We start from the raw sequence: 115,343 nt of genomic DNA on the forward strand, positions 1-115,343 counted from the left end.
AACATTTAGTATATAAAATGACACAATTATAACACAACGTAACACAACATTTAGAAAAAAATAAGATATACACAAAGTTGAAAATCTATTTTAAAGTGTGATTATTACTTGCTTTAAGTATTTAAAAAAATATAAATAAATATGAAAAAATAATAGACCGCAGAATTGGACAATGGGAAGTAAAGAAACACTTATAGAAGTCTGTAAAAAATATAATATAAGTAGTACAGACAAGATAATAGTAACAGCTTGGAATCAAATGGCTTCCTTTAGGGTGGCTGCAATACTTCTTTACATAGGAGTAAAAGATGTACGAGTTTTAAATGGGGGACTTTCTTATTATAGCGCTTTAGATTTTCCACTTTCTACAGAAAAGACAAATGTAATGCATAATAATAATATTAATATAGGCATATTCAACCCAAAAGGAATGATTGTATCTACTAATAAACTAAAAAGATTGTTAAAAAGAAAGAACTTTACTTTAGTTGATAACAGGACTTGGCTTGAGCATATAGGAAAAGTTTCTGGCTATAGTTATCATAAGAAAAGAGCGAGAATTCCAGGAGCTGTTTATGGGTATGCAGGATATTCTGGGTCACAAAGTTTAGATTATTATAGAAATGTGGATGGAACGATGAAGAGCAAGGCTTCAATTAAAGCTTTATGGAAGCAAAGTAATATAAAAATGACAAATAATCTTGCATTTATGTGTGGAAGTGGTTGGCGTGCTTCAGAAGTTTATTTCTATGCCAAGGTATTTGGTTATAAAAATATTTCTGTATATAGTGATGGTTTTATAACATGGAGTAAGGATCCAAGTAATCCTACTGTTACAGGAATACCTAAATAAAATAAAGGTGCTGATTTGATACAGCACCTTTATTTACATTACTTTTATTATCGGACGAGATAGCTATATAGGTACAAAATGCTGTGACCATTGAACTAGTACTAGAAGCTCTTTATTTTTGAACAATAGTTTCGTAAAAAAATTTCCATTGTTTGAACAAAGTGAGTTTGGAAATTTTAGAAACTATTGTAGAAAAAATATTAGAGCTTCTTTACGTAAGTGAGTGGTCACAAATGATGAACCTATATAGCTAGATAAAAGGCAAAGAGAATGTATCAAATTACAGATACATCCTCTTATTATTTAAGCTTTAACTCTATTAACTTTAGGTGGTTTTATAAATACCATTATTAATATTGATAATATAGCAACTAAAAGCATTAACCAGAATGTTGGTTTAAATCCGCCCATAACATTAGCTACAACTCCACCAAGAAGACCACCTATACCAAATCCTTGATATATTACACCATAGTTTTTACTATGATTAGTAAGTCCAAAATATTCACTTACTATAGCAGGGAAGATTGTTAAATTTCCTCCAAATGCAAATGCGATTAAAGCTATAGATACTGTGAATGTTGTCATAGATAAAGGTACAAATAAAAGAATTATTATTCCTATAAACATTAATAAAAATGCGAAAGCTGAAACTTTAGTTCTTGGTAATCTATCTGAAAGGCTACCAAGTATTAATCGTCCTAAAGTATTAAATATAGCTACAAGAGCAACTGCACTTCCTGCCATTGCTGGTGAAAGGTGAGCAAATAAAATACCTATATTTTTTGCAGTACCTATTAAGTATAAACCACTTAAACATGATGAGAAGAAAGCTATAAATAATAGATAAGCTGATGGCTCTTTAAATAACTCAGGCCAATTAAATTCTTTCACAACTGAACTCACTGAAGAAGAAACAGTTTTAGGTGCATCTTTTAAGAATAAAGCCCCTATAAATACAAGAATAAAGGCCATTAATCCCCAGTACATAAAAGCATGTACAATTCCAGTATTTTTAATAAGATCAGCATTAATATATTTGAATATTAAACTTCCTAAACCATAACATCCAATAGATACACTAGATATAACTCCTTTATGGTCAGGGAACCATTTTAAGCAATTTGATAATGTAAGTATATAAGCTATCCCATTAACTAGTCCAACTATTACACCTGCTGAAATATATAATTCAATTAAGTTGTCGAATTTTGGTGCAAAAGCAAGTCCAAGTCCTAATATGATAGCACAAGCAGCAACGACAATTCTTATACCGAAAGTTTCTTGAAGCTTACCTGCAAATAAAGTACCTATAGCTAAGCAAAAACTTGTTATAGAAAAGCTAAGAACAACTTGTTCTAAACTCCAACCATGTAGGTGAGATAAAGGTGCATTAAATAAACTCCAAGTATATAAAGTACCTAAACCTAATTGAGCCAACATAGTTCCTATAAGAATAAGAATTCTATTTGTTTTTTTCTCCATTTTCTTTTCTCCTTTGTTAATTTTTAGACACTCATTGTTTATATATACTTATGTGTTAGCCATTAATAGTTATATTTTACTTAATATTAATATATTATAGATTAAAATAAGTTCTATTATAATTTAATAAAAGGTATTTTCGATAAATAACCTCAATTAAATTAAAAATTTTTTTATATACAATTATGGATATTCATAATAATTATATATTTCTTATGAGAATATAATAGCAAAAGACATGTTATAATAAAAAACAAGTGTATCTGTATTATACAAGAATTTTTATTTGTGTAAATCTATATTAGATTAAATTAATTTAAAGAAAAATATATATATTTATGAAAATATTCATAAAAAACACTAAAAAATTAAATAAATATATAAAAAAATATAAAGAAATTAAAAAAAAATAAAATAAGATTAATTCGCTTAAAATTATTAAAAACAAAGGTGAAATTAATTATTAAATAAGTATTTATTATTAAAATAAATAAAATATTAAAAAATTCAAATAAAAGAGGGAAAAATTACAAAAAATATTGACTGTATTTAAAATACAATATATACTATATTTAACAGTTAAATAGACAAAGAATGTTTCTTATCAAGAGAGGTGGAGGGACTGGCCCTATGAAACCCAGCAACCAAACTTAAGGTTAGGTATCTAATCTAAGAAGTGGTGCTAATTCCAGCCGTATTTTACGGAGAGATAGGAGAATAAATTAATGGGTAGTATATCTTTACGCATTAGAGTTTATTCTCTAATGCGTTTTTTCTTTTAGAAACATCTTTAATATTTAATATTTAATTTAAAATCTTTCAGTGCTATGGTTATAAGTACTCTATTGGGGGGAATAATTTGATTGAAATTAAGGACTTAACAAAAAGCTTTGGTGATGGAGAGGTCATCAAAGGGATTAATTTGAATATAAAGGAGGGAGAAATATATGGTCTTATAGGTCAAAGCGGGGCAGGAAAGTCAACTTTACTCAGGTGTATAAATGGTCTTGAAAGTTATGACAAAGGTTCTCTAAGAGTTATGAGAAGAGAAATTAGTGAACTTAATGAAAAAGAACTTAGAACATTTAGAAAAAGTTTGGGAATGATTTTTCAAGGCTTTAATCTTTTGAATAGAAAAACTGTTTTTCAAAATATAGCACTTCCTATGGAGGTTTGGGGTTACTCAAAGGAAGCTATTAACAAGAAAGTTAAAGAGCTTATAAAACTTGTAGGTCTTGAAGGAAGAGAAAATGCAAAACCTAGAGAGCTTAGTGGAGGTCAGAAGCAAAGAGTAGCTATTGCAAGAGCTTTATCTTTAGAGCCCAAAATATTATTATCAGATGAAGCAACTTCAGCTTTAGATCCAAAAATAACAAAGGATATATTAGAACTTTTATTAAAAATAAATAAAGAACTAAATATAACAATTGTTGTTGTTACTCATCAAATGGAAGTAGTGAAGGAAATCTGTGAAAAGGTGGCACTCATAGAAAACGGAGTTATAGTAGCTGAAGGAGAAGTAGAAGAGTTATTTTTAAGTCAAGGGAGAGAGCTTAAGAGATTTTTAGGAAATAATGAAGAATTGCTTCCTAAAGACGGTATAAATATAAGAATATTTTTTCCTAGTGACTCTTCAGAAAATGCCTTAATAACTAAAATGGCTAGAGAATTAAATGTTGATTTTTCAATAGTATGGGGCAAGCTTGAAAAATTTAAAAGTGGAGTATTAGGAAGTTTAGTTATAAATATAAATAAGGAAGATGAAAATAAAATAATTAAATATTTGAAAAGTAAAGAAATTAGGTGGGAGGTAATTGAATAATGGTAGATATTTTGGGGCAAGCATTAATAGAAACCTTTCAAATGGTTGTATTTTCAACCTTATTTTCATTAGCAATAGGCTTTATCTTAGCAATAGCATTAATAGTAACCTCAGCAGAAGGGGGCTTTAGACCAAATAAGGTCATATATAAAACATTAGATACTGTTATAAATATATTAAGAAGTTTTCCGTTTATAATTTTAATAGTATTTTTAATACCATTTACTAAGTTAATAATGGGAACATTTATAGGACCAACAGCAGTGATAGTACCCCTAACAATTGGAGCATCTCCTTTTGTGGCAAGAATTATAGAGGGGGCTTTAAAGGAAGTTGAGCCAGGGGTAATAGAAGCAGCTAAGTCTTTTGGGGCATCAAATATACAAATAATATTTAAAGTAATGTTAAAAGAAGCAGTGCCATCAATAATTTCAGGAATAACTTTAACTATTATAACTATAATAGGATATTCAGCTATGGCTGGAACTGTAGGTGGTGGGGGGCTTGGAGATGCAGCAATAAGATATGGATTTCATAGATTTCAAACAGATGTAATGGTTGTTACTGTTTTAATACTGGTAATAGTAGTACAAGTATTTCAAAGTTTGGGAAATTACTTTTATAAAAAGTTACGTTAATTAATTTTTTTAGTGGAACATTGTTAGAAGTATAAAAATAAGAAAATGGGGGTATATTTATGAGAAAAAATTCAATTTTATCAATAGTTTTAATGGGGATTTTAGGATTTTCAATTATAGGATGTGGAAGTTCAAAAAATGAAAGTGTGCAGAGTTCAAAGGAAAATGATAAAACTATAACCATAGGAGTTTCACCAGTTCCTCATAAAGGTATTGTAGATGCAGCTATTCCAGAGCTTGAGGGAAAAGGATATAAGGTTGTTGTTAAGGAATTTATTGATTATGTTATACCAAATACAGCTTTAGATAGTGGGGATTTAGATGCAAACTTTTTTCAACATACTCCATATTTAAATAACTTTAATGAAAAAAATGGAACTAAAATAAAATCCTTAGGAGCTATACATCTAGAACCACTTGGAGCATATTCAAAAAAAATTAAGGATATAAAAGAGCTTAAGGATGGTGCTACTATAGCAATTCCAAATGATCCATCAAATGAAGCAAGAGCTTTAAGGTTATTAGAGGCAAATGGTTTAATAAAACTAGATGCTGGTGATACAGTAACTCCAAAGGATATTAAAGAAAATAAAAAGAATTTAAAATTTAAGGAATTAGAGGCAGCTTTACTACCAACAGTGGTTGATGAAGTTGAAGTTGCTGTAATTAATGGGAACTATGCCTTAGAACTTTTTAATCCATCTAAAGATGCTTTATTAATAGAGAATAAAGATAGTGAAGCTTCAAAACCATATGGAAATGTATTAGCAGTTAGAGAAGGAACAGAGAATAGTGAAAAGATTAAAGATTTAAAAGCAGCATTAACATCAGAAACAATTAAAAAATATATAAGTGATACCTATAAGGATGGTAGTGTAATTTCTGTTTTTTAAAGTAATGAATATATATAAATTCTTTCTTTGAGAAAAGTTAATTTAAGGATTCTATATAATGGTTATTTGTTCATAGCCATTACATAGAATCTATTTTTTATCAACTAACTAGTGTCTGTGAGATTCTAATATTTTATAAGTTAAAGATAAATGTAGATATTATATTTTAGATGATTTTTAGGATAAAATTTAGTAAAATTTGCACCTAAGTAATAGCTAGACATAGAAGAAAGAGAGTATAATAGAATTGGAAAGGTGTGAGTAGAGATTATGAATGAAAAATTTAAAGTGTTAAATAATGACGTAAAAATACCTTCTATAGGTTTTGGAACATATAAGTCAGGAAATGATGATGAAACAGCTAAAATAGTGAAATATGCATTAGAAGTAGGCTATAGACAAATTGATACTGCTTCCTTTTATGGCAATGAGGTTGGAGTAGGTAGAGGAATAAAAGAAAGTTCAGTGAAAAGAGAAGATATATTTTTGGTGACTAAACTTTGGAATAGTGATCATGGTTATGAAAATACTATTAAGGCTTTTAATAGGTCATTAGAAAATTTACAGGTGGAGTATATAGATTTATATCTTATTCATTGGCCAAATAAGTTAAATTTAGAAACTTGGAGAGCTTTTGAAGACCTTTATAATGCTGGTAAAGTGAGAGCTATTGGAGTATGTAATTTTAAAATAGGTCATTTAGAAGAATTAAAGAAAGAGGCTAAAATAATGCCTATGGTAAATCAAATAGAAATACATCCTTTGAGTTCTAAGGAAAATATGCTTAAATATTGCAATGAAAATAATATTCAATTAGTAGCTTGGAGTCCTATAATGAGGGGAAAACTATCTTCTAATGAATTAATAAATGATTTAGCAAAGAAGTATAAAAAGACTATAGTAGAAATAGTTTTAAGATGGCATATTCAAAGAGGTGTTGTTCCTATACCAAAGTCATCAAATGAAGAAAGGATAAAAGAAAATTTCAATATTTTTGATTTTAATCTTTCTGAGGATGATATGGAAGCTATAAATTCATTAAATGAAGGTGATAGTGTATCTGTAACGGGAGTTCCAGAGAATACAACTTATATGGATTTTAAGTAAATAATTCAAGTATCTATTTTATTATTAGTTATAGGAGTAGCTCAATTTCTAATAAGTAGTTTTGTGCCTTATGGAATTAGTTCTATTTATAATTTTATCATTAATATTTTGTTATAGTTCTTGGAAACTTTCTTTTGCAAAGTAACTAGCATCATAATGTTAAATTCACTAAAAGAAATGTTAGTTTATTAATAAAAAACTATATTAGGTAAATAATATAGGTGACACAAGAATAAAAGCAAAGGATGGTAAAAGAAATGGAAAAGAATTTAACTAAACATGATTATTCTGTAGGAATTGAAGAATTAAAAGATGAGAATGTAAAGGAACTTATTTATAAACTAGATACTTATGACAATGAGCTAGTAGAAGGAGTAGAAAATGTAAAAATAATAACTGGAGATAATAAGCTTATACAATATCTTGAGGAAAATGATATTAGTCATGAAACTACTTCAGATAATGGTACAAAAGTTCAATATACATTAGTTCTCAAGTTGGAAAAGGGAGATAATGACGTGAATTTTGTAGATAATGAAGGAACTAGCAATAAAATAAATGACATAATTGATGAAATATCAGGTATCATAAAAAGTTTTGATTCCTCTAATAAATAATTTAGGACTTAGAAAGTGAAAAATTATTATATTCTTTTTATAAATATATTAGTAAAAAGAATATTTTAACTTAATGAATTTTGTGATATGATATATTCTTGTAATACAATAAAAGACAGCTAGAATTGCAGTTCTAGCTGTCTTAATGAATATTGTATTTTGCATTTTAGATAAGTCAATTCATTTTATACTAATTAGATTTAACATAATCTTTACTTGCATAAGTATTAGCTCTAACGAAAATTGCAGTTTTCTTAGTTCTATATACATGTCTGTAGAATTTAGTATAAGTATGAATTGATTTATTTTTATAATTTTTTATAGCAAGAACATTATAAAATTTATCAATTTTTACGGTAGGAACCATATCTTTGCTATTAGAATTATTTAATATAACTAATATGGAGCCAGCTAATATTACAAGTGTATATATTACTTTATTTATTGTTATGTTAGAGTGAAGTAATAATATACTAAATACTAATGACCATACTACATAAGTCATATTTAAAATCATAGATTTTACTGGACCTATATCTTTAATACAGGAATAATAAGAAGATAGTGATATAACACCCATTAATGACGCAGTTAAGCATAAAATTAGTGTATAATGATTGGTAGTAATTAAGCTACCAATTAGATTATAACCATGTATGAATGGTAGTACAAAAATTCCAAAAGTTACTCCAGATGTGATAAACCTTATTTGTAACATTTGAAGAGGCGTTATTTCATTATCCTTCATTGCTATTGAACATAGAACACTTTCAGAACCCCAACCGATTATAGGTAATAATGAGAATAGTATTCCTATTATATTCATATGTCCATTATTTCCATTAACACTTAAAAGTGTTACGCCTGTTATACCAAGAATTAATCCTAACCAAGATTTTTTATTTAATTTTTCTTTTAAGAAAATTGCTGCTAGTATGGCACCCATAATTGGATAAGCGCAGGACATTGCTGCTGCATATGAAGAACCTATATACTTAATAGATAAGTAGTATCCACCCATACCTATTGGTCCTCCACATAAACCAACTAAAATAGCATATTTGGCACTTTTACTTTTAAATGCCTTAAAGAAATCAAAAAGTTCTCCTTTTATAATAAAGTATGAAATTAGCCATATAGATCCAATAAAATCGTGTAAAAATACTGCCACTAAGGGTGTAAATATAAGACTATATTTCATATTTGAAAAAGGTGAAAGTGAGAGTACTATACCTGAAATCAGTGTTGTAATTGCCCATGTGATAGCAGAAAATACTCCTTTACTAATACCTTTAAAATTATCCATCAAATTCCTCCTTGTAATTTTAAATATGTAACACACATTGAACCAGTATTAGTAAAATATATTTAAATTCATTTTTATTGAAAACGTATTCAGAAGATGGTAGACATAATAAATTTAATATTATCTATCAATGAATAGGGAAATCCCTATAAAGAATTTAAAGTGAAAATTATATTGAAATTATAACTAGCACAATGTGTGCTGTAATAGTATTGTAACATAGAAATGAATAATTGACAAATTTCATTCATTTTATTAAAAAAATGAATTGATTTAATGCAATAAAACTTAAGAATTGTTAAGGATAATTTTAAGGGATAATTTAATACATATTATCTTAATATAGACTTCTTTGTTTAAGGTGGTATATCAGTAACTTCAATAGATTTCTAGGTGAATTTTAGAATGCAGGTGATAAGTGAATTATGGATAAGATATGGGGAAAAAGATGTAGGCAAAGTAAGAAAATTGTGAAGATAGTAATTAGGTGTTAAGAGTGAAGGGAATTATGTTATTATATATTTGATTTAGATAGAAAATATATAAGTTGTGGGAGTGAATGAATTAATGAATTTTGTTGCTATAGATTTTGAAACAGCTAATGAGAAGAGGAGCAGTCCTTGTTCTATTGGAATGGTAGTAGTTAGAGATGGAAGAGTAATAGATAAAATATATCATTTAATAAAACCAAAGGAAATGAGATTTTTGCCTATTAACATAGGAATTCATGGAATAAGACCAAGAATGGTTGAAAATGCATTAGAGTTTGATAAAGTATGGGAAGAAATAAAAGAATATTTTAATAATAGTTTAATTATAGCCCATAATGCATCATTTGATATATCTGTTTTAAGAAGGACTTTGGAATTATATGAAATAGAAGCACCTTCATTTAACTATATATGTATAATGAAACTTGCTAAAAATTTTTATAGAGGTTTAGAAAACGCAAGACTTAATACTGTTAATGATTTTTTAGGTTTTGAATTTAATCATCACAATGCTTTAGCTGATGCAGAGGCATGTAGTAACATTTTACTTAATATATCAGAAGAATTAGGAGTTTTAGATATTAATGAAATATCTGAAAGTCTAGGCATATCAATTGGAACTGTAGATAGAAATAAATATAAAGCATCTAGTGTAAAAGGACGAGCTTTAATAAGTTCTAAAAAGGTAGCTGTTAACAATAAAAAAATGCTTTGTGAAGGGTTACATGGAGATATTTTTAAGGATGAAGTTGTTGTATTTACAGGAAGACTTTCAACGATGACTAGGGGAGAAGCTATGTCAGTAATAAGAAGACTTGGTGGAACTACTGGAAGTTCAGTTACAAAGAAAACAACTTGTCTTATAACTAATTCAAAGGATTTAGATGATTTAATGTTTGGTGAAATGAGTACCAAGTTTAGAAGAGCAGTTTATCTAAAAGAACAAGGGCAAAATATTAAAATTTTAAATGAAAATGAATTTTTAAACATAATAAAAAATGAATAGATTTAAGGCAAATATAAGGGTGAAAAAAGAATTAAATACATTTAAAGAAATATAAACATAATTATGTAAATAAAAGACAAATAAAAATACAAACAGATTTGTAAATAAAATAACAAATAAAAGTACAAATAAAAATACAAGCAAAAATAATAATAAAATTTAGGAATTAAGAATCAGTTTGTTAAATTGATATTACTCTATGAAATCTACCTTAAATTCTTTAAATAAAATAAAATAATAAAATAAACATAGATAAATATCTATATTTATGATATTATTAGTTTAAAAAGCAAGGGGGAATTATGAGTGAAATAGATTTAACAAAAGGAAATGTTTTTAATGTACTAACAAGATTATCAATACCCATAATGGGAAGTTCATTATTACAATTTGCGTATGGATTAATAGATATGCTATGGGTAGGGAATCTTGGAAGTAATGCAATAACTGTTGTAGGATCATCTAGCTTTTTTATAGGTTTAGGATACTCAATTAATGCTATTGTAGTTATAGGAACAGGAATAAAGGTTGCACATTCTATAGGTGAAAGAAATGAGACAAATACAAAAGAATATATAAATATGGGACTTATATTAAATTTAGTAATTGGAATAATATACATGCTAATTTTATTTGCTTTTGGAAAGAGTTTCATAGGTTTTCTTGGATTGGGGAATGAAAGTGTTATAAAGGATTCTTATATATATCTTGCTATAAGTGCTCCTATGTTATTTTTTTCATTTTTCAATACTTTGTATATAAGGATATTAAATAGTTTTGGGGATAATAAAACTTCTTTGAAAATAAGTGCTATAGGTATTTTGTTAAATATAATCTTAGACCCTATCTTAATATACTCATTAAAATTTGGAGTATTAGGGGCTTCTGTAGCAACCTTAATATCTAATTTTATAATATTTTTATTATTTAATATTAAAGCTTGGAATATAGTTAAATTTAATTATGAAAATGGAATCAAATATAAAAAGGGGGTTGAAATAATTAAATTAGGATTTCCTATGGCTCTTCAAAGAATAATATTTACTTTAGTGAATATAACCATTGCAAAGATTATTGCTATTTTTGGAGATAATGCCATTGCAGCACAAAAAATAGGATTGCAAATAGAGTCAATAACTTACATGGTTATTGGAGGATTAAATGGTGCAATATCTAGCTTTACAGGGCAAAATTTTGGAGCTAAAAAATATAAACGTGTTAATGAAGGGTATATAACTGCATTGAAAATAGGTGTTATATATTCATTTATGACAACAATGTTATTTATTCTATTCTCTAGTTTTTTAGCAGAGATATTTGTGAAAAATACTGAAACAGTAAATATGGCGAGTAATTATTTAAAAATACTTGGTGTGTCTCAAGTATTCAGTATGATAGAAATGGTATCTAATGGCGTATTTACTGGTATAGGAAGGCCAAGTATTCCATCTATAATAAGTATAGTTTTTACTATATTAAGGATTCCTATAGCAATGATATTAATAAAGCCCTTTGGATTAAATGGAATATGGATGAGTTTTACAATAAGCAGTATTTTGAAAGGGATTACGGCTTCATTGATTTATAAATATAAAACATATAAAAGCTTAAAAATGCTAGAAATTAGATGTGTATAAACTAAATTTTAGTGCTTCTTATTTAGAGTTATATGTTTGTTTACCTTAGACTTATAGAAGGGAGGAGTATTACAGCCTCTAGTTATGAGATAAAAAAGAAGTACTTCAAAGAAGAAGAAAATCTACTTTGAAGTACTCTTATTATTAAGCCTCTTGAGGGGCTTTTTTTAATATTCCAATTAATATTCCTGAAGTTATAGATCCAGCAATTATTGCAAGGATATATAATAAAGGGTTTCCCATTACAACAGGTATTACAAAAAGTCCACCATGAGGTGCTGGTAATTGAATATTTGCAAGCATTGTAAGAGCTCCAGTTAGGGCAGCACCAATTGCGCAAGATGGGATTATTCTTAATGGGTCAGCTGCAGCAAATGGAATAGCTCCTTCTGTTATAAAGCAAGCACCCATTATATAGTTTGTGAAACCAGCTTTTCTTTCATCAGCTGTAAATTTATTTTTAAAGAATGTAGTTGCTATGGCAGTTCCTAATGGAGGAACCATTCCACCAGCCATTATAGCAGCCATAGGATAGTAATTTCCAGTACTTACAAGAGCTATTCCAAAGGCATAAGCAGCTTTATTTAAAGGACCACCCATATCTATAGACATCATTGCTCCTAAAACTAGACCAAGTAAAACTTTATTTCCAGTTCCTAAAGCATTAAGCCAGTGAGCCATTCCATTATTTAAAGCACCTACAGGTCCAACTACAACTAAATACATTACAACACCAGTTATTAAGATACCGAACAAAGGATAAAGTAATACTGGTTTGATTCCATCTAAAGCTTCTGGTAAGATTGCAAATAATTTTTTTAATAAAATAACGCTATATCCACCAAGGAAACCAGCTATTAATCCACCAAGGAAACCAGCACCACTATTAGCAGCAATAAAACCACCTACCATAGCAGGAGCAAAACCAGGTCTATCAGCAATACTCATTCCAATAAATCCAGCAAGAACAGGTATCATTAATTCAAATGCATTTTTACCACCAATTGTATTTAGTAAAGCAGCAAATTGATTATATTGTGAACTAGATGGGTCAGCAGAATGAATACCAAACATAAATGATATAGCTATTAAAATTCCACCACCTACTACAAAAGGAAGCATGTTTGAAACACCACTCATTAAGTGCTTATAAAAACCAGTTCTTTCACTTTTCCCGGAAGGAGTAGAAGAAGTATTTTTATTTGAATATACTGGAGCTTTTCCAGAAAGACTTTCTTCTATTAGTTCCTTTGGTCTTTTCATAGCTTGTACAACTGGAACAATAACAACTCTTTTGCCATCAAATCTAGCCATTTCAACTTGTTTATCAGCAGCTACTATAATACCATCAGCATTTTGATGTCTTCATCTGTAAGTTTATTTTTTACCCCTGTTGAACCATTGGTTTCAACTTTTATATCATAGTTGAGTTCTTTAGCAGTTTTCTTTAAGCTGTCGGCAGCCATATAGGTATGTGCAATACCAGTTGGGCAAGCTGTAACAGCTAAAATATATTTTCTGTTATCATTAGGAGTAGTTTCTTCTTCCTCTTCATCATCTTCAAATTTATCAATTAAGTCTAGAACTTCTGATGGAGTTTTAACTGACAAAAGGCCATTTTTAAACTCAGGATTCATAAGAAGTACTGAAAGCTTAGATAGAGTTTCTAAATGATCAGCATTGGCACTTTCACCAGCAGCTATCATAAACACTATATGCACAGGTTCTCCATCTAGAGAATCATAATCAACACCATTTTTTACAATGCCAAGAGCTAGAGAAGGTTCCTTAACAGCAGAAGTTTTACCGTGAGGAATAGCAATCCCTTCACCAATACCGGTGGAGCTAAGACTTTCTCTTCTTAAAATTTCTTTTTTATATTCTTCCTTATTATTTAATTTACCCGCAAAGTCTAAAAGCTCAACTAGTTGGTCTATGACATCATTTTTATTTTCAACTTTTAAATCTAAGTTTATTGTTGCCTTACATAATAAATTTGATATTTTCATTATTTAGCCCCCCTTAAATTTCTTTTATAGTTATTTCAGAAAGAAGATTTATAGCATCATTTTTGGTACATAAATCTGTTGAAAATGCACTAGCACTTCCTGTTGCAATACCCATTTTAAAGGCATTTACTATGTTTTTATCTTTTATATATTCTGAGAGGAAACCAGCAACTAAAGAATCACCAGCACCTACTGAGTTTTTAACAATACCTTTAGGTGCATTACCTTTAAAAACTTTATTTTCTGTAATTAAAACAGCTCCATTACCTCCTAAGGATATAATTACATTTTCAGCACCCATATGAACTAATTTCTTACCATAATATATTAATTCATCACTATTAGAAATTTCTACATTGAATATTTCTTCGATTTCATGATTATTTGGTTTAATTAAAAATGGTTTTAGTTTTATTGCATCTAGTAAAGGTTTACCTGAGGTATCAACTATAACTTTAACTCCTTTTAGCTTTAATTGTTTTTGTATTTTAAGATATAAATCACTAGGAAGAGAATTTTGAATACTTCCAGCTAAAACTAAAATATCTTCTGAATTTAGATCATCTAATTTGTCAAAAAGCTTATTTAAATCATCATTACTTACTTCAGGCCCAGAACCATTTAATTCTGTTTCTTTTGAAGATTTTATTTTTACATTTATTCTACTATCTCCAGAAACTTTAATAAAATCTGTTTTTACCCCTGTAGATTTTAAAAAGTTATCTATAAATTCCCCAGTAAATCCACCAATAAAACCAAGACATATGCTATCTTTATGAAAATTTTTTAATACTCGAGAGACATTTATTCCTTTCCCTCCAGGAAACTTATTGTCTGAGATTCCTCTATTGACTTTTCCAAGTGTAAAATCATCTACATTTACTAAATAATCTATAGATGGATTTAATGTTAATGTGTATATCATAGCTAATCTACCACCTTTACATCAGTTAAATTCTTAAATTTATTTATTTTTTCATTTGAGGTACTTACTAAAGTGCATTGGTTTATATCAGCAAATTTTACAAAAGATATAGTATCGATTTTGGTACTATCGCATAGAATGAAAGATTCTTTAGATAGTTTTATAGCAGTTTCTTTTATAGAAGCTTCTTCTATATCTGGAGTAGTGAATCCAAGTTCAGGGTGCACACCATTAGTACCTAAAAAAGCTTTATCAAATCTAAATTTATTTAAAAACTTTATAGCTTCTGACCCTAAAACTACTCTAGTAGATTGCTTTAAATTACCCCCAACCATAAAACACTTTATATTATTATCAAGAAGAGCATTTATATGATGTATTCCATTAGTAACAACTAATATATCTTTTTTTGTACTTAAAAATTCTATAAGACTATAAGTTGTTGTTCCGCCATCTAAATAGATACAATCTCCATCTTCAATTAAATTACTAGCAAAAAGTGCTATGGATTTCTTTTCATTTATATTTAAAGAAGATTTTTCATTATAAGATGCTTCAATAGAATTACGTGAAAGTGATTTTGCACCTCCATGAACTCTTTTAAGTTTATTTTCTATTTCTAAGGACTTTAAATCTCTTCTAATAGTAGATTCGGAACTATTAGTAGATTCTAATATTTCTTTTAAACTAACAAAACTTTTTTTATTTAACAAAGATAAGATTATTTCATGTCTTTTTTCTGTGAGCATAATATTATCTCCTATTCAAAATATTTATAATGTTTAAAATTTACCTTTGAATCAAGTAAAAGTTCAAAAGTAATTGTTTACAATACTATTATAAAATAAATAAATATAAAAATCAACCAAAAACTTTCAAAAACAATCAAAATAAATCAAAATCGTTCAGGATGTTTTTTTAAACTAAGAAAAAACCTAAAATTAAGATTTCCATTCACTAGAAACTCATTAATTTTAGGTTTTTATTTGTATTAACTTTCTATTTTATAATCAATTTGTTTATTATCTATGTTTATGTATAGATCTCCTGATTTTATAGGTCCTTCGGTTTCAAAAACAATAGGAATTGAATAATTTACATTTGGTTTAAGAACACCACCTTTGGAAAATGCATCTAAGTAATCAGTTAAATTTGCTTCAGATATTTCCATTGTAGTAGGGTCATCAACATTATATGTTTTCCCATTAGAAGATAATGTAAATGTATTTTTTTCTAAATCTAAGGATGGGATATTTTCTTTAGATGTATTTTTTGCTGATATATATGCAACAAAGAAATTATTATCTGTGCTAGTTTTACTTAAGGTAGTTTTACCCAAAGTTTGAGTGTTTTTAATCTTCTTTACAGTAATATTATAGGATCCAATGGTTGCAGAATCACCTACTGTAGACGTATTGTCAATAGTGGCAGTAGAATGTTTAACAAAATAGTATGATACTGCTCCTATAATAATTATAGCTATAATTATTATAGCACCTATGAGCTTACCTTTTTTTATGGATCTTTTTTCATTAAGTTCTGTCATTATTTTTCCTCCGTTTGTGAAATGAAAGTTTTAGTATCATTGAATTGTTTATGGTATTATCTAAAAGCATACTAATATGTTTTTAAGTTTATTTACTTTTTAGATAAATGTTATATAATTCTTTTGCATAAAAATTATATCACAGCATTAAGCGAATTTTAAGACCATATAGGCTTAAAAAGAGAAAAATAATATTAAAAAAGAAAAGATAATATAGTAAAGTATAAAATAGTAATAAAGAATCATTAAAAATAATTAATAAAGGTGGATAAAAATGAAAAATTTTAAAATAGAAGTACAATATGATGGATCAAGGTATAAGGGATGGCAAATTCAAAAAGGAAATACATCTACTATACAAGGAAAGATAACAGATGTGTTATGTAAAATGGAAAACGAAGAAATAAAGTTAATTGGTTGTGGAAGAACAGATGCTGGTGTACATGCAGAAAGTTATATAGCTAACTTTAATAGTAATACAAGGAAAACTCCAGAACAAATATTAGAATATTTAGAAGACTATTTACCAGAAGATATTGTTATAAAATCAATAAAAGAAGCTAGTGAGAGATTTCATGCTAGATATAATATAGTTTCAAAAACTTATATTTATAGAATAGATAATAATAAATATAGAAATGTTTTTGCAAGAAGGTATGCAACTTATATTAAAGAGGATTTAGATTTAGATGCTATGAAGGAAGCAGCTAAAATTTTAGTTGGTACACACGATTTTAAGAGTTTTACTACAATGAAAAGTAAGGATAAATCTACGGTAAGAACTATAAATTACATAAATATAAGTAAAAAAGATGGAATTATAGAAGTAGAATTCAATGGTAATGGCTTCCTTCAAAATATGGTTAGAATAATAATGGGAACTTTAATAGAAGTAGCCATAGGAGAAAGAAAGGCAGTTGATGTAGAAAAAATTCTTGAAGCAAAAGAAAGAGCAAAAGCTGGTCATACTGCCTATGCCCATGGCTTAACAATGAAGGGGGTGCAATATTAATATTGTAATTCGCAAAAAATAGGGGTTATTTTAAAGTGAAGTTTTTGCTTTAGTTTAAGATAATCCTTATTTATGTTTAAGAATTTCCTTTATTTTAATAAATAAGTTTAATTTTATTTTTAAGTAATGGTTATAGAGTTTTATTATTAGAATAAATATAAGATATAGCAATTTATATTGGTGAAATATGAATTTTGAAGAATTTTTTAATTTCTATGCTGGAAATTTTATTAATAATAATAGAACTAATACAGATAATAGTGATAATAGTTATGACGGTGTAGGGGGATTTGGATGTAATGATATGCCAGGAGGATTTCAAGATTTAGACCCTAATTTTTTTGTAACACTAAGTTCCTTAGTTGGTCTTATATCAGCTCAAAATTTACCTTTTAACCTTCAAAATGCAATAGGAAATTGGTTTGAATTACTCGGTCAAGTTATGTTGACTTATAATGCTCAACAACAATATTTTCAAAATGGTCCAGGGCATTATTATGATGTTAGAAATAAAAACATAGGTAATGCTACTTGTCCAAGCACTTCAGGGCAATCAAGTACCTCTGGGCAATCAAGTACTTCAAATACTTGCAATTGTGAGAAGGAAATAGAAAAGTTAAAAAAAGAAATAAAAAGGTTATCTGAGAAAATAGATAGGCTACAAAAATAAAAAGATATATTTATCATGTAAAATATAAAAAACTAGAAGGAATAGCTATTAAATTGAAGAATAAATATAAAGTGAAGTAATTTTATGTGAGGATTCTATGAGTTTTGAAGAATTTTTCAATACCTATTGTGGTAATTCTAATATTGACTTTAATGGTTTTGGATGTGAAGATATACCAAATGGATTTCAGGATTTAGACCCTAATATGTTTATAACATTAGCAACCTTAGTAGCTAATATATCTGCAAGAGATCTTCCATTTAATCTTCAATATGCTATAGGAAACTGGTTACAAGTAGTAGGTCAAGCTATGGTAGCTTATAATGCTCAACAGCAGTACTTTCAAAATGGACCAGGACTTTATTATGATATTAGAAATAAGAACATAGGCAATGATTCGTGTAAAAGTTCATCTGAGTCAACAGTAAAAAATGATTGTAATTATCAGCAGGAGTTAGTTGAACTTAAGGAACATATAAAAATATTATATAAGGAAATAAGTAGGCTTAAAAAAGAGAATGATTAATTATTGATTATAAAAAAGTAATAAGTTGATTTAATTAAGATAATGACTTATTAATAAAGTACTATTGTTTGAAATGATTTTGTATTAAATTTACAGATTATTTATAATAAAATATTGTAAATAATTTCTTTAATAGTATAATATAAATATAATATGAAAAGGAATACATTAGGTCACATAATGGTGTTAGAGAATTAGAGTTTAAACACAAAGAAGGGGACTTTCTTTTGGTTTGGCTCTTTTTTTATTTAAATATTTAGGAGGGGTAAAATGGGAAGTAAGTTTATTGCAGAAGTTATGGGGACATTCATATTAATTTTATTAGGAGATGGTGTTGTAGCTAATGTAGTTCTCAAAAAAAATAAAGGGGAAGGTTCTGGTTGGATTGTTATTACAGCAGGTTGGGCCTTAGCAGTTACTATTCCAGTATTTATTTTTGCTAATGTAAGTGGAGCACAATTTAATCCAGCAGTTACTATTGCTTTAGCAGCTACTGGCTCAATGTCATGGGCAGAAGTTCCTATATTTATAGGTGGACAACTTATAGGTGCATTTTTAGGAGCTGTAGCAGTGTTTTTTAATTATTACAAACAATTTGAAGCAACAGAAGATCCTGATTCAAAACTTGGAGTATTTGCAACTATACCAGCTATAAGAAATTATAAGTGGAATTTTGTAACAGAGTTTATAGGTTCATTTATTCTTATGTTTGGAATTTTAGGTCTTGGAGCTGTACAAATGGCTGATGGGCTTTCTGCTATATCTATAGGGTTACTAATTTTTGTAATTGGATTATCACTTGGTGGACCAACAGGATATGCTATAAATCCAGCTAGGGATTTAGGACCAAGAATTGCACATTTTTTATTACCTATAAGAGGTAAGGGGAGTTCTGATTGGTCTTATGCATGGATTCCAGTAGTAGCACCAATTTGTGGAGCATTGGTAGGTGCTATATTATATACTTCAGTATTTATGTAAAATACAATTTAAATATAAGATATGAGAGGAGCAATTATGTTAAACTTTAGAAGGATTTTAGAAGACAATCCAATTGTGGCAGCGGTTAAAGATGAAGAACAGTTAAAGGAAGTGTTAAGAACAGAAGTAAACGTTATTTTCGTGCTTTTTGGAAATATACTTAATATAGGACAGATTAGTGAAAGTATAGATAAGGCAGGAAAAGTTGGAATAATTCATATAGATTTAGTAGAAGGACTTACTAACAAGGAGGTATCGCTTAGATATTTAAAAGAGAACACAAAATTTAAAGGTATAATAAGTACAAAACCACAAAGTATAAAGGTTGCTAAAAAGTTAGGTTTTTATGCTGTACAAAGATTTTTTATAATTGATAGTATGTCACTTAAAAGCACTAAATTACATTTAGTAGAAGAATGTGATGCTATAGAAATATTACCAGGTTTATTATTTAAAGTTATAAGGGATTTATCAACAGAAATTAAAAAACCATTAATAGTTGGAGGATTAATTTCAGATAAGGAAGATGTTATAGAAGCACTTAATGCTGGTGCAACTTGTATATCCACAACTAGAGAGGAAATATGGGAAATGTAATTTTTAAAAGTTTTGGCGTAGAAAGTAACTATAAGTAAATTTAAAATGGTAGTTTTTAGTTTGTGATTATTAGTAATAATAAGTAAAATTAGTTCATGGATAGTAATTAAATTTTAATTGATTTTAATTATAGGATTTGTTTGTTATTAAATAAAGGAAAAATTTAGATGATTATAAAATTTAATCTAAATATTATTTCTGAGGGGGATGTATTATGGAAAAGTATATAGTATCTTTAGATCAAGGAACTACTAGTTCAAGAGCAATTATTTTTGATAAAGAGCAAAATATCTTAAATGTGAGTCAAAAAGAATTTACTCAAATTTACCCTAAGGAAGGTTGGGTAGAACATGACCCGATGGAAATTTGGGCAACTCAGTATGGAGTTTTACAAGAGGTATTAGCAAAGAGCAATATAACTCAAGAAAATATAGCTGCAATAGGAATAACCAACCAAAGAGAGACAACGGTAGTTTGGGATAAAAATACTGGAGTTCCTATATATAATGCTATTGTATGGCAATGTAGAAGAACAGCTGAGTTTTGTGATGAATTAAAGGAGAGAGGTCTTGAAGAATATATAAGAGAAAATACTGGTTTAGTTATAGATGCATATTTTTCAGCAACTAAAATAAAGTGGATTTTAGATAATGTTGAAGGTGCTAGGGAGAAGGCTGAAAACGGTGAACTTTTATTTGGTACCATAGATACATGGCTTGTTTGGAAGCTTACTAATGGAAAAGTTCATGTAACTGATTATACAAATGCTTCTAGAACTATGCTTTATAATATAAAAGAATTAAAGTGGGATGAGAGATTATTAAAGGAGTTAAATATTCCTAAGTCGATGCTTCCAGAGGTTAAAAATTCTTCTGAGATTTATGGATATGCAAATTTAGGAACAAAAGGTGGAGTTAGAGTTCCTATAGCTGGTATAGCAGGAGATCAACAAGCAGCATTATTTGGTCAAGCTGCTTTTAATAAAGGTGATGTTAAGAATACTTATGGTACAGGTTGTTTTTTATTAATGAATACTGGAGAGGAACTTGTAAAAAGTAAAAGTGGATTATTGACTACTATTGCTATAGGAATAGATGGTAAAATTCAATATGCTTTAGAGGGCTCAGTGTTTGTTGGTGGTGCTGTAGTTCAATGGGTTAGAGATGAATTAAGACTAATAACAGATGCAGTGGACACAGAATATTTTGCAACAAAAGTAAAGGATAATGGAGGAGTATATATAGTTCCTGCTTTTGTAGGATTAGGTGCTCCATATTGGGATATGTATGCAAGAGGTGCTATTTTAGGTTTAACTAGAGGTGCTAATAGAAATCATATAATAAGGGCTGCTATAGAATCCATAGCGTATCAAACAAGAGACGTACTTGAAGCCATGAAAGAGGATGTTGGATATGATATAAATTGTATTAAGGTTGATGGGGGAGCAAGTAAGAATAGCTTTCTTCTTCAGTTCCAATCAGATATAGTTGGTAAAAAGGTAATAAGACCAATTATAACAGAAACCACTGCTCTTGGAGCTGCATATCTTGCTGGACTCGCTGTTGGATACTGGAAGGATAAAGAGGAAATAGGTAAGTTCTGGTTTGTAAGTGAAGAGTTTGAACCAAAATTAGAAGAAGAAAAGAAAGAAGCTTATTATAAGAAGTGGAAAAAGGCAGTTTCACGAGTAAGAGATTGGGAGCTTGATGATTAATTTTAAAATATATTTTTAAAATAAGGATCTGCTTTAAATCACTATTAATAATTGAGTATATAAAAGGGGCTACCTCATTTTGAGATAGTCCCTTTGCTTATGAATAAGTAATTTGTTAAGATTGTTCATTTGATATGACTTATAAATTATTCTTTACTCTTTAGAAATGTTGGTTTTAATAAAAATTGACTTAATACTATGCAAGTGCACATAGTTATAGCCAATGGCAATAGTTTAGGTAAATTTATAAATACCGGCTCCATTAATAAAATAATCCCAAGTAATGCTATGCTAAAGCTTATATAAGAAAGGTAGCCATATCTTTTAATGTACATTCCAGCTTTATAGCCTTTAACAAGACTATAAAGTCCTAAAATAAATAGTAAAGTTCCAACAAAAACCATAATCCATAATAACATGACTAAATACCTCCCATTGCATATTATATTTATGGTTTACAAAATATAATTGTTCAATACCTTATATTCTTAGATTGTAGAAAAAATATTAGAGTTTCTTTACGTAGGTGAGTGGTCACAAATGATGAATCGATATAGCTAGATAAAAGGAAAAGAGGATGTATCTGTAATTTGATACATCCTCTTTTCTTGTGTAGGTAATAGAAATTACTAAAGAGTTGAGTAGTTGAGTATTATTTTAAATTAGTAGATGTAGTTTTATTAAAGTCAGTATGTGAAGGGGTAATATTGTTTGTTCTTACTGTAGCAAAGCCTTGGTTTATAGTTGATAAGTATATATGACTTTTGTTGAAGTTTTCTGGATTATTAAAGTAATCTAGATGTCCCCAAGTTCTATAATTAGTTGTTGTATATATAGTATTTCCTACTTGTTTTGTTGTTACACTTGTAACTGCTTTTGTTATTGTGTTTGGATTTAGTATATAGCTTGTGTTGCTTTTAGACATGCCTGCTCCACCTTTTGAAATTGGTGTATATGCGCTTGATGCAAATGTACAATCTACATTAACCCATCCTGTAGAAGTTCCTAATGAAGGTAGGTATACTTGATTCCATGCATGTCCACCCCAGTTTTCTCCACTTCCACCATTAGATAGACCACTTATTACTCTAACTTGAAGTCCTTCAGCTCTACACATATCAGCATATAGTTGAGCATATCCTTCGCATATTCCTGTTCTATGATTAAAAGTATAAGTAGCTGTTGATTCATTAGGAGTAGCTGTATTATTGTTTATTGCATTTTCTATGCTTGTACTGTAAGAGATGTTTTGAGCAATCCAAACATAAATAGCTTTTGCTTTTTCTACATTAGTAGTAGCATTAGCACAGATTTTATTAGCTATATTTACTATAGCTGGTGAAGTTTCGTTTAATTGGTTTACTGACTCACCGTTATACATGATGTTTTGATTATCATATGTAACCTTACCATTAAAGTTATTTCCAGCAGTTTCTGATAAGTATTGATAGCTTATATAACCTACAGTTCCTTTGTAAGATACTTTATAAAAATTATTACTCATTCCTAAAACGTTTACTTTAGTGCCTTCTGGTAATACTGCTAAAGTTGTAGAATTACTATTTGCTTCTTTAGTGAAATTAGCAGATTGGCAATTAACGATTTGTGCTGTAAATAAAGTAGCATCATTACTGTTATTAGTAAGGGTACTGTAATTATTTTTATAAGGTATTTTTTGAATCATAGCTGTAGGATTAATATTATTTGTTGTTAACATTGAAACACGTCCTTTATCTTTAGTCTGTAATTTGGAATTACTTTATTGCGAAAAATTTAAAGTATTTAAATAGTATGTTATTAATATAGTGCTATTTTAGTTTTGTTTCAAGAATATGTATTTAATAGTTTTTATTATTTTAATTAAGTAAAATTAACTATTAAAAATAAAATTAACTTTAAAATAATAAATTAATATTTTAATATTAATTTTAATTTAATTAATATAAAAATTAAAATAATTTTAAATGGCTGAAAAGAGCTGTTTTAAGGGAGAACAATGCATAGAAAAATGAATATATTAAATATAGTATTATTGTTAAAGGTGAGCAAAGATTAGTACGTAAAAGAATTTTCTTTAATATTATATTTATGGTATAAATTTAAAATGAACAAATATATATTATTAAGAAGAAAAAAATAGTATATTTAATTTTAATTGAACTTTTAACTAATATTGTAGCTATGGAAAGTTTACCTAGCGATGTTGAATACACTAATAAAAATGTTAATTTTTTACTATATAAGGAAGGAATTAGTAGTGATTATTTTGTCATTCCCTATAGTAGTACACATTATTTAACTGAAAGTGATTTAAGAGGATTAAATGCTGAGGAACTTGAGATTGCAAAACATAGTTATATATTTGTTATTGACCAGTGAAGGGCTTTTTTGGTATACTTCTGTAGATTATTCTATATCTTTGAATAGTATAGAGGAATATAATGTAGGTAAAATAGTTGCTGAAGTGGCTAGAAGATAATTTTAGTTTATTTAATAAAGATAATGGAATTTTCTAATAGTTTATTGGATTAAAAGTGAAATGTTAACAATAGATTAAAAATAGATTTAGTATTAGATTTTCTTATTTTATTATGCTATAATAAAAATAAGAAAACGATTAAATTAAATAAATTTTAAAGTAATTAACTTGTGTAAAGAGAGATGAGAGCTAAACACAAAAGTGGTATTTTTATGCCCTTTTGGTTTAGCTCTTTTTATTTTATTAAATGGGTGATAAGGAGAGATTTTCATGTATGATGTAGCAATAATCGGTTCAGGTATAGTAGGAGCTTCTATTTTTAGAGAACTTACAAAATATGATTTAAATGTAGTAGTGATTGAGAAAGATAATGATGTTTCTATGGGTTCAACAAAGGCTAATTCAGCTATTGTTCATTCAGGATATGACCCAGAGCCAGGAACTCTTATGGCTAAGTATAATGTTGAAGGAAATAAGATGTTTGATAAATTATGTTCTGATCTTTCAGTTCCTTTTAAGAGAAATGGTTCTCTTATTATAGCTTTTAATGATAATGATTTAAAAGTCATTGATGAATTATATAAAAGAGGTATTGAAAATAAGGTTGATGGAATAAGAATCTTAAGTAGAGATGAAGTATTTGAAATAGAACCGAGTTTGAATGAAGAAGTTATAGGTGCTTTATATGCACCAACAGGAGGAATTGTTGGTATCTATGAATTAACAATAGCATTAATGGAGAATGGTATAGATAATGGTGGTGAACTTAGATTAAATTCAAAGGTTGTAGCTATAAATAAAAATGAAGATAAGTTTACTATAAATATAGATAATGGGGATGTTATAGAAAGTAAATATGTTATAAATGCAGCTGGTGTTTATGCTGATGAAATTCACAATATGATTGCAAAGGAAAATTTCAAGATAACTCCAAGAAGGGGAGAATATTTTTTATTTGATAAAAGTCAAGGTTCACTTATTAAGCAAACTATATTCCAATGTCCTAATGAACTTGGAAAAGGAATATTAGTAACTCCAACTGTTCATGGAAATCTTTTAGTAGGACCAGATGCTACTGATATTATAGATAAAGATGATGTTAAAACTGAGGGAGAACATTTAGAATTTATAAAAGAAACTTCTTTTAGGACAACTAAAAAAGTTAATTTTAGAGAAAGCGTTAGAAATTTTGCAGGGCTTAGGGCAGTAGCAGACAGAGGTGATTTTATTGTTGAAGAAACTAAGGATATTAAAGGTTTTATAGATGTTGCGGGTATAAAGTCTCCAGGGTTAACTTCAGCACCAGCTATAGCTGTAGATGTTGTTAAAATCTTAGAAGGTAGTGGCCTAACTTTAGAAAGTAAGGAAGATTTTAAAGCAACTAGAGAACAAATCCACTTTATGAATCTTTCACAGGAAGAAAAAGCAGCCCTTATTAAGAAAGATAGTAGATATGGAAGAATTATTTGTAGGTGTGAAAATATTACTGAAGGTGAAATTGTAGATAGTATAAATAGAACTTTAGGAGCAACCACTATAGATGGAGTAAAAAGAAGATGTAGGCCAGGATGTGGAAGATGTCAAGGAGGATTCTGTGGACCAAGGGTTCAAGAAATAATAGCAAGGGAAAAAGGTATTGCAATAAAGGATATAGATTTAGATAGAAAGAATTCATATATTTTAACAGGTAGAACAAAGTAGGAGGATGGAGTTATGAAATATGATTTAGTTGTTATTGGTGGAGGCCCTGCAGGACTTGCAGCAGCATATGAAGCCTATGAAAATGGAGTAAGAGATATATTAATAATAGAAAGAGATAAGGAATTAGGAGGAATATTAAATCAATGTATTCATAACGGATTTGGTCTTCATACTTTCAAGGAGGAGTTAACAGGACCGGAGTATGCTGAAAGATTTATAGACCTTGTTAATGAAAGAGAAATTGAAGTCAAATTAGATACTATGGTTTTAGATATAGATGAAAATAAGAATGTCCATACTATAAATACAGAAGAGGGATATTTAGTTATAGAAGCTAAAGCAATTGTTTTAGCAATGGGTTGTAGGGAAAGGACTAGAGGAGCTATAAATATGCCAGGAGATAGACCGTCTGGAATATTTACAGCAGGAGCAGCTCAAAGATATATTAACATGGAAGGATATATGGTAGGAAAAAAGGTTCTTATATTAGGATCAGGTGATATTGGACTTATAATGGCAAGAAGAATGTCTTTAGAGGGAGCTGAGGTTAAGGCTGTGGTCGAACTTATGCCATACTCTAACGGATTAACAAGGAATATAGTGCAATGCTTAGATGATTATAATATACCTTTATATTTATCACATACTGTAGTGGATGTTAGAGGAAAAGAAAGATTAAAAAAGGTTATTATAGCTAAGGTTGATGAAAATAGAAAGCCAATTAAAGGAACTGAAATTGAATTTGATGTGGATACACTTTTACTATCAGTAGGTTTAATTCCAGAAAATGAACTATCTAAAAATGCTGGGATTACATTAGATAATAGAACAAATGGATTAGTTGTATCAGAAAGTATGGAAACATCTATTGAAGGAATATTTGCTTGTGGAAATGTAGTTCATGTACATGACCTAGTAGACTTTGTTACAGAGGAGTCAAAAAATGCAGGTAGGAATGCAGCTAAATATATAATGGGTAAAAAAAGAGGAGAAAGCTTTGTTGAACTTAAAAATGGAGCTAATATAAATTATACTGTTCCTCAAAAAGTTGATATTGATGCTTTAGAAGGAAATCTTACAGTGTTTATGAGAGTAAGAGATGTATTTAAAAATAAGGCTATAGTTGTGAGAGATAAGGATAATAATATTGTACAAAGCTTTAAGAAGCAACACTTAGCTCCAGCTGAAATGGAACGAATAACTATTCTTAAGGATAGATTAAACTATAATCAAGGAACTTTAACAATTTCATTAGAGGAGGTAAAGTAGGATTATGAGAGAGTTAATTTGTATAGTATGTCCAAAAGGATGTCACCTATCAGTAGATACAGAAAATTCAACAGTTACAGGGAATACTTGTAAAAGAGGGGAAGTATATGGATTAAATGAAGTTAAAAATCCAACAAGAATAGTTACTTCAACAGTTAGAATAAAAAATGGTGCTGTAATACCATGTAAAACAGAAAATCCAATACCAAAGGCAATGATATTTGATGTAATGAAGGAAATAAATAGTATACAGGTAGAACTACCAGTTAAAGTTGGAGAAATATTAATAGAAGATGTTTTAAAGACAGGAATAAATATCATAGCTACTAAAACAGTTAAAAATGAAGAGGGCAGTAAGATAGAAGAAATAAAAGAAGAAATCTTATTATCAGTATAAAAAATAAATAAAGTGTATTTAAAATATATACTCCTTTTATAGTATACAGTTAGAACAATAAAAACTGTTACTGTGGAAGGGAGTATATTTTTTGTTATTTGCTTATTTAACACTGATTTATAAAGGATTTTGTATTATAGATATTAGATAACAGATAAATTGATACTTTTATGGTATAATTATGTAAATGATGGAGAGTAGGGGAGTTTAGATGGTTTATGAGAACTAAAAATAAGGGAATTAAATATGGTATAATTATAGGAATTATAGTTATAATTTTAGGTGGATTTTTTTATTGGCAAAATAATGGAATAGTTGTAACTAAAATGTTATTTGAAAATAGTAAAATCCCAAAAGAGTTTGAGGGTTTTAAAATTGTACATCTTTCAGATTTACATAATAAAGAGTTTGGAGAAGGACAAAAGAAATTAATGAAAAAAATTCAAGAGTCTAATCCAGATTTAATAGTATTCACAGGAGATTTAATAGATCATAGTAAGAGTGAAAAAGGTGATGAAAGTTTTATAAATTCAATAAAGGATATAGCACCTGTGTTTTATGTATCAGGCAATCATGAAGCATGGTCAGGGGAATATGATAGTTTACTTAATAAATTGAAAGATGCAGGCATAACAGTATTAGATAATGAAAGAACTAAGATTGAAAAAGATGGGAAGTATATTGAAATTATAGGAATTCAAGACCCTGCTTTTTTTAATAATGATAATAAGAAATCCTTTGAGGAAGAGTTGAAAAAATTGGTAAAAGAAGAGGGTAATAATTTTAAAGTTCTTCTTTCCCATAGACCAGAATTAATGGATTTATATGTTCATAATGATTTAGATTTAGTATTTTCAGGACATGTTCATGGTGGACAGTTTAGAATACCATTTGTAGGAGGAGTATTAGCACCAAATAGAAGTTTATTTCCAAAGTATACTAGTGGGATGCATAGTATTAATAATACGTCTATGATTATTAGTAGAGGGCTTGGAAATAGTATTATTCCTATAAGGATTTTTAATAGACCTGAAATTATTGAAGTAACCTTAAAAGTAAAGTGAAGTGTGGTAAGTGTGAATGTAAGGCTTATATGAAACTGGAGAATTAATAAAAGGAATAATTTGATAATTACCTATAGAAGTTTAATAAAAAAAAGATTGTTTTCTTGGATAAAACAATCCTTTTACTTTTATATATAAGTATTTTAAAATTATAAGAAAGTAAAAAAATTCCTTTTAGTGCTTAATTATTTTTAGGGAAGTAATTTTAAACTAATAAAAATACAGAAAAAACCAGCTAAGGATAAGGGGATAATTCCTAGGGCAGTTTTAATTTTTCTTAGAATAATAGTTTTCTTTTCTAGGTTCTTTTCTTCTAGAGCAATATTAGATAAATAGTCATAATCGTTGTTTTCAAAAGTTGTAGAGGAGAGGCCTAAAATTCCAGAAAGTATAGCAAAGAATATATACATTGCACCTTCCACAAATAATATATTTTTCATATTGTTTGTAGTTAGGGTTTTAAATAATATACTTGAGATTAATAAGATTATTGTCCAAAGAAGCCCATAAAGGGGATAGAAAGAGATTTCTTTTAATTTTTTTTTATTCATTTAGAACACACCTTAATAATTATATCTAAAATCATTATATGTGAGTTAGAATACTAGTATTAATTAAGTGATAATGTTATAACTCTTATATAATCTTTTATTTTTTTCTTTATTAAATGTTAATAAATTTTGAATGAAAAATATGTAATGATTGTATGTAAATAGTTATACAAATAGAAGGATAAGTTAAAATAGCTATTTTAAAGTTATCAATAATGAGATATAATCATAATTGCAATTGTAAATAAAATTTAGTTCAGAGTGTATTTTATATAGAAAAAATTAATTCTGATAAATTTAAGAGGCAGAATTGTATATATCTTACTTATAAGGAAAATAAGATAATTCAATAAAAGGCTAGTAGATAAATTTTAATAATTTGTAAATGTAGGAGGAGCAAATGGAGGATAAGTTAAGAAGCACAATAGAAGAGATTGAAGAAAAAGCAGAGCAAGCAGTAGAAGGAATGATGGAAGCTCTTGAGAAAATGGCCAAAGAAAGAAAAAGTAAGGCCCAAAAAAGAAAGATAACTAATGATTTAGAAACAATCTTGAAAGCTTGTACAAGAGATGAATTAAAGGATATATTAAGCACTTTAGGTATTAAATTTAAAGCTTCAGATAAAAAGGACAACTTAATAAATACAGTAATTGAAAATTATAAAAGTGCTGTAACAGAAATATTTAAAAAGATAGATAGTACTGTATATGAAGAGTTACAAATTCTTTTAATGAATAATGGGGTTTTAGATAAGAAAATTGATAAAACTTTTAAGGATAATTCTTATTTAGAGAAATTAGGAATGTTATTTTTAGCTTCAGATGAAGAAAAAAATATATATTTAATTGCACCAACAGAAGTATTAGAAGCTATAAAAGAAATAAATAAAAAAGATTTAGAGAAAAATGATAGAATTGTGAATTTATTCAGGGGAATGACATATTATTATGGACTTATTTCTTTAGATGAATTTATAGCTAATATACCAGCAGAGGAAAATTTAAATGAAGAAGATGTAAGACTTTTATTTATGATGTTAGAAGATATAAATAAAGATGGATTATATGTAGATAATAAGTGGAAGAGTGAGTATTTAGAGTACTCTGTAGATTTTGAAAACTTATTAGAGAGTGAAAACTTACAAAATGAAGAATTTAAAAAATTAACATCTAATGAGCTTTTAAAAGCATCAGAGAAGTTTTATGTAGGTAATAAAAAAATATACATGCCTTTAATAAATGTAGTAAAGGAATATTATGAAGCTCCAGAAGAAGCTTTAGAACAAATGAAACAAGAAATATATATGTATTCTCAAATGCATAGTGAAGAGGAATTAAAAACATTTATACTTTCAAAAATAAAACCACAAGCTGAAATAAAAATGAAATTTAGTGATGCCTTACATAAGGTATATACTAGAATACCTTTATGGAAATATAGAGGATTTACAGAATTAGAGAAGTTTAGTCCAGAGATAAGAGTTGTTAAGGTTGGAAGAAATGATCCTTGTCCTTGTGGAAGTGGGAAAAAATACAAGAAATGTTGTGGAAAATAATTAAATAAAATTTAAAAGCAATTATTTTCAACTAGAACAAGATAAATATCGGATACTAAGTGCAAGAGAACACTTAGTATTCGATATTTTGTTTTATTTAAATTTATTATAATTTTTCTTCTTTACATCTATTATAGAAATCAGTAAAGAATTTTAAGCGGCGACCAGAAGTAAAATCTGAAAGTGAACTATCCTTTAGATTTGCTAATTTAACTTGGCGTACAATTATATCATTTAAAGGAACATCATTATAATTTTTCATTATATCATACAGAATCATAAAAGTAGTAGTTCGCCCTATTCCCTCTTTACAGTGAAAGTGTAAATATGAGTTATCAGGTAAATTTTGAACAAAGCTTATAAAATCATTAAGTATATTTATACTTGGAAGTTGACCATCTGTAACTGGCATTCTAATATAGGATAAGTCATTGTTAGTGCATAATGTATATTCAGTATAAGCTCTTTTTACAAGGATAGAACCATTATTATATAATGTGATGTAATCATTTATTTTTAAGTCATTTATCTTTTGAGATTCATCATTTAATATTTCTTCTCTAGATAGTCCTTTGTTGGCATTATTTGAACTATTTTTCCAACTTACTGGGAAATCGTTTACAAAACCATGTGATTCTTCTCTTAAATCAACTATTGTAATTTTATTATCTGTATTAATCTCCTTTTTTATTAATGACAAACCAGGTTCAGAAAATTGAGCACTACCAGAAATATTTAATTCACTTAAGCCAGTATAATTTATATTATCTGATATTTTATCTGAACTTTTTCGAAAATGTTTAGGTAAACCCATATTCTTATTGTCACGAACAAGATTTACAGCTGAGTTATTATCACCAATAACATTTACATCTGAAGTATTATTAACAACAACATTTATATCAGAAGCGAAAGCTGGAATAGTAAAAGCAAAATTATTAAATAATGAAAGTGATATTAATAATATAGCAAGTAAATGTTTAAGTTTATTTTTTAAAAGTCTCATATAAATAGCTTCCTTTCAGCAATTAGTATTTTTTATTATTGTTCTTAAAAAGCTTCTATTTGTAATAAAGGTTACTTTTAAAAATTAGTATTTTTCTTGTTACAGACAATTATTCATAGAATAATTAATATTTTATATAATTCTATAAATTAACATAAAATTTAAAAAAGACTATTAGTATTAGAGTTATTAAATGATAAAATAATTATATATAATTTGATGAGAATATTTTGTATTTATGGGAGTTATTTATGAGTATTAATAAATCGAGGAATAGAATTGTATATATTGTACTTTTTATGTTGGTTATATGTTTAGGTATAGGTTCTAGGAAGTTTTCTATGTATTTACCAAAGTTTATAGCAGATTATTCAGGGGATACTCTTTGGGCTATGATGGTTTACTTAGGTTTTGCTTTTATATTTAACGAATTAGAAGGTAAAAAAGTGCTGATTTTAGCATTAGTATTTTCATATTTCATAGAGTTCTCACAACTTTATCAAGGTCAATTAATAAATAGCATAAGAAGTACAACTATTGGGGGATTAGTTCTAGGGCATGGATTTTTATTTTCAGATTTAATTTGTTATTCAGTTGGTATACTATTAATATTTTATTTGGAAAAAGTATTTTTAAGGATTAAAAGGTGAAGGAGAAGGATTATGAGTAATATTATATTTAGAGAAAGTAAAGAAAGTGAATTAAATGAAATTATAAGCAATATAAAAGAATTTGCAACATATATAAATGGATATGATGTGACTAACATAGATATAGAATCCTTGAGAGAAGCTATTTTTATTACAAAAAAAGTTGAGTATAGATTTATTGAAGTAGATGATGAAATAGTGGGGTATATTATGTATTTCAATATATTTTCTACATTTAAAGGAAAATTGGGAATTTATTTAGAAGACTTATATGTAAAAGAAAAATATCGATCAAAAGGAATTGGAAGTAAAGTTTTTGATTACTTAAAAGTAATAGCAAAAGAAAATAATTATTGTATGTTAGAATGGAATTGTCTAAAGAGCAATATACCAGCAATGGAGTTTTATAAAGAAAAAATAAAAGCTAAAGAGATGGATGCTTTAACATTTTTTAATATGGATATGTAAAGGATAAAGAGAGTAAATGGCTGTATCAAAAATGATATAGCTTTCTTTTTGTATGTTGACACAGCCTTTTTTAGAAATTAAGAATGTATGAATTTATAATTTGGTAAAAAGTTATCTTTTATAATTAAGGATTTAAAGATAGCATCAACTATTAATTCTTTATTATAACGTTTACATTCCCAGCGGTTAGTGATGAAGAAACACTTAATGAGCAAAGATGGACAATTCATTTCCTTTATTAAAGGAACGGTAGAATTTTGTATTATACCTCTACTACTATAGCCTAGAGTCTTAAATCTATTTTGAATTTTTTTTGAGAGTTCGTAGCTTATATCTGCTTTAGAATTAATCAATATTTCATTTCCATGTTTAGCTGGATTTGAAAAAGCGTTTAGAGTTATTGAAAGAAATAAATCTAAGTTTGAATTATTTCCTATGTCTAAAGTAGAATTTATCATGTCATTTGGACTTTTACTTTCCACAGGAGAACAATTAACGACCTCAAAACCTTGGTGCTCTAGTTTTTCTATTAGAAGTTCACCAATTTCCTTTAAAATAATTTCTGGTTTAAGAAATATTTGACAGGAAGGTATATTGTGGATATCTTTATCATAATAAGCATAATCAATTCCTATTTTCATACAAATCTCTCCTTTTTAGAAGTGTATAATTAATTTTAAATATTGAAATTAAAACATTCATATAAGGATTAATAATTTAAATATCTTAATAAAAAATAGATTCTAAGTAATAGTTTTTTAGAGATTCATCTTATTAATGTATTATATGAAATAATTAGTTTGTAAGATATAACTATTATTTGTAATTTATATAGAAAATATGTAAAAAATAAAAATTAATTTGTAAATAAAAGTATTGAGGGGAAACTTTATCTGATGACTAGTTATAAGGGAAGAGTTAATATAAGTTAAAGGGGCTATCTTATAATGAGATTATCTTGCATATATAAGAAGGAGATAGAGAATTTTAAAGGATATTACGCTGTTTAAAGACAAAGGGATTATCTCTAAATAGAAATTTCATTCCACTTTGAGATAATTCCCTTATTTTTATTATTTACATAATAGGTGAGAGAAGTCTAAAAATAGCTTCAAGGAATTTGATTTTTTTAGATCGACCTGAAAATTCTTTTAAGGTAAGTTTTTTACAGTCTTTTAAATCCTCACGAAATTTTTCTTCTAAATGAAGAGCTATTTTACTACTATACATTACAGCATTAGTTTCGAAATTTAAGGCAAAACTTCTTATATCCATATTAGCAGTTCCAATAGTTGAGATGCTTGAATCAGCTACAATTGTTTTAGCATGTAAAAATCCTCTTTCGTATAAATAAACATTAACTCCGTAATCTAAGAGTATTTCTATATAGGGATTTGCAACCCAAGGAATAAAAACTTTATCAGGAATTCCTGGTAGCATTAGATTTACTTCAACTCCAGATAATGCTGCAAGTTTTAATGAATCCATAATTGCTAGGTCAGGAACAAAATAAGGGCTTTGTATACAAAGGGTTTTTTTAGCATTATTCATTATTTTCATATATGTATTCTTTATATGTTCTGCTTCGTGGTCAGGACCAGAGGAGATTATTTGCATTGGTACTTTATGTCCTAGTTCAGTATCTTTATGTTCTTTGAAATATTCAGCAATTGAAGGGCCTATATCTTCTTTTGTGCAGTATGTCCAATCTAGAATAAATCTTTCTTCAATTTCGTTTAAAGCTTCTCCAGTAATTTTCATATGAGTATCTCTCCAATAACCTAGAGGTCCCTCTCCTTTATATTCTTTTCCTACATTGAATCCACCTAAATAACCATAATGTCCATCTATTAGAACAAATTTTCTATGATTTCTATAGTTAATTCTTATATTAAATATTCCAAAAACATTTGGAAAGAATTTTTCAAATTTTACTCCAGCAGCAGCTAATTTTTTCTCATAACTCTTTGAAATTTTATTTCCCATAGCATCTACAAGAAGTCTAACTTGGACTCCTTCTTTAGCTTTTTCACAAAGGGCATCTAATAATAGGGCACCTGTTGAATCACTTCTAAAGATGTAATATTCTAGATGAATAAAATGTTGAGCTTTCTTTATTTCTGCAATCATATCATCAAAAAGTTCTTTACCATCAAATATTACTTTAACTGAATTATTTATAGTATAAAGTGATTTGCAGTTTATATAATTCATTCTAATTATATCTTTATTAGCTTCAGAAACTTCATTTAAGGTTGTATTATTTTTTAATTTTTTTAAGTAGGAATTCTTAACACTATCATCTATTATCTTTCTTTTGAAAAGTTTTTCCTTACTAATATCTTGTCCACAAAATAAATATGCTATGAAACCTAAAATAGGTATAAATGCTAATATTAATAACCATGCCCAAGTTGAAGCAGGATTCTTTTTTTCGAAAAAAAGTAAAGTTATCATAAAGATAAAGTTTATAAAACCTAGTATCAATAAGATAAACATAATTATGTTGTACATTTTATTCCCTCCCATATTATATTTTTACTTTTACATTATACATTAAAATAAATATAATTTTGATTTTATATAACTTCATTTTTGTAATGTTTTTTATGAAATCTTATGAAGTAAATAAGAATTTATGAAATATATTAATATACAATTAGTATTCATGAATAATATTTATAAAACAAAAAATCTATAAATTTACACAAAAAGTTAATGATATTAAATAAATAGCTGAAAAAGTAAGTTAAAATTGATATAATAAAGATAAATGAAGACTTAATTCAGATAGAATTTTGGATTTAGCTGAATTTTAGTGGTTATTATCTAGGGGGATGTGTCTGTTTATTTTAGGCTTATAGAGACCTAGACACTAGTCATCAGATAAATGTTATTTTTAGATTTGGAGTGTATGATTAAAATGAATGAAGAACAATTAAAAAAAGCTAGAAATTTATATAATGGAAGTTGTAGAGTTTGTAAGAGTTGTAATGGAGTAGCTTGTGCTGGTGAAGTTCCAGGAATAGGTGGTAAGGGAATGGGAGATTCATTTAAAAAATGTGTCTGCTTTAGAGAAGGTAAAAATAAATATGAGAGTAATTCACAATGCTAAGAATCCAGATACATCAACAGAGTTATTTGGAAAGAAGATGGAATTACCGCTTTTTGCAGCACCAATGACAGCAATTTCTTTAAATATGGGTGGAATGGTAACAGAAGAAGAATATATAGAGTCATTAGTTGAAGGATGTTTAGGGGCTGGAATATATCCAATGGTTGGAGATACTGCTTTAGATGAATGTTTAATTACCAATGTTGAAATATTGAAAAAATATAATGGGAAAGGTATTGCTTTTATAAAACCAAGAAAAAATGATATTATTTTTGAGAAAATGCAGATGGTAGAAGAGGCTAATCTATATGCTATGGGAATAGATATAGATGGAGCAGGGCTTTTAACTATGGCATTACATGGAAAAGATGTAGAACCTAAAACTATAGAAGAACTAAGAGAAATAAAATCAAAAACTAATGTCCCTTTTATACTTAAGGGAGTTATGACAAAGGAAGATGCATTATATGCAATTGAAGCTGGAATGGATGCTATTGTTGTTTCAAATCATGGAGGTAGAGTTTTAGATCAGACTCCTGGAACTGTTGAAGTTTTACCTGAAATCACAAAGGTGGCAAAGGGAAAAGTTAAAATATTAGTTGATGGGGGAATTAGAAGTGGAGTGGATATACTAAAATGTATTGCTCTTGGAGCTGATGCTGTTTTAATTGGAAGACCTTTTGTAACAGCAGCTTTTGCTGATGGAGCTAATGGGGTTAAAGATTATATAAATTCTCTTAAAAATGATTTAAAATCAGCTATGATATTAACTGGATGTAATTCAATTGAAGAAATAAATGAAAAAGTTTTATATAAAGGCTAAGATAAGAATTAATTAAGAAAAAAATATTTATGGATGTTTAATGAGTAAGGCTATTTCAATATAGATATTATATTCTATTTTGATATAGCCTTTGTATAATATAGGTAGTATTAGTATTTTAGCTAAATGTAATATATGAACTTTTATTTCTTTTTTTTGAATATGTTAAATGAACTAGCTAAGATTACTATTATAGATAATAGTATAATTAGATAATCAACTGAACTGCCTTTAGATGGAGAATTCATTTGATATATTGCAATACATATAACAACAATGGATAATATTATAAGTAGAATCCATGTGTTTTTACTTGTTGGTTGCTTACGACTATATTTTTTTTCTTGATTGTCATTCATAATTAAATTTCTCCTTAGTTTTATAAATATATGTATTTAAAATAATGATTTTTATTATTTTACTAAAAAAAATTCTAGTTAAAATTAAGATTTGAATTTTATTTAAATAAAATCTTACGTTTATAATTATAATTATTATTTATAATTAAAGCAATTATAAACTAAAACTTAATTTAGAGAGAATTTTGACTTTAACTTAATTTTAAAATATGTTAAATTTTACTTTGATAATCTAAATAAATGATTTTCTTATGAATTTATAGTATAATAAGTTAATGATAATTATACATAAATTTATTAAGATGAATTTAATGTATTAAATTCTTCCTTATAATATAGTATAATACTAAGGTATTTAAGTAATAATTAAATATAAAATTATTATATAGTTTATGAATTTAGTTGTTTTAGACTATAACATATTGTTAAATTCACACATCAAACATTAAAATTAAAATATAATTGTGAAGGAATTTTTACTTACAATTTAAATTTTATTTGTGAAAATTTGGAGGATATTATGGAAAAAATTGCGATAGTTACAGATAGTACTTGTGGAGTACCTGAAGAATTTGTTAAAGAGTATAATATAAAAGTCTTAAGACTTAAGATAATTTATAAAGACAAAGAATATTTAGATGGATTGGATATAACACCAAAAGAGGTTTATGAAAGAATGGATGAAGAAATGCCTACAACATCTACTCCATCAGTTCAACAAAGTAATGAAATCATAGAAGAGCTTATAGAAGAGGGATATACACATGTAATAGGATTATTCATTTCTTCAGGATTATCAGGAACAATGAATAGTTTTAGAATTGCAGTAGAAAATTATGAGGATAAAATAAAGTCATATGTTTTTGATACTAAAATGATATCTATGGCAGTTGGCTGGTGTGTAATGGATGCTGCTAGATTAGTTAAAGCAGGAAAGAACTTTGATTATATTTGTAATGAGATACCAGGAATGAAGGAAAGAATAACTCTTTGTTTTAGTGTAGATACTTTAGAATACTTAATAAAAGGTGGAAGAATAGGAAAAGTAGCTGGTACTATAGGTCAAATTCTTAACTTAAAACCTATAATAAATATGGATGAAGAAGGAAAATATACAACTTGTGCAAAGGCTAGAGGTTCAAAACAAGCTTTAAATAAGATGATTGCAATTGGAGAAGAAGCTTTAAATAAGGGAAAAAGTAGAGTTGTAGTAATGACTGGTACAATGGATGAAGAACTTGTTAAATTAAAGGAAGTTTTTGAGAAAAATCCAAATGTAACTGAGGTAACTACTGGAGCATTTACTCCTGTAATAGGTGTTCACTCAGGTCCAAGAATAATTGCTCTTGGGGTAATGGAAGAAAAAGAATATAATTAATGGAAAAATGGGGGAATTAAATGAATTTAGATGGTGGGAAAATTGCTAAGTATACTTTATTAGGTGTTGGAGCTTATGTTGTTTTAAATATCGCTTTTAGGGTATTTAACATAGTTTTTAATATTGCATTTAAAGCTCTGGTTATTGTAGCAATTATAGCGTTTATAAGTTACTTAATGAGGAAAAATTAATAAGTTGAGGATGTATCATAGATACATCCTCTCTGTCTTTTATTTAGCTATATAGGTACATCATTTGTGACCACTTACTTACGTAAAGAAGTTCTAATATTTTTTCTACAACAGTTTCTAAAATTTCAAAATTCACTTTGTTCAAATAATGGAAATTTTTTCATGGAACTATTGTTTAAAAATAAAGAGCTTCTAGTATACTAGTTCAATGACCACCGTATTTTCTACCTATATAGCTCTCGCAGCAGATGAAAAAATACATTTATAATTAAGGTGCTGATTTGATACAGACCCTTTTTATGTTATGAAAAGGTGCTAGATTTAATTGATTAAACTAGCACCTAAATTTAAGATTAATTATTTATGATTAGGAATGTATACATAACCACTTAATGAAACATAGATTTCTTCGTAGTTAGTTCCAGGTACCTTTGGAATATTAGTTGTGTTGTAATTTTGAGTAGCACCTGTTATAGTTCCATCTTGTTCGTTTACTTTTGGTTTGATAGTTATAAGATAGCAAGTATGGCCATCAATAACTTTTGTTTGTGATAAATCAGCAGATAAATTAAAGTTAACATATGCATTGTTAGGTTCAATTGGTGCATTACCAACTACATATTCAGCTGCATTTTTTAATAGCTCATTTTGTTTCTCACTAGTAGTTAAGTTTTTAGAAACATGTAATTGAGCTCCTTGAGGCATTGTTGTTAACATTTTACCTGTTGTACTAACAAAGAAAACACCTCTTAAACCACTATAATTTCCATGTGAATCAGCAAGTTGGCCTGTCCAGTTTTGGAAGTAGTCATAAACCTTGTAATATCTAACTCCATTATAGTCAAAATATTGTGATAAGTTTGTTGTTATGAAATCACCTACATTTGAAACTTTGTCTGTTGCTGATTGGATAGCATTATATAACATAGTTTCATCATAACTGAATTGATTTTGTGTGTCATACATAGCGATTTCACCTGGTGTTAAGCTATTAGGGTTATTTTTTATTAAAGCTTGTTCAGCAGGGGTTTCCTGTTGATTACTTAGTGTAACTCCTTGTGGTAATGAAGAGCTAGAGTTTCCTTTATCAGTAGCATAAGCAACACCGCCTCCAACACATACACAGCATAGTGCAATTATAACTCCTATAACGACCTTTTTCATAAAGTTCCTCCTAGAATATATTTATCTATATTATAATCGTAGTTAGAATATTAAATCTAACTACTTATATTGATGAATTATTGTAGTAATTTAATAGTAGACCTTTAAAATCTAAAATTTAGTTGAGAATTTTATTTAAATTACTTATATAAAACTATAATAATTAATAGTGTCTTTGTCTATTTCTTAAATTTAAGAGTTCTAATAATAAAATATCAAATTATTAACGGTTTGTAAACAAATTATAAATAACTTTTATACAATTTTAAAAATTATGTGGAATTTAAAGGAAGATTAATAAATCTAACAAGATTAAAATTTTAAAATTTATACTAAAATATAAGATATATAATATAGTTTATCAAAATGTTATAATATTTATTAACAAATAAACAAAAGGGAGAAAAAGTTATGGAAAAAATTTATTATAATAATCAATATATAAAAGAATTTACAGCAGAGGTTGTAGATAGTAAAGAATGTAATGGAACTTATCATATAGAATTAGATAAAACAGCATTTTTCCCAGGAGGCGGTGGGCAACATTGTGATCTAGGAGAAATAGAAAATATAAAGGTTTTAGATGTATATGAGGAAAATGGAAAGATTTATCATGTTTTAGAAAAAAAGCTTTCTAAAATCCATAGAGTTAAAGGGAAAATTGATTGGGAGAGAAGAGAAGATGGAATGCATCAACATTTTGGTCAACATCTTCTTTCAGGAATATTTTTCAAGTTATTTAATACCAATACAGTTAGTGTACACTTTGGAAAAGAGATAAGTACTGTAGACATAGTTGGAATATTAACAGAAGAACAGATAAGAGAAGGGGAACTTTTTGCAAATAAGGCTATAGGAGATAACTTAAAAGTGGAACTTTTTGCTCCAACTAAAAAAGAATTAAAAGGATTAAAGCTTAGAAGAGATTTACCTAATACAGATGAAGAAATAAGGATTGTAAAAATAGAAGATCTAGATATAACAGCTTGTTGTGGAGTTCATCCAGCTTCTACTTTAGATTTAAGGATGATAAAAATAAAGAAATGGGAAAAAAACAAGGGAAATACTAGATTAGAATTTTTAGCAGGTAAAAGAGCAATAGAAGACAGTTTAAAGAAGGATAAGTTTTCAAATGAAATATGCAGATATTTAAACAGTAATGAAGAAGAAGCTATAAATGGAATAAAAAATTTAAATACAAAACTAAAGGAAATATTAGAAGAAAAGAAAGCTTTAGAAGAAACTGTTACTGATTATGAAAGAAAAGAAATTATCCAAAATTCTGAAAAGGTAGGAGATATATCTATAATAAGAAAGATATATAATAGAGAAAGCATTAAATACATTAGTAGATTAGCAACAAAAATTGTAGAAGAAAACAAAGCAGTAGTGTTATTTGCAGTTAAAAATGAAGACAGAGTAAATTTAGTTTTTGCTTCTTCAAAAGGTATAGAAAAAGTAAATATGGGAGAGTTACTAAAGGATTCTATATCACTTATAGATGGTAAAGGAGGAGGAAGTAAGAATTTAGCACAAGGAGCTGGAAAAAATAATAGTAACTTAGATGGAGCTATGGATTATGCACTTAATAAAGTTAAAGAGGGATTAAAACAATAATGAATATATAATATAGAGAATTTATTGATAGTAATATAGTAGGTTGGAGTACTACAGCCTCTAGCTATCAGATAAAAATTTGATTTTAGAAAGGTGTTAATCTATGACGAATAAAATGCAATTATGGAAGGAATATATAGAAAAAAATATTAATGAAGAAATAGATGTAGATTTAGAATTGCTTAGAGTGTCTATTATATCTGTAAATGGTAAATCTATATCAGAATATTTTACATTTCAGGAGAAGATTCAAGTGGTAGAATTTTTGAAAGAAGTTGTTTTGCCATCTATAGTTCTTTCTTTATTTTTTGAGGATAAAGATCCATCAATATATTTGTGGAGTAAAGAGGAAGTTAATGAGTTTTTAGAAGTTAATTCAGGATTTTTACATAGGAAGTTGTTAAAATTATATTTGAATAGTTATGATTATATAGACAATATCATGAGTAATGATATAACTGAAGTTATAGTAAATGATTTGGTAAGGTATTTAGAACATAACTTTGAAGTTTATAATTTAGTATTTTTAGGCTTAAGTTATGGAGAAAATACTGATAGTTATTTAAAAAATATTATGGAGTTATATAAAGAAAAAAATCTATTAGATGTTTTAGAAAGAGATTTGAATTCAGTAAATTTATCAATAGAAAAATTAAATTCTATAATTGATAATATTTATGAACATGAAAAAGAAATAAAAGAAGAGGTATTAAATAAAATACCAATAGGAATTTAACTTTAATAGTAAGGGGCGTTAATAGCCCCTTTAGTTTTAGTAGTGAACATGAATTAGATGGAATGTTATGTTTGAGTTACTCCAACCAAGATCATAAGGAACAAGAAGTCTATCTGTGTTATGACAAGTTACTAAGGGATATCCTTTAGAGTCTAAGCCGGTAACAGTAGAAATATGAGTTATTCTTCCTTCTTTTTCGTAAGCAACAAAATCACCTGGTCTCATATTATAAGCTGCTTTATAAATTTGATGATATGGTCCTTTAGCAATATAGGATGCTCTACCACTGCTAACCATATAGTTCTTGAAACCTTGAGCATTTACCCATGCTTTCGTACCATCACCATCAGAATAGTTCCAAATTTTATTCTTTTTAAAGCCACCACCCTCATGTAATATTTGGGATGCAAAATTAGCACAATCGCCACCAACTGAATTAAAATCGGTATATTTACTATTATATTTAAATCCATTTTTATTATCAGAGGCAGCACCACAATATATATGAGCATAATTAATAGCTTTTGTAAGCTTGTCACTTAGATTAACTTCAGGTTTAGTCTTAGAAAGTATAAAGTTTTTTATTTCTTCTGATTTTAAATCGTTTAGTTCTAGAGAATCAGCAAAGGGGTCTGTGTACCATTCTTTTGCTATTAAGAAGCCATCATCATTTTTTTTTATATTGAAATAGTGATATGTTCCAAGTTTAAAGAAATTATCTTCTTCTGAATTTAAATATTTATAATGGTATTCTGTGGATACTATAGCAATAGTACCATAAAGGCCTTTTTCTTTCTCTTTTATTTTTTTTATTTTTATTCGAGATTTTATATCAGTGAAGTTTATTCCCTGCTTTTCTGACCAACCTTTTAAATATTTTATTTTTTTTATTTCATTTTCATAAGCCCAAAGACTTTGTTTTTTATTTAAATCATAAAATTTCTTTAATGGTTCAATGTCTAAATTTAGTATAGCATTATTTCTATCAGAGAATATTTCAGATAGAATAGGCTCTATAGTTTCTAAATTATTATCACTCAAAGTATTTTTATCATGGTCAATGAATTCAACATCTACAAGTGGGGTTATTGGTAGTGAAAATGCATTGATTGTGTTAATAGAAATTAAACATGATATAATAAATAATGATAGTGCTATTTTATATTTCACTGTTAAACCATCCTTTCATTATTTAAAGAATAATGATAGTTTACCCAAAAAAGAAATTATAATTAATTTTTAAAACTATTTAATAAATTAATTTTATTTTTTAATAGTGGGTAATTGATGAATCATATAATTAATAATGTAAAATATTAATATAGTTAAGGAGTTATAATGTTTGATATAAATGAACTATTTGAAGAGATAGATAGGACTAGAGAAGATGAAGAAATAGAAAAAAGAGTGTTTGCTAAAAACGAATTTGATGAAATCTTAAGTGAGTTTTTATGTGAAATAGAAGGATATTTAGGTGATTACTTAAAGGAAAGAACCATAAAAAGCGGAAAAGAAATTTTAGATATATGTTCAGAGTATAGAGAGGCTTTAAAAGATGAAGATATATTTTTATATTATGAGGCTTATGGTAAATTTCTTATTAAGGAATTTGACGAGGCTTTAATCTATTTAAATGAAGCTATAAGTAAAAATAATAAAGCTTATGAGTATTATCTTTTAAGGGGAAAAATATACGAAGAGCAAAAAAAAATAAATGAAGCCATTGAGGAGTACTTAAAAAGTAACGAATTAAATTGTAATAATAATGAAACTCTTAAAAGATTAGGATTTCTTTTAATAGGGGAAGGTGAGAGCCTTGAAGCAATAGAATACTTCCAAAGAGCTCTTGATGATGATAAGGAGGATCACTACATATATAGTGGGCTTGCTGGTGCTTATTATGAGCTTGGAGAAGTTTTACTTTCTATAGAAAATATAAATAGGGCCATAGAACTTGAGGATAAAATTCCAAGTTATTATTATAATAGAGCCCTTATATATAGGATGATGGGAGAATTCCAAAAGTCTATAGAAGATTATAAGAAGACTATAGAAATAGACTCAAATTATTATAGTACATATTTTTATTTAGGGGATTTATATATAGAAATGGAAAACTTAGATGAGGCTAAGTATGTTTTAGAGGAGCTACTTTTAATAGAAGGAGATAACCCAGAAACCTATGTTAAATTATCTCAATGTTATTTTGAGGGAGATGATTATAAAAAAGCTTTAGAAGCTATAGATAAAGCTATAAGTATAGATGGAATAAATTTAGGATATTATTACAAGAGAGCCTTAATATATAAAAACTTAGGGGATGTTGATAAAGTAAAGGAAAATTACAACAAAATATTAGAGTTAGATGGAAATAGTGCTTATGTTTATCATTCTATAGGTGAATTAGCTATTGCACAGGATGATTATGATGAAGCCTTAGAAATGCTAAAAAAAGGAGTTGCTATTGAACCTGATACAGTAAGTTTTTATACTAATATAGGAATTTGTTATTATAATAAAAAAGAATTTGAAGAGGCACTTATATATTTTGATAAAGCAATTGAAATGGCTGTAGAAGATAATGCAGAAGACTTTTTCTATAGAGGTAAGTGTAAGTATTATTTGAATCTAGATGACTTAGGAGAAAGTGACTTTCTCACAGCATCTTCTTTAGAGGAAGATAGTACAGGAGCAATGTATTATTTAGCTTACATTTATTTTTCTGAAGCGAGATATGATGAATCTATAGAAATGTTAAAAAAATATTTAGAGCTTGAAGGAGAAGAATTACTTCCATTAAAATTATTAGGAAATTGCTATATAGAATTAGAGAAGTTCAAGGATGCTAGGGAAGTGCTATTCCATTGTTTAAAGCTAATAGATGATAAGGCTGGTATATATAATGATATAGGTCTTTCATATTATAGAGAGGGAGATTATGAGGAAGCATTAAATTCTTATAATAAATCTATAGAATTAGTAGATAACTATGGAACAGCCTATGGAAATAGAGCTTTAGTTTACGAAAGTTTATCACTATATGATGAAGCACTAAGTGACTATGAAAAGGCTTTAGAAAGTAAAGAAGAAAAAGGTTATTATTATGGAATTGCAGATATATATGAAAAATTAAAGCAATATGATGAAGCTATTAATTTTTACAAAAAAATAATTGAGAGTTATGGAGAAAGTGCTCAGGTTTTAGGAGAAATAGGTTGGGCAGAATACATGAAACATAATTTTAAGGAAGCGGAAGAATATTATAAAAAGGCTATTGAAATGGATGAAGACAATAGAGCCTATATTTACGGAAGACTAGGAAAGGTTTATATAGCAAAAGAAGAATATAATGAAGCTATAAAAATTATAGAAAAGTTTTTAGAGGTAATTTCGGAAGCAGAAAAAGAAGAAACTTCATATTATGATGTTATTGGTGATATGGCTATAGCTTATAATAATTTAGGAATGAATAAGAAAGCTATAGAATGTATAAAGATATGTGAAAAAAGTGATGCCTTTAAAGGTTGGGCCTATGAGTATTTAGGAGATATATTTAAAGAGTTAGGTGAAGTGGATAAATCTATATATTATTATGAAAAAGCAATAAGAGAAGGGGATTTAACAGAAGAACATTCTAATGAAATAATTGAAAAACTTAAAAAGTAATAAAAGATAGGAAGCTAATTAAAGATTAATCAATATTAAATATGAAATTTTAAAATATATTTAATTAGACAACAATATTAAAAAAAATCTATTAAAAAATCAAGAAAAACGTTATAATAGTTTGGAGAGAGTTTTTAAGTTAAGCTTAATATTTTTATAATGAAAGTAAAACTAAAGGGAAAAACTTTATGAACAACAGAAAAAATGTTTAGGAGAGATTAGAATGGATTTAAACTTAATACTTACTAAACTGGCAGAACTTGCAGTTAGTATGGGGTCAGTTGGTATATTTTTATTTTTAATTATTGAATATGGTGGAATTCCTATACCTAGTGAATTAATACTTCCCTTCTTCGGAATATCAGCAGCTGAAGGAAAAACTTCATTAATGGGTATAATAATTATAAGTATTTTAGGTGCATTAATTGGAGCCATAATTTGTTATTATATAGGTTATTTTGGAGGGACAACTTTTCTTAATTGGTTAAGAAAAAAGATTCCATCAATGAATAAGCATTTAGATGTTATGGAAAAGTGGTTTAAAAAGTATGGAAAAGAAAGTATTTTAATTCTAAGATTAGTTCCTTTCGTAAGAACATACATATCACTTTTAGGAGGAGCAGAAAGACAAAGTATGCCTATATTTATTATATACTCAACTATAGGAATAGCTATTTGGAATATATTCTTAATATTATTAGGTTATTTTGTTGGAAATAATATGAATCTTATTCAATCTATAATAACACAATACACTTATGCAGTTGTAGCAATTTGTGTAATAGGTGTACTAATTTATGGATATATGAAAATATCAAAAAATAAATCTGGTGGAAAACATGCTAGAAAAAGAAAGAAAAAATAAGTAAAATTAAAAAAGAGGATGTATCGAATTACAGATACATCCTCTTTAGTAATATAAAAAGTGCTGACTTGATACAGCACCTTTTTTTAAAATAAATTTATATTTTGATTTATTAAATTAGTTACATTTTGAAAATCATTTTGAACTACATTTTTTGCTTGTATAATTTGTGTATAAGTACCTCCAGAATGTAATAGAGCATTGTAACTAATTATAGCTTTAACAAAAGCATTATTGTCAGAATAAATTTCATTAACAATTGGTTCTTCTTCACTTCGTTGTGATACTGAAAGAACATTTGAATATTTCAAAAAGTTATTTTGAAAAGCATTAGCTGAATTAACTGAGTCAGGATATAAATTTACAATATCATAGTAATTCATAGATATTGCAGTATTAATATCAAATCTTTCTATGTTTTTAAGTATATGTGCTTGTTCTTTCATATAACCAGATACAGTATTTAAATCTGGTGGTGAATAATTTTTATAAACTGGATTAGATCCATTTAATTTTTCGATAGTATTATTATTTGTTGTTAATGGCGAAGCATAAACCTTCGTAGAAAATGTATTTGAGCAATTTATAATTAAATAAATAACTACAGCTAAAATAATAACAAATCCTAATACCTTTAATGGAGAAGCCGAATTTCTTTTATTGTAGCCTTTTAGTTTATTACTTTTCTGATATCGTTGAACTCTAGATATTCTAGAATTACTTCCAGAACCATTCATAGGAAAGTACCTCCTGTACAAGTTTATATTTCTTATTAATAAATACTAATAAGAATCCTATATTAAATATACTAGAAATTTTAACGAAATTAATAACAAATACTTAATAAAAATATATCAAAAAGTTAACAAAAAATTAATAAATCATTGTTTCATAGAAGAATAAACTAAATTAAAAAGCATTGTTATATATGAGTTTGGCTTATTATATAATTCACTATAAATTGAATTAAAACTTTCATCTATAATGTTTAAATAGATATTATGGGAAGTTAATTTATTAAATTTAATTAGATTTAGAATCATTAAGGAATTAGGATTAGGCTTGTTTAAATCATATAAATTAACATTAATAATATTATTAATAGTATAAGGAATATTTTTGTCAATAAAAGCTTTATATTCAGAGGAATAATAATTTTTTATAACATAGTCAATAAGAAATTTAGTTTTATTTAGATAGAAGAGAGTTTTATTATTAGACATAAATTCTATTAATGCAAATATTAATAAAACATAATCTTCTAAATTATAATCTTGAGAAATTAAATCATTAACAAATACTATTTCTTTTTTCTCATATTTAGAATGATTAAGGATAAAATCAAGAATATTTTTAGAATGATTCATTAATTCTATGTCCTTAAACTTATTACCTGCATAGGAGAGTGAAGCAGAAAAAAGAGAGTTATTACCTATATCTATATTTTTAGAAATAGATGGTTTAGTTTTTTTATTACTATATTCAATAAGTTTTTGTCTTATAATTTCATTTTTATCTTTAAAAAACTCATTTAATTCTAAATCTTTATCAATTAAATTTAAAATATTTTTTCCTTCGTAATTTCCTTTAATAGTTATATCATAATAAACAGAAAATAAAGGAAAATCTCCTTTTAATATATTGCGAAGTTCATCATAAGAAAAGGTGTAGTAGTCCCTTCCAGTTTGAAGGTCGCAGTATTCACTATCAAAATAAAGAGCAGAGTCTGAAGAAAGAGTATTTTTTATATAAGTGATAAGTTCATAAACGATTTCTTTAAATTTTAAATTATTAAATACTTTAAATCCTAGAGTATAAGGAAAAATAGCACTTGAATTATTATATAAGTTTTTATTAAAATTATTGATTGCTACATTGTTTTCAGAAAAATCATAAAAACCATAATGGATATGATCATATATAGTGCTTTTATATAATGATGTTAAATTTTTTTCAATATATTTTTTCAAAATATTATCATCTTTAACACATGATATTTTTAATAAATAATAGCTATTGAAAAAATCAGTGCTTTTAGAAGGTTCTTTGAAGTTATTATATAAAGAAGAAAAATTATATTCTTTATAGTGAATTGAATTTTTTAATAAATTATCAGTATAAATAAAATCACCTACTTTAATAAATAATTAGTATTTCGTTATTATTATCAAAATTTAAAAAATATATGATAAGAACCTAGAGAAAATTAATTGATTTTTAGATTTTCAATTTAAAATGAAAGTGGAACAATTACTCATAACAATAAGTTAACAATAAATTCAAGTAGAAAATGTTGTAAAATTTTGATTTTTAATATATTATTTAATTGAAATGAAATAATACGAAGTAATATAAATAAAAACAAGGAAATTTGTAGAAAACTTTTAGGATGTAAATATACTTAACTTAAAAAACTTAAGTATTGAGTTAATTAAAGGAATTAATAAAAATGTTTTAGATAACAAATAATATTATTGTATTTAAATATAAAATATAATAAAATTTATTAGGATATATTTATGAAAAAGTTTTTATATAAGTTTTTTATATAAGTAAAAAAAATTTTTATTATGGGGGACATTATGAAAAAAAATTTAGCTAAGGAATTATTATCAACTTTTACTATATTAGAAGAATCTATAAGTCTATACAAAAAAGTTGAAAGGACTTATGATATACCAATGATATTAGATACTAATGTAAGGGAGAATATTAATAAGATATATGAATTAACATTAAAGGCTATAAGGGAAGTTTTAGATTTAGAAAAATTAGATTATGATAAGTATGATATTAATGACCTTATTTTAAAGGGAAAAGACATTGGAGTTTTAACTGAGGAAATTTATGAATTATTAGTAAGTAATTTTGTTCAGTTTAATGATTTAAATATGTATCAACAACATAGTGTTAATTATCTTATAGATTGGTATTATGAAAATAATTCAGAAATAGAAAATTTTAAGAATTATGTAAAAGAAGTATGGGAGAACAAGTGGTTTAATTAAAGAGTACAGGCTATAAAAATATTTGAAATAATATTGTAACAACAATGTTATTTAGGATTAATCAATTGTCATAAAGGATGTAATACTATAAAACTATAGAAGAAGGAGATAATAAAGAGAGGGAAGCATCATGTTGAACGACTTAAATATTTTATTAGATTTAGGATTTTCAGAGATTTGTGATAATGAAAATGTTATAGGATACAAAATATATTTTGAAGATTTAAACAATTTTATAATAGTGGATATGAAAGGTGAGTTATACTTCGGGGTAGAGTATAAGTTTATGGAAGAACTAGGGAATATATCTGATATAGCTGTTAGAAATATGCAAGAAGTTATACCATCTTTAAGATATCATTTATTTAAAAAAATTAATAGTAAGAAAAATTTTGGATTTGCAGATAAATGCAAAGGTATCTTTTTTAGAGATGTAAATGCTTAGCAATAATAGTAGTACATAAATAAATTATATTAAAATTCTTAGAGAATTCTAAGGATTTTTTTTTATACAAATAAAGCAATATAAGCTCAAATTTAATTTAGATAGGGTTAAATTGAATACATGTGAGGTAATATCTTTCAATAGTTCATATAAATAAATATATAATAATACTTGAAATATAATATTATGATACAAGTATTTGGAAAAGGGCATGTTGATTTAAGTAATGAAGAGAAGAAGAAATGAAAAAATTGAGGCTATAAATAATGATGAAGATTATATAGAAGTCCTTGATAGGTTTGGCAAGTTAAATGAAAAATATGGAATAAATATAATTATGGCTAAAAATCAAGATAATAAGGTAATTTGGGGAGATGAGTATAATAAAAAAATAGTGATGCTGAAAAGAAACAAAGTTAAAAATTATGTTTAATAGAAATAATACTTGAAATTATATTGAAATTAAAGCATACTAGTGTAGTAAGATTTAAAATCTTAATAGATTCGAGTAAAGGTTCAGGAATCTTATTTCTGAATTAGTTAAACATAAATTTTAGGAGGAACTTTTAATGAGAGCAACTGTAGATAGAGAAGTTTGTATAGGATGTGAATTTTGTGCAAGTACATGCCCTAAGGTATTTACAATAAAAATGGTTGGAGAGGATGAAAAGTCATTTCCAATTGAAGGTGAAATACCAGAGGATGTTTTAGAATTAGCTTTAGATATAGAAACAAAATGTCCAGTAGCTGCTATAGCTATTGAGGATTAAAATTATTTAAGAAGAATAAAAAAAGAGGATGTATCGAATTACAGATACATCCTCTTTATTATTTCAAATAACTTTGAAATAATAACTAATTGATATTTATGTTAAACAGTGGTATATAAGTGAAATTATATTTATCTCATTAGCAATATTTCAATCTTTCATAAGATGGAGAGAAACAATATCTATAATAGTATCATTATTATATAAATTATTAGTAGATAGAAATGAGAAAATTAGAAAAAAATCTAAAAGATATTAAAAAGCATTAACTCTCAACTTAAGTAAGATAATAATAAAAATGTAATTTACTATAAATGCAGATATTAATACAAAGAAAAAATTATTATAAAAATATAACTTATTTATAAAATAAAGAATTAATTACCAATAAATATTAATAAATATAAAAAAATAAAAAAAGATTATTAACAAATAAATAATCTATTGTTTAATTCTTTTTAGTGATGTTAGAATGAATTTGAAATAAAATATAAAAATGTATAAGGAGGGATTAAATGTATATAATGAACCTTTTTAATAGTGATAAGGGGTTAAAAGAAAAGTTTAAATTAAATGGGCTTGAGCCAATAATTATTGGGGATTTTGAGGAGGTTAAAAAAGAAGAGAATAATTTAAATGTAAAAAAAGAAGATATTGTAGATTATTTAAATAAGTTTAAATTACATAATGAAGCTTATTACGGGTTTAGTGAGGATAAACTTTTAATAAAAGCTTTTAGTTATGAAAGCAATTTAGATATTTATGATTTTTTAAAAGATAAAACTGAAGAAATAAAGATGGGAATTAAAATTCTAAGGATAATGAATCCTAATGCTGATATTAAAGTTGCAAGTAAGAATAAAGTTAATGAAATTGATTTTAAAGCACCTAGTAAAGAAATTATAGAATTTGATAAAGTAGCTTTTGTAAAGGAGTACTTTCACTTTAAAAATATTTCTGAGGTTTTAATTTTGGACCTATTAGATATAGTTTATCTAGGAGAAGTATTTATTAAAGAAAAACAGCGTGATTATGTATATATAACTGTATTTGGAGAAGCTGTTAATGCTAATAAAATAGCTAAAGTTAAAATAGGAACCAAAGTAAGGGAAGTATTTAACGAATTTAATGGTAATGAAAATAAATTAGGAAAAATAGTTTCTGGAGGAGTAATAAAGGGATATCAAAAAGTATCTTTAGATGATGAAATAATAGAAAAGGATAGAAGTCTTCTTTTTCTAAGTGTAGGGGAAGAAAAGAGAAGAAGAGAAAGTCCTTGTATAAGATGTTCTAAATGCTTAAGAATATGCCCTAAAGGATTAAATCTAATAAAGATCATTGAGTTATGGAAAGTGAATAATGAGGAAGAATTTATAAAATTTGGTGGAGAAAACTGTATAGAATGTGGATTATGTACTTATATATGCCCAGCTAATATAGAATTAAGTCATAAGATATGTACAGCTAAAAAGAATTATACCAAAAAATCAAATAATGAAGAGGTAAGGAGTGAAGAACTTGTCTAAGGGGAATTTTGCTTTATCACCAGCACCTTACATAAGAAAAGGAAGTAATATTAATGCAATTATTTTAGATTTTATTATAGCATTAATTCCAGCATTTTTTGCAGGAGTTTATTTTTATGGACAAGCAGCTATAAAAATAGTTTTAGTTTCCATAATTAGTAGTTTAGTTGCAGAGGTCATATGGAATAAACTTGTTAAGAAAACAACATACTTAACAGATTTAAGTCCAATAGTTAATGGATTAATATTAGGATTGATTTTACCAACTCATCTACCAATTTGGATAGTTGCTATAGGTAGTATATTTGGAATTATAGTAGTAAAACAATTATTTGGGGGTTATGGTCAAAACTTCATGGAACCTGCTGCTGCAACTAAAGCTTTTTTAATAGCATCATGGGCAGCTGTAATGGCAAAACCAGTAGTAGATACTGTAACTTCTGCTTCAGTAGAAGTAGTAGAAGTAAGCTTATTAGAAAAGTTTATAGGACAAAGTTCAGGAAATATAGGGGAAGTTTCAGTTTTAGCAATTCTTATAGGAGCTTTGTACCTGTTAATAAGAGGAAGAATTAATTTTAGAGCACCTATAGCTTTTATATTGGTAGCAACAGTTTTATGTTCTTATTGGGGAAAAGATTTATTGCTTCCTGGAGCATTTTATTTTTCAGCAGTTTTTTTATCAACAGATTATGCTACAACACCTATGACGAGAATGGGACAAGTTATTTTTGGTGCTTTAGCAGGGTTACTAGCTGCCATAATTGCAGTTAAGGGATATAATCCAGAAGGACCTTATTATGCAATTATTATAATGAATTTAACAACACCTCTTATAGAATATTTAACTACTAAGAAATATAAAAAGGGGGTTACTAAGTAATGAAAGAGAATTTAAAGCTTGGGGGAATACTTCTAGGAATAACATTAACAGCAGGAGTTCTTTTAGGAGTAACTAATGAATTAACTAAAGAAGCCATACTTGAAAATTCTAAAATAAACAAAGAGGATTTAGCTGTTATAATGCCAAAGGCAACAGCTATAGAAGATACGGATATTAAGTTGAGTGAAGAAGGTCCTATTAAAGAAGCTTATAAGGCGAAATCTGGGGAAAATGAAATTGGATATGTGTTTAAAGTTACAACAAAAGGTTTCCATGGTCCTGTTGATTTATTTGTAGCAGTATCATCAGAGGATAAAGTAACTGGAATGAAAGTTTCATCACATTCTGAGACACCGGGGCTTGGAGCTAGAATAGAGGAAGAAAGCTTTAGAAGTAAGTTTACAGACTTACCTATAAATGAGCTTGTAGAAATAGTAAAAACAACACCAAGCAAAGAAAATGAAGTAGATGGGATATCAGGTGCTACTGTATCATCTAAGGCTATCGGAACAGCAATAAACGATACTATAAATTTTTATAAAGAAAATATAAAAGGTGAAGAAGTTGAAAATATTCCAGAGCAAGATGCTACAACTGGTGCTAGTGAAGGCTCATGGTAGGAGGTGTTAAAAATGAGTAAATTAATAGAGAGATTAAAAAACGGTATTATAAAAGAAAACCCTATATTTGTTCAAGTTTTAGCTATGTGTCCTACATTGGCTGTAACTACAAGTGCTGAAAATGCAGTTGGAATGGGTATAGCATCCACAGTAGTTTTAATATTTTCAAATATGATAATATCAGCAATAAGAAAAATTGTACCAGATAAAATAAGAATACCAGCATATATAGTTGTTATAGCTTCCTTTGTAACAATATTAGAAATGCTTATGCAAGGTTATGTTCCAAGTCTTTATAAGTCTCTTGGAATATTCATACCACTAATAGTTGTTAACTGTGTGATACTTGGTAGAGCTGAAGCTTATGCTTCTAAAAATCCAGTATTACCGTCAATATTTGATGCTATAGGAATGGGACTTGGATTCACAGTTGCATTATTTTTAATTGGTTCTTTTAGAGAAGTATTAGGAGCAGGAACAATTTTAGGTATTCAAGTAATGCCAGCAGCTTATAAGCCTGCATCTATAATGATACTTGCACCAGGAGCATTCTTTACTTTAGGAATTCTTATGACTATATTAAATGCAATTAGTTTAAGAAAAAATAAAAAACCTATAAAAGATAATTGTGGTGGAGGATGTAGTGGATGTTCATCAACTACATGTAGTGTTAATTCTAAAAATAGTGATTTAGAACCAAAAGGAATAGAACTAAAAAAATAGGAAGTTAAGGGGGAAAAACAATGGAACTATTTATTATATTTATTAGTGCAATGCTCGTTAATAACTTTGTTCTTTCTAAGTTCCTAGGAATATGTTCATTCCTTGGAGTTTCTAAGAAGAAGGATGCAGCAATTGGAATGGGGTTTGCAGTTACTTTTGTAATGATATTAGCATCAGTAATGTCATTTTTAGTATACAATCAAATACTTGTAAGATTTAATTTAGAATATCTTTCCACTATAGCTAATGTTCTTGTTATTGCAGCTTTAGTACAGTTTGTTGAAATGGCTATGAAAAAAATTAGTCCAGCTTTACATAAAGCTCTTGGAATATTTTTACCGCTTATCACTACTAACTGTGCAGTTTTAGGAATGACAGTTTTAAATATTCAAGAAGGATATACGCTTTTACAATCAGTAGTAAATGGTATTGGTGCGGCAGCGGGATATATGTTATCCATAGTATTACTTGCTTTTATAAGAGAAAAAATTGACAATAATGAAAATATACCTACGGTTTTTAGAGGGTTACCAATAACATTATTCACAGCTGGATTAATGTCTATTGCATTCTTAGGATTCCAAGGATTAATTCATTAATAAAGGGGGAATTACTATGGCTATTGTATATGCAGCATTAAGTTTAGGAGTATTAGGGTTAATATTTGGTGTTTTACTTGGATTTGCATCAAAAAAGTTTGAAGTTAAAGTTGATGAAAGGATACCTAAATTAAGAGAATATCTTCCAGGAGCAAATTGTGGAGGATGTGGATATGCAGGATGTGATGCTTATGCTGAAGCAGTTGTAATGGATGGAGCAAAGGCAACTTTATGTTCAGTTGGTGGTGCAGATGTAGCAGAAAAAATAGGAGAAGTTTTAGGAGTATCATTAGAAGTAGGAGAAAAAATGACTGCTTTTGTAAAGTGTAATGGAACTTGTGATAAGGCAAAGGAAAACTTTGTTTATGAGGGAATTACAACTTGTTTAGAAGTAGCAGCTTTACAAAATAAAGGTGGTAAAGCTTGTACTTATGGATGTTTAGGATTAGCTAGTTGTGTTAAAGTATGTGAATTTGGTGCTATAAACATAATTGATGGAATAGCTAAGGTTGATAGAGATAAATGTACTAATTGTGGTGCATGTATAAATATTTGTCCAAAAGGATTAATAGAATCTGTTCCAGTAATGAAAAAAGTTAGAGTAGCATGTAATTCAAAAGATAATGGAAAAGTTGTAAGAAGTAATTGTTCAGCAGGCTGTATAGGCTGTAAGATTTGTGAAAAAGCTTGTCCTAAGGGAGCTATAAGTGTAAATAACAATTTAGCAAAGGTTGATTATTCTCTTTGTGTAAATTGTAAGCTATGTACAAAAAAATGTCCAACTAAAGCAATAAGGGATATAACAGAAAAAGTAGAGATTAATAACTAATAATTATTAAGCTTTATGTTTTAAGTATGTTTTGAGTGTAACTCAATAAAACTTAATTCATATGGCTTTTTTTTGTAACAGTTAACAATAAATAAGCTTTTAAATGAAGATAGTTTTAAGTATAATAAATTTATGGGAGTTATGTTAAATATGTTATATGGTCATTAATTATGCAATGAAAATTAAAATTTAAATTGTTAAAGATAATTAAAGTAATGACAAGGAGAACATATATGAGAAATAGGAATTTTTATTTTTTCCATAAAGAAAAGTTTTATATATACAGAGAGGATATAAGTGATGATAGGTCTATAATAATAAAAATTGAAACTTTAGAAAAGTTTAAAAAAGCTAAATGTATTATTACAACTTCTGAAAAAATAGGAGCTATATCTGGAATTGAAACATTTTCTATGGGAGCAAGCGCTAAGATGTTTAAGTGGCAAATACTTGATGCTGTAGAAGATAATATAAAGGAGAAAAGCAATATTATAGGTGAAGAGGAAGGATGTATTGAAGATATTAAAACACTTATAAGAAGTAAAGTACCTAAGGAAAAATTAGAAGTAATAGATGATCTTATGGAAGTAATAGATGATAATGCTCATGAAATGGAATTAATAGAAAAAAAGAAATTTTCATTATTCGGTAGAAAATAATTTAATAGGTAAGAGTTAGGCTATATTAAGGATTACAGGAAAAAACTTGTGAAATTTAATGTAGCCTAATTTTAAGGGGAGATATTATGAATTTATGTGAATTTAATTATTCAAAGGTTTTAACAACATTACAACAATTAAAAGATGTTAATTCAAAAATAAATAATACTTTAGACGAGCTAAATAGAATATTAGAGAGTGAAGAAGAGTTAAAATTTATAGGGGAAAGATTATACTATACCAATATAGATTTAAGAAAAAATATTATTAATATTTCCAATTTAGTAGAATCAACTAATAAATTTATTTTAGAGGAAAAAATTATATATACAAATTATGAAATAAATAAAATAGAACAGATTAGTGAAGAAAAGGGTGATAATATTACAAGTTACGTTGAAGATGCTTTAGAGCTGTTGAAACTTATATAAAAAGTAAGAGAAGTTGTAAAATATAGTATACTATTTTAAAATATACTTATTGAAAAATGAAAGGAAGTACTAAAGTTAATGAGAATAAATAAACTTTTTAGTAATTATGGAATCTGTTCTAGAAAAGAAACTAATAAGTTAATTGAAGAAGGAAGAATAACTGTAAATGGTGAGAAGTGTATAGCAGGGCAATGGGTAGAATTAAGTGATATTATATTATTAGATGGGAAGGAAATAGAAGAAAAAGAAAAAATATATATTGCTTTAAATAAACCAAGAGGGATAGTTTGTACAGCTTCAGAAATGAAAGATAATAATATAATTCAATATTTAGGTTTAAATCAATATGTATTTCCTATTGGGAGGTTGGACAAGGATTCACAGGGATTGATTATACTTACTAATGATGGTGAATTAGCTAATAAAGTACTAGAGGCTGAAAACAATCATGAAAAGGAATATATAGTTACTTTAGACAAGGAGTTCACAGATGATTTCATAGAAAATATGGAAAAGGGTGTTGAAATATTAGGGCGTATAACAAAGCCTTGTAAGTTAAAAAGAATAGATGAGAGAACATATTCCATAATATTAACACAGGGTTTAAATAGACAAATAAGAAGAATGAGTAAGGTTTTTGGATATAACGTTGTTAAATTAGAAAGAATTAGAATAATAAATATTATATTAGATGACCTTGAATATGGTAAGTGGAGATACATATCAGAGGATGAGATTTCTAAGTTAATAGCTGAATTTTAGAAAAAGAAAGGAAGATTATTGATGGATTTTAAAGAAAGAACTATAAAAAAAGAATTACTATGTAAGGATAATTTTTTAACATGGAATTTATTAGAGGTTGAACTTCCAGATGGCTCAAGAAGTAAGAGGAATTTAATAGAACATCCAGGAGCAGCAGCTATATTACCAATTTTAGATGATGGAAAAATTCTTTTAGTAAAACAATATAGAAAAGCCATAGAAAGTGAAACATTAGAAATTCCAGCAGGAAAGTTAGATAAAGGAGAAGCACCAGAAATATGTGCAAAAAGGGAACTTGAAGAGGAAACTGGTTATAAGGCTAAAAATATTGAGTATTTAGGGAAAATAGCAACAGCACCAGGTTTTTGCAATGAAATTATACATTTATATAAGGCAACAGGATTAACAAAAGGCGAAAAACATACAGATGAGGATGAATTTACAGAGAATATTTTAGTGACAATGGATGAATTAAAAAAGATGATTAAAGAGGGCGAAATAATAGACTGTAAAACTCTATCAATATTAGCTTATTTATAAGCTATGACTTAATTCAAATAAAATTTAAATTATTAAAATTAGAAAGCTTTATACTAGTTTTTTGGAAATTAGTATAAGGTTTTTTATTAATTGATTAAATCCTAGTAATATAGTATTATTTATTTAGGATAAAAAATAGAATAATAATTATTATATAATAGTTTGTATAGATAATCATATGGAGGATAAGATATGTTAAATATAGGATGTCATTTATCAACAACAAAGGGGTTTGAAAATATGGGGAAAGAGGCAATTTCTATAAATGGAAATACATTTCAATTTTTTACTCGTAATCCAAGAGGGGGCAAAGCAAAAGCTATAGTACAAAAAGATATAGATGCTTTAAAGGAATTAATGGAAAAAAATAATTTTGCAAAATTATTAGCACATGCACCATATACTTTAAATGCTTGTTCTGCTGATGAAAATACAAGAAACTTTGCTAAAGAGATGATGATGGATGATTTAGTAAGAATGGAGTATTTACCTAATAATTTATATAATTTTCATCCAGGAAGTCATGTTAAACAAGGAGTGGATGTTGGAATAGAATATATTGTTCAAATGCTTAATGAAGTAATTAAACCAGAACAAACAACAACAATTCTTTTAGAAACTATGGCTGGAAAAGGAACAGAAGTAGGAAGAACTTTTGAAGAAATAGCAGAAATAATAAGTAAGGTAGAACTAAAAGATCATATGGGAGTATGTTTAGATACTTGTCATGTTTATGATGCTGGTTATGATATAGTTAATGATTTAGATGGTGTATTAGAAGAGTTTGATAGAGTAATAGGTTTAGAGAGATTAAAGGCTATACATTTAAATGACAGCAAAAATCCTTATAAAAGTCATAAGGATAGACATGAGAAGATTGGAGAAGGTTATATAGGAATAGAAGCTATAACTAGAATAATAAATCATCCTAAGTTAAAAGGAATTCCATTTTTCTTAGAAACACCAAATGAACTTGATGGATATGCTAAAGAAATTGAGTTATTAAAAAGTTTATCTGATAGCTAGAGGCTGTAATACTCCTATCTTTTATAGGAAACTCGACTCGCATTGCTCGCTGAGTAAGTTCCTATAACTAAATCAAGATTTAGATAGTCACTTAAGTAGGAGATAAACAGCCTCACGCTTCTAGATAACTACAACTAAGCATTCAGATGGAGTCAAAACTCCACCTGAATTAAGTCTACGTTTATATAATGAATAATTTTTATTAATATAGTGAATTATACTGATGATTAAAGAAAGTCTAGATGAGACATTTTTTAATTATCAGTTTTTTTATTATAAACCTATCAATAGCTATAAAATTTAGCATAATAAGAAGGAGAAACAATGAATATTAAACATCAAAATAGAGATACTAAGTAGAGAGTTTATTTAGTGATGAATTTATAAAAGATAAGTTTTTACTATAGTAATTATATTTTATATTTTCATAACTAAATTTAAAGGAGGTATTTTTATTTGAAAAATGATATTTTAGAAGTAATTCAATTAAGTAAAGATGAATATTTAGAAGTGAAATCTAAAACTAATAACTTTTTCAATATTACAGGTGAAAAATATGTTTTAAATGAAATTAATGCAAAAACAGAGGATTTTTTATTCAATGTTAAATTTTTGAAATTAAATACAGTGCCAATTATAGTAGGAACTGATAGTAAAGGAAGAGTAGATTATGCATCAATTGATGGGAAATACCTTGATACTATAACTGAAGAAAAAGCTACAGAGGCTAAAGAAGTTTTTATGTTAGCCAAAAATAAAATTCAAGAATTCACAGAGTTTGCTGTAAAAAATAACATTAAATAAAGTAAGACAAAACAAAGGAGAAATTGAAATGAATGAAATAATAAAAAATTTATTTGATGAAAATTTAGTAAATTACAATGAAGATATTGTTCCAAAAATATCAGTTTTTACAGGAGAAGACATAACATCTGATGTATATTATTTTAAAGAAAATCAAGTTTTAAAAACTCATAGACATCCTCATGGAGAGCAAGTATTTATATTTTTAAAAGGCGAAGGTAAAATGACTGTTGGAGATGTGGAAAAAGAAGTAAAAGAAGGTTCTACAGTTATGGTTAAAGCCGGAGAGTGGCATGAAATAGTAAATGGAGGCTCAGGAAATATGGTAGCAGTACAAGTTACTAAAGTAAATGCTGGGGCTGAGTATAAATAATTAATAATATGGTTGTATTAGATAATATTTTATTAAATCTAATATGACCATTTTTTATAATTATTAATGAATTTAAGCTTAGGTGAGTATATAAAAGAAAAATGTTAAATTTTGAATTATATATGAGTAAATTAATAAACTTTAAAATTGATTTTGATGAAGTAATAGACTATAATAAAATAGTTGATTTTATACAACTATTTTACTAATAAGAAATACATATTATTTTATGAAAAATAAGATTATATTCTTATATATAAAGAAAGGACAAGCTAATGAATACAAAAGAAGAAATTTTTAAAAGAAGATGGTTAATTCTATTTAGTGTAGTATTAGTTACATTTATGTGTTGTCTTGATGCAAGCATAGTCAATGTAGCATTACCAGTTATATCTAAAGATTTAAATGTTTCAATGTCAAGTGTACAATGGACTGTTACAACATATCTTTTAGTTATATCTGGATTGATTTTAACCTTTGGTAGATTAGGTGACTTAAAGGGAAAAACAAAAGTTTTTAGAACAGGCATTATAATTTTTACATTAGGATCATTACTTTGCGGATTATCACATAATATAGTATTTTTAATAATCTCAAGAGCTATTCAAGGATTAGGAGCAGCATGTACTATGTCTGCAAGCCAGGGAATAATAACATCTATCTTTGAAGGTAATGAAAGAGGTAAGGCACTTGGAATATCTGGTTTAGTAGTTGCTTTAGGAACTATGATTGGACCAGCTTTAGGTGGAATAATATCTCAATTTGCTTGGGAATATATATTTCTTATAAATATTCCAATTGGTATTGTTGCTATAATATTAGCATATAAAGTACTTCCTTCTGTTGAAGTAAGACATAATAAGGATGAAAAACTAGATTTCATTGGAGCAGCTTTATTTTTAATAACTGTAGTCGCTTTAATATTATCTATTACTGAAGGTAGTATTTATGGTTATGGTAATGAAAAAATTGTTATAGGTTATATAATTTCATTAATTGTATTTATATTATTTGTAATAAGTCAAAGAAAAATTAAATCACCTATGTTAGATTTTTCTATATTCAAAAATCATAGATTTTCTAAAGGAGTAACAACATCATTCTTAGTATTTACCGCAATAAGTGCTTATACAATATTATTACCATTCTACTATGAAGAAGTTAGAGGTATATCTCCAGGGGTGAGTGGATTACTTATGATGGTATTCCCTATAATGATTTCAATAGTAGCACCTTTAAGTGGAAATTTAGCAGAATTTATTAGAAGAGATAAATTACCTGTTATAGGGCTATTATTATGTGCTATAGGATTCTTTTTATTAAGCACTATTTCAGTACATACTCATATATATTTAATACTTATTTATTTAGCAATAGCAGGAGTTGGAAATGGTTTAACACAAGCACCAATGAATACAATTGTTATGTCATCAGTTAAACCAAATAAATTAGGTATTGCAGGAAGTGTTAATGGATTAGTTAGAAACTTAGGTATGATATGTGGTATAACATTTGGAACATCTCTTCTATATGAATTGATGAGTCATAAATTAGGCTATACAGTAAAAGGATTTATTCCAGGAAAAGGAGCTGTATTCGTAAGTTCAATGAATATTGTAAATTTCTTATCAGCAATACTTTGTGTTATAGCTATGTGTACAGCTATAAGTATTATGCTTAAAATAAATAAAGAGAAAAAAGCAGAAGTAAGTAAATAAATTTATTTATTTATAAGTTATGTCATTTAATAATGTTGAATTAAGTGACATAACTTTTTTTTATGTAAATAATTTAAAAAATATCTTATGATTGTATAAATTGATAAAAGAGCTATAATACCATTTTAGAAGAAATATGTTAATATTTTCTTATGGCGATATTGTTTAACTATGTTAAAAAATGAGAGGTGAGTGGGATTAATATATATAAATATTTAGGAGGACAAAAATGAAAAGTAAACTTTCGAAAATGTATGAAATGTTAAATGAAATAAAACTTAGAATAGTCTTTCAAAGTATTTTAATAGGTATTGCAGCAGGAGTTCTTATATCAATATATAGGGTGGTGTTAGATCATGTAATGAAGCATACCTATGAAATATATAGGTTTTTAGGGGAAAATAAATTTTATATAATTTTTGGAATATTAGTTTTAATGCTAATGAGTTACATTGTAGGTAGTTTTGTAAAAGATGAATCAATGATAAGTGGTAGTGGAATTCCTCAAATAGAAGGTATACTTACAGGGCATTTTAAGGAACCATCACCAGTAAAGGTTTTAATTTATAAGTTTGTTGGTGGTGTTATAGCCATAGGATCTGGATTGTCATTAGGAATAGAAGGACCATCAATTCAACTCGGAGCTACAGTAGCAGATTTATATGGTGGAATAACAAAAAGGTTAAAGATAGAAAAAAGATTTTTAATTTCAAGTGGTGCCGGTGCAGGTCTTGCAGCAGCTTTTAATGCTCCATTTGCTGGAGTAATGTTTGTTTTGGAGGAAGTACATAAAAAATTTACTCCTATTTTATTTGTTTCTGCAATAGCTGCATCTGTATCATCAGATATGGTAACTTGGGCATTTTTTGGACAACAACCAATATTATTTGGACGTATATTAAAACCTATGCCTGCAAGGGATTATCCATATCTTATAGTTTTAGGAATTATAATGGGGTTTGCAGGAGTTATATACAATATAACATTAGTTAAAACAATGGGACTATATAGTAAACTAAAAATATCAGTAAAATATAGAATGATGATACCTTTTGTTTGTGCTATGTTCTTTGGAATATGTTTTCCCCAAGTTTTAGGGGGAGGATGTTCTTTAATAAATAGCATATTAGTTACAGGAATGGCATTAAAAATTGCTATAGTTCTTTTAATAGCTAAGTTTGCATTTTCAATGATTAGTTTCTGTTCATCTACACCAGGAGGAATATTATTTCCTTTATTAACTTTAGGCTCATTAATAGGTGTTATTTTTGGAAATATATCAATAAGATATTGTGGGGTAGACCCTGTTTATATGATTAATTTTGTTTTATTTGCTATGGCAGCAATGTTTGCATCAATAGTAAGAGCTCCAATTACAGGATTAATTTTAGTTTGTGAAATGAGTGGATCATTTACAGAATTTGGAGCTATAGCTTTAGTATGTGGAATAGCATATTTAACAGCTGAATTATTAAAAAATGAACCTATTTATGAATCATTATTTAATATGAGATATCATAATCAAACTAGAATTCCAAATGAAAGTAGCAAAGATTTAATAATTTCTTATATAGTAGAAATGGGTTCATCAATAGTTGGAAAGAAACTGAAGGAAATAAACTTAGTAGAACATGCTTTAGTAGTATCAATAGAGAGAGAGGGAGAAAGTTTAATACCTAATGGTGATGATATTATTATGGCTGGAGATACAATTAATGTAATGGTTAGTGAGAAGAAGGAAATAAAATTAAGAGAAAGACTTGAAAAGATTTGTGTTTGTGAAGAAGAATGTTTAAAATAATAGTATTAATGTAGTAAAGAGGGAGAATTTTGGGTATAATAAGATTAAAATTAGCACTAGAAAAGGAGCATTTTTATGGCAAGTATAGATGAAATAAAAGCAGGAATTAACAATTTACCTAATGTTAAAGATATAGATTCATTAATAGCAGAAGGAAAATGTGAGTCACATGATACAATAGCAGAGGCTATAACAACTTATTTAAATGACCTAGGAGAATATATCCATCATGATGAGGATGAAGAACATAGTCCTTTAGAAATTATCAACCAAAGCGGTATTGTTAATGTATTAAAAGAAAAGGGATATGATGTAGTATTAGAAGAAAATGATGGAGATTATTCAATAGGTGTAGATTGGTAATATAACAAATGGTGAACCTATATAGCTAGATAAAAGGCAGAGAGGATGTATCTGTAATTTGATACATCCTCTTTTATTAATTATTTAAAATTTCTCTATCACTTTTTACTTTTTTTACTTTTATGTATAAATAGCTAGCAATTACAGCTGTAATAGGTATTGTTAAAAGCATTCCAATACTTCCAGCAAGGGATTGTAAAAGCTCTGTTGAAATAATTTCTTTGGAAATTATTTCGGAAAAATTTCCACCATACATTAAAAGTAATAAGATAGTTGTTAAAGAAGAACCTATATAAGCTAAAATAAGTGTATTAGTCATGGTTCCCATTATATCTTTTCCAATAGTAAGTCCAGATGTAAGAGATTTTTTAAAGGTAACATCCTTTACTTCCTTACAAAATTCAAATAAGGAAGAAGCAATAGAAATAGCAACGTCCATAGTGGCACCTAATGCTCCTAATATAATAGCTGCAAAGGTAAGTGCTTTTAAATCAAATGAAGGTAAGTTCATAGCAGCACTTGTATTCAAAAGTAGAATACTATCTTGGCTAGAAAGTCCTGTTAAATTAAGTACCTTATTCATTAATAATGTTATTAATGAAACTACAAGTACACCACCTATACATCCTATTGCAGCAGCAAGAGATTTTTTAGTATATCCACTTACAAGTGGTAAGGTAGTAATTATTATAAAAATTGCTGTTAAAATAGATGTAATATAAATATTGTATCCAGCAAAAATAGATGGAATAAATAACATAAAGATAGAACCACAAGTTATTGTTAAAGAAATAATAGTTTTTAGTCCATTAATTTTACCTAAAACTAATAGACCTATAAAAAATAAAGCTATTAAAAAAAATAATCCATTAATTCGATAGTGATCCCCTAAAAAGATACTATCTTCAGTCTTGTGAACTACGAATTTATCTCCAACATTTATTGTATTTTCCTCATATCCAGGAATACCCCCAGATAGTTGAGAGGCAACGACTTCTTGTCCTTTTAAATCTTTATTGAGTATTTTTACACTTACGCTAGTAGAAGTCATGCCTTCACTAGTTTTTTCTGTATCTATTATTCTAGTTACTTTACCAACATAATTTGTATAATTATCAGTTCTTAACATGGATTTTCCGTTGTTTAAAAAAAAGTAACCAGCAAATATTATAATTGTAGAACTTATAATAAGTATTAAGTTTAGTATATTGGTCGTTTTTTTATTTATATTTAAAATACTAATTCCCCCTTTATTTAAATTTCACTAAATTAAGTATAATAAATAGTTATTAGATATTTATTAACAAAGAAAAAAAAATAATAAATTTTACTTTAAGAATAAACTTTATTAAACCACCTAGAAATAGTATAATTAACAAGACAAGATGAAATTTACTTAATTTAGGAGTGATATTCAAATGATAAATGATATACTTAATAGAATTGAAAGTGAAAATGGAGAATTAGAATTATTATATAGTAGACATGATGAAAGTAGTTATGGATATGTTGACTTTTCATTGAAAACTATAGATCATAGTGATGTAGTTTTAAGGGTAAAAGAAGAGGAAATGAATATATTAAAGTTTTTATTAATATATAGAATTGTGAGTAATTCAGATGAAAATCTCTTCGAAAAAATGTCTAAATTACTTGTTTTAGAAAATGATAATATTGTAAATCTATTATATATCTTAAAGAAAAATCAAATTGATTTAGATAAGAGTATAGAAGATATACTTAAGTATAGAAGACATGATTTAGTAAGTAATTTATTAAATTCCTTAAATAATGTTATAGAACAAATAGATACATATAGTTTAATTAATATTACAGTTGAAGAATTAGACTCTTTATGCAAAGAAGAATTTTATATAGAAAAATTTAAAAAAGCTAGATATAAAGTTTTTTCATATATGGCTGAAGAGTTAATTGAGTCAAGAGAAGATGGATTAACTAAAGAGGAAAGAGCTTTAGTTAAGTCAACAATTTTATCTTTAGCACTAAGAAAAAAAGAAAATCTGTATTATATAACCAAAGAAATAATTAGGGAAATGACAAGTGATATAAAAGATAAAATAGAATTAAATAGTGAGAGAATACTTGAAGGAGTAAAGGAACATAAGAGTTATAGAGGATATGAACTAATTAGTAATTATGATTCAGATACTTTAATCTTAGAAGAAAATAGTGATTTTTATAGAAAAGTAGATATATTATTATTTATTATTCCATTTTTATATTGTGAAGTTAAGGAAGAGGAAGAAGAAATAGAATATTTAGAACTAAATGAGAATGAAGAAGAACATCAAGAAGATGGAAATCAAATAAATGAAGAAATTATTGTCAATGAACTAAGAAAATTTAGAAAAATAATTCCATCTGCAAAACAAATGACTGAACGATATTATAATCGTAGAAAAGATATTATAGATGAGCAGTTTAAAAGAATATTAGAACTTTTTAATAATGTTGATTTAGAAAGAGCTATAAAGGTTGATTTTATTCCTATAGAGGAAGTTAGAGACTATTTAATAGAAGAAGGATATCTATTAGAAGAGCATAGAGAGGAAAATAAAACAACAATAAGCTGGTAGCAAAGAATTAAAATAAGGTGGTAATAATGAAATTTGTTAAGTGGAAAAGTATAAAAATATTGGCATTGATAGCAACAGGAATTTTATTTATTATTCCTTATACTAATAAAAGTTTTTCAAATAATTTTACATTGGTGTTAAGTGGAGTAGCATTGACAATTTACATAATCGCAGCAGTTTTTGAAGAAAGAAAAAAACAGGGCATTGGTAAATTGGTATAACATACTTATAAATAAACTGAGACTTAATTCAGATAGAGTAGTAACTAAATCTGAATTTTAATGAAAGTTATTTATGGACATGTGCCTGTTTAACTTCAGATATAGAATGGAGTTAAACAGATACTAGTCATAGAAGAGTTAAGCTAGTTAAGAAATTTTAATACATCTCCGTTTTTAATGGAAAAAAGAATATTTTATTATTAAAGGTAAATAATATAAATATATATTTTTGGGAGATGAATTAAATGAAAAGAAGAATATTTCAAATATTATATCTAAAAGAGGATACTTTAAGTGATTTAGACTTACTTTATGGATGTCATCATAGAGTTATGCAAGAATATATGAAAAGGTTTAAACTATTAGATAAATTATATATAAATGAATTTATAAATTTAGATTCAAAGGATTTGGAAGAAGAATTTATTTTAGAGCGGATACCAATACTAGAAAGATTAGTTCCTTTTAGCATACTTAAGATATTAACATCAAGAGGATCTATTAAATATTTGTATAATGATGAAGACATAAATTTAATAAAATTATATTTAGAAGTTTGTATTGAAGGGTATAATGAGATTTATGATGATATAGAATTGCTTAAATTTTGTAAGAATATAATAAAAATACTTCCTAATGTTTCAGATAGTAAATATGTAATAGAGGATTATGGAATTGCTATGATGTTTAAAGATTTCATATTAAGTTATTACAAAGATTATAGAGTTAATATAAATCCTATGATAAATGTAATTATTTTAGAAATAATAAGATTTTATATAGGGAAAATTCATGGAGTAATTATTGTAGATGAACTACTAGAAGTATACAAGAAGATTATTGTATATTGTGAAATTCAAGTATATGGATATATAGTCGGTCAAATAAGAGCTGGTTTCACAATAGAATTAATAAATGATTTAGTTAAGTATTATAATAATAGAGATATTTTAGCAAATAGACCTTACTTAAGATTTATATTCTTTTATATTAAAGAAGCAAAGGTTGGAGAGGGCATAAGAAGGAATATAGGAAGTGATGAATTAATTAAAGTGGAAGAAAGATTACTAAATGCTTATGAAAATAGATTAAAACAATTAGTAAATAGTGTAAAGTAATAATTTTTATATAAACTTAGACTTAATTCAGGTGGAATTTTGACTCCATCTGAATACTTAGTCAAAGTTATTTATAAGCGAGAGGATGTTTATCTCCTATTTATAGAAGATAGGAATATATTATAGCTTCTAGCTATTAGATAAATTTAAAAACTTTAAGAATATAATCAAAAGTTATCAAGTGTGGATGCAATATAAAGAATATTATTTATATATAGAATTTAATTTTGAATATATATCATTTGAAATTTTTGCTATGATTTCACAAGCAGCATTAGAGTTATCTTTTAAAATAACTTCTTTTTTTTCTCCATTAGTAATAGGAGTATCACCTATATTTTTAGTTAATATAACTAATATATAATTAATGTTATCGCCATAAATTATACCAGCATCATGATAATAACCAAAGTTTGTTCCTATTTTATGAGCTACTTTATCATAAGGTAAATATTTATCTAATCTATCATGAAAAATAGTATTCTTTAAATGTTTTATAATATCTTCGTAAATTGGGTTATTATCAGGATTATCATAAAGTCTTTTTAATAGTACACCAACTTGATTAGCTGTTAAAGTTCCATTTGCAGCTGCTTTCCCAGTTATTTTTTCATAATAAGGTCCTGCATATCCTCCAATTTTTCCGAGCATTCTAGCAGCAATGTTATCAGAATGAGTCATAGATAATTCAATAGCTTTTTCAACTGTAATAGGATTTATTTTTTTTTGATTTTGTAATATCCCAGTACCTTCTTCATAATCGGTATTAGGATTATAGCTTATAAGTTTATCTTTACTTAGTTTACCTTCATGGATTAAATCAGCAATGCTCATTACATTACCTAATTTACGAACACTAGCCCCTTTAAAATATTTTTCATCATTTAAGGAGTAGGTTGTACCAGTTTGTAGATTTTCATAATAAACAGCTATATTATTTCCATAATTACCTATGTTATCAGAAATAGAATTTTTTACAGCTTCAATTTCCATTTCTTTTAATTGTTCTGGAGTAAGTTTAATTTCCTTTTCCTCTTCTTTTACGTCAGTAGTAGTTGCTTCAGTTGGATTAGATGGCTTCTTTTTTTTACTAAATGTTTGTTGATTAGCAATTGTAGCTAAAATACCTAAAATCACTAAGGTAGATAAGGTTATTATAATTACATTTTTATTTTTCATTTTGTCCCCCAAATAATTAATATCAATGCATTTAATATTTTAAATTTAATTATATTTAGTAAATATAAACTTGGTTTTAATTGAAAGTAAATAAAAGGTAACTTGGTCTTTATCAAGCAATAGCCTTATATTATTCAATATATATTTGTAAAATATAGTTAATTTTATACTATATGTTTATTTTTTAAAATCTATAAAAAGCACTAGAGAAGACTATTTTATTTGGTAATTTTTATTTTTTATTAAAAGTATTAGCTATGTAGTGTAATAGAAACTTATGAGCTACTAGTTAATTGATAAAATTGTAAGGAAAATTTGAAATTTGTAGAATTTAATAATATAATAAGTAATAATATATTTATGAATTGGAGGATTTCTTTATGGCTACTAAAAAAGAAATTATGGATTCTATTATAACTTGGGATGTTATAACAAATGATGAAAATGGTAATCCTATAGAGTGTGTAGAAGTAACATTTCCAGATAGAATTATAGATGTTAATATGGATACAAGAGAAGTTAATATTGGTTTAATAGTGAAAAAAATATTAGAAGATGATTTATATAAATAATAGATAAAGGCGTAGAATCTAAACTTTTAGGATTAGATTTTACGTCTATTTTTAAATAGAATAACTAAAGAGGACAAGGAGGTCTTATTATGATAAAAAGAAAGTGGCTTAATAGGGATGAAGTGAAAACAATTTTAGAAAAAGAAGTAATTATAAAATATAGAAATGATGAATTTTTCACTGGCTATGTTTCAATATTAGATTTAAAAAAAGTAGAAAAAACTACTATAGTTAATATATGTGGAAAAGATAGATGTGTATTGAAGGATGGACATAAATGGGTTCAATGGTTACCTAAAGGGGAAAAGTATTCTGTTATAGCCATATATGATGAAAATAAATATTTAACAGAATGGTATGTTGATATATTAAAAAATCAGGGTACAGAGGAAAATGGAATGCCCTATTATGATGATTTATTTTTAGATGTTGTTATATTTAGGGATGGTTCTATGATTTTATTAGATGAGGATGAGCTTTTAGAAGCTTTGAATAACAAGGAAATTACGAGAGAAGAATATGATTTAGCCTATGAGGAAGGGAAAAAGATTTTAAATAGGTTTAGAGATAATATAGACAAAGAAGTAAAATATACGGAAGAAATGGTGAGTTATATTGAAAAGTAAATAATATAGTGAATTATAATTGATGGGTTATATCTTGTTGTATTGATATAATCTATTTTTTTGTCATTAAAGATTTTAATAGGAGGGGGATAAAGGGAGATTTAATTCAGGGGGAGTTTTGACTTTGATTAAACTTTAGTGAAATATCTCTAAGTTATAGAAGATTAAATTATTACAAATTGCTAAGTGATCGAATAAATTTATCCTTAATTAAAGAGTGTTTTTTGTTAATATAAAGAAAAACATAAAAAAATTAAAAAATATATACTATTAATTACCAATATTTGGTATTATATATAATATAAAGAATATAATATTAGTTAGGGGTTTTATTATGGGGTATAAGTTTATTAATGTTGATATAGAAAAGCTAATAATAAATAAGGAAAATCCAAGATACCAATGGGTAGAATGTGAATATGATGCTATAAAAAATATAATATTAAGGCAACAAGAAAAACTTTTAAATCTTATAGAAGATATAGCAGAAAATGGAGTTAACCCTTCAGAATTGATTATAGTTGTAGAAGAAGGAGAAAATTATATTGTTTTAGAAGGAAATAGACGTGTTACTGCCATTAAATTAATAAATGATTTAGATTTATATGCAGATATAGATAGTAAATTTGCAAATAAACTTTCTGTAATATTAAGTAAGAATTCAACTAGGGAGATAAAAGGAATTAATGCTATTTTATTTGATAGTCGATTAGAAGCAAATAGATGGATTAAAATAAGACATACTGGAGACAATTCTGGAGTTGGAGTTCTTAAATGGAGTAAAGAACGAAAGGAAAATTTCATTAATGAAAATAGTAAAATAAATAGAATATATGGAATATTAGATTATGTAAGGGAATCTAAGTATTATGATGAAAATTTGAAAATGCAGTTAGATGATGTAAAAGTAAGTCAGCTATCAAGATTATTAGATGATCCTCATGTTAGAGAGACTATAGGTTTAAGGCTTAAAAATAAAAAGTTTTATAGAATAGTTCCTGAAAAAGAATTATCTAAAGGATTAAGTAAAATACTTTATGATATTTTAAATGGGGTATTTAAAGGAAGAAGTATTTCAACTAAAGAAAATAGATTAACCTATATAGAAGGTTTTTTAGGAAATCAATTACCTTCTTATAATAATGGAGAGGGGGAAGTTAGTTCCTTAACTATTACTGATGCAAAGGAAGATAACTGTATAGAACGGGATACTGAGCAAATGACATTAAAAGATTTTAATATTATAGATGGAATAGCAAAAGAGGAAAAAATGGAAAAGTTAAGAAGTCAAATAAAAAATAAAGATATAGTTTTAACTACATCAAAAAGTAATAGAAATAAAAGAAGATATCTTATACCAAGTGATTTCAATATAAGAATAGTAGATAAGTCAATAGATTCCTTATATAAAGAGCTTAAAACATTGGATATAAAGAGATATTCTAATTCAGTGGAAGTTTTATTTAGAATGTTTTTAGAAAAAATAGTACTGAATTATGTTGAAAAAAATAATTTAGACTTAAAAAGAGAAGAGGGAGAGTTAGATTTAATAGAAAATTTAAAAAGTATAATATTAGATTTAAAACATAAAGAAAAGTTAACTTTAGAGGATGAGGCTTTTTTAGAAGAATTATTAAAGAGTAAAAAAGGAATATTTAAATTTAATACTTTTAAAGAGTATATTTTAAATAAGGATCTTTTTATAGATATAGTTCAATTAAAAGAAAGTTGGGATTTAGTAGAGTGTGTTATTAAGGAACTACTTTAAATGATAACATTTAAATTTTATTTAAAAACCACATAATGCATTTATGTGTAGTACGAAATATATTAAGAGTGGAATATAAAGATAAATAAGACTGTCTCAAAAGTGGAATTAAATTCTACATTTGAGTACAGTCTTTTCTTCATATTTAAATGATATAATATCAAATTGTATTATGATATAGTTCCTTTCTCTGTTAGTGTCTAGTAAGGAATGTTGAAGTACTATAGATATAATAAATACTATTTATATACTTCTTGTATACGTTTTAACATGGGGTAATTTTGAAATTAGAATTTATTATTATAAGAAAAATCCAAAAAGAAAAACGATAAATCCTAAAATACGAACTAATATGGTGGATTTTTGTACACCTAAATATTTAAATGTTTCAGGAGTAGAAAAAGGAAATATAACAATCATTATTCCAAAAAATATAAAAGTGATAGAAAGAATTTTTTCTCCTAAAGCTTTACTTGGAATAGAGATTAAAGCACATAAAAATGTTAATATGCAAACCAATATAATAACTCCTATAAATAATTTAGAGTATTTTTCAGTATAGTCAGTGAATTTTATATATTTATCCTTACAGTATTCATTACAGTAATCTTTATCATAAGTTAAGATTTTGTTGCAGTATGGACATTTATTTTCTTTCATAAAAACCTCTTTTAAAACTTATTTGTATAATTTTACTTATAAGTAAATTTTATCATATAAAATAATAAATTAAATAGATAAATAAAATATTTAAAAGATTATTAATTATTAAATTTATGTGTAAAAATTAAAGTTATTTATAAAAGATTAACATATTAAGAAATATAAGTAATATTATATGGTATTATAGTATTAAATTTAATATAAGGGTTGAGGAGCGAGGATATTTGTAGGATATGAAAAAAGAGAAGGAATTTATTATAATTAGATATTTAATGCTAATTTTTATAGCTATGGAAATTTTATTTAAAAGCTCAACTGTCAGTGCTATTTCAATTATATTTATTGCTTTCTTTGTGGTAAATAATCAATTGCGACTTTTTTATTTAAGTGAAAAACAGAGTCTTTTTTCTATAATTTTAGAAATTGGAATAGCTAGTTACATTAGCATATTTTTTTGTGGAACTATTGTTTTATATTTATTACCAGTAGTAATAGATTGGTTCGTTGTATTAGAATCTAGGAATTCAATAATCCTTTTAATTTTAGCTTTTATTTTTAATACTTTAATTTCTTTTAAAGAGGGTTTTTCTAGTATATTAAATAATAGTGCCTTTCTTTCTTTAATAGTTATGATTATGTTATATTTACATAAGGAAAATGAAAGGAAGTTAAGTGCCCAATTTCTTTATGATAAATTAAGAGTAACAGAGAGGGAGCTTAGAATAGCCAATAGGAATTTGGAGAATTATGCAAGTTCTATAGAGGAGTTAGCTATTTTAAAAGAGAGAAATAGAATTTCCAGGGAAATTCATGATAATGTAGGACATGCACTCTCTACTACAATGATACAATTAAGTGCTATTGAAAGGATAGCTAACAAAGAAAAAAGTGCTATTGAAAATATTGCTTGTAATCTAAGAGAATTTGTAAAAGATAGTCTTGATGATGTAAGAAAAGCTATAAAAGAATTAAAGCCAGATAAATATAATGAAGTTGAAGTTATATTCAAGATAGAGGAGCTTTTAAAGAATTTTGAAAAGATGACAGATATAAAAATTATATATAGAATATCAAAAAATAGATGGTTATTAAATTATAAACTAAGCAATGTTATTTATAGAATAATACAAGAAGCTTTAAGCAATTCTTTAAAGCATGGAAAGGCTACAGAGATAAGAGTTATTATGAATTTTTCAGATGAAGGATTGGTGCTTTTAATTGAAGATAACGGATTGGGTTGTGATGAGGTTATTTATAATGGAGTAGGATTAAAAGGCATAGAGGAAAGAGTGAGAGAAATAAATGGAGAATTAGAAATTTCTACTTCAAAGGGAAGTGGCTTTAAAATAAAATTATCCATTAATCGTAATTATGAATGTAATTAAGGGGAGATTTTTTTGAAATTATTAATTGTTGATGATGAAAAATTAATTAGAGAGGGACTTAAAATAATACTTTCAACCTATGATGATATTGAAGTTGTAGGTCTTGCATCTAATGGATACGAAGCTTTAGAGTTTTGTAAAGACAATGAGGTTGATGTTGTACTTATGGATGTCAGGATGGATAAATGTAATGGAGTTCAAGGGACTAAGTTGTTAAAGGAGTATTTTCATGACATAAGGGTTTTAATTTTGACAACCTTTGAGGACAATGAGTATATTCATGAGGCATTAGGTTATGGTGCATCTGGGTACTTACTTAAAGATAGTTCCCATGATCTTATATATAACGGAATAAAAAGTGCATATAGTGGAAATATTGTTGTTAATCCTAAGATAGCTAGTAAGATGTTAGAAGGGATTAATAAAAGGAATTTTGATGAAAATAGTTTTTTGTTACAGGAAAGAGAAGTTAGAATAATTGAGGAAATTGCAAAGGGTTATAGTAATAAAGAAATAGCAGAGAAATTATATTTATCAGAAGGGACAATAAAAAATAATATAACCAATATATTATCTAAATTACAACTTAGGGATAGAACACAAATAGCAATATTTGCTTTTAAAAATGGAATAGTGACTTAAAAAGTGACTTAAGTCACTTCAGGTAATTACTTTAAGTTATAGAATACCTTCAAAGCTTAGATTAAGATAGGATTATAAGCTTTTGGAGGTGTTTTTTTATGGCAATAATTAAAATTAAAAATGTAACAAAAAGATTTAAGGATAAAATAGTTTTAGATAATATTTCTTTTGAAGTGGAGGAAGGAGAGATATTTGGATTTATAGGTCCTAATGGTGCTGGAAAATCTACACTTATAAATATAATAAGCACCATACTAGAAAAAGAAAAGGGAAAAATAACTGTAGATGGGTATGATATTGATAAGGATTCTATAAAAGCTAAATCGGTAATTGGTATTGTACCACAGGAAGTAGCTTTAATAGAAGAGTTAAATGCCTATGATAATTTAGAGTTTTTTGGAGCACTTTATGGACTTAAAGGCAGAGTTTTAAAGGAAAGAGTAAATGAAGCCTTAGAAATTGTAGGACTTTCAGAAAGAAAAAAAGAAAAGGTAAAGAAATTTTCAGGTGGTATGAAAAGAAGGCTTAATATTGCAGCTGCTATTATGCATAATCCTAAGATTTTAATTATGGATGAGCCTACTGTAGGAATAGATCCCCAATCAAGAAATTATATATTTGATTTTATAAAAAAAGTAAATAAAGAAAAGAAAGTAACTATCTTATATACATCTCATTATATGGAGGAGATAGAAGAGCTTTGTAGCAAAATATTTATTATGGATTTGGGCAAAGAAGTTGCTTCTGGTACAAAGGAAGAAATAAAGGGACTATTAATGAAAAGTAAGAGGATAAAGCTTAAGGTACAAAATATAAAAGTTGAAAGTTTAATGAGCTTAAATAAAATTTCTACAATAAAAAATATTGAAAATATAAATAACCAATTAATATTAACAGTTAGTAAGGAGTTTGTTTTAGGAAAACTTATAGAGGTTTTAGAAAAAAATAATGAAGTTATAGAGCAAATTTCCTATGAGGAAGTTAAATTAGAAGATGTATTTTTAAATTTAACAGGGAACTCTTTAAGAGATAAGTAAGGGGGAAATGTTAATTGTTTATTTATTTAAAAACACAATTTAAGCGATATATTAGTAATTTTCAGCTTAATATTTTATATATAGTTATAGTACCTATAGTTCTTTGGGGAATAGCATATATTTTTCATGGATTTATGGAAAAACAACCTGTAAAGGTTAAAGAAATTAAATATAAAATAGAGGATAATGACAATAGTGATTATTCAAAAAAATTAGTAGCCTTTTTAAAAAATGATGATTTAAAAAATATTTTTATTGAAGACAATAATCCAACTATTAATATAACAATAAAAAAAGGATATGGAAAAGTCATAGAAGAATTAAAAAATGAGGAAGTTAAGTTAGAAATTAAAGAAAATATAGGAGCTAAGGGAGACGGGGCAAAAGCAAAGAAAATAATAGATAATTATCATAATATGATTTATGAAAATTCTATAAAAACTAATGGGCTTAATCATATAAAAGATAAAACAATAAGCAGGAATAATTATAAGAATATAAAAGGAAATAATCCTGCTAATTTAGTTAGCTTATTATGTTCTATAATAATATATTCTTTTGTAAACTTATTTTCAAATAAAAAGATTCAATCTATTTTAGAGAGAGTAGAAGGTACTCCCAATAAAAGAACAAAAATATTAGCCTATGATTATGTATTTTATACTTTATATGCCTTGATGTGTATTTTATTATATTGCTTTATTTTTAGAATTATAAATGTAGCATTTACTGGATCAGTTCTAAATATTATAATTTCTTCAGCTATAGGAGCTAGTTTTGTGGGAGCTATAATACTGTTTTTAATTGATATTGTTCCGAAGAATATTAGAATACCTTTTATTTATTTTATTTTTATGGCACCTTTATTTTTTGGAGGAATATTTATGGAAAAAATAGATTGGTTAAGTTCACTTTCTTTAACTGAATATATAGGGAAAATATTTATTGATATTGATAAATATGATAATTTTTCAAATTCAGTAACTTATATAAGTATTATATTAGGATTAGCTTTGTTATTTTATGGAATAACATTTATTTATAAGTGGAGAAAGGAGAATAAAAATGAAAATACTATTATTAACTTGGATTAATATAAAGAGGTATTTAAAAAACTTAGGGGTAATAGGTATGTTGTTTATTATTCCAGTAATTTTAGTAACAGCTATGTCCTTGATTAATCAAAAACAATTAAATGGAGAAAGTATTGAGAAAGAAGCTTTATATATAATTGATAATGACAAAAGTGAAAAGAGCAAAGAATTAATAGATGACTTTAAAGGATATAATGTAATTGTAGAGGATGAAAAAGCTATAATAAAAAAGGTTGAGAATAGTGAGATAGATTTTGCTTATAAAATAGAAAAGGGATTTGAAGAAGCATTAAATGAGAAGAAGAGTCCTAATATAGATCAATTAATAGGTAATGAAGATGGCAATTTTAAGGTAAGTTCAATAATAAATAATTTCATAAATAAAAATATAGGCTTAAAGGAAGTTAATCCAATAGAAACAGTAGGACTTATAATAAATGAAGAGGCAGATAAGTTTATAACTGTTATAAATATTATGATGATATGTTATTTTATTATATTATCAAATACCAATATAGTTATGGATTTTCTTAAACTACGAGAAAATAAAATTTTGAAAAGGGTTATTGGAACGCCAAATAAGAATTATGAAATAATAGGTTCAATGTTTTTAGCTATATTTATTTTACAATTTATATCATCTTGTTTAATATTATTTATTATAAGTGCTATTTTAAAATTAGATGTTTTGATAATGTCAAATATATTTTTAGTTTTAATTTTAAATAATTTATTTTCTACATCAGTAGCAATTGTAGGAACTAGATGGTTAAAAGAAAAAGGAGCTGTAGAAATTATAGTGTTATATGGATTAGTTAGTTTTATATTAGGAATTATACCAGTTGTAGCTAATATGATTGGTATAGAGATTTCTGTAGTTATAAATAAAATAGCTATGATAAGTCCTTTTTATTGGTTTGGTAATATATTAAATAGTAAGGATATAATATTAAGCTCTTTAATAGTTATAATAATAACTATTTGCTTTTTCACAGCTGGTAGTTTTAAATTAAGAGATTTTATAAAAGAATAAGATGTAAAAAGAATGCATTGAAATTTCAAGGAAAATTTTTTATGCGTTCTTTTTATTTTATATTTAAAATAAATTGTAAATTTTGGTTAAAATTTTTAATAGAATAAAGGTTTTTTTATATGCAATAAAGAATTTAATATTAAAAAGATTCGAAGGGGTATTCTTATGGGCTATAAAATTGATGAAGTTAGTAGAGAACTAGGAGTTAGTGAAAAATCTATATTTAAAAGAATAAAAGATAAAGATTTTAAAAAATATATCTATATTAGTGATGGAACTGTTTATATAAAAGATGAAGGTATTAAGTACATTTTAGATAATGCCTCTAAAGAGGAAATGTATATAGAAAATATAACAAGAATTAAGGAAATAGAAGATATTAAAAATAATGAAATAATATACTTACACAAAGAAATAGAAATATTGAAGTTAGAAAAAGAACATGCTGAATCAATGTTAAATTTAAAAAATGAACTGTTAATAAAAAAGGATATGGAAATAAATAAATTAAAGGAAAAATTAATTGAAATGAAGGGTTTAGAAGAGCGTTACAATAAATTATATGGAAGGATGAGTGAACTCTTAAAGGATAAAAGCAAGGAAAAGAAAAAGAGAACTAAAAGAGGTTTTTTCTAATAAATTTATTGAATTTTGATGAAACTTTAGGCTATAGAATATATTGTTAATCTACAATTAACAATAAGTTTAATTAATGGAATATAATACTATGGTAGAATTAGGTTAGGTGGCAATAATGCATTAGATAATTATTTAGATAAAATTTTGAGGGGGACTAAAAATGGGGAATATTGTTATTATTACAGACAGTGCTTGTGATTTAGAGATTGATTATATAAAGGAAAATAATATAATTTTATTACCATTAACCGTAGAGATAAATGGGGTTAGCTACAAAGATATTATAGATCTAAAGCCAGAAAAATTTTATGATTTAATAGATAATAAAAATGCTCTTCCTAAGACATCTAATCTAGAACTTTGTGATTTCCAATCTGTATTTAAGAGGGAATTAGATTTAGGAAATGAAATACTTTATATAGGCTTATCATCAAATTTAAGTAATACATATTCATATGCTGAAAAAGCTACTGATGGTTTAAATGTTAAAAAAATATGTTTAGTTGATTCGAAAACAGCAGCCTTTGGGCAAGGATTATTAGTAAAGGAAGCTGTGAAATTAGTTAATGAGGGACTTTCACTTAGAGATATTAGAGATCATTTAGAAGTTTTAAAGGATAAATTAGATTATTCAGTAATGATAAATGATATAGAAATATTGGAGAGAAGTGGGAAAATATCTGGTATAAAAGCCCTTGCAGGAGAGGCATTAAATATAAAACCAATTATAACTATTGATGATGGTAAAGTTAATATATTAAAGAAGGTTAAAGGAACTAAATCTGCTATGAGATTTCTTCTTAAAAGATTAAATGCCTTTGAAGTTAATGAAGAATATCCAATTATAATATGTTATGGTTCAGACTTTGAATTAAAGGAAATGATGGAAAATAGACTAAGGGAGTTTAATTTTGATTGCAAAATAGAAAGTATGCAAATAGGTGCAACTATAGGTTCACATACTGGAAAATCAGGAGTAGGAATTTTATTTGTAAGGAAGTAAGTCAAATAATTAGGGCTATATCAAAGACTAAATTGTTATTTAGTTATGCTTTGGTGTGGTCTTTTATTTTTGTATATGTAAATGCAAATCTAAAATTAAGAAAAAATTAAGATATTAATAAATTAAATATTAAGATTTTAAAGTTAATATAAAGAACATATCTAAAGAGAGAATAACTTTAAAAGAAGAGGAACTATTAGAAAGATTTAAACGAGGAGATGAATCTAGGACTACACAGGGAAGTGGCTTAGGTCTTAACATAGTAAAGTCTATTATGGAATTGCAAGGTGGTAAGGTTGAAATAAACATTGAAGATTTATTATTTTCCATTAAGCTTTATTTTATTATATAGTAATTTTAAATATAGGAGAGATGTATCTATAATTCTGATACATCTTCTTTTTTAGTTGGCATGATAAAAGTAATATTTACTTTTTAAATTATGCAACAATTTATAGGTAAAATTAATTTAAAGAATAAGGAAAAATGGAAAAAGTACTAATTCTATATTTTAATATTACAAAGCTTGAGAAAATTTTATTGAAAAGGTATACATATATTACATATTATGTTATAATTGGAATTGAATAAAATAAAATGTAGAAATAGGGGGATTTTATGGACAATGTATTTTTTAAGGAGTTTCTAATGATTAGTGAACTCAAAACAATTTTATTCTTAGGTATATTGGTATTATTATTTACTGTAATGAACAAGTTTCAAAAGAAAAAAGTCGATTTTTCTAAGAGAATGCTTATTGGTACGGGGATTGGATTAATATTAGGTGTACTAATTCAAATTGCATCTGGATTTGCCAGTGATCCAATGAAAATTACATTTGTTAGTGAAACAACTAAATGGTACAGCTTAATAGGTAATGGATTTATTGACTTAATTAAAATGCTTGTAGTTCCTTTAGTAATGGTGTCTATTGTTCATGTTATTATAAACATGAAAGAAGGTAGTAATATAGGTAAACTTACTAGAAATTCTATTATTGTAACCATGGTAATGGTTGTTATTGCAGTTATTGTTGGTCTTACTGTTGGTATATTATTTAATGTTGGTAGTGGTATGAATGTTTCAGGTGGAACTTCTGAAATTAAAGAAGTAAAAACAGTTGTTGATACATTAAGAGGGTTATTACCAGCTAATCCTACTGAAGCTATGGTAAATGTTAATATTATAGCTTTAGTAATTTTTTCTGTATTCTTTGGACTTGGAGCTAATAGAATGAAGAAAAAATACTATGAGGTTGTAAAACCTTTCTTTGATATGGTTAATGCTCTACATAAAATTATTATGAGCGTAGCTATGACTATTATAAAGTATATGCCTTATGCTGTTATTCCTTTATTAGCTAATACAATAGCACAAAGAGGTATTTCTAGCATTTTAGATGTTGGTATATTTATAATTGCTTTATATACATCTGTAGTAATAATGTTTGTTATTCAGTTGATAGCTATATCTTTATTTGGCTATAATCCGATAATATACTTAAAGAAAGGAATTTCTGTAATGGTTTTAGCATTTACATCTCGTTCAAGTGTTGGCTGTTTACCAGTTACTATTGAGACTTTAGTAGATAAAATGGGTGTTAATGATGGAACAGCTAGTTTTGTTGCTGGTTTTGGTACAACAGCTGGTATGCAAGGATGTGCTGGTATATTCCCTGCTTTATTATTAGTATTTGTTGCTAATGTAACGGGGATGCAAATCGATTTGACTTTCATAGGAATGGCTGTTATAGTTGTGACATTAGGTTCACTTGGTATTGCAGGAATTCCAGGAACAGCTACTATGGCTGCATCAGTTGCCTTATCAGGGGTTGGCATGGCTTCTTCTTTTCCTTTAGTTAGTCCAATACTTGCTATTGATCCAATAATAGATATGGGCAGAACATTAATCAATGTTACTGGTGCTTTAACTAATGCTATGATAGTTGATAAAACATTAGGAGAAGTTGATATGGAATACTTTAGAAATATGAATCCTAAGAAGCAATTAGAAACTCAAGAATAGAGGTATTTTAGACAATTAGAGGGGAATTTTTTATGCTAAATAGAGAAAAAGAATATATAAAGATATTAAGTGAAGAACTGATTCCAGTTATGGGATGCACAGAACCTATAGCTATAGCTTATGCAGCAGCAAAGGCTAGAGAAGTACTAGGAAAAGAGCCAGAGAAGATGCTTGTACAATGCAGTGGAAATATAGTAAAAAATGTTAAAAGTGTTACTATTCCTAACTCAGGTAATTTAGTTGGCATAGAAGTGGCTGCTATTTTAGGAGTAACTGGTGGTGATGCATCAAAGGAACTTGAAGTAATAAATGAAGTTACTGAAAAAGCAGTTGAAAGAGCTCATAAACTTATTAAAATAAAGGATTACTGTAAAGTTGAATTATTAAAAAGTGATGTTCTACTGCATATCATAATTACAGTATTTAATGGTAATGATAGAGTTACTGTAGAGATAAAATATAGTCATAATAACATTTATAAAATAATTAAGAATAATGACATATTATTTGAAAATATTGAAGAAGAAGGTAAATATCTTGGGATTTTATCTGATAGAAGTGTTTTAAATGTAGCAGATATAAAAGAATTTGCAGATAACATAGAAATAGAAAAAATTAAACCATTGCTTGAAAAGCAAGTTAGCTATAATATGGCAATTGCTAATGAAGGGTTAACAGGTAAATATGGACTTGGGATTGGTAAGATTCTGTTAGAAAATTATCCAGATAATATTGTTACAAGATTAAAAGCTTATACAGCTTCAGGTTCTGAAGCACGTATGAGTGGATGTACTCTTCCTGTTGTTACAAACTCTGGAAGTGGAAATCAAGGTATGGCATGTTCTATACCAGTAATTGTATACGGTAGAGAAAAAGGATTTAGTGAAGAAAAAATTTATAGAGCTTTAGTTTTTTCAGATTTAATAACTATTCATCAAAAAACGTTCATTGGTAGATTATCAGCATTCTGTGGTGCAATAAGTGCTTCTTGTGCTAGTGGTGCAGCTATAACTTATTTAGAAGGTGGTTCTCTCATACAAATAAAGAATACTATTATAAATACCTTAGCTAATATATCAGGGGTGGTATGTGATGGAGCTAAAGCATCATGTGCATCTAAAATAACCTCAGGGTTAGATGCTGCAATAATGGCTCATCACTTAGCTATGAATGATAGAGTATATGAGAATGGTTGTGGATTAGTTAAAGAAGATGTTGAGGATACTATTACAACTATAGGTAGACTTGGTAAAATTGGAATGAGAGAGACCGATATTGAAATTCTTAATATGATGTTAGGTAATTAAATATAAATGGAGGATGAAAAAATGCGTGTAGTAATAATTGGAGGTACTGCTGCAGGAATGACTGCTGCAGCTAAGTTAAGAAGAGTTGATACTGAGGCAGAAATAATTGTTTATGAAAAGAGAGATTATGCATCTTTTGGTGCCTGTGGTCTGCCTTATTTCGTAGGAAACTTTTTTGAAAGTACTAATAATATGATAGCTAGGACTAAAGAACAAATTATAGCTTCTGGTATAGAATTATTAGCTCAACATGAAGTTGTTAATATTGATGTAAATGAAAAAAAAGTGATAGTTAAAAATCTTTTAACTGGTGAAGAATTTAGTGATAACTATGATAAGTTAATGATAGCTACTGGAGCGACTCCAATGATTCCACCAATTAAGAATGTAGAACTTGAAAATGTATTTACTCTTCATAGTATGGAAGATGGAATAGCTCTAAAAAAAGCAATGGAAAATCCAGAATTAAAAAATGTTGTAATCATAGGAGCTGGTTTTATAGGATTAGAACTTGTTGAAGCAGCCAAGCAATATGGTAAAGAAGTACATGTTTTCCAAAGAGGAGATAGAATCCTTGATGTGGCATTTGATAAGGAAATAACAGACATTCTTGAAGAAGAACTTTCAAATCATAATGTAAATTTATCTATGAATTCAACAGTTACAGAATTTAAGGGAAATGAAAAAGTTGAAGGTGTTGTAGTAGGAGATAAAACTTTTGATGCTCATATAGTTGTACTAGCTACTGGTGTTAGACCTAATACTGGGTTCATTGCTAATACAGGAATTGAAATGAGTAAAAATGGAGCTATTATAATAGATAATAAAGGAGAAACTTCTATTAAAGATATTTATGCAGCAGGAGACTGTGCTATAGTTCCTCATATGTTACAAGAAAATAGTTATATTCCATTAGCTACAAATGCCAATAAACTTGGTAGAATTGTTGGTGAAAATCTTGGAGGTTTAAATTCAGTATATCAATCTGCTTTAGGTTCAAGTTGTATCAAAGTATTAGATATGGAAGCAGGACGCACTGGTTTAAGTGAAGAAGATGCAAAAAAACTTGGAATAAACTATAGTACTAAATTTATATCAGATATGAACCAAACAGATTACTATCCAGGTCAAGAAAAAATTTATGTAAAAGTTATTTATGCTAAGGACAGTAAGGTTTTATTAGGAGGGCAAGTTGTTGGTAAGAAAGATGCAGTACAACGAACAAATGTCCTTGCAACAGCTATTTATAATAAAATGACAACTGCAGAACTTGGAATGTTAGATCTTTGTTATGCACCTCCTTTTGCTAGAACATGGGATGTGTTAAATGTAGTAGGTAATGTTTCTAAATAAAATAATTAAGTAAATTACTTTATTTATTAATGATAAAGGTGATTGTATCAAGGTGGAATTAGGTTCCAAACTTGATGACAATCACCTTTTTTGCTTTTAAAGAAATTTTTATAAATTTTATTTAAAATATAGTTATATAAAAAGTAAAATTTATAATATGAATTTAACCATAAATATTGTAAAAATTATTTCTCAGCAAAAATAACATTGTTTTCCTTTATCATATTTGCATAGCTATTTTTATATTTTTTCATAAGATTGTATTCTTTTTCAGTAATAAACTTGTCATTTCCAGCTTCATAATCGGCAATTGCTTTATTAGCATTTATGGTTCTAAACCCCTTACCTGTAGACATTGGATTAATATCTATATAGGTTGGAATATAAGAAACTGTCTTTATAGCATCTGAGGAAAATGGATTTGCTTTGTCTATTCTTAAATCCACATTAAGTATTATTCCTGTATCAGAAAATTCTTTATTTTGGTTTCCGGTAAAGTTACCAAGCGCATAAGCTACAACACCTTTTTTTTCTTTTCCATCTTTGGTTACAATCATTTCCTCAATAGGCTGGACTACATGGGGATGATTTCCTATTATCAAAGAAGAGTTTGTGTTTTCAAAAATCCATTTAGCAAGCTCTTTTTGTTCATTACTAGGCTCTTTTTGATATTCATTACCCCAGTGTAAAAGTGTAACCATAAATTCAGCTCCACCTTCCTCTAATTTTTTACAATCTTTAAGTATTTGTTCCTTAGCTATTAAGTTTACAGCATATTCTTTTCCTTTTGGAATAATATTCCCATTAGTTCCATAGGTGTAACTTACAAATCCTACATTGGCACCTTTTATATTTTTTATATAGGGCTTATCTCTATCTTCTTGAGATTGAGAGGTTCCTATATAATCTAAGTCATAATCTTTTAAATAATCAATAGTCTTATTTAATCCATTGATTCCTCTATCTAGGGAGTGATTGTTATTTGTACTAACTAAATCAACTCCAAGAGTATTTTTCATGGCATATCCAAGTTGTTCAGGAGTATTAAACATAGGATATCCAGTATACTTGGAATTAGCTCCAGCAAATACTGTTTCTAAATTTGCAATGGTGAAATCAGCATTGTTTATATAGGGTGCTATATCTTCAAACATTGGGTGAAAATCAAAACCATCTATAGTTTTCATAGAATTAAAAACTGTATTATGAACAAGCATATCACCAATAGCATTTATAGAAAGATCTACATATTCATTTTTCTTTTCTTCAACTTCTATGGTGGAGGTATTTTTTTTTACTTATGTCTTTTTCTAAGTTATTTGTAGAGCAACCTACAAGAGTAAAAGAATATAAAAGTAGTAAGAGTAATAATTTTTTTTCTATCATTAGCAAAGCTCCTTGATTATTTTTTATTATATTTACTTGAAATTAGATTTGAGATTTTTTCTTAAGGTAGTTAAAGTAGCTTTCATAAGTTATATAAGATATTATTACATATAATGATTTTATTTACAATAATAGGTAAGTTTACATTTATCTGATAACTAATATCTGTAATACTTAGGTCTATTATAAGCTGGAGATAAACAGATATTCTTCATTAGATAACAATCATTAAAATTCAGCCAAAGTTAAAAATTCATTTGAATTAAGTTTAGAGTTATGTATATTTATAAATAGTGATAATAAGTAGTTGTTGAAAGTTAAATGCTTTTGATTCAATATTAAATTTAATTTTTATAATAGTTAATAAAAAATGAATATTATAAATAATGCATAATAATTAATAAATTATGTATAAATATTAAGAAGGATATAGTATAATAAAGTTATAAATTTTATGAGGAGGGGTTTGTAAAATGAAAGTCAAGTTATCATATTTTAGAAATTCAGGTAAAAAATTTGGAGAAGGTGAATATAACACTGAAGAAACAAAAATGACTAGTATAGTAAATGAGGTAAGGGGATTAAAAATAAATAACACATTACCAGGAATAAAAGAATTAGATGTTATAGTGTTAGTAGAAGCTAAAGTAGAGAATGAATTAAAATCACATTTAGTTATATAGGAATAATATTTAAGTTTAGACTCTATAGTTTAAATTTTATTGCATAAGAACCATATCAATAGAAAATTTAATGATTTTCTTAAGAAAGGTATGGTTCTTTTTTTATTTAATCCCTATTGATATAATTATGTTAGTAAAACATATTTTTACTAAAGTTTAATCAAAGGAGGAAGAGCAAAGCTCTTAAGGTTACTATGGGATTTTCAACTATTATTTTAATAATTTTAGCAATAGTAATTATAGTATCAACTATATCTAATGCATATTTAAAGAAGAAAGAGAAGGATAATAAGGAAAAATAATTTTTTTCTTTATTAATGTAAAATAGTGTATCAAAACCAATTTTTTTTAATATACTTATAGTAAAAAAGGGGTAACGGCTATGAAACTTTTACTTTTTTTAGCTGGGAATAACTTTTCAGCTGTAAGTGTTATATTTACTATTATATTTTTAATAGTTATTTGTTTTGTTATGATAGAGTTTATGTTAGCTGTGACTAGATGGAGCTATAATAATAAACAACCCATAAAAACAGTATTTGCTATAGCAAAAATAAAAAGAAAAGATTCCGTTAATGGTACTTATTTTATAACCTTCAAGCTAGATGATGGTAATAGCATAGAATATCAAGTTAATTTTAGGGAATATACCATGATTGATGAAGAAACAAGAGGATTGTTAGATTATAAAGGAAGTAGATTCGTTCGGTTTAGAATGATGTAAAGTACGAAGTATATGGAAAAAATAAAATAAAATGATATATTTATATATAAATACAAATAGTGGAAGGTGGGGGAGAAATGAATTCTTCAAAAGGGATTATAATTTTAACTTTTACAAATATATGTTCTAAGGTACTGTCTCTTATATACATACCCTTATTAACTTTAACTATAGGTGATTTTGGGTATGGGATTTATGCATCGGCCTATAATGTTTATGTATTTATATATATGATAACTATAGCAGGGGTTTCTACAGCTATACCTAAATTAATGGCAGAGTATAGTGCAACAGGGCATGAGCGAGACGCATCAGCTTCTTTTAAAATAGGAAGAAATATATCATTGCTTATGGGGATAACGATGACTATATTGTTATTTTTGTTTGCAGTTCCAGCTTCAAAATTTGTTAATAGTAGCAAATCATATTTAGCAATATTAGTTCTTTGTCCTAGTATATTTTTCACAGCACTTATAAGTGCATATAGAGCCTATTTTCAAGGAAGAACAAAGTTAAATGCTATAGGAATTTCTCAATTATTAGAACAGGTTTTAAATGTAATATTTAGTGTTATGTTTTCTTATTTGCTTATGGGTTTTGGAATTGAATATGGTGTAGCAGGGGGAGCTTTAGGAACTACCATAGGAGCTTTGGGAGCTTTGGTATACTTGAAATTTGCTTATAGAAAAGAAATTAGAACTAAAAGAAAGACTAAAAAAAGAAAGAATTCAAACAATTATATCTTTAAATATATAGTTAGATATTCAGTACCTTTAATATTATCAACGGCATTTATTTATGCAGGAAATAATTTAGTTGATATTAACTTAATAACAAGTGGGTTAATGAAAAGTGGTCTTGACCATAAGGCTGCAACTATAATGTATGGACATTTTAATAAATATATGCAAATAATAAATACACCAATGATAATAATAACATCTCTATCCATATATATTTTACCACTTATATCTAAAGAAAATGCTTCTAAAAATAAGAATCTACTTAAAAATTCAATAAGTAGATTAATAAATTTAGGATTTTTAATAGCTTTACCAGCAGCAGTTGGAATGTCAATTTTAAGTGAAGAAATTTTCACTGCTATTTTTGGACCCAATAGAATAGGGGCAGCACCTATTATGAAATATGGCTCATCAGTATTTGTATTTTTATCAGTATACTATTTAACTAATACTATGATGAATAGCTTAGGGAAAGTAAAAGAAGGTGTTTTTACATCATTTATAGGGGTAATAATAAAAATTATATGTGATTTTATTTTTATACCAATAGGTATATTTAATATTTATGGAGCTGTAATAGGCTTACTTTTAGCTAATTTAACTATGGTTATAATGAATATGAAGATTATAGAAAAGCATATAAAGAGTAATGGAATATTAAGAAAAGCTTGGATTAAGCCTGCTATAGGAGCAATTATAATGGGAGTAGTAGTTATTGGCTCAAAGTTGTTAATTTTAGGGACATTAAAATCTATACTTGGAGTATATATAGGTAACCTTCTTGCAATGGTTATAATAATATATCTAGGTGCTTTGGTTTATATAAATATAATGTTATGTATTGATGGCATAGATAAAGAGTTGTTAGATAAAGTACCAAAGAAAATAAGTATCTTATTTGGAATTAAAAATAAAGTAATTCAAAATATATAGCAATAGATTAATTAAGTATAATCCCAGTTGGAAAATAGTCAATGAGAATTTCAAACTGGGATATTTTTAGTTTAACTAGAAAAGACTCAGTAAGTAAAAACTTATAATTTATAATAATTATATTGAAATATAGAGTTAGAGAATTTTTGTAATTAATTATGTTTTTTGATAATATTTAATTATAAACTTCCATTTAATTTAGATAGTGTTAAAACTATATATAAAATTTAATGGAAATTATAAGATGAAAATTTATTTTATGTATAAATAAAAGAGGAGATTAATTATGAATATAACAGTTGGAGTATTTGCCCATGTAGATGCTGGAAAAACTACTTTTTCAGAGCAATTACTTTATCATGGAGATGCAATAAGAAATCCAGGGAGAGTTGATCATAAGAATTCTTATTTAGATAATCATTATATAGAGAAAGATAGAGGAATAACTGTATTTTCTGATATTGGGATTTTTAATTATAACAATAAAAAATATTATTTAATAGATACACCAGGACATATAGATTTTTCGCCAGAAATGGAGAGAGCTATTTCTGTATTGGATTATGCAATTTTAATAATAAGTTCTGTAGAAGGAATTCAAGGACATAGTGAAACAATTTGGGAAATATTAAGAAAAAATAAAATTCCAACATGTATTTTTGTAAATAAGATGGATAGAGAGGGAAGCGACTTTGAAAAGATAATAGAGGAAATTAAATTAAAGTTAAGTGAAAATATAATATGCTTAAGCAATGAATTTAACTTAGAAAAATGGAATGATTCTAATATTGAAGAGTTAGCTCAATGTGATGAGGACTTGTTAGTTACCTATTTGGAGGAAGGATATTCTAAAGATTTATGGAATAAAAGTTTAATAAAATTATTTAAAAAAGAAAAGATATTTCCTATTTTTTCAGGAGCAGCTTTATTGGATAAGGGAATTAAAGAATTTTTAGATATATTCTCTGAAATAACAGAAAGTAATTATAATGAAAAAAGTAATTTTACAGGGAAAGTATTTAAAATAAAATATGATGAAAAGGGGGAAAGATTAACATTCATAAAAGTATTAACAGGAGAGATAAAGCCAAAAGATATAATTAGCTATAGTCAGGGCGATAGCTTCATAGAAGAAAAAATAAACTCAATAAGACTTTATAATGGAAATAAATTTGATGTCCTAGAAAAATCTGTGGCAGGTGATATTGTAGCTGTTTTAGGAATTAGTAGTTTAGAGGCTGGAGATGGAATTGGCATTGAAAGTAATAAGGAATATAAAATGGTTCCAACTTTAAAGTCAAAAGTTATTTTTAATGATAAAATAAATCCAAGAGAAATTTTAAAATATTTTAAAATTTTAGAATCAGAGGATAAGAGTTTAGGTGTAACTTGGAATGAGGAAGCAAAAGAAATAAACATTAGTATAATGGGAGCCGTTCAATTAGAAGTTCTTAAAGAGATATTAAAAGAGAGATTTAAGGTAGACATAATTTTTGGTACCCCAACTATTTTATATAAAGAAACTGCTTTAGGAGAAACTATGGGCTGTGGACATTTTGAGCCTTTAGGTCATTATGCAGAGGTAATAATGAAAATAAAAGAAGGGGAAAGAGGTAGAGGAATTAAATTTATAAATAAGTGTCATGCAGATCATTTGACTGTAGGACATCAAAACCTAATAAAAACACATATATATGAATGTGAACATAATGGTATTTTAACAGGGGCTCCAGTAACAGATTTAGAAATAACTTTATTAACAGGTAGAGCGCATAATAAGCATACAAGTGGAGGGGATTTTAGGGAAGCAACAAAAAGAGCTTTAAGACAAGGGTTGGAAAATATGGACAATAAACTTTTAGAACCTTTTTATAAGTTTAAAATTGATGTTAATATGAATTTGATGGGAAGAGTGATTTCAGATATCCAGAAAATGAAAGGTGAATTTTTAGAACCAAAAAACAATGGAGAGAGAGTTACCATTGAGGGAAGAGGACCTGTAGCCACATTTATGAATTATGCATTAGAATTTCAATCATTTACAAAAGGAAAAGGAGCTTTAAGCTTAGTTTTTGATGGATATGATTTTTGTCATAATGAAGAGGAGATTATAGATAATATTGCTTATAATAAAGATGCTGATATTAATTATACATCAACATCAATATTTTGTTCTAAAGGACAAGCTTATTTAGTAGAGGGAAAAAATGCAATGAAGGAAATGCATTGTTTAAAAAAATAAGTTATTTAATTGAGTAAAGTTAAAGTTTTATCTAGATTTTAGAAATAATTATATAAGAATAGGTGTCTAGTTCTTTTCAGAGTATAGAAAATTAGAGGAGCACAAATTCTAGTTAGCATAAAAATAGAGTATTTCAAGATGGAATTACATTTTGAAATACTTTTTTGCTTTTAGAGTAAATAATAAAACATTCTAGTAAGAACATATTGGAACTTTCTTTACTTTAAAAGTAGTTTTAATTAAAAAATTTATTTTTATATTAATATTATCTTAAATAAAATACTCGTAAATGAGTCTAATTACATAAAAATAAATACTATTATTATATTAATTTTAAAGGAGATGATATATTGGTAGATATATGTTTATTAGGAACTGGCGGTGGAATGCCTATGCCTTATAGAGATTTATCTTCACTTTTAATAAATTTTAAAGGCCGAAAAATTCTTGTAGATTGTGGTGAAGGAACTCAAGTAGCTATGAGAAAAATAGGTTGGGGATTTAAATCTTTAGATATTATACTTATAACACATTGCCATGGTGATCATATAATTGGTTTGCCAGGTTTATTATCTACTATAGGAAATAGTGGAAGAGAGAAACCTATAATTATAATTGGTCCTGTAGGAATTAAAGATGTTATAAATGGATTAAGAGTTGCATGTCCATATTTGCCTTACGAATTAATAGTATTAGAAAATCCTTCAACTATAAATTTAAAATTAGGTAAGGAAAATATTGATTTAGTTGATTCACTTAATTATGATATTTCAATTAATACCTTAGAATTGGAACATTCTGCCCAATGCTTAGGATATAGCTTCTATTTTAAGAGATTAAGAAAATTTAATGTTGAAAAGGCCATTGCTAATAATGTTCCTAAGGAACTTTGGAGTAAACTTCAAAAAGAAGAAAAAGTAGTTATAGATAATAAAATTTATGATTCTAATTTAGTTTTAGGAGATGAAAGAAGGGGAATTAAGTTAAGTTTTATTACTGATAGTAGACCTTTAAATAGTATTCCTGATTTTATAAGTGAAAGTGATTTATTTATTTGTGAAGGTACCTATGGAGATGATGGGGATATAGATAAAGCTATAAAGAATAAACATATGACATTTAGTGAAGCAGCAACTCTCGCAAAAAAAGGTACTGTAAAGGAGTTATTATTGACACATTTTAGTCCAGCAATGCTAAATCCCGATGAATTTTTAGAAAATGCAAATAATATATTTGAAAATACACTTTTAGGAGTAGATCGAATCATTAAAACTTTAAATTATTCCTAAAATAACATTGTATTATGTACATAAAAATAGTATATTTAGTAATATGTGAATTTTTTTATTAAAATTTAATTAAAGGACTGATAATTGTGAGTAAAAATAGTAACAATAAAAGTAATTTAAAAACAGGTAGACCTATTATAAAACTTAAGTTTAATAATACTGAAAAAATTATGATTACTATTTCTATAGCTGTGACACTTTTAATGTGGGCATATGTATTGCTTAATGTAAAACAAATGCCAATGACAATACCTACTCACTTTACTATGAGTGGAAAACCAAATTCTTGGGGAAGTAGGAATACAATATTTATAATGCCCATTATATGTTCTGTTGTAATTGGACTATTAATATCTATAAGTAGATTTCCTAGGTTTTTTAATTATCCCATAAAAATAACTGAAAAGAATGCAGAGAAGCAATATAGAAATTCAGGGCAATTAATGTTAGCGTTAGCTATAGAACTTCCTTTAGTATTTTTATATATAGAATATAAAATTGTACAAAGTGCTTTAGGACTATCTTTAGGCCTTGGAAATTATTTCTTTACTATATTTATAGTTATAATATTTGGAACTATAATATTTTTTACAAGAAGAATGAGAAAATTAGGATAATAATTATCTTTAATTTAATAAATTATATTAAGTATTTAAAATGCGTAATAATTGGAGGATTAGGTATGAATAAAGAAAATACAAAAGAAGAAGTGCTAAAAGCATTTAACTTTAGATGTGCATGCAAAGAATTTGATCCAGAAAAGAAAATATCAAAGGAAGATTTTGATTTTATATTAGAAACAGGTAGACTTTCTCCAAGCTCATTAGGATTAGAACCATGGAGATTTGTAGTTCTACAAAATAAGGAATTAAGAGAAAAATTAAAGCCTATATCATGGGGAGCTCAAGGGCAACTTCCAACTGCTAGTCATTATGTTATATTACTTGCTAGAAATAAAGAAGAGATGACTTATAATTCAGAATATATAGATAAAATGATGAAAGTTACCCATAAAATACCTCAAGATATAGCTGAACTTAGAAGAAATAGAATAGAAGATTACCAAAAAAATGATGCGAAAATGTTTGATACAGACAGAGGTGTATTTGATTGGGCATGTAAACAAGTATACATAGCTATGGGAAATATGATGACATCTGCAGCAATGATAGGAATAGATTTATGTCCAATAGAAGGATATAATAGAGATGAAGCAGAAAAAATACTTGAAGATGCTGGTATTTTAGATAAGAGCAAATTTGGTATAGCTTGTATGGTGGCATTTGGATATAGATTAAACGAGCCAAAAAGAGCAAAAACGAGACAATCTATTGAAGAAATTATTCAGTGGGTTAATTAATAAAATGTAATAATAATTTATTTTAGTAGAATTTCTTAAATTACTAAAATAAAAAAATGTATAAATAAGAGTAAGATTTATTATTAAATATTTAAATCTTACTCTTATTTTTATAAAAAATTTAGTTATATAATAGTAGAATATATATATATATAAGGTGAAGAAGAATAAAGAAAATGGAAAATAATTTTAATATATGGGTATTGATGGGTAATTAGTAAATATACTTATTTGCAAAAAAAGTGTATTATTAATGTGGATTAATTAACAAAGGATGGAGTAGATTTATATGAACAAAGGTAAAATCTTAGGTATATTATTAATAGCAGGAGCTTCAATTTTTACAGTTAGAGGTGGAGCTCAACTAAATATTAATAAAACCAAAATTAATAATAATGTATTATTAGTTAAAAATAATACAACTAATTTAAAAAAGACCTCTAATTCTACTTTAACAAAGGAAGAAGTAAATAGTTTAAAGAATAAAACTATAGAAGTTCACGGAATGAAATTTACAGGGTTGAAGGCAGTTAAAATTGCACCTGATATGTCAACAGGTGAATTTGTAGCTATACCAGGTTTTGATCCAAATGGATTTGCCTCTTCAGTAAACCAAGAATTATATAATTATGAATTAAATCCAGCTAATGATCAAGCTGCAATGAATGAAGCAACTCAATTACATGGTGGAGATCCAACAGATACTTGTGTTTATTTTCAATCTTCAGCTTTAAGAGCTATAGGTGAAGATGTTCCTTATTATATAGGATATACAACACATTTAGAAAATTGGTTAGCTAATAATGGGTGGACAAGACATACAAACTTTCAATTCATACAAAGAGGGGATATTTGTTTTGCAGGAACATATCATACATTCTTATTTATGGGATGGGAAGACAAAGCTAAAGGAATAGCTTATGTAATGGGTAATGAAAGCTTCACAGAACCTTATTATAGAAACAGAAATCTTAATGGACAAAGTCCTGTAACATATGGAAATAATTCTTATTACCAAGCAACATGCTATTGGACTTATGGACAAGGATATACAGGACCAGTAACAGGAAACAATCCAGTTCACCAAGGAGGATATAATGCAATAGGAACTGCCACAGCAACATCATCATTAAACATACAAGCAGGACCTAACACTTGGAGTAATGTAATAGGAAATGTTCCTAATGGTGTTACAGTACCAGTTATATCAGAAGATGGAGCTTGGTATAAAGTTTATTATAATGGAGTTACTGGCTGGATAGATGGAAACTATACTGATGGATTAGATGAAAGCTTAGGAAAAGGAGCAGCACCAACAGATATGCCACAAGGTGATAATTTAACAGTAACTTCACCAATAGGATTATGGTTAACAAATGGACCAAGTGCTGAAAGTGGAAATATAGTATTATTACCAAATGGAACTCCAGTAAAAGCTTTAGCATTTCAAAATGGATGGTACAAAGTAAATTATGAAGGAACTATTGGTTGGTTAGATGCACAATATACTAGTGCTAATGGTAAAAACATATTACCTAACACTTCTGTTCCAAAACAACCTCAGTCAAGAACATTTACTCAACATGAAGTCAATGGAACGGTAACAGTTGACTGTGATGGATTATGGATAAATGAAAATCCTTTTGTAAATGATGGAAATATAATAATAGTGCCACATGGAACAAAGTTACAAGCTACAGCTGAAAGTAATAACGGTTGGTATAAAGTAACTTATAAAGGACATACTGGATGGATAGGTGGTTCACCTTACAGTTCATTTAAACCATCTTCAGAAAAAAGCTATACAGTAACAAAAACATTTACAAATGGAGATTATGTAACAACAACAACTTCAGATCTTTGTATGAATAAAAAACCATTTCCAAATGATGGGGTAATAACAGTACTACCAAAAGGAACTACAGTTAAAGTTGTTGCTGAAAGTAACAATGGTTGGTATAAGGTTCAATATAAAGGGCAAACTGGATGGATAGGTGGACCTTATACTAATGGTGTTAAGGAACTTCAAACACAACCTAAAGGAAATCAAATAAATCAAAAAGTAATAGGTAAAGTTGAAGTAACAGCAGATGGACTATGTTTAAATGAACATCCAGCACCAAATGATGGAATCATAACAGTACTAAGACATGGAACAGTAGTGCCTTATGTAGCAGTTTCAAGTAATGGTTGGTATAAAGTTATATACAATGGCAAAGAAGGATGGATAGGTGGTTCACCTTATTCAAAAATAGTAAATGATAATAAGGGAAATAATGATAATCAATCTTCAAATAATGTAATAGGAACAACAACAATAACTTCACCAATAGGCTTATGGGAGTTAAATTCACCATCAATGGCTGGTGGACATCTACAAGTTATCCCTTATGGAACAAAAGTAAATGTTTATGGAGAAAATAATGGATGGTATGAAGTAAGTTATAAGGGACAAAAAGGATGGTCTTATGCTAAATATACAAGTGGTTTAAATAATGCCAATACATCGTCACAAAAGGCAACAGTAATTTCACCAGTTGGATTATGGTTAAATAGCACTCCTTCAGTAGGAAATGGAATAGAAGTAATGCCATATAGAGCAACTATGACTATATTAGCTCAAGAAGGAAATTGGACAAAAGTTAATTATAATGGAACAATAGGATGGTGTTATAATAAATATATAACTATAAATAATTAATTTTTAAAGAATTAAGCAATCAAGGATTAATCACAATATTGATATGCTCTCTTTATAGTATGCAGTTAAAGTAATAAAACTGTGTCTATGAAAGGGAGCATATTTTTTATTGAGTTTATAAATATAGTTATTGCCTATTCAATAAAAAATAATTTACCTTTATAAAATTTTTATTAAAAAATATTTTGTAAAGGTTTACTTAGAGATTAAGTTTTGTTATAATTCATTTATGGTAATTATTTACAATTTGGAGGGGTATTAATGAAGTTTAAAAAAATTATAGCAATGACTGTATTTTTATCTAGTGTTGGTCTTATAACACCAGCTTACGCGGAAGAAGTTAACATAAAAACAGAGAATAGTATTGAAGCTATATCAGTAAGTAAATCTGAATCAAAATTTGGTGTTGGTCAAGGAATTCTTTGGCCAGAGCAAGTAAATGCACCTTTTGTAGATATGGTAGCATGGGTAAATAAACCAGATTACAATAATAATGGTGTTGCAGATTTAGAGCGTATTTCTATGGATACAGGTGTTAAATTTTTTAATTTAGGATTTATAAATTCAACGGGAAAAGGTGTTGTTGACGGTAAAATAGACTGGGGATGGGGTGGTTACACCGTATTGAGTGAAGCTAATGGAAAAAATGACAGTCAATATTTAGGAATAAAACAATCAATAAAAGAATTAAGAAATTTAGGTGGAGATGTTACTATTTCCTTTGGAGGACTTAATGGTGTTCCTTTTTGGTCAGCTACTCAAGATGTAGATGTTCTTTATAATACTTATTTAGATATAGTTGAAGGATATGGATTAACTAGATTAGATTTAGATATTGAAGGTGGGGCTCAAAACAAGGAAAATAACAGGGCAAATGCAAAGGTAATAAAAAAATTACAAGAAAAGACAGGAGTTAAGGTTGTATTAACTTTACCAGTTTTACCAAGTGGGTTAACAGATGTTCAATTAAATGTATTAGAAGTATACTTAAGTGAAGGTGTTGATGTTGAAGTAGTAAATTTAATGACAATGTGTTATGGAAGTGGAACTCTTTTACCGGGTGAAAACTATGGTACTGGATCTTTAAGAGCAGTAGACAGTACAATGGAACAATTAAAAACTTCTTACAAAAAATTTGCTAATAAAACATTAACTACGGAACAAGCTTATGCTCTTCTTGGAACTACTCCATCTATAGGCTATGAAGGTGCTGGACATCCAATTTTCACTAAAGAATGGTCAAAATTAATAGTTGATCATGCTAAGGAAAAAAATCTTGCAATGACTTCCTTCTGGTCTATGAATAGAGATGCACAATTAACTCCTAATGAAGGTGTTAATAGTCAGTATGAATTTACTAATATATTTAAAGAATTTGGTGGCACTCCAACAGATACAGATAGAAAACCTGTTATAATAGGTGCAGAAAATATAACTATAAATAAGGGAGATAAATTTAATCCAATGACTGGCGTAAGTGCTAATGATAAGGAAGATGGAGATTTAACTAGTAAGATAAAAGTTTTAGGAGAGGTAGATATAAATAAAGAGGGAGAATACAAATTAACTTATTCAGTTGCTGATAGTTTTGGAAATATATCAACTGTTACTAGAGTTGTAAGTGTTATAGATCTTAGTAATGGTGAAAAATTTGATTTTAATTTTGAAGTAACCCAAGATTGGGGTAGTGGTGGTAGCTATAAAATGACTTTAAAAAATAACACAGGAAAAGATATAACTGGAGGTTGGAAAGTAGAACTTGAATTTGATAAAAAGCTAAATAGCTATTGGAACGGTGGATTTAGTGCTAATGGTAATATATATACCTTTACTAATTCTAGTTGGAATACAGAATGGAAAGCTGGAGAAACAATAACAATTGAGGGAGCTTGTCAAGGTGGAATAGGAGGTAGTAAACCTACTAAAATAAAAGTAAATGGCTCACCTATAATTAATAATGGTGATTCTATAGAGAAATCAGAAACTTCTGACAATAGTAATAGAGATAATACTTTAACTAATTGGAAATCTAACGTAAGTTACAAAAAAGGTGATGTAGTTAAATTTAATGAAAAAACATACCAATGTATTCAAGGGCATACATCTCTAAATGGTTGGGAACCTACAGCAGCTCTTTCATTATGGAAAGTTAAATAGTAAGTATAATAATAAAGGGACTACCTAGAAGAATATTAATTTTCTTCTAGGATAGTCCCTTTTTAAATATACTGTATAAAGTAAAACTTTACTATTAATCTTTTATTTAAATGTAAATAGTATTATAATTGTTAGGAATGTTAACTTAATGGGAGGGAAAAGGTATGACATGGTTTTTTTATGCTATATTAGCTGCAATTTCTGCAAGCTTTGTAACTATATTTTCTAAATTAGGAATAAATAATTTAAGCCCATCTTTAGCTGCAACTGTAAAAGCTATAATAATGGCTGTATTTTTAATAGGAGTTTCTGTAGTTAGAGGAGACTTTGTAAATTTCACTACAGAAATAATAAACTATAAGAAGGACTTTTTATTTTTAATATTAACAGGGGTTTGTGGAGCTTTATCATGGCTTTTTATGAATATTGCATTAAAGTATGGGAAAGTTACGCAAGTTGCCCCAATAGATAAATTATCTGTAGTTATTACAGTTATTGTATCAATATTAATATTTAAGGAGTCCATATCTATAAAAGGAATGTTTGGTGTTATACTTATAGCAGTAGGGTCAATTTTAGTAGCACTATATTAATTTAACAGGAGGGCTCAATGATTGAATTATTTAAGTTCACAATAATATCAACAGTAGGTATTGTAGGTTCTTTTATAGTATTAGGTTTTCTATTAGGCATAATAGAACAACAAACAGAAAGAAATTTATACTTTAAGTTTGGAAATAAAGCTATTATAATTACTGGAATTTTAGGGACAACCATACATGAAATAGGTCATTATATAATGTGTAAATTATTTTTTCATAAGGTTACAGATATAAAACTTTTTTCTTTGAGAATAGAAGGAAATGAATTAGGACATGTTTCTCATTCATATAATAAAAAAATATCTATCAAAGAATCGGAAACTTTTTTATAGGAATTGGTCCATTAATCTTTGGAACTTTTGTAATGATATTATTTTTTAAAATATTATTGCCGGAAAGTTTTCATAATACAATTTCTAATTTTAACTTAGAAAGTTATATGAATTTATCTAAAAATTTTAACTTAGTAAATTTTCTAATAGATTTATTAAAAGATGCTATGTTATTATTATTATCCATATTTAAATTATCTAATATTATTTCATTAAAATTTTGGATATTTTTATTTATTGCAATATCAATAAGTACTCATATGTCACTTAGTAGAGCAGATTTGAAAAATTCTTTTGATGGAATAGTATTTATATTTATAATTAACTTTATAGTAAGCTTTATTGTTACTGTTTTTAATATCAATATAGCCACTTTAACTTCAGTGATTTTGTTATATAATATATTAATTTTTGTATTTTTACTTTTTGCTATTATATTTTCAATTATCGGTTTTATAATTTCTTTTATAATAAAAGTTATATAAAAAAGGGATGTATCTATAATTTGATACATCCCTTTTTTAAGTTATTAAGACCTATTTATCAAATAATAAATTTAATACTTTCTCACCAGCTTTTCTATTCTTACCTTTGTAAGGGAAACAATGTATATGAATAGCTGGATTAAAGTTAAGTTCAATTATTCCATAGTTATCTTCAGTGGCAGGTTCTGATATGTCTTGTAACATAATATCTATTCCTGTTATTTTAGCATTTAAAGCTTTTGCAGCATTAATTGCTATATCTTTATAGCTTTGATGCATTTCATCAGTGAAATCTAAACTATCTCCACCAGTACTTATATTTGAATTTTCTCTTAAATAAACTGTTTCATCCTTTTTAGGAACATAATCAAAATCTAAACCTTGATTTTTTAAGAATAAAGCTTCTAAGTCTCCAAGTTTAATTTTTTCTAATGGTTTTACATAACCTTTTCCTCTTAAAGGATCTTGATTTTTTATTTCAACTAATTGTCTTATATTAGAAGTTCCATCTCCTGTTACATTAGCTGGAACTCTATGAAGTATCCCAACTACTTCATAATCAACAACTAAAAATCTATATTCTTTACCAGGTATAAATTCTTCTATAAGAATTGATTTATCTTCGCTAAAAGCAATATCAATAGCCTTAGAGAAATCATCTAAAGAATATTTGTTCTTAAATATTGATATTCCTAAACCAAAGTTTGTTGTTTTAGGTTTGATAACTATTGGTTTATCTTTATATAATTCAAAATCACCTAATGCCTCTTCTTTATTAATATAGTGATTTCCTTTTGGAACTCTTACATTATTTCTTTTTAGAACGGTTTTAGTTACCTCTTTATTTTCCATAACTAATGCTGTAATATAACTATCTACAGAAGTTTTAGTTGCTTGTTTTACATATTCTTTTTTTCCATTGAAAGATAATTCTATAAAGTTTTCAACTCTATCTAAAATATCAAATGATATTCCTCTTTTAATAGCATCTCTTACTAAAATTTGTGTTGATAATTCTAAATCCTCAAAACCTCTTAGTGAAAATGGTCTAGATTTTGAAAGTTCAAGAGATTCCTTCGCTACTTCAAGATGAAAACCTATAAAGCTATTACTTTTTATTTCTCTTTTTATTTTATTAGCTGTTAAGTTTTCAGGGTTTAAAATCATTTCCTTAGCTTCTTCAAAAATAAGTTTATAATCCTCTGTTAAGATATTTAATGATTTTAATAGTTCTTCAACTTCATTTAATAAATTAATAGCTTTGTTTTTGAATTCACTATTTTTATTGTTTATACCTTCGTTAAAATCTTTTATTTCTTGTTTTTGCATGTCACTTATTTCTTGTAATTTCTTATTAAAATCATCTTTTGAAATTCCAGAATTATTTTTAAATGCCATATATATAATGAAGCCATGAAGTAGTTTTAAAGTTTTAAGTGAAACACCAAATTCAGTTAAAGGATTTAAGTCTAAAAATCTAAATTCTAGATATTCTATACCATTATTTATTAATGAATCTAAATCTTGATTGTCTTTAGGATTTTTAAGTCTTATATGACTGTAATATTCCTTTTCATTATATAAGACTCCATCAGCAATTATTTTTCTTAAATCTGATACATATTCTTCAAGTGAATTATAGGAAACAAAGAAATCTTCTTTATTTTTATATCCACAACGACTAGTTCTTAAAGAGTTTATATGCTTAAAATAAACACTATTATCTTCAAATTTTTCAGCTGAGTTTACGCACTTTTCTATATAAGTGTTATGGAATACTGGGCTAGCCCCTGTTAAGTAATTTAAAATCCATTCGTATTCAAAGAAGTTTCTAGATAAATTTAAATATAAATTATTTTTAAAATCTTTAAGAGAATCATATTCTTTGGATTCTTCAAATAATAATTTTATAAAATCATCTTTAAATGAAAAATTAAAATGTATCCCTGAAAGTAATTGTCTTTTTTTACTGTATTTTGTGACAAGGTATTTTCTATAAGTTTCAGCCTCTGTACCATTAAAATCAGCTATAGGGATTAAATTTTCTTCTGGAACTATTGGAGGATTACTTTGTGGCCATAGAACTTCATCTTTAAGTTCTATAGAAACTATATCATTTAATGCTCCCATAAACTCATAAACTTCATTAATACTATCACATGTTGGAGTAACCATTTCTACTTGGCTTTCTGAAAAATCTGTTTTTATATAAGGATTATTCCACTTATCTCCAAACTTCTTAGGATGTTTTGTTAGAGCTAATGTTCCATCTAAATTTACTCTTAAATTTTCTTTTTCTAACCCAAAGTTACATTTACTTAAATAATGGGTTAAATTTTTATTGTTTATTATTTCAATTAAATTTTCTCTATATTTTTGCATTTAGCACATCTCCATATTCTTTCGTAAATTGTATTATCAAATCAATAATTAAAATCATTACAACTTTCATAATAAAATATAGATGTAATTTTAAAGTACATTTATATTAGTTTTTTCTACATATGTAAAATATATAATAAGTTTTATACCCTGTCAATATTGAAGTTATAGCTATTAAGTGCATATATATATGTTTAATTTTAAATAACTGTTCAATGGTGTTAAAAATCATATAAATAGATAAATTTCTATATAAATAGACTAAGTTATCTTAAAATTTACTTTTAATTTTTAGGTGAAGTAATAAAGGTTTCAATATATTTTATATTTAATATATTAAATATAATTACATAAGCTGTAAAAATTATGAAAATTGAGAAGAAAAAAAAGTAAATTAATTTTATTATAGTTTTAGATTCCTTCAAATTAAAACATCCCCTTTTGAAATGATTAATCTTAATTCAGGTGGAGTTTTAACTCCATCTGAATGCTTAGTCGTAGTTATCTAAAAGCGCGAGGATGTTTATTTCCTACTTATGTTAGGGGGATTACAGCCTCAAGCTATGAGATAGAATAAGTTTTAACATAATTTATGCTATATATACATAAATTGTATATATTGATTATATGTACTAGTTTTATAGGGGATTTTTATAAGAGGGGGAGTTATATGATAACTAAAATAGAAAAAGCTATGGGTAAATTTAAAAATTTTAATGGGGTTGTTAAAATATGTTATGATGATAAACCAATATTTGAAAAGGCTTATGGCTATTCAGATAAGGAAAATAAAATAAAAAATACAGTAGATACAAAATTTTTAACTTGTTCTATTACTAAAATATTTACAGCATTATCAATAATGAAACTTTATGAAGAGGAGCTTTTAGATATTGAAGATCCAGCTGTAAGATATTTAAATGATATAAATATTAATTGTATTGTTAAAATAAAAGATTTATTAGCTCATAAATCAGGAATTAATGATTTCATTATGTGTAGAAATGAAATTGATTTATATAAAGATTTATATCCAAAAGAATTATTAGAATTTATATTAAAAAAAGAAGGGCGTTTTTATCCTGGTGAAAACACTTTATATAGTAATACTGGATATTTAATTTTGACTTTAATCATAGAAAAAGTAACAGGAAGATTTTATGAAGATTATATAAAAGAAAATTTCTTTACTCCACTTGAAATGAATCAAAGTTCATTTTATGGTGATAATAATGATATGGCAATAGGTTATATTAATAAAAGAAAAGTTGCTTTATTTTCTTCTACAGTCTTTTATGGCTCAGGAAATATAATTTCTACAGTAAATGACTTATGGAAATTTATGAGTGCTGTAAAAAGTTATAAAATCGTTAGTAGAGAAACTTTAGAATTAATGACTGAAGTTCATGGATATACGGGACTTTATAAGTATGGTTATGGTTTTTTATTAAATGATAATTTTAGAGAAAAGTCTATAGGACATAGCGGAACTTATCCAGTAGGATATAGCACTATAATAAATAGTTATGAAAATAGTAAAATAACAATTATAGTTCTCTCTAATGATATAAAACCAATTAAATTATTTATACCTGGTGTTGCCAATGCTTCCTTTATTGAAGGAACTATAATGGAAGAAATAACAGGAATGAAACTAAATAAAATTTTTAAATGTATGTAGATTAAAAATTTTATAAAAATTAATTTATTTATTTTATTAAAAGTATATTTCAAAACTCTATGATTATAAAATTCTAAAATATTAAAATTAATGAATATAGTTCTATTGTTATAAAATTAAAATTGAATTAAAATAATAGTATATAGAAAAATAACTCTTATAAATGGAAGTGGTACAAGTGGATTCAGAAGAAAGAAAAGAATTAGATATAGGGGATATAACATTAAATTATTATGAACGTGGAAGTGGAAAAACTTTAATTTTTATTCACGGAAATGGACTTAGTAGCAAGGTTTTTAAAAAAATGTATATGTATTTTTCAAGATTTTATAGAGTTATAGCTATTGATACAAGAGGGCATGGCCTTAGTAAGTCAGGTAATATACCATATACAGTAAATTTACTTTCTGAAGATTTCATAAAATTTTGCAATATAAAAAATATAAAAAAAACATCTATCATAGGATATAGTGATGGTGGTAATATTGCATTAATGATAGCTAAAAAAGAGCCGACAATGATTGATAAACTAGTAGTTATTTCAGGCAATTATAAAGCTGAAGGAGTAAAATTATGGTTTAAAACTTATGTATTAACATCAAAAATACCATTAATATTACTAAAAAGATTTTCTGAAAAAGCAAGGATTAAATTGTGGAGACTTAATTTAATGATAAGAGATATAGGAATAAAAGATGAAGATTTAGCTTCTATAAATACTCCAACTTTAGTTATGTGTGCTGAATTTGATGTTATTTCTAAGAAACATACTGAAACTATACATAATTATATAAAAGGATCTATAATAAAACTTGTAGAACATTCAACGCATTTCAATATAGTATCTAAGGAAAATTCTCTTAAAATAATAGATAAATTCTTAAAAGTGAATTAATGTAAATATGATGTTTTAAGTACAATATAATATGATATAATATAAATATAACAAATCTACATTAGATAAATAATCTATATGGAGATTTGTTTTGTTTTGTAAAATATTATTAGTTAATAAATATAAATAACTGTATTGAAACTGTATAAGCTTTAATACAGTTATTTAATGATTGAATTTAATAGAAAAGAAGTGAATATATGAAATTAGAGGGAAAAAAACAATTAGAAGTTGACGATATTATATTAAATTATTATGAAAAAGGAGAAGGAGATACTATAATATTTATTCATGGAAATGGAATGAGTAGTAAGATTTTTTCTAAGATGTACTTTCATTTTTCTAAAAAGTATAATGTAATTGCCATTGATAGTAGGGGACAAGGGTTAAGTTCAGCAGGAAAAAAGCGTTATAGTTTATCATTATTTGCAGAGGATATAATTAAATTTTGTAGTATAAAAAAAATTAAAAAAGCAATTGTTATAGGTTATAGTGATGGTGCTAATATAGCTCTTTTAATAGCAAAAAAAGCTCCAAAGCTAATAAAAAAAATGGTTGTGATTTCTGGGAATTTTGCTGTAAATGGAATACATACCTGGTTTATACTATTGATTAAAATATACAAAAAAATATTATTAAGTCTAAAAAAATATTATAGAAAATCAGAAAAGAAAATATGGCTTTTAGATTTAATGTTAAAAGATATTGGTATTGAAGAAAATGACTTAAGAAATATTAATATTCCAACATTAATTTTATGTGCTGATCTTGATGTTGTTTATGATTTTCATACAATTACAATTCACAAAAATATAAAAGGATCTTTTTTAAGAAAAATACGAAATTGTACTCATGCAAACATAGTAAATAAAAAAAATTCTTTAAAAGAAATTGATAAATTTCTTTTAAAGGATACAATAAAGGAAAATATGAGTGCTATTTCAGCCTAAGTGAGAAATAAAAAAAGAATTTTAGAAAGGTTTGTTATGTTTTTGGTATATTCTAATAAATAGATTATTTAAGGTTAAGTACTAAATAAGTAATTGGACTGCTTCAAAAATAGGAATAAACTTCTCTTTGATTGCAATCCAATTATTTGATTTAATAGTCTAAATTAAATAATTTATTAGAAATATCATTTATGTTTTCACCAGTTACTACTTTAATAGCCTCTTCAAAATTATTCTTTTTCAATGAGTCTAATATGGAACCTATAACTTCATATCCATAATTTCTTATTAAGTAACTTACAAATATTACACTTTGATTATAAAATAAATCAGGATTATCATTAAATATATCATTGATATCAGATAACTTAACTGTTGTTTCTAATGTTTCTGGTATATATCCATTTCTAGAAGAGATTCCGACATATTCAGCAATCCCTTCATTAAACCATAAAGGTATAGTTTTAGGAAATAACTTATTTTCTTTTAATTTGCTATTAATTAAGAAGTGAGTATATTCATGAGAAACTAATTCTGTAAATTTTTCATTTTTATCAAGATTACTAATATCTGATACAGCTGTACTATTTAATATTGTTATAACATTATTATGGAAATAAACATAGCCTAAGCTTTCGGAATACTGCTTATTAAATTTAGATAGTAATCTTATTTGTGGTTTACGAATATCCGTAATTTTTAACATTTTCATAGGGATAGAACATTTGTTCTCTAATATATAAATTACTTCATCTATATCAGACTTACTTTCCATACAATCATATAAAAATAAATATTCAGATACTTTAATTTCTGAAAGATCTGAATAAAAATCACCATTAAACACCTCTATAACTTTAGAAAGGCTTAATATTGATAATTTAGTATTAAAATTACTAAAAATAAATAATAAGCAAGCTCCAAATATAAATATTTTAAATAATGATGATTTACTTCTTTTTAAAAATTTCATTAACATACTCCTATTTTTTATTTTAATAGCAATAACTTCTGTTTATAATTATTATCTAAATAAAGTAAATATATTCATTAAATATTAATTTATATCATTTCCCATTACTTTTAATAACTCGGTAAATTCTTTTTTTATATTTCTTGCTATTGTTTGAGCGCTAGGACTACTTGGATTTGAATTAACTTCAAAAAAGTTTCCAGTTTGAATTATATCTAATTCGCTTAATATATAAGTAATGCTTTCATCATACTTTTTCATGTAATTACTCATTAAAACCACCTCCTAGAGTAATATCATAATTACTTAAATATATGATTTATGAAGGAGAAATATAAGTTAAAGATTAAATTTACTGTATAAATTATTTGTTATAAAAGAATACTTAATAAGGAATGCTATTTATAAAAAGAAAAGAGGAGAACTTATGAAGAAAAAAAAATATATTTTTCTATACATATTTCTTTCATTAATTATTGGATTTTCTTTTGTAACAATTAATGCAAAGACTTCTACAGCTGAAGAGGTTAAAAAATTCAAAGTATGTATAGACCCTGGACATCAGAAAAAGGGAATCAATATTACAGAACCTAATGCTCCAGGAAGCTCAATAAAAAAACCAAAGGTTTCGTCTGGAACTAGAGGTGTTGCTACAAAAAAATGGGAATATGAAGTAAACCTAGATTGTGCAAAAATATTAGAAGAATTATTAGATAAAGAAAGTTATGATGTAATTTTGACTAGAAACACCAATGAAGTAAGTATAAGTAATATTGAAAGAGCTAACTTAGCAAATGATTGTTCATCCGACCTTGTAATTAAAATTCATTGTGATAGTATAGGAAATTCTTCTAAAACAGGGGCTTCAATATTAATACCAGCTAAGAATAATAAAAATACAGCTGCCATATATGAAGATAGTTATAGATTTGCTAGGGAACTAGAGACGGAGTTAAAAGGAAATGGTATAAAAGTAAATGGTGTTTTTGAAAGAAATGATATGACTGGGTTTAATTGGTCTAAAGTTCCAGTTGTTACTTTTGAAATGGGATTTATGAGTAATCCTAATGAGGATTATATGCTAAATAATAATGCCTATCAAAAAAAATTGATGGAATGCGTAAAAAGAGCTATAGATTCTTATAAATTAATTGAAAATTAAATTTAAATATTTTATATTTTTTATTCAAATAAAGATAATGTAATGGTAAAATATAGGTGGTGATTATTATAATTTAGGGGTTGGAAATTTGGAAAAGAAGTTTATAAAACTAAGAAAATTTCTTTTGATTTTATTGTGTATTTTAGCTTTCTTTACAATTTTCAAAATATTTAAGGGAAAAAGTTTTTTTGATACAATTGTGGAGTATCAAAATGATATATATTCTGAAAATTCTCCTATAGAAAGTTTAGATTATAAAAGTTATTTTGCAAAGTATGAAGAACATATACCCGTAAAATATGATGAAATAGCAAAGGTAAACTCTAATGAATACATTGTTAAAAATAAAGAAAATATATACAAATATAACACTAAAGAAGAAAAAGAAGATCATATAACTACTTTAATAGACAAAAATAAAGATGTTTTTGAAATTATTGCTAATGATAAGTGGTTAATATGGGGAGAAAGTGAAACTTGGGAAAATGAAGAAAAAATATTTTATAAATGGGATATTTTCTTCAAAGATTTAAATAAAGAATCCACAGATATAAAAAAAATAGATAGTGGTGAATTTAACAGATTTAAATCTGAACAGAGAAATTTTAATTCATTGATTCCTGATAGTTTTTGTATAGAAAATGATAAGTTTCTTTATAGAAAAATAATTAGATCAGAACATAAAAATAATAACATAATAAGTGATTTAGTTACTAGTGAATTAGTACTATATGATTTAAATAGCAATAAATTAAGTACTATATATGGATTAGGGGATGTAAGTATTGAATTAATTAGCAACCCTAAAATTAGTGATAATATTATTGCATTCGAAAAAAGAACTTTACCAGATGGAAAAGGGATTTTTAAAAGAACAGAAATCTATACTTATAATATATTAAATGGTGAAGTTAAAAAAATAATAGAAAGTAAAAATGTGATTTCTTTTGATTTAAATAAAAAAAATCTTATAGTTCTTTCTGGAAACTCAGATTTAAGCATATATATATGCAATCTTAAAGATAATAAAAAAATTAATCTCCTTTATAAAGGAAGCAAAGCTGAAAAATATATATGTGATAAAAATGAACTTTCTGAAATTTATTCTATTGAGTTTGTAGATGATAATAATATAATTATTAATTATAGACCTATAGAAAATAAATTAGGAATTTTAGTGTATAACTTAAGCAACAAAAGATTTTATAGTTTAGAAGAAGATATTAATGATTATATAGAGGATAATAAATATGATAATCCTTTAATTAATGTAAATGTATTTCAAGATGAAATTAGAATTCAAATAGGTAATTATATAAAAAAAATTACTGAAAATAAAAATGAAAATATTGTAACATTTCTACCTGTAAATAATGAAGAAATTAATCCAACTATGGATAATTTGGATAATAATATTATTTATTATAAGTATTTAATTTATAAATTAAAATAATTTATAATAAAATTACCTTTTTTTTACATTTTTGAAGGTTTTTTTATTCTTTTGTAGAATATATAATTAAGAACTTTTAGAATAGAAAGAGGGGAATTTTTATGGAAATGGATATACAAGAAATAACTTTATATAAAAATCTTAAAAGAAGATTAAAAGAAAATGAATCGTTTAATAGATTTGAAATGGAACCAGTTGAGGAAAGTAAGGAATTAGCCTTAATAGAAGAGGAAAGAGAAGGAGTAATAGAAATTGATATAAGTGATGTTAGTTGCGAAATTGATGATTCATATTCTAATATAATAGATATTGAGTGCCATAATTATAATGAAGAGGAGTATGAACAAACCATATTAGAGTTAAAAAATGAAATATTACTCCTTAAAAATGAACTCAACGAATCTAATGGTGAGATAAATAGATTAAAATCCATATTAACAAGAGAGCAACAACTACATTTTAATGATGAAACTGAAATTAATAAACTAACAGCAACAGAAAAGTTACTATTAAATAAAAGAGAGGAATTATATAGAAGAAGTAATTTAAGGAAAAAAAATTGGTTTAAGCAAGTTTTAGGATAATATAAAAGAGCTATATTATAGAGCTATGGTTTACTTAGCTTTATAATGCAGCTCTTTTATTATTTTATTAATTTAAGACTAATTTAACAAAAAATAAGTATATTATAGAAAGTATTGCTAATATAGACAAGACACTAACAGATGCACTTAAAATTTGTTTTTTATTATCTTTTTTCATAAGTTCCTTTTCCTTTTTATTATTTATAACAATTATTATTACAAGACATAATTAATTTATTCTAATATTAAATCAATTTCAATAGATTTAAAGGAAACTTAATATTATGTTCACTTAATTAAAAAACTATATATATTTAAGTTAATTATTCTCAAACTAATAAGAAAAATATAGTATAAATTAGAAAGAATATACTTAAAATGTTAATACTATCTAATATTATTTCATTAATTATCTGGTAAAAGTATAAAATAAGTAAAAATTTATTTGAATTCGGTTAAAATTTAGTATAAAATAAGGTTAAGATACAGTTTAAAATTATGATAAATTTGTTTAAATATAGATTAATAATTCAATAATAAATAGATTAGAGGAGGATTAACTTAGTTTATGGAAAAGAAAGATTTGCGACTTTATTACAAAAATCAATTAGAACTTGGTTATGCTTTAAGAGATTTTATAGATGCATATTTTCAAAATAAGGTTTTGGATAAAGAATTAGAAGATAAAATTAATGATGTTATAGAAGCTAATAAAGATAAATTTTATAAGGGTAACGACATAGCTCAAAAACCTAAGCAAATACTAGGAAAAACGAGATTAAATGTTCTTTATGGAATTTTAAGCAAAAAAGGGGGAGAGCTTAATGAAGAAGATAGCAATATTAAATAACAAAGGCGGTGTTGGGAAAAGTACAGTTGCTGTTCAACTTTCCCATGGACTATCAAAGTTAGGGTTTAAAGTTATTTTATTAGATTTAGATGGTCAAAATGATTCAAGTCTATTTTTAGGAATAAGTGAAGATAAGTATAAAAAAACTTTCTTTGATTTAATGGATAAAAGATCTGAAGTATCTGTAAGAGATTGTATAATTGAAGCAAGAGAAAACTTAGATTTACTTCCTAATTCACATATAGAAGAAATAAATGCAGAATTTTATAGAGAATCTAGAATTGATTTAATTTTAAATGAAAAACTTAAAGATTTAGAAGAGATGGATTATGATTTTATTATAATAGACTGCGGACCTCAAAGAACAAAGGTAAATGATGCTGTACTTTGTTATGTTGATAATATAATAATGCCAGTTCAAGTTGAAGCTGCTGCTGTAAGAGCTTGTGGTAGCATTTATGAGTATTTAGCTGATTTAAGATTATCACCAGATAAAATATCATTAATAATCCCAAATATGTTTGATCAAAGAACAAAAGATGCAAAGGAAAATTTAAATTTTCTTTATGAATTCTTTAGTGATATGGACGATATAGTTACTAATCCTATTAATAGAAGAATAAAAATTACAGAGGCTGGAAAAATGGGTAAAACTGTTTTTGAATATGATGAAGAAGCTGCCTCACAATTTTTTGATGTTCTTGAAAGGCTGGTGAAGAAAATTGGCTAAAAAGAAGGAAAATTCCTTAAATCATAATTTTGAAGCGTTAAAAGCTCAGATGCAAGCTAAACGTAAGTTAGCAGAAAATAGATTTGAAACTAGCAAAAGTGAAGATACAGATGAAAAAAAAGAAGAGTTTAAAACAAATATTACAGAATTACCTTCTATAGTAGAAGAGAATAGAGATAATTTTAATGAGAAGTTTGAAGAAGAATATGTAACACTTAATATAGTTGATGAGGATAATAATATTCAGCATGATAGAAATGAAAAGGAATCAAATAAAGAACAGCAAGTTGAATATGTAGCTAAAAAAACAGGTGTTGTTTCTGATATAAACATTAATAAAATAGTTATAAAAAAGGTAGAAAAACCTGAAATGCCTAAGAGAATAACTTACTATTTAAGACCAGAGACTATAAAGAAAATAGATAAATTTTCTAAAGCCTCTGGGATGGGAAAATCAGAATTTGTACAAAAAATATTAGATGAAGTACTTAATAATTTAGAAATTGAAAAGTAATTATTTAATTACCTGTAAGGGGTTGTTCGCACCAATCCCTTATTTTTTTGTTACTATTAATTGGATTTCTTCTATAATATTATTAGGTACTTTTATAATATATTTTCCTGAAGTCCGTAATTTATACTTGTTTATAATATGAAATTTTAATTTATAATCAATTAATTCTCCTTTAGCTATATTAATAAAGAAATTATCATCTTTTTCATGATTTAAAAGGTCTATGGTTCCGTAGATATAAGATATATTATTATCTCTATGAACATTCATTTCTAAGTCATAATCATTTATTATTTCTTCATAATCAATATATAAATTACTCATATTAAAGTTATTATATATTTCTTTAAATGAAATATTAGTATTTATAAAATTATTCAAGTTTTCCTCCTAAAATTAATTGCTACATTAAAATATATTCATAACTTATAAAAAAAATAATTCTTTACAATAATTAGGGATATATCTATAACTTTGATATATCCCCTTGAGTAATATATGCCCCAAATAATACTTAAGAAATAGTTATTTCTATGAATTTAATATAGTCTGTGGCTTATTTAATATCTTTTAAAATTTAAGAAATGTTAGATTTTTTTAAATAATAATATATTAATATAGATGCTATTATAGAAATTAAAAATAGTGTTAATAATAAAAATACTGAAAATATTATCCCTTTATCCCCATAATGGTTTATATAAATCGGACACGACATGGATACTATTCCTATAAATAAGTAGTATAAAGCAAAAATATCCGCCATTAATTTTTTGTTTTTGATTTTGCATATATTACTTTCATCTAAAGTACATATTAGGTTTAATTGTTTCTTTATTCCTATTTGATATGAAACAATTATAAACACTAAGGCTATTGCTCCAAATATTATATAATGCATAACAACACATCCTTTAATAACCTTATACTATATAATATTATAAAACTCTAATTATGTACTATAAAATTAAATAATTATCTTCTTTAATTTTATAAATTTTTAAAACTCTTAAATTATCTAGAAACGTGAGACTGATAATAGCCTCACGCTTCTAGAGAACGCCCATTAAGCATTCAGATGAAATCAAAATTCTCACCTGAATTAAGTTCTACGTTTGTGTAGTCATTTAAAAATTTAAAGGATTTAACTCCACAGCTTTTTCTAATTCTTTATTATTAACATGAGTATATACTTGAGTTGTAGAAATTGATTTATGACCTAAGGTAGTTTGAATAGTTCTTATATCTACTCCAGCCTTAAGCATTAATGTGGCAGAAGTGTGTCTAAGCTTATGAGTAGTGTAGTGTTTATTGAATTTTGAATTTTCTAAAGCGTTACTTACTAATTGTTCTACAGTCCTTTTACTTATTCTCTGTTTCCTTTCACTTAAGAATAAAGCATCCTCATGTCCTGGTTTAACTATTAAATCATCTCTAAATCTAATTTCTTTATACTTTAATAAAGCTTCCATTACAGCTTTATTAAAGTAAACAATTCTTTCTTTATTTCCTTTCCCTATTACAGTTATAGTATTATTATTTAAATTAGATATATTAAGAGAACATAATTCAGAGAGCCTCATTCCTGTATTAAGAAAAATAGTTAATATACACCAATCTCTGATCCAATTCCTACTATTAACAGAATTAAGTAAAGTTCTACATTCTTCTTCTGTTAAATAAACAGGTAGTCTTTCTTCTAATTTTGGATTTTCTAAATCTTGTCCTATATCTACAGCTATTGTTTTAGCTATTTTATATGAATATGTCAAAAAACCTTTTATACTTGCTATTTTTCTAGATCTTGTTTTAGCATTGCAGCCTCTTTCCTCCTGTAAAAAATTCAAGAATTCAAAAATATCCTCAAGTTCTATTTGTGATATAAATTCTTTTTTTAAATCTGAAATTTTAACAGTTAATATATTAACTTCTTCATCTTCATTATCATATTCATAATCATCATAATAAACTCTTAAAAATTTTAATAATAAAGATAAATCAGATTCGTAAGCTCTAACTGTGCTTTCAGAGGCCCCTTTAATTGCTTTTAAATAAGAAAGATAACTATTTAAAAATTTAGGTATATTATTATTCTCTTTAACTTTCTTTTTCTTTATCATAATATCTCCAATTTATTTATATTTTATCTGATGACTAGTGTTGTAATATTCCAATCTATAAACTAGAGACAAATAGACACAGGCATCTAGATAACTTTCACTAAATTTCAGATAGAGTTAAAAATCTATCTGAATTAAGTCTTATTTTATATATTCTTATTATAACAAAATATAAAATAATTACCTTAAATTAAAGAAAATTTTATCTAACTTTAAATTTTTTTCATAATTAGAAAATACAAGAAAAACAGAAGTGTTTCTATAGAATACTTCTGTTTAATAAATTAATTATTTATTTATTGTGTTTATGACCGTTACCAGCACCTGTTTGCTTTTTGATTTCATGAAGATTTAAACTTCTATCATTTTCATGTACAACAGAGT

Annotated in this window: 113 protein-coding genes, 2 pseudogenes and 1 riboswitch (1 of these 116 running past the window's edge); of the genes and pseudogenes, 87 read left to right on the forward strand and 28 right to left on the reverse strand. The window is 26.5% G+C overall.

Features of this window, described 5'->3' with window-relative positions; all coding sequences use genetic code 11:
* Positions 1–172 precede the first annotated feature (172 nt).
* Positions 173–853 carry a sulfurtransferase gene (locus ARA19_RS03950; RefSeq protein WP_055069667.1) on the forward strand — a complete coding sequence of 227 codons (681 nt, stop codon included), beginning with the start codon at positions 173–175 and terminating at the stop codon, positions 851–853.
* A gap of 303 nt (positions 854–1,156) precedes the next feature.
* Here the strand turns inward: ARA19_RS03950 and ARA19_RS03955 are convergent, their stop codons facing one another.
* Positions 1,157–2,338 carry an L-lactate MFS transporter gene (locus ARA19_RS03955; protein ID WP_055069668.1) on the reverse strand — a complete coding sequence of 394 codons (1,182 nt, stop codon included), beginning with the start codon at positions 2,336–2,338 and terminating at the stop codon, positions 1,157–1,159.
* A gap of 598 nt (positions 2,339–2,936) precedes the next feature.
* Positions 2,937–3,054: riboswitch (SAM riboswitch) on the forward strand.
* 143 nt (positions 3,055–3,197) lie between these two features.
* Between ARA19_RS03955 and ARA19_RS03960 the strand changes: the two genes are divergently transcribed.
* From ARA19_RS03960 to ARA19_RS03980, 5 genes are all read left to right on the forward strand, one after another.
* Positions 3,198–4,160: a methionine ABC transporter ATP-binding protein gene (locus tag ARA19_RS03960; protein ID WP_055069669.1), complete on the forward strand. Its 963-nt coding sequence runs from the start codon at positions 3,198–3,200 to the stop codon at positions 4,158–4,160.
* Complete coding sequence (locus ARA19_RS03965; RefSeq protein ID WP_055069670.1) at positions 4,160–4,798, forward strand: methionine ABC transporter permease; 639 nt, start codon at positions 4,160–4,162, stop codon at positions 4,796–4,798. Before ARA19_RS03960 ends, ARA19_RS03965 begins: the two co-directional genes overlap by 1 nt.
* Before the next feature lie 59 nt (positions 4,799–4,857).
* Positions 4,858–5,691, forward strand: a complete 834-nt coding sequence (locus ARA19_RS03970) for a MetQ/NlpA family ABC transporter substrate-binding protein (RefSeq protein WP_055069671.1) — start codon at positions 4,858–4,860, stop codon at positions 5,689–5,691.
* 270 nt (positions 5,692–5,961) lie between these two features.
* Positions 5,962–6,798 (forward strand): aldo/keto reductase, encoded by an 837-nt coding sequence (locus tag ARA19_RS03975; RefSeq protein WP_055069672.1) that lies wholly within the window; start codon positions 5,962–5,964, stop codon positions 6,796–6,798.
* A 257-nt stretch (positions 6,799–7,055) separates the two neighbouring features.
* The gene (locus ARA19_RS03980; protein ID WP_055069673.1) at positions 7,056–7,415 is read left to right on the forward strand and encodes a hypothetical protein; all 360 of its coding nucleotides are present in this window, start codon (positions 7,056–7,058) and stop codon (positions 7,413–7,415) included.
* Positions 7,416–7,605: 190 nt separating this feature from the next.
* Here ARA19_RS03980 and ARA19_RS03985 read toward each other — a convergent pair whose 3' ends face one another.
* Positions 7,606–8,721 (reverse strand): DMT family transporter, encoded by a 1,116-nt coding sequence (locus ARA19_RS03985; RefSeq protein ID WP_055069674.1) that lies wholly within the window; start codon positions 8,719–8,721, stop codon positions 7,606–7,608.
* A gap of 567 nt (positions 8,722–9,288) precedes the next feature.
* On the opposite strand from ARA19_RS03985, the gene ARA19_RS03990 reads away from it, so the two are divergent.
* Together ARA19_RS03990 and ARA19_RS03995 are read left to right on the forward strand one after the other, a co-directional pair.
* Complete coding sequence (locus ARA19_RS03990) at positions 9,289–10,218, forward strand: exonuclease domain-containing protein (RefSeq protein ID WP_055069675.1); 930 nt, start codon at positions 9,289–9,291, stop codon at positions 10,216–10,218.
* Between the two features lie 302 nt (positions 10,219–10,520).
* Positions 10,521–11,855 (forward strand): MATE family efflux transporter, encoded by a 1,335-nt coding sequence (locus ARA19_RS03995; RefSeq protein WP_055069676.1) that lies wholly within the window; start codon positions 10,521–10,523, stop codon positions 11,853–11,855.
* Between the two features lie 144 nt (positions 11,856–11,999).
* Here ARA19_RS03995 and ARA19_RS04000 read toward each other — a convergent pair.
* The 4 genes and pseudogenes from ARA19_RS04000 to ARA19_RS04015 form a co-directional block, all read right to left on the reverse strand.
* A pseudogene (locus ARA19_RS04000) lies at positions 12,000–13,864 on the reverse strand (PTS fructose transporter subunit IIABC).
* 13 nt (positions 13,865–13,877) lie between these two features.
* Positions 13,878–14,789 (reverse strand): 1-phosphofructokinase, encoded by a 912-nt coding sequence (gene pfkB / locus ARA19_RS04005; RefSeq protein ID WP_055069677.1) that lies wholly within the window; start codon positions 14,787–14,789, stop codon positions 13,878–13,880.
* A 2-nt stretch (positions 14,790–14,791) separates the two neighbouring features.
* Positions 14,792–15,538 (reverse strand): DeoR/GlpR family DNA-binding transcription regulator, encoded by a 747-nt coding sequence (locus ARA19_RS04010; RefSeq protein ID WP_055069678.1) that lies wholly within the window; start codon positions 15,536–15,538, stop codon positions 14,792–14,794.
* A 242-nt stretch (positions 15,539–15,780) separates the two neighbouring features.
* Positions 15,781–16,335 carry a DUF4352 domain-containing protein gene (locus tag ARA19_RS04015; protein ID WP_055069679.1) on the reverse strand — a complete coding sequence of 185 codons (555 nt, stop codon included), beginning with the start codon at positions 16,333–16,335 and terminating at the stop codon, positions 15,781–15,783.
* A gap of 274 nt (positions 16,336–16,609) precedes the next feature.
* Here ARA19_RS04015 and truA point away from each other — a divergent pair, with 274 nt between their 5' ends.
* From truA to glpK, 6 genes are all read left to right on the forward strand, one after another.
* Positions 16,610–17,347: a tRNA pseudouridine(38-40) synthase TruA gene (gene truA / locus ARA19_RS04020; RefSeq protein ID WP_055069680.1), complete on the forward strand. Its 738-nt coding sequence runs from the start codon at positions 16,610–16,612 to the stop codon at positions 17,345–17,347.
* Between the two features lie 187 nt (positions 17,348–17,534).
* Positions 17,535–18,017, forward strand: coding sequence for a hypothetical protein (locus ARA19_RS04025; RefSeq protein ID WP_055069681.1), 483 nt, complete (start codon positions 17,535–17,537; stop codon positions 18,015–18,017).
* Between the two features lie 97 nt (positions 18,018–18,114).
* Positions 18,115–18,543 (forward strand): hypothetical protein, encoded by a 429-nt coding sequence (locus tag ARA19_RS04030; RefSeq protein ID WP_055069682.1) that lies wholly within the window; start codon positions 18,115–18,117, stop codon positions 18,541–18,543.
* A 270-nt stretch (positions 18,544–18,813) separates the two neighbouring features.
* On the forward strand, positions 18,814–19,524 hold the full coding sequence (locus ARA19_RS04035; RefSeq protein ID WP_055069683.1) for an MIP/aquaporin family protein: 711 nt from the start codon (positions 18,814–18,816) through the stop codon (positions 19,522–19,524).
* Between the two features lie 36 nt (positions 19,525–19,560).
* On the forward strand, positions 19,561–20,121 hold the full coding sequence (locus ARA19_RS04040) for a glycerol-3-phosphate responsive antiterminator (RefSeq protein WP_055069684.1): 561 nt from the start codon (positions 19,561–19,563) through the stop codon (positions 20,119–20,121).
* Between the two features lie 214 nt (positions 20,122–20,335).
* The gene (gene glpK / locus ARA19_RS04045; RefSeq protein WP_055069685.1) at positions 20,336–21,835 is read left to right on the forward strand and encodes a glycerol kinase GlpK; all 1,500 of its coding nucleotides are present in this window, start codon (positions 20,336–20,338) and stop codon (positions 21,833–21,835) included.
* 146 nt (positions 21,836–21,981) lie between these two features.
* On the opposite strand, the gene ARA19_RS04050 is transcribed toward glpK, so the two are convergent.
* Positions 21,982–22,254, reverse strand: coding sequence for a hypothetical protein (locus ARA19_RS04050; protein ID WP_055069686.1), 273 nt, complete (start codon positions 22,252–22,254; stop codon positions 21,982–21,984).
* Positions 22,255–22,487: 233 nt separating this feature from the next.
* A complete protein-coding gene (locus tag ARA19_RS04055) occupies positions 22,488–23,552 on the reverse strand; it encodes a transglutaminase family protein (protein WP_055069687.1) in 1,065 nt (354 codons plus the stop codon).
* Between the two features lie 464 nt (positions 23,553–24,016).
* Here ARA19_RS04055 and ARA19_RS17855 point away from each other — a divergent pair, with 464 nt between their 5' ends.
* The 5 genes from ARA19_RS17855 (at position 24,017) to ARA19_RS04075 (ending at position 28,745) form a co-directional block, all read left to right on the forward strand.
* Positions 24,017–24,214, forward strand: coding sequence for a hypothetical protein (locus tag ARA19_RS17855; protein WP_207643333.1), 198 nt, complete (start codon positions 24,017–24,019; stop codon positions 24,212–24,214).
* Between the two features lie 370 nt (positions 24,215–24,584).
* Positions 24,585–26,015, forward strand: coding sequence for an NAD(P)/FAD-dependent oxidoreductase (locus tag ARA19_RS04060; RefSeq protein WP_055069688.1), 1,431 nt, complete (start codon positions 24,585–24,587; stop codon positions 26,013–26,015).
* A 12-nt stretch (positions 26,016–26,027) separates the two neighbouring features.
* Complete coding sequence (locus ARA19_RS04065) at positions 26,028–27,284, forward strand: NAD(P)/FAD-dependent oxidoreductase (protein WP_055069689.1); 1,257 nt, start codon at positions 26,028–26,030, stop codon at positions 27,282–27,284.
* A gap of 1 nt (position 27,285) precedes the next feature.
* Entirely contained in the window at positions 27,286–27,681 is a 396-nt protein-coding gene (locus tag ARA19_RS04070; protein ID WP_055069690.1) for a DUF1667 domain-containing protein, read from the forward strand.
* 218 nt (positions 27,682–27,899) lie between these two features.
* On the forward strand, positions 27,900–28,745 hold the full coding sequence (locus ARA19_RS04075; protein WP_055069691.1) for a metallophosphoesterase: 846 nt from the start codon (positions 27,900–27,902) through the stop codon (positions 28,743–28,745).
* 191 nt (positions 28,746–28,936) lie between these two features.
* Here the strand turns inward: ARA19_RS04075 and ARA19_RS04080 are convergent, their stop codons facing one another.
* The gene (locus ARA19_RS04080; protein ID WP_055069692.1) at positions 28,937–29,296 is read right to left on the reverse strand and encodes a hypothetical protein; all 360 of its coding nucleotides are present in this window, start codon (positions 29,294–29,296) and stop codon (positions 28,937–28,939) included.
* 400 nt (positions 29,297–29,696) lie between these two features.
* Between ARA19_RS04080 and ARA19_RS04085 the strand changes: the two genes are divergently transcribed.
* Complete coding sequence (locus ARA19_RS04085; RefSeq protein WP_055069693.1) at positions 29,697–30,851, forward strand: YecA family protein; 1,155 nt, start codon at positions 29,697–29,699, stop codon at positions 30,849–30,851.
* A gap of 106 nt (positions 30,852–30,957) precedes the next feature.
* Here the strand turns inward: ARA19_RS04085 and ARA19_RS04090 are convergent, their stop codons facing one another.
* Positions 30,958–31,857, reverse strand: coding sequence for a phosphatase domain-containing putative toxin (locus ARA19_RS04090; RefSeq protein ID WP_055069694.1), 900 nt, complete (start codon positions 31,855–31,857; stop codon positions 30,958–30,960).
* A 251-nt stretch (positions 31,858–32,108) separates the two neighbouring features.
* Between ARA19_RS04090 and ARA19_RS04095 the strand changes: the two genes are divergently transcribed.
* A complete protein-coding gene (locus ARA19_RS04095) occupies positions 32,109–32,507 on the forward strand; it encodes a ribosomal maturation YjgA family protein (protein ID WP_055069695.1) in 399 nt (132 codons plus the stop codon).
* Between the two features lie 12 nt (positions 32,508–32,519).
* Positions 32,520–32,975, forward strand: a complete 456-nt coding sequence (locus ARA19_RS04100) for a GNAT family N-acetyltransferase (protein WP_055069696.1) — start codon at positions 32,520–32,522, stop codon at positions 32,973–32,975.
* Positions 32,976–33,052: 77 nt separating this feature from the next.
* On the opposite strand, the gene ARA19_RS04105 is transcribed toward ARA19_RS04100, so the two are convergent.
* Together ARA19_RS04105 and cls are read right to left on the reverse strand one after the other, a co-directional pair.
* Positions 33,053–33,616, reverse strand: coding sequence for an N-acetylmuramoyl-L-alanine amidase (locus ARA19_RS04105; RefSeq protein ID WP_055069697.1), 564 nt, complete (start codon positions 33,614–33,616; stop codon positions 33,053–33,055).
* 436 nt (positions 33,617–34,052) lie between these two features.
* Positions 34,053–35,489, reverse strand: a complete 1,437-nt coding sequence (gene cls / locus ARA19_RS04110; RefSeq protein WP_242862390.1) for a cardiolipin synthase — start codon at positions 35,487–35,489, stop codon at positions 34,053–34,055.
* 409 nt (positions 35,490–35,898) lie between these two features.
* Here cls and ARA19_RS04115 point away from each other — a divergent pair.
* Positions 35,899–36,913 (forward strand): annotated as a pseudogene (locus ARA19_RS04115) (alpha-hydroxy-acid oxidizing protein).
* A 143-nt stretch (positions 36,914–37,056) separates the two neighbouring features.
* On the opposite strand, the gene ARA19_RS04120 reads toward ARA19_RS04115, so the two are convergent.
* Complete coding sequence (locus ARA19_RS04120; RefSeq protein WP_055069698.1) at positions 37,057–37,272, reverse strand: hypothetical protein; 216 nt, start codon at positions 37,270–37,272, stop codon at positions 37,057–37,059.
* Positions 37,273–37,792: 520 nt separating this feature from the next.
* Between ARA19_RS04120 and ARA19_RS04125 the strand changes: the two genes are divergently transcribed.
* Positions 37,793–38,650, forward strand: a complete 858-nt coding sequence (locus tag ARA19_RS04125) for a DegV family protein (RefSeq protein WP_055069699.1) — start codon at positions 37,793–37,795, stop codon at positions 38,648–38,650.
* A 20-nt stretch (positions 38,651–38,670) separates the two neighbouring features.
* Positions 38,671–38,841, forward strand: a complete 171-nt coding sequence (locus tag ARA19_RS17430) for a hypothetical protein (protein ID WP_157452221.1) — start codon at positions 38,671–38,673, stop codon at positions 38,839–38,841.
* 357 nt (positions 38,842–39,198) lie between these two features.
* Here ARA19_RS17430 and ARA19_RS04130 read toward each other — a convergent pair whose 3' ends face one another.
* Positions 39,199–40,005, reverse strand: a complete 807-nt coding sequence (locus ARA19_RS04130) for a hypothetical protein (RefSeq protein ID WP_055069700.1) — start codon at positions 40,003–40,005, stop codon at positions 39,199–39,201.
* 411 nt (positions 40,006–40,416) lie between these two features.
* On the opposite strand from ARA19_RS04130, the gene ARA19_RS04135 reads away from it, so the two are divergent.
* Positions 40,417–41,622, forward strand: coding sequence for an alanyl-tRNA editing protein (locus tag ARA19_RS04135; RefSeq protein ID WP_055069701.1), 1,206 nt, complete (start codon positions 40,417–40,419; stop codon positions 41,620–41,622).
* 103 nt (positions 41,623–41,725) lie between these two features.
* Entirely contained in the window at positions 41,726–42,358 is a 633-nt protein-coding gene (locus ARA19_RS04140) for a hypothetical protein (protein ID WP_055069702.1), read from the forward strand.
* A gap of 36 nt (positions 42,359–42,394) precedes the next feature.
* On the opposite strand, the gene ARA19_RS04145 is transcribed toward ARA19_RS04140, so the two are convergent.
* On the reverse strand, positions 42,395–43,528 hold the full coding sequence (locus ARA19_RS04145) for an amidase domain-containing protein (protein ID WP_055069703.1): 1,134 nt from the start codon (positions 43,526–43,528) through the stop codon (positions 42,395–42,397).
* Positions 43,529–43,696: 168 nt separating this feature from the next.
* Here ARA19_RS04145 and ARA19_RS04150 point away from each other — a divergent pair, with 168 nt between their 5' ends.
* Both ARA19_RS04150 and ARA19_RS04155 read left to right on the forward strand, forming a co-directional pair.
* Positions 43,697–46,024, forward strand: a complete 2,328-nt coding sequence (locus ARA19_RS04150; RefSeq protein ID WP_055069704.1) for a tetratricopeptide repeat protein — start codon at positions 43,697–43,699, stop codon at positions 46,022–46,024.
* Positions 46,025–46,247: 223 nt separating this feature from the next.
* Positions 46,248–46,889: a DedA family protein gene (locus tag ARA19_RS04155; RefSeq protein ID WP_055069705.1), complete on the forward strand. Its 642-nt coding sequence runs from the start codon at positions 46,248–46,250 to the stop codon at positions 46,887–46,889.
* Positions 46,890–46,975: 86 nt separating this feature from the next.
* Here the strand turns inward: ARA19_RS04155 and ARA19_RS04160 are convergent, their stop codons facing one another.
* Entirely contained in the window at positions 46,976–47,626 is a 651-nt protein-coding gene (locus ARA19_RS04160) for a hypothetical protein (RefSeq protein ID WP_055069706.1), read from the reverse strand.
* Positions 47,627–47,770: 144 nt separating this feature from the next.
* On the reverse strand, positions 47,771–48,859 hold the full coding sequence (locus ARA19_RS04165; RefSeq protein WP_055069707.1) for a YyaL domain-containing protein: 1,089 nt from the start codon (positions 48,857–48,859) through the stop codon (positions 47,771–47,773).
* A 612-nt stretch (positions 48,860–49,471) separates the two neighbouring features.
* Between ARA19_RS04165 and ARA19_RS04170 the strand changes: the two genes are divergently transcribed.
* The 20 genes from ARA19_RS04170 (at position 49,472) to ARA19_RS04265 (ending at position 64,766) form a co-directional block, all read left to right on the forward strand.
* Positions 49,472–49,897, forward strand: a complete 426-nt coding sequence (locus tag ARA19_RS04170; protein ID WP_055069708.1) for a hypothetical protein — start codon at positions 49,472–49,474, stop codon at positions 49,895–49,897.
* Between the two features lie 130 nt (positions 49,898–50,027).
* A complete protein-coding gene (locus tag ARA19_RS04175) occupies positions 50,028–50,342 on the forward strand; it encodes a hypothetical protein (protein WP_055069709.1) in 315 nt (104 codons plus the stop codon).
* A 226-nt stretch (positions 50,343–50,568) separates the two neighbouring features.
* Positions 50,569–50,775, forward strand: a complete 207-nt coding sequence (locus ARA19_RS04180; protein WP_055069710.1) for a hypothetical protein — start codon at positions 50,569–50,571, stop codon at positions 50,773–50,775.
* Positions 50,776–50,911: 136 nt separating this feature from the next.
* Positions 50,912–51,112, forward strand: a complete 201-nt coding sequence (locus ARA19_RS04185) for a ferredoxin (protein ID WP_055069711.1) — start codon at positions 50,912–50,914, stop codon at positions 51,110–51,112.
* 515 nt (positions 51,113–51,627) lie between these two features.
* On the forward strand, positions 51,628–52,638 hold the full coding sequence (locus tag ARA19_RS04190; RefSeq protein ID WP_055069712.1) for a 4Fe-4S dicluster domain-containing protein: 1,011 nt from the start codon (positions 51,628–51,630) through the stop codon (positions 52,636–52,638).
* On the forward strand, positions 52,631–53,518 hold the full coding sequence (locus ARA19_RS04195; RefSeq protein WP_055069713.1) for an RnfABCDGE type electron transport complex subunit D: 888 nt from the start codon (positions 52,631–52,633) through the stop codon (positions 53,516–53,518). Before ARA19_RS04190 ends, ARA19_RS04195 begins: the two co-directional genes overlap by 8 nt.
* Positions 53,518–54,138: an RnfABCDGE type electron transport complex subunit G gene (locus ARA19_RS04200; RefSeq protein ID WP_055069714.1), complete on the forward strand. Its 621-nt coding sequence runs from the start codon at positions 53,518–53,520 to the stop codon at positions 54,136–54,138. Before ARA19_RS04195 ends, ARA19_RS04200 begins: the two co-directional genes overlap by 1 nt.
* A 12-nt stretch (positions 54,139–54,150) precedes the next feature.
* Positions 54,151–54,861 (forward strand): RnfABCDGE type electron transport complex subunit E, encoded by a 711-nt coding sequence (locus ARA19_RS04205; protein ID WP_055069715.1) that lies wholly within the window; start codon positions 54,151–54,153, stop codon positions 54,859–54,861.
* Between the two features lie 20 nt (positions 54,862–54,881).
* A complete protein-coding gene (locus ARA19_RS04210; RefSeq protein WP_055069716.1) occupies positions 54,882–55,460 on the forward strand; it encodes an electron transport complex protein RnfA in 579 nt (192 codons plus the stop codon).
* Between the two features lie 16 nt (positions 55,461–55,476).
* Positions 55,477–56,289, forward strand: coding sequence for an RnfABCDGE type electron transport complex subunit B (locus tag ARA19_RS04215; protein ID WP_055069717.1), 813 nt, complete (start codon positions 55,477–55,479; stop codon positions 56,287–56,289).
* Positions 56,290–56,522: 233 nt separating this feature from the next.
* Complete coding sequence (locus ARA19_RS04220; protein WP_055069718.1) at positions 56,523–56,948, forward strand: hypothetical protein; 426 nt, start codon at positions 56,523–56,525, stop codon at positions 56,946–56,948.
* Between the two features lie 86 nt (positions 56,949–57,034).
* Positions 57,035–57,379: a hypothetical protein gene (locus ARA19_RS04225; protein ID WP_055069719.1), complete on the forward strand. Its 345-nt coding sequence runs from the start codon at positions 57,035–57,037 to the stop codon at positions 57,377–57,379.
* Between the two features lie 78 nt (positions 57,380–57,457).
* Positions 57,458–58,141 (forward strand): pseudouridine synthase, encoded by a 684-nt coding sequence (locus ARA19_RS04230; protein WP_055069720.1) that lies wholly within the window; start codon positions 57,458–57,460, stop codon positions 58,139–58,141.
* 21 nt (positions 58,142–58,162) lie between these two features.
* Positions 58,163–58,681 carry an NUDIX hydrolase gene (locus ARA19_RS04235; RefSeq protein WP_055069721.1) on the forward strand — a complete coding sequence of 173 codons (519 nt, stop codon included), beginning with the start codon at positions 58,163–58,165 and terminating at the stop codon, positions 58,679–58,681.
* A 192-nt stretch (positions 58,682–58,873) separates the two neighbouring features.
* Complete coding sequence (locus tag ARA19_RS04240) at positions 58,874–59,707, forward strand: deoxyribonuclease IV (protein ID WP_055069722.1); 834 nt, start codon at positions 58,874–58,876, stop codon at positions 59,705–59,707.
* Between the two features lie 456 nt (positions 59,708–60,163).
* Positions 60,164–60,511, forward strand: a complete 348-nt coding sequence (locus ARA19_RS04245) for a hypothetical protein (protein ID WP_055069723.1) — start codon at positions 60,164–60,166, stop codon at positions 60,509–60,511.
* 28 nt (positions 60,512–60,539) lie between these two features.
* The gene (locus ARA19_RS04250; RefSeq protein WP_055069724.1) at positions 60,540–60,884 is read left to right on the forward strand and encodes a cupin domain-containing protein; all 345 of its coding nucleotides are present in this window, start codon (positions 60,540–60,542) and stop codon (positions 60,882–60,884) included.
* Between the two features lie 275 nt (positions 60,885–61,159).
* Positions 61,160–62,602, forward strand: a complete 1,443-nt coding sequence (locus ARA19_RS04255) for an MFS transporter (RefSeq protein WP_055069725.1) — start codon at positions 61,160–61,162, stop codon at positions 62,600–62,602.
* Positions 62,603–62,831: 229 nt separating this feature from the next.
* Positions 62,832–64,403 (forward strand): ClC family H(+)/Cl(-) exchange transporter, encoded by a 1,572-nt coding sequence (locus tag ARA19_RS04260; protein WP_055069726.1) that lies wholly within the window; start codon positions 62,832–62,834, stop codon positions 64,401–64,403.
* Positions 64,404–64,478: 75 nt separating this feature from the next.
* The gene (locus ARA19_RS04265) at positions 64,479–64,766 is read left to right on the forward strand and encodes a hypothetical protein (RefSeq protein WP_055069727.1); all 288 of its coding nucleotides are present in this window, start codon (positions 64,479–64,481) and stop codon (positions 64,764–64,766) included.
* Positions 64,767–64,842: 76 nt separating this feature from the next.
* On the opposite strand, the gene ARA19_RS04270 is transcribed toward ARA19_RS04265, so the two are convergent.
* Positions 64,843–65,895, reverse strand: a complete 1,053-nt coding sequence (locus ARA19_RS04270) for a YibE/F family protein (protein ID WP_055069728.1) — start codon at positions 65,893–65,895, stop codon at positions 64,843–64,845.
* Positions 65,896–66,184: 289 nt separating this feature from the next.
* On the opposite strand from ARA19_RS04270, the gene ARA19_RS04275 reads away from it, so the two are divergent.
* From ARA19_RS04275 to ARA19_RS04285, 3 genes are all read left to right on the forward strand, one after another.
* Positions 66,185–67,363: a hypothetical protein gene (locus tag ARA19_RS04275; protein WP_055069729.1), complete on the forward strand. Its 1,179-nt coding sequence runs from the start codon at positions 66,185–66,187 to the stop codon at positions 67,361–67,363.
* Between the two features lie 26 nt (positions 67,364–67,389).
* Positions 67,390–67,584, forward strand: a complete 195-nt coding sequence (locus ARA19_RS04280) for a hypothetical protein (RefSeq protein WP_055069730.1) — start codon at positions 67,390–67,392, stop codon at positions 67,582–67,584.
* A 245-nt stretch (positions 67,585–67,829) separates the two neighbouring features.
* Entirely contained in the window at positions 67,830–68,702 is an 873-nt protein-coding gene (locus ARA19_RS04285) for a hypothetical protein (protein ID WP_055069731.1), read from the forward strand.
* Positions 68,703–68,906: 204 nt separating this feature from the next.
* Here the strand turns inward: ARA19_RS04285 and ARA19_RS04290 are convergent, their stop codons facing one another.
* Positions 68,907–69,881, reverse strand: coding sequence for a serine hydrolase (locus ARA19_RS04290; protein ID WP_055069732.1), 975 nt, complete (start codon positions 69,879–69,881; stop codon positions 68,907–68,909).
* Positions 69,882–70,261: 380 nt separating this feature from the next.
* On the opposite strand from ARA19_RS04290, the gene ARA19_RS04295 reads away from it, so the two are divergent.
* The 3 genes from ARA19_RS04295 (at position 70,262) to ARA19_RS04305 (ending at position 72,847) form a co-directional block, all read left to right on the forward strand.
* Positions 70,262–70,453, forward strand: coding sequence for a hypothetical protein (locus tag ARA19_RS04295; RefSeq protein WP_055069733.1), 192 nt, complete (start codon positions 70,262–70,264; stop codon positions 70,451–70,453).
* An 89-nt stretch (positions 70,454–70,542) separates the two neighbouring features.
* The gene (locus ARA19_RS04300; RefSeq protein ID WP_055069734.1) at positions 70,543–71,079 is read left to right on the forward strand and encodes a ribonuclease FAU-1 family protein; all 537 of its coding nucleotides are present in this window, start codon (positions 70,543–70,545) and stop codon (positions 71,077–71,079) included.
* A gap of 334 nt (positions 71,080–71,413) precedes the next feature.
* Positions 71,414–72,847, forward strand: a complete 1,434-nt coding sequence (locus ARA19_RS04305; protein ID WP_055069735.1) for a ParB/Srx family N-terminal domain-containing protein — start codon at positions 71,414–71,416, stop codon at positions 72,845–72,847.
* A 300-nt stretch (positions 72,848–73,147) separates the two neighbouring features.
* On the opposite strand, the gene ARA19_RS17435 is transcribed toward ARA19_RS04305, so the two are convergent.
* Positions 73,148–73,507, reverse strand: a complete 360-nt coding sequence (locus ARA19_RS17435; RefSeq protein ID WP_147574358.1) for a hypothetical protein — start codon at positions 73,505–73,507, stop codon at positions 73,148–73,150.
* Positions 73,508–73,743: 236 nt separating this feature from the next.
* Between ARA19_RS17435 and ARA19_RS04315 the strand changes: the two genes are divergently transcribed.
* The 11 genes from ARA19_RS04315 to ARA19_RS04360 all read left to right on the forward strand — a co-directional run bounded on the left by ARA19_RS04315 (position 73,744) and on the right by ARA19_RS04360 (position 85,028).
* A complete protein-coding gene (locus tag ARA19_RS04315; RefSeq protein ID WP_055069737.1) occupies positions 73,744–74,895 on the forward strand; it encodes a sensor histidine kinase in 1,152 nt (383 codons plus the stop codon).
* 6 nt (positions 74,896–74,901) lie between these two features.
* Entirely contained in the window at positions 74,902–75,537 is a 636-nt protein-coding gene (locus ARA19_RS04320; protein WP_055069738.1) for a response regulator transcription factor, read from the forward strand.
* A 98-nt stretch (positions 75,538–75,635) separates the two neighbouring features.
* On the forward strand, positions 75,636–76,574 hold the full coding sequence (locus ARA19_RS04325; RefSeq protein WP_055069739.1) for an ABC transporter ATP-binding protein: 939 nt from the start codon (positions 75,636–75,638) through the stop codon (positions 76,572–76,574).
* A 14-nt stretch (positions 76,575–76,588) separates the two neighbouring features.
* Positions 76,589–77,668 carry an ABC transporter permease gene (locus ARA19_RS04330; protein ID WP_055069740.1) on the forward strand — a complete coding sequence of 360 codons (1,080 nt, stop codon included), beginning with the start codon at positions 76,589–76,591 and terminating at the stop codon, positions 77,666–77,668.
* Entirely contained in the window at positions 77,640–78,701 is a 1,062-nt protein-coding gene (locus ARA19_RS04335; protein ID WP_055069741.1) for an ABC transporter permease, read from the forward strand. Before ARA19_RS04330 ends, ARA19_RS04335 begins: the two co-directional genes overlap by 29 nt.
* Positions 78,702–78,866: 165 nt before the next feature.
* Complete coding sequence (locus tag ARA19_RS04340) at positions 78,867–79,337, forward strand: helix-turn-helix transcriptional regulator (protein ID WP_055069742.1); 471 nt, start codon at positions 78,867–78,869, stop codon at positions 79,335–79,337.
* 163 nt (positions 79,338–79,500) lie between these two features.
* Positions 79,501–80,343, forward strand: coding sequence for a DegV family protein (locus ARA19_RS04345; RefSeq protein ID WP_055069743.1), 843 nt, complete (start codon positions 79,501–79,503; stop codon positions 80,341–80,343).
* Positions 80,344–80,491: 148 nt separating this feature from the next.
* Positions 80,492–80,695, forward strand: coding sequence for an ATP-binding protein (locus ARA19_RS17055; RefSeq protein ID WP_084764319.1), 204 nt, complete (start codon positions 80,492–80,494; stop codon positions 80,693–80,695).
* A gap of 266 nt (positions 80,696–80,961) precedes the next feature.
* Positions 80,962–82,368 carry a cation:dicarboxylate symporter family transporter gene (locus tag ARA19_RS04350; protein WP_055069744.1) on the forward strand — a complete coding sequence of 469 codons (1,407 nt, stop codon included), beginning with the start codon at positions 80,962–80,964 and terminating at the stop codon, positions 82,366–82,368.
* A 32-nt stretch (positions 82,369–82,400) separates the two neighbouring features.
* Positions 82,401–83,675, forward strand: a complete 1,275-nt coding sequence (locus ARA19_RS04355) for an L-cysteine desulfidase family protein (protein ID WP_055069745.1) — start codon at positions 82,401–82,403, stop codon at positions 83,673–83,675.
* A 21-nt stretch (positions 83,676–83,696) separates the two neighbouring features.
* Positions 83,697–85,028 (forward strand): CoA-disulfide reductase, encoded by a 1,332-nt coding sequence (locus tag ARA19_RS04360; protein ID WP_055069746.1) that lies wholly within the window; start codon positions 83,697–83,699, stop codon positions 85,026–85,028.
* A 185-nt stretch (positions 85,029–85,213) separates the two neighbouring features.
* On the opposite strand, the gene ARA19_RS04365 is transcribed toward ARA19_RS04360, so the two are convergent.
* A complete protein-coding gene (locus ARA19_RS04365) occupies positions 85,214–86,305 on the reverse strand; it encodes a CapA family protein (protein ID WP_341382000.1) in 1,092 nt (363 codons plus the stop codon).
* Between the two features lie 582 nt (positions 86,306–86,887).
* Here ARA19_RS04365 and ARA19_RS04370 point away from each other — a divergent pair.
* From ARA19_RS04370 to ARA19_RS17065, 12 genes are all read left to right on the forward strand, one after another.
* On the forward strand, positions 86,888–87,097 hold the full coding sequence (locus ARA19_RS04370; RefSeq protein ID WP_055069748.1) for a hypothetical protein: 210 nt from the start codon (positions 86,888–86,890) through the stop codon (positions 87,095–87,097).
* 382 nt (positions 87,098–87,479) lie between these two features.
* Entirely contained in the window at positions 87,480–87,821 is a 342-nt protein-coding gene (locus ARA19_RS04375) for a DUF2500 domain-containing protein (protein ID WP_055069749.1), read from the forward strand.
* A 77-nt stretch (positions 87,822–87,898) separates the two neighbouring features.
* Positions 87,899–89,497 carry a putative polysaccharide biosynthesis protein gene (locus ARA19_RS04380; protein ID WP_055069750.1) on the forward strand — a complete coding sequence of 533 codons (1,599 nt, stop codon included), beginning with the start codon at positions 87,899–87,901 and terminating at the stop codon, positions 89,495–89,497.
* 286 nt (positions 89,498–89,783) lie between these two features.
* A complete protein-coding gene (locus tag ARA19_RS04385) occupies positions 89,784–91,739 on the forward strand; it encodes an elongation factor G (protein WP_055069751.1) in 1,956 nt (651 codons plus the stop codon).
* 350 nt (positions 91,740–92,089) lie between these two features.
* On the forward strand, positions 92,090–93,028 hold the full coding sequence (locus tag ARA19_RS04390; protein ID WP_055069752.1) for a ribonuclease Z: 939 nt from the start codon (positions 92,090–92,092) through the stop codon (positions 93,026–93,028).
* 86 nt (positions 93,029–93,114) lie between these two features.
* Positions 93,115–93,645 (forward strand): DUF1648 domain-containing protein, encoded by a 531-nt coding sequence (locus ARA19_RS04395; RefSeq protein WP_055069753.1) that lies wholly within the window; start codon positions 93,115–93,117, stop codon positions 93,643–93,645.
* Positions 93,646–93,710: 65 nt separating this feature from the next.
* A complete protein-coding gene (locus ARA19_RS04400; protein ID WP_055069754.1) occupies positions 93,711–94,388 on the forward strand; it encodes an NAD(P)H-dependent oxidoreductase in 678 nt (225 codons plus the stop codon).
* Positions 94,389–94,677: 289 nt separating this feature from the next.
* Positions 94,678–97,089: an SH3 domain-containing protein gene (locus ARA19_RS04405; RefSeq protein ID WP_055069755.1), complete on the forward strand. Its 2,412-nt coding sequence runs from the start codon at positions 94,678–94,680 to the stop codon at positions 97,087–97,089.
* Between the two features lie 261 nt (positions 97,090–97,350).
* Complete coding sequence (locus tag ARA19_RS04410; protein WP_055069756.1) at positions 97,351–99,246, forward strand: immunoglobulin-like domain-containing protein; 1,896 nt, start codon at positions 97,351–97,353, stop codon at positions 99,244–99,246.
* A 164-nt stretch (positions 99,247–99,410) separates the two neighbouring features.
* The gene (locus ARA19_RS04415) at positions 99,411–99,839 is read left to right on the forward strand and encodes an EamA family transporter (protein WP_055069757.1); all 429 of its coding nucleotides are present in this window, start codon (positions 99,411–99,413) and stop codon (positions 99,837–99,839) included.
* Between the two features lie 17 nt (positions 99,840–99,856).
* Entirely contained in the window at positions 99,857–100,180 is a 324-nt protein-coding gene (locus tag ARA19_RS17060; RefSeq protein ID WP_084764233.1) for a zinc metalloprotease, read from the forward strand.
* 32 nt (positions 100,181–100,212) lie between these two features.
* The gene (locus ARA19_RS17065) at positions 100,213–100,665 is read left to right on the forward strand and encodes a hypothetical protein (RefSeq protein WP_084764235.1); all 453 of its coding nucleotides are present in this window, start codon (positions 100,213–100,215) and stop codon (positions 100,663–100,665) included.
* A 51-nt stretch (positions 100,666–100,716) separates the two neighbouring features.
* Here ARA19_RS17065 and gshAB read toward each other — a convergent pair whose 3' ends face one another.
* Positions 100,717–103,047, reverse strand: coding sequence for a bifunctional glutamate--cysteine ligase GshA/glutathione synthetase GshB (gene gshAB, locus ARA19_RS04425; RefSeq protein WP_055069758.1), 2,331 nt, complete (start codon positions 103,045–103,047; stop codon positions 100,717–100,719).
* Positions 103,048–103,717: 670 nt separating this feature from the next.
* Here gshAB and ARA19_RS04430 point away from each other — a divergent pair.
* The 3 genes from ARA19_RS04430 to ARA19_RS04440 all read left to right on the forward strand — a co-directional run bounded on the left by ARA19_RS04430 (position 103,718) and on the right by ARA19_RS04440 (position 106,573).
* Positions 103,718–104,728: a serine hydrolase domain-containing protein gene (locus ARA19_RS04430; protein ID WP_055069759.1), complete on the forward strand. Its 1,011-nt coding sequence runs from the start codon at positions 103,718–103,720 to the stop codon at positions 104,726–104,728.
* Between the two features lie 163 nt (positions 104,729–104,891).
* A complete protein-coding gene (locus ARA19_RS04435; protein ID WP_084764241.1) occupies positions 104,892–105,623 on the forward strand; it encodes an alpha/beta fold hydrolase in 732 nt (243 codons plus the stop codon).
* A 200-nt stretch (positions 105,624–105,823) separates the two neighbouring features.
* Complete coding sequence (locus ARA19_RS04440; RefSeq protein ID WP_055069761.1) at positions 105,824–106,573, forward strand: alpha/beta fold hydrolase; 750 nt, start codon at positions 105,824–105,826, stop codon at positions 106,571–106,573.
* Positions 106,574–106,724: 151 nt separating this feature from the next.
* Here the strand turns inward: ARA19_RS04440 and ARA19_RS04445 are convergent, their stop codons facing one another.
* Together ARA19_RS04445 and ARA19_RS04450 are read right to left on the reverse strand one after the other, a co-directional pair.
* Positions 106,725–107,546 carry a peptidase MA family metallohydrolase gene (locus tag ARA19_RS04445; RefSeq protein ID WP_055069762.1) on the reverse strand — a complete coding sequence of 274 codons (822 nt, stop codon included), beginning with the start codon at positions 107,544–107,546 and terminating at the stop codon, positions 106,725–106,727.
* 84 nt (positions 107,547–107,630) lie between these two features.
* Positions 107,631–107,819, reverse strand: a complete 189-nt coding sequence (locus ARA19_RS04450) for a hypothetical protein (protein ID WP_055069763.1) — start codon at positions 107,817–107,819, stop codon at positions 107,631–107,633.
* Positions 107,820–107,973: 154 nt separating this feature from the next.
* On the opposite strand from ARA19_RS04450, the gene ARA19_RS04455 reads away from it, so the two are divergent.
* From ARA19_RS04455 to ARA19_RS04480, 6 genes are all read left to right on the forward strand, one after another.
* The gene (locus ARA19_RS04455; RefSeq protein WP_055069764.1) at positions 107,974–108,708 is read left to right on the forward strand and encodes an N-acetylmuramoyl-L-alanine amidase family protein; all 735 of its coding nucleotides are present in this window, start codon (positions 107,974–107,976) and stop codon (positions 108,706–108,708) included.
* Between the two features lie 88 nt (positions 108,709–108,796).
* The gene (locus ARA19_RS04460; protein WP_055069765.1) at positions 108,797–110,161 is read left to right on the forward strand and encodes a hypothetical protein; all 1,365 of its coding nucleotides are present in this window, start codon (positions 108,797–108,799) and stop codon (positions 110,159–110,161) included.
* A 101-nt stretch (positions 110,162–110,262) separates the two neighbouring features.
* Positions 110,263–110,745: a hypothetical protein gene (locus ARA19_RS04465; RefSeq protein WP_055069766.1), complete on the forward strand. Its 483-nt coding sequence runs from the start codon at positions 110,263–110,265 to the stop codon at positions 110,743–110,745.
* Positions 110,746–111,313: 568 nt separating this feature from the next.
* Positions 111,314–111,595: a TIGR04540 family protein gene (locus ARA19_RS04470; RefSeq protein WP_055069767.1), complete on the forward strand. Its 282-nt coding sequence runs from the start codon at positions 111,314–111,316 to the stop codon at positions 111,593–111,595.
* Positions 111,570–112,325, forward strand: a complete 756-nt coding sequence (locus ARA19_RS04475; protein ID WP_055069768.1) for a ParA family protein — start codon at positions 111,570–111,572, stop codon at positions 112,323–112,325. The genes ARA19_RS04470 and ARA19_RS04475 overlap by 26 nt, the downstream gene beginning before the upstream one ends.
* Positions 112,318–112,839: a hypothetical protein gene (locus ARA19_RS04480; RefSeq protein ID WP_055069769.1), complete on the forward strand. Its 522-nt coding sequence runs from the start codon at positions 112,318–112,320 to the stop codon at positions 112,837–112,839. Before ARA19_RS04475 ends, ARA19_RS04480 begins: the two co-directional genes overlap by 8 nt.
* 39 nt (positions 112,840–112,878) lie before the next feature.
* On the opposite strand, the gene ARA19_RS04485 is transcribed toward ARA19_RS04480, so the two are convergent.
* The 4 genes from ARA19_RS04485 to ARA19_RS04500 all read right to left on the reverse strand — a co-directional run.
* Positions 112,879–113,220: a hypothetical protein gene (locus tag ARA19_RS04485; protein ID WP_055069770.1), complete on the reverse strand. Its 342-nt coding sequence runs from the start codon at positions 113,218–113,220 to the stop codon at positions 112,879–112,881.
* Between the two features lie 196 nt (positions 113,221–113,416).
* Positions 113,417–113,740 (reverse strand): hypothetical protein, encoded by a 324-nt coding sequence (locus ARA19_RS04490; RefSeq protein WP_055069771.1) that lies wholly within the window; start codon positions 113,738–113,740, stop codon positions 113,417–113,419.
* Between the two features lie 226 nt (positions 113,741–113,966).
* Positions 113,967–114,959, reverse strand: a complete 993-nt coding sequence (locus ARA19_RS04495; protein WP_055069772.1) for a tyrosine-type recombinase/integrase — start codon at positions 114,957–114,959, stop codon at positions 113,967–113,969.
* A 292-nt stretch (positions 114,960–115,251) separates the two neighbouring features.
* Positions 115,252–115,343, reverse strand: the 3' end of a protein-coding gene (locus ARA19_RS04500; RefSeq protein WP_055069773.1) for a hypothetical protein. The gene runs 343 nt beyond the window's last position; 92 of the gene's 435 nt are visible here — the last part of the coding sequence; its start codon lies beyond the right edge, outside the window — the gene reads right to left on this strand; the stop codon is at positions 115,252–115,254.

Origin of the sequence: Clostridium massiliamazoniense, assembly GCF_001403635.1 — a bacterium.
GTDB classification, from domain to species: Bacteria; Bacillota; Clostridia; order Clostridiales; family Clostridiaceae; genus Sarcina; species Sarcina massiliamazoniense.

Excerpts from the sequence above, each read along its gene's own strand:
- ARA19_RS03950 (WP_055069667.1), top strand. The coding sequence starts at position 173 with ATGGGAAGTAAAGAAACACTTATAGAAGTCTGTAAAAAATATAATATA.
- ARA19_RS03955 (WP_055069668.1), bottom strand. The coding sequence starts at position 2,338 with ATGGAGAAAAAAACAAATAGAATTCTTATTCTTATAGGAACTATGTTG.
- ARA19_RS03965 (WP_055069670.1), top strand. The coding sequence starts at position 4,160 with ATGGTAGATATTTTGGGGCAAGCATTAATAGAAACCTTTCAAATGGTT.
- ARA19_RS03970 (WP_055069671.1), top strand. The coding sequence starts at position 4,858 with ATGAGAAAAAATTCAATTTTATCAATAGTTTTAATGGGGATTTTAGGA.
- ARA19_RS03975 (WP_055069672.1), top strand. The coding sequence starts at position 5,962 with ATGAATGAAAAATTTAAAGTGTTAAATAATGACGTAAAAATACCTTCT.
- ARA19_RS03980 (WP_055069673.1), top strand. The coding sequence starts at position 7,056 with ATGGAAAAGAATTTAACTAAACATGATTATTCTGTAGGAATTGAAGAA.
- ARA19_RS03985 (WP_055069674.1), bottom strand. The coding sequence starts at position 8,721 with ATGGATAATTTTAAAGGTATTAGTAAAGGAGTATTTTCTGCTATCACA.
- ARA19_RS03990 (WP_055069675.1), top strand. The coding sequence starts at position 9,289 with ATGAATTTTGTTGCTATAGATTTTGAAACAGCTAATGAGAAGAGGAGC.
- ARA19_RS03995 (WP_055069676.1), top strand. The coding sequence starts at position 10,521 with ATGAGTGAAATAGATTTAACAAAAGGAAATGTTTTTAATGTACTAACA.
- pfkB (WP_055069677.1), bottom strand. The coding sequence starts at position 14,789 with ATGATATACACATTAACATTAAATCCATCTATAGATTATTTAGTAAAT.
- ARA19_RS04010 (WP_055069678.1), bottom strand. The coding sequence starts at position 15,538 with ATGCTCACAGAAAAAAGACATGAAATAATCTTATCTTTGTTAAATAAA.
- ARA19_RS04015 (WP_055069679.1), bottom strand. The coding sequence starts at position 16,335 with ATGACAGAACTTAATGAAAAAAGATCCATAAAAAAAGGTAAGCTCATA.
- truA (WP_055069680.1), top strand. The coding sequence starts at position 16,610 with ATGAAAAATTTTAAAATAGAAGTACAATATGATGGATCAAGGTATAAG.
- ARA19_RS04025 (WP_055069681.1), top strand. The coding sequence starts at position 17,535 with ATGAATTTTGAAGAATTTTTTAATTTCTATGCTGGAAATTTTATTAAT.
- ARA19_RS04030 (WP_055069682.1), top strand. The coding sequence starts at position 18,115 with ATGAGTTTTGAAGAATTTTTCAATACCTATTGTGGTAATTCTAATATT.
- ARA19_RS04035 (WP_055069683.1), top strand. The coding sequence starts at position 18,814 with ATGGGAAGTAAGTTTATTGCAGAAGTTATGGGGACATTCATATTAATT.
- ARA19_RS04040 (WP_055069684.1), top strand. The coding sequence starts at position 19,561 with ATGTTAAACTTTAGAAGGATTTTAGAAGACAATCCAATTGTGGCAGCG.
- glpK (WP_055069685.1), top strand. The coding sequence starts at position 20,336 with ATGGAAAAGTATATAGTATCTTTAGATCAAGGAACTACTAGTTCAAGA.
- ARA19_RS04050 (WP_055069686.1), bottom strand. The coding sequence starts at position 22,254 with ATGTTATTATGGATTATGGTTTTTGTTGGAACTTTACTATTTATTTTA.
- ARA19_RS04055 (WP_055069687.1), bottom strand. The coding sequence starts at position 23,552 with ATGTTAACAACAAATAATATTAATCCTACAGCTATGATTCAAAAAATA.
- ARA19_RS17855 (WP_207643333.1), top strand. The coding sequence starts at position 24,017 with ATGGAAAGTTTACCTAGCGATGTTGAATACACTAATAAAAATGTTAAT.
- ARA19_RS04060 (WP_055069688.1), top strand. The coding sequence starts at position 24,585 with ATGTATGATGTAGCAATAATCGGTTCAGGTATAGTAGGAGCTTCTATT.
- ARA19_RS04065 (WP_055069689.1), top strand. The coding sequence starts at position 26,028 with ATGAAATATGATTTAGTTGTTATTGGTGGAGGCCCTGCAGGACTTGCA.
- ARA19_RS04075 (WP_055069691.1), top strand. The coding sequence starts at position 27,900 with ATGAGAACTAAAAATAAGGGAATTAAATATGGTATAATTATAGGAATT.
- ARA19_RS04080 (WP_055069692.1), bottom strand. The coding sequence starts at position 29,296 with ATGAATAAAAAAAAATTAAAAGAAATCTCTTTCTATCCCCTTTATGGG.
- ARA19_RS04085 (WP_055069693.1), top strand. The coding sequence starts at position 29,697 with ATGGAGGATAAGTTAAGAAGCACAATAGAAGAGATTGAAGAAAAAGCA.
- ARA19_RS04090 (WP_055069694.1), bottom strand. The coding sequence starts at position 31,857 with ATGAGACTTTTAAAAAATAAACTTAAACATTTACTTGCTATATTATTA.
- ARA19_RS04095 (WP_055069695.1), top strand. The coding sequence starts at position 32,109 with ATGAGTATTAATAAATCGAGGAATAGAATTGTATATATTGTACTTTTT.
- ARA19_RS04100 (WP_055069696.1), top strand. The coding sequence starts at position 32,520 with ATGAGTAATATTATATTTAGAGAAAGTAAAGAAAGTGAATTAAATGAA.
- ARA19_RS04105 (WP_055069697.1), bottom strand. The coding sequence starts at position 33,616 with ATGAAAATAGGAATTGATTATGCTTATTATGATAAAGATATCCACAAT.
- cls (WP_242862390.1), bottom strand. The coding sequence starts at position 35,489 with ATGTACAACATAATTATGTTTATCTTATTGATACTAGGTTTTATAAAC.
- ARA19_RS04120 (WP_055069698.1), bottom strand. The coding sequence starts at position 37,272 with ATGAATGACAATCAAGAAAAAAAATATAGTCGTAAGCAACCAACAAGT.
- ARA19_RS04125 (WP_055069699.1), top strand. The coding sequence starts at position 37,793 with ATGGAAAAAATTGCGATAGTTACAGATAGTACTTGTGGAGTACCTGAA.
- ARA19_RS17430 (WP_157452221.1), top strand. The coding sequence starts at position 38,671 with ATGAATTTAGATGGTGGGAAAATTGCTAAGTATACTTTATTAGGTGTT.
- ARA19_RS04130 (WP_055069700.1), bottom strand. The coding sequence starts at position 40,005 with ATGAAAAAGGTCGTTATAGGAGTTATAATTGCACTATGCTGTGTATGT.
- ARA19_RS04135 (WP_055069701.1), top strand. The coding sequence starts at position 40,417 with ATGGAAAAAATTTATTATAATAATCAATATATAAAAGAATTTACAGCA.
- ARA19_RS04140 (WP_055069702.1), top strand. The coding sequence starts at position 41,726 with ATGACGAATAAAATGCAATTATGGAAGGAATATATAGAAAAAAATATT.
- ARA19_RS04150 (WP_055069704.1), top strand. The coding sequence starts at position 43,697 with ATGTTTGATATAAATGAACTATTTGAAGAGATAGATAGGACTAGAGAA.
- ARA19_RS04155 (WP_055069705.1), top strand. The coding sequence starts at position 46,248 with ATGGATTTAAACTTAATACTTACTAAACTGGCAGAACTTGCAGTTAGT.
- ARA19_RS04160 (WP_055069706.1), bottom strand. The coding sequence starts at position 47,626 with ATGAATGGTTCTGGAAGTAATTCTAGAATATCTAGAGTTCAACGATAT.
- ARA19_RS04170 (WP_055069708.1), top strand. The coding sequence starts at position 49,472 with ATGAAAAAAAATTTAGCTAAGGAATTATTATCAACTTTTACTATATTA.
- ARA19_RS04175 (WP_055069709.1), top strand. The coding sequence starts at position 50,028 with ATGTTGAACGACTTAAATATTTTATTAGATTTAGGATTTTCAGAGATT.
- ARA19_RS04180 (WP_055069710.1), top strand. The coding sequence starts at position 50,569 with ATGAAGAGAAGAAGAAATGAAAAAATTGAGGCTATAAATAATGATGAA.
- ARA19_RS04185 (WP_055069711.1), top strand. The coding sequence starts at position 50,912 with ATGAGAGCAACTGTAGATAGAGAAGTTTGTATAGGATGTGAATTTTGT.
- ARA19_RS04190 (WP_055069712.1), top strand. The coding sequence starts at position 51,628 with ATGTATATAATGAACCTTTTTAATAGTGATAAGGGGTTAAAAGAAAAG.
- ARA19_RS04200 (WP_055069714.1), top strand. The coding sequence starts at position 53,518 with ATGAAAGAGAATTTAAAGCTTGGGGGAATACTTCTAGGAATAACATTA.
- ARA19_RS04205 (WP_055069715.1), top strand. The coding sequence starts at position 54,151 with ATGAGTAAATTAATAGAGAGATTAAAAAACGGTATTATAAAAGAAAAC.
- ARA19_RS04210 (WP_055069716.1), top strand. The coding sequence starts at position 54,882 with ATGGAACTATTTATTATATTTATTAGTGCAATGCTCGTTAATAACTTT.
- ARA19_RS04215 (WP_055069717.1), top strand. The coding sequence starts at position 55,477 with ATGGCTATTGTATATGCAGCATTAAGTTTAGGAGTATTAGGGTTAATA.
- ARA19_RS04220 (WP_055069718.1), top strand. The coding sequence starts at position 56,523 with ATGAGAAATAGGAATTTTTATTTTTTCCATAAAGAAAAGTTTTATATA.
- ARA19_RS04225 (WP_055069719.1), top strand. The coding sequence starts at position 57,035 with ATGAATTTATGTGAATTTAATTATTCAAAGGTTTTAACAACATTACAA.
- ARA19_RS04230 (WP_055069720.1), top strand. The coding sequence starts at position 57,458 with ATGAGAATAAATAAACTTTTTAGTAATTATGGAATCTGTTCTAGAAAA.
- ARA19_RS04235 (WP_055069721.1), top strand. The coding sequence starts at position 58,163 with ATGGATTTTAAAGAAAGAACTATAAAAAAAGAATTACTATGTAAGGAT.
- ARA19_RS04240 (WP_055069722.1), top strand. The coding sequence starts at position 58,874 with ATGTTAAATATAGGATGTCATTTATCAACAACAAAGGGGTTTGAAAAT.
- ARA19_RS04250 (WP_055069724.1), top strand. The coding sequence starts at position 60,540 with ATGAATGAAATAATAAAAAATTTATTTGATGAAAATTTAGTAAATTAC.
- ARA19_RS04255 (WP_055069725.1), top strand. The coding sequence starts at position 61,160 with ATGAATACAAAAGAAGAAATTTTTAAAAGAAGATGGTTAATTCTATTT.
- ARA19_RS04260 (WP_055069726.1), top strand. The coding sequence starts at position 62,832 with ATGAAAAGTAAACTTTCGAAAATGTATGAAATGTTAAATGAAATAAAA.
- ARA19_RS04265 (WP_055069727.1), top strand. The coding sequence starts at position 64,479 with ATGGCAAGTATAGATGAAATAAAAGCAGGAATTAACAATTTACCTAAT.
- ARA19_RS04270 (WP_055069728.1), bottom strand. The coding sequence starts at position 65,895 with ATGTTAAGAACTGATAATTATACAAATTATGTTGGTAAAGTAACTAGA.
- ARA19_RS04275 (WP_055069729.1), top strand. The coding sequence starts at position 66,185 with ATGATAAATGATATACTTAATAGAATTGAAAGTGAAAATGGAGAATTA.
- ARA19_RS04280 (WP_055069730.1), top strand. The coding sequence starts at position 67,390 with ATGAAATTTGTTAAGTGGAAAAGTATAAAAATATTGGCATTGATAGCA.
- ARA19_RS04285 (WP_055069731.1), top strand. The coding sequence starts at position 67,830 with ATGAAAAGAAGAATATTTCAAATATTATATCTAAAAGAGGATACTTTA.
- ARA19_RS04290 (WP_055069732.1), bottom strand. The coding sequence starts at position 69,881 with ATGAAAAATAAAAATGTAATTATAATAACCTTATCTACCTTAGTGATT.
- ARA19_RS04295 (WP_055069733.1), top strand. The coding sequence starts at position 70,262 with ATGGCTACTAAAAAAGAAATTATGGATTCTATTATAACTTGGGATGTT.
- ARA19_RS04300 (WP_055069734.1), top strand. The coding sequence starts at position 70,543 with ATGATAAAAAGAAAGTGGCTTAATAGGGATGAAGTGAAAACAATTTTA.
- ARA19_RS04305 (WP_055069735.1), top strand. The coding sequence starts at position 71,414 with ATGGGGTATAAGTTTATTAATGTTGATATAGAAAAGCTAATAATAAAT.
- ARA19_RS17435 (WP_147574358.1), bottom strand. The coding sequence starts at position 73,507 with ATGAAAGAAAATAAATGTCCATACTGCAACAAAATCTTAACTTATGAT.
- ARA19_RS04315 (WP_055069737.1), top strand. The coding sequence starts at position 73,744 with ATGAAAAAAGAGAAGGAATTTATTATAATTAGATATTTAATGCTAATT.
- ARA19_RS04325 (WP_055069739.1), top strand. The coding sequence starts at position 75,636 with ATGGCAATAATTAAAATTAAAAATGTAACAAAAAGATTTAAGGATAAA.
- ARA19_RS04335 (WP_055069741.1), top strand. The coding sequence starts at position 77,640 with ATGAAAATACTATTATTAACTTGGATTAATATAAAGAGGTATTTAAAA.
- ARA19_RS04340 (WP_055069742.1), top strand. The coding sequence starts at position 78,867 with ATGGGCTATAAAATTGATGAAGTTAGTAGAGAACTAGGAGTTAGTGAA.
- ARA19_RS04345 (WP_055069743.1), top strand. The coding sequence starts at position 79,501 with ATGGGGAATATTGTTATTATTACAGACAGTGCTTGTGATTTAGAGATT.
- ARA19_RS04350 (WP_055069744.1), top strand. The coding sequence starts at position 80,962 with ATGGACAATGTATTTTTTAAGGAGTTTCTAATGATTAGTGAACTCAAA.
- ARA19_RS04355 (WP_055069745.1), top strand. The coding sequence starts at position 82,401 with ATGCTAAATAGAGAAAAAGAATATATAAAGATATTAAGTGAAGAACTG.
- ARA19_RS04360 (WP_055069746.1), top strand. The coding sequence starts at position 83,697 with ATGCGTGTAGTAATAATTGGAGGTACTGCTGCAGGAATGACTGCTGCA.
- ARA19_RS04370 (WP_055069748.1), top strand. The coding sequence starts at position 86,888 with ATGAAAGTCAAGTTATCATATTTTAGAAATTCAGGTAAAAAATTTGGA.
- ARA19_RS04375 (WP_055069749.1), top strand. The coding sequence starts at position 87,480 with ATGAAACTTTTACTTTTTTTAGCTGGGAATAACTTTTCAGCTGTAAGT.
- ARA19_RS04380 (WP_055069750.1), top strand. The coding sequence starts at position 87,899 with ATGAATTCTTCAAAAGGGATTATAATTTTAACTTTTACAAATATATGT.
- ARA19_RS04385 (WP_055069751.1), top strand. The coding sequence starts at position 89,784 with ATGAATATAACAGTTGGAGTATTTGCCCATGTAGATGCTGGAAAAACT.
- ARA19_RS04400 (WP_055069754.1), top strand. The coding sequence starts at position 93,711 with ATGAATAAAGAAAATACAAAAGAAGAAGTGCTAAAAGCATTTAACTTT.
- ARA19_RS04405 (WP_055069755.1), top strand. The coding sequence starts at position 94,678 with ATGAACAAAGGTAAAATCTTAGGTATATTATTAATAGCAGGAGCTTCA.
- ARA19_RS04410 (WP_055069756.1), top strand. The coding sequence starts at position 97,351 with ATGAAGTTTAAAAAAATTATAGCAATGACTGTATTTTTATCTAGTGTT.
- ARA19_RS04415 (WP_055069757.1), top strand. The coding sequence starts at position 99,411 with ATGACATGGTTTTTTTATGCTATATTAGCTGCAATTTCTGCAAGCTTT.
- ARA19_RS17060 (WP_084764233.1), top strand. The coding sequence starts at position 99,857 with ATGATTGAATTATTTAAGTTCACAATAATATCAACAGTAGGTATTGTA.
- ARA19_RS17065 (WP_084764235.1), top strand. The coding sequence starts at position 100,213 with ATGATATTATTTTTTAAAATATTATTGCCGGAAAGTTTTCATAATACA.
- gshAB (WP_055069758.1), bottom strand. The coding sequence starts at position 103,047 with ATGCAAAAATATAGAGAAAATTTAATTGAAATAATAAACAATAAAAAT.
- ARA19_RS04430 (WP_055069759.1), top strand. The coding sequence starts at position 103,718 with ATGATAACTAAAATAGAAAAAGCTATGGGTAAATTTAAAAATTTTAAT.
- ARA19_RS04435 (WP_084764241.1), top strand. The coding sequence starts at position 104,892 with ATGGAAGTGGTACAAGTGGATTCAGAAGAAAGAAAAGAATTAGATATA.
- ARA19_RS04440 (WP_055069761.1), top strand. The coding sequence starts at position 105,824 with ATGAAATTAGAGGGAAAAAAACAATTAGAAGTTGACGATATTATATTA.
- ARA19_RS04445 (WP_055069762.1), bottom strand. The coding sequence starts at position 107,546 with ATGAAATTTTTAAAAAGAAGTAAATCATCATTATTTAAAATATTTATA.
- ARA19_RS04450 (WP_055069763.1), bottom strand. The coding sequence starts at position 107,819 with ATGAGTAATTACATGAAAAAGTATGATGAAAGCATTACTTATATATTA.
- ARA19_RS04455 (WP_055069764.1), top strand. The coding sequence starts at position 107,974 with ATGAAGAAAAAAAAATATATTTTTCTATACATATTTCTTTCATTAATT.
- ARA19_RS04465 (WP_055069766.1), top strand. The coding sequence starts at position 110,263 with ATGGAAATGGATATACAAGAAATAACTTTATATAAAAATCTTAAAAGA.
- ARA19_RS04470 (WP_055069767.1), top strand. The coding sequence starts at position 111,314 with ATGGAAAAGAAAGATTTGCGACTTTATTACAAAAATCAATTAGAACTT.
- ARA19_RS04475 (WP_055069768.1), top strand. The coding sequence starts at position 111,570 with ATGAAGAAGATAGCAATATTAAATAACAAAGGCGGTGTTGGGAAAAGT.
- ARA19_RS04490 (WP_055069771.1), bottom strand. The coding sequence starts at position 113,740 with ATGCATTATATAATATTTGGAGCAATAGCCTTAGTGTTTATAATTGTT.
- ARA19_RS04495 (WP_055069772.1), bottom strand. The coding sequence starts at position 114,959 with ATGATAAAGAAAAAGAAAGTTAAAGAGAATAATAATATACCTAAATTT.